Annotated in this window: 87 protein-coding genes (1 of these 87 only partly in view); 28 read left to right on the plus strand and 59 right to left on the minus strand. The window is 43.6% G+C overall.

The genetic code is table 11. The features are described from left to right. The 10 genes from AC1DFM_RS26600 to AC1DFM_RS26645 form a co-directional block, all read right to left on the minus strand. Positions 1 to 873: the 5' portion of a RagB/SusD family nutrient uptake outer membrane protein gene (locus AC1DFM_RS26600; RefSeq protein WP_477079803.1), read on the minus strand. It extends 615 nt beyond the left edge of the window; the window shows 873 of its 1,488 coding nt (coding positions 1-873); it begins with the start codon at positions 871 to 873; its stop codon lies off the left edge, out of view. 11 nt (positions 874 to 884) lie between these two features. Beyond that, positions 885 to 4,034, minus strand: a complete 3,150-nt coding sequence (locus AC1DFM_RS26605; RefSeq protein ID WP_477079804.1) for a SusC/RagA family TonB-linked outer membrane protein — start codon at positions 4,032 to 4,034, stop codon at positions 885 to 887. A gap of 638 nt (positions 4,035 to 4,672) precedes the next feature. Then, the gene (locus AC1DFM_RS26610; protein WP_477079805.1) at positions 4,673 to 5,188 is read right to left on the minus strand and encodes a hypothetical protein; all 516 of its coding nucleotides are present in this window, start codon (positions 5,186 to 5,188) and stop codon (positions 4,673 to 4,675) included. A 23-nt stretch (positions 5,189 to 5,211) separates the two neighbouring features. After that, positions 5,212 to 6,945, minus strand: coding sequence for a SusD/RagB family nutrient-binding outer membrane lipoprotein (locus tag AC1DFM_RS26615; protein WP_477079806.1), 1,734 nt, complete (start codon positions 6,943 to 6,945; stop codon positions 5,212 to 5,214). A 27-nt stretch (positions 6,946 to 6,972) separates the two neighbouring features. Continuing rightward, positions 6,973 to 10,131 (minus strand): SusC/RagA family TonB-linked outer membrane protein, encoded by a 3,159-nt coding sequence (locus AC1DFM_RS26620; RefSeq protein WP_477079807.1) that lies wholly within the window; start codon positions 10,129 to 10,131, stop codon positions 6,973 to 6,975. 309 nt (positions 10,132 to 10,440) lie between these two features. Then, positions 10,441 to 11,877 carry a SusD/RagB family nutrient-binding outer membrane lipoprotein gene (locus AC1DFM_RS26625; protein WP_477079808.1) on the minus strand — a complete coding sequence of 479 codons (1,437 nt, stop codon included), beginning with the start codon at positions 11,875 to 11,877 and terminating at the stop codon, positions 10,441 to 10,443. Between the two features lie 11 nt (positions 11,878 to 11,888). Continuing rightward, on the minus strand, positions 11,889 to 14,975 hold the full coding sequence (locus tag AC1DFM_RS26630) for a SusC/RagA family TonB-linked outer membrane protein (protein ID WP_477079809.1): 3,087 nt from the start codon (positions 14,973 to 14,975) through the stop codon (positions 11,889 to 11,891). A gap of 959 nt (positions 14,976 to 15,934) precedes the next feature. Next, the gene (locus AC1DFM_RS26635) at positions 15,935 to 16,624 is read right to left on the minus strand and encodes an IS1595 family transposase (RefSeq protein ID WP_477079810.1); all 690 of its coding nucleotides are present in this window, start codon (positions 16,622 to 16,624) and stop codon (positions 15,935 to 15,937) included. A gap of 251 nt (positions 16,625 to 16,875) precedes the next feature. Further along, complete coding sequence (locus tag AC1DFM_RS26640) at positions 16,876 to 19,287, minus strand: efflux RND transporter permease subunit (RefSeq protein ID WP_477079811.1); 2,412 nt, start codon at positions 19,285 to 19,287, stop codon at positions 16,876 to 16,878. 52 nt (positions 19,288 to 19,339) lie between these two features. Then, positions 19,340 to 19,501, minus strand: coding sequence for a hypothetical protein (locus AC1DFM_RS26645; RefSeq protein ID WP_477079812.1), 162 nt, complete (start codon positions 19,499 to 19,501; stop codon positions 19,340 to 19,342). On the opposite strand from AC1DFM_RS26645, the gene recO reads away from it, so the two are divergent. Next, on the plus strand, positions 19,493 to 20,230 hold the full coding sequence (recO, locus tag AC1DFM_RS26650) for a DNA repair protein RecO (protein ID WP_477079813.1): 738 nt from the start codon (positions 19,493 to 19,495) through the stop codon (positions 20,228 to 20,230). The genes AC1DFM_RS26645 and recO overlap by 9 nt on opposite strands. On the opposite strand, the gene AC1DFM_RS26655 is transcribed toward recO, so the two are convergent. From AC1DFM_RS26655 to rsfS, 4 genes are all read right to left on the minus strand, one after another. Continuing rightward, complete coding sequence (locus AC1DFM_RS26655; protein WP_477079814.1) at positions 20,195 to 21,013, minus strand: UDP-2,3-diacylglucosamine diphosphatase; 819 nt, start codon at positions 21,011 to 21,013, stop codon at positions 20,195 to 20,197. The genes recO and AC1DFM_RS26655 overlap by 36 nt on opposite strands. Positions 21,014 to 21,116: 103 nt before the next feature. Further along, positions 21,117 to 21,752, minus strand: a complete 636-nt coding sequence (locus AC1DFM_RS26660) for a LutC/YkgG family protein (RefSeq protein ID WP_477079815.1) — start codon at positions 21,750 to 21,752, stop codon at positions 21,117 to 21,119. 8 nt (positions 21,753 to 21,760) lie between these two features. Beyond that, complete coding sequence (gene ftsH, locus AC1DFM_RS26665) at positions 21,761 to 23,794, minus strand: ATP-dependent zinc metalloprotease FtsH (RefSeq protein ID WP_477079816.1); 2,034 nt, start codon at positions 23,792 to 23,794, stop codon at positions 21,761 to 21,763. A gap of 77 nt (positions 23,795 to 23,871) precedes the next feature. Continuing rightward, complete coding sequence (rsfS, locus tag AC1DFM_RS26670; RefSeq protein WP_477079817.1) at positions 23,872 to 24,276, minus strand: ribosome silencing factor; 405 nt, start codon at positions 24,274 to 24,276, stop codon at positions 23,872 to 23,874. A gap of 159 nt (positions 24,277 to 24,435) precedes the next feature. Between rsfS and AC1DFM_RS26675 the strand changes: the two genes are divergently transcribed. Further along, positions 24,436 to 25,179: a biotin--[acetyl-CoA-carboxylase] ligase gene (locus AC1DFM_RS26675; protein WP_477079818.1), complete on the plus strand. Its 744-nt coding sequence runs from the start codon at positions 24,436 to 24,438 to the stop codon at positions 25,177 to 25,179. A 39-nt stretch (positions 25,180 to 25,218) separates the two neighbouring features. Here AC1DFM_RS26675 and AC1DFM_RS26680 read toward each other — a convergent pair whose 3' ends face one another. Next, a complete protein-coding gene (locus AC1DFM_RS26680) occupies positions 25,219 to 26,787 on the minus strand; it encodes a glycosyltransferase family 39 protein (protein ID WP_477079819.1) in 1,569 nt (522 codons plus the stop codon). Between the two features lie 348 nt (positions 26,788 to 27,135). On the opposite strand from AC1DFM_RS26680, the gene AC1DFM_RS26685 reads away from it, so the two are divergent. Beyond that, complete coding sequence (locus AC1DFM_RS26685) at positions 27,136 to 28,074, plus strand: AraC family transcriptional regulator (RefSeq protein WP_477079820.1); 939 nt, start codon at positions 27,136 to 27,138, stop codon at positions 28,072 to 28,074. A gap of 221 nt (positions 28,075 to 28,295) precedes the next feature. Here the strand turns inward: AC1DFM_RS26685 and AC1DFM_RS26690 are convergent, their stop codons facing one another. The 4 genes from AC1DFM_RS26690 to AC1DFM_RS26705 form a co-directional block, all read right to left on the minus strand. Next, positions 28,296 to 28,634 carry a translation initiation factor gene (locus AC1DFM_RS26690; RefSeq protein ID WP_477079821.1) on the minus strand — a complete coding sequence of 113 codons (339 nt, stop codon included), beginning with the start codon at positions 28,632 to 28,634 and terminating at the stop codon, positions 28,296 to 28,298. A gap of 20 nt (positions 28,635 to 28,654) precedes the next feature. Beyond that, on the minus strand, positions 28,655 to 29,536 hold the full coding sequence (locus AC1DFM_RS26695) for a diacylglycerol/lipid kinase family protein (protein ID WP_477079822.1): 882 nt from the start codon (positions 29,534 to 29,536) through the stop codon (positions 28,655 to 28,657). 10 nt (positions 29,537 to 29,546) lie between these two features. Continuing rightward, on the minus strand, positions 29,547 to 30,398 hold the full coding sequence (gene nadC, locus AC1DFM_RS26700) for a carboxylating nicotinate-nucleotide diphosphorylase (protein ID WP_477079823.1): 852 nt from the start codon (positions 30,396 to 30,398) through the stop codon (positions 29,547 to 29,549). A 99-nt stretch (positions 30,399 to 30,497) separates the two neighbouring features. Beyond that, complete coding sequence (locus tag AC1DFM_RS26705; RefSeq protein WP_291919984.1) at positions 30,498 to 30,911, minus strand: DUF4783 domain-containing protein; 414 nt, start codon at positions 30,909 to 30,911, stop codon at positions 30,498 to 30,500. A gap of 291 nt (positions 30,912 to 31,202) precedes the next feature. Between AC1DFM_RS26705 and gpmI the strand changes: the two genes are divergently transcribed. The 3 genes from gpmI to uvrC all read left to right on the plus strand — a co-directional run bounded on the left by gpmI (position 31,203) and on the right by uvrC (position 35,433). Further along, the gene (gene gpmI / locus AC1DFM_RS26710; protein WP_477079824.1) at positions 31,203 to 32,726 is read left to right on the plus strand and encodes a 2,3-bisphosphoglycerate-independent phosphoglycerate mutase; all 1,524 of its coding nucleotides are present in this window, start codon (positions 31,203 to 31,205) and stop codon (positions 32,724 to 32,726) included. A gap of 314 nt (positions 32,727 to 33,040) precedes the next feature. Then, on the plus strand, positions 33,041 to 33,625 hold the full coding sequence (locus AC1DFM_RS26715) for a hypothetical protein (RefSeq protein ID WP_477079825.1): 585 nt from the start codon (positions 33,041 to 33,043) through the stop codon (positions 33,623 to 33,625). A 2-nt stretch (positions 33,626 to 33,627) separates the two neighbouring features. Next, positions 33,628 to 35,433, plus strand: coding sequence for an excinuclease ABC subunit UvrC (gene uvrC / locus AC1DFM_RS26720; RefSeq protein ID WP_477079826.1), 1,806 nt, complete (start codon positions 33,628 to 33,630; stop codon positions 35,431 to 35,433). A 2-nt stretch (positions 35,434 to 35,435) separates the two neighbouring features. Here uvrC and AC1DFM_RS26725 read toward each other — a convergent pair whose 3' ends face one another. From AC1DFM_RS26725 to AC1DFM_RS26765, 9 genes are all read right to left on the minus strand, one after another. Further along, positions 35,436 to 36,032 (minus strand): DinB family protein, encoded by a 597-nt coding sequence (locus AC1DFM_RS26725; RefSeq protein ID WP_477079827.1) that lies wholly within the window; start codon positions 36,030 to 36,032, stop codon positions 35,436 to 35,438. Positions 36,033 to 36,097: 65 nt separating this feature from the next. Beyond that, on the minus strand, positions 36,098 to 36,676 hold the full coding sequence (locus AC1DFM_RS26730; RefSeq protein WP_477079828.1) for a Crp/Fnr family transcriptional regulator: 579 nt from the start codon (positions 36,674 to 36,676) through the stop codon (positions 36,098 to 36,100). Between the two features lie 152 nt (positions 36,677 to 36,828). Beyond that, a complete protein-coding gene (porN, locus tag AC1DFM_RS26735) occupies positions 36,829 to 37,851 on the minus strand; it encodes a type IX secretion system ring subunit PorN/GldN (RefSeq protein WP_477079829.1) in 1,023 nt (340 codons plus the stop codon). A 21-nt stretch (positions 37,852 to 37,872) separates the two neighbouring features. Next, on the minus strand, positions 37,873 to 39,417 hold the full coding sequence (gene porM / locus AC1DFM_RS26740; protein ID WP_477079830.1) for a type IX secretion system motor protein PorM/GldM: 1,545 nt from the start codon (positions 39,415 to 39,417) through the stop codon (positions 37,873 to 37,875). 54 nt (positions 39,418 to 39,471) lie between these two features. Then, a complete protein-coding gene (gene porL / locus AC1DFM_RS26745; protein ID WP_477079831.1) occupies positions 39,472 to 40,212 on the minus strand; it encodes a type IX secretion system motor protein PorL/GldL in 741 nt (246 codons plus the stop codon). Between the two features lie 149 nt (positions 40,213 to 40,361). Continuing rightward, positions 40,362 to 41,645, minus strand: coding sequence for a T9SS ring complex lipoprotein PorK/GldK (gene porK, locus AC1DFM_RS26750; protein WP_477079832.1), 1,284 nt, complete (start codon positions 41,643 to 41,645; stop codon positions 40,362 to 40,364). A 270-nt stretch (positions 41,646 to 41,915) separates the two neighbouring features. Further along, positions 41,916 to 43,961, minus strand: a complete 2,046-nt coding sequence (locus tag AC1DFM_RS26755; RefSeq protein WP_477079833.1) for a thioredoxin domain-containing protein — start codon at positions 43,959 to 43,961, stop codon at positions 41,916 to 41,918. Between the two features lie 250 nt (positions 43,962 to 44,211). After that, a complete protein-coding gene (locus tag AC1DFM_RS26760; protein WP_477079834.1) occupies positions 44,212 to 45,003 on the minus strand; it encodes a uroporphyrinogen-III synthase in 792 nt (263 codons plus the stop codon). Between the two features lie 35 nt (positions 45,004 to 45,038). Then, the gene (locus tag AC1DFM_RS26765) at positions 45,039 to 46,109 is read right to left on the minus strand and encodes a DUF4271 domain-containing protein (RefSeq protein ID WP_477079835.1); all 1,071 of its coding nucleotides are present in this window, start codon (positions 46,107 to 46,109) and stop codon (positions 45,039 to 45,041) included. A gap of 196 nt (positions 46,110 to 46,305) precedes the next feature. On the opposite strand from AC1DFM_RS26765, the gene hemW reads away from it, so the two are divergent. After that, positions 46,306 to 47,430, plus strand: coding sequence for a radical SAM family heme chaperone HemW (gene hemW / locus AC1DFM_RS26770; protein ID WP_477079836.1), 1,125 nt, complete (start codon positions 46,306 to 46,308; stop codon positions 47,428 to 47,430). Between the two features lie 74 nt (positions 47,431 to 47,504). Here the strand turns inward: hemW and AC1DFM_RS26775 are convergent, their stop codons facing one another. Both AC1DFM_RS26775 and AC1DFM_RS26780 read right to left on the minus strand, forming a co-directional pair. After that, positions 47,505 to 48,479, minus strand: a complete 975-nt coding sequence (locus AC1DFM_RS26775; protein ID WP_477079837.1) for a deoxyhypusine synthase family protein — start codon at positions 48,477 to 48,479, stop codon at positions 47,505 to 47,507. Positions 48,480 to 48,635: 156 nt separating this feature from the next. After that, complete coding sequence (locus AC1DFM_RS26780; protein WP_477079838.1) at positions 48,636 to 49,088, minus strand: hypothetical protein; 453 nt, start codon at positions 49,086 to 49,088, stop codon at positions 48,636 to 48,638. Positions 49,089 to 49,503: 415 nt separating this feature from the next. Between AC1DFM_RS26780 and AC1DFM_RS26785 the strand changes: the two genes are divergently transcribed. From AC1DFM_RS26785 to AC1DFM_RS26810, 6 genes are all read left to right on the plus strand, one after another. Continuing rightward, entirely contained in the window at positions 49,504 to 50,100 is a 597-nt protein-coding gene (locus AC1DFM_RS26785) for an acyl carrier protein phosphodiesterase (RefSeq protein ID WP_477079839.1), read from the plus strand. A gap of 94 nt (positions 50,101 to 50,194) precedes the next feature. Beyond that, positions 50,195 to 50,794 carry a DUF2911 domain-containing protein gene (locus tag AC1DFM_RS26790; protein ID WP_477079840.1) on the plus strand — a complete coding sequence of 200 codons (600 nt, stop codon included), beginning with the start codon at positions 50,195 to 50,197 and terminating at the stop codon, positions 50,792 to 50,794. A gap of 367 nt (positions 50,795 to 51,161) precedes the next feature. Beyond that, positions 51,162 to 52,301, plus strand: coding sequence for a cystathionine gamma-synthase (locus AC1DFM_RS26795; RefSeq protein ID WP_477079841.1), 1,140 nt, complete (start codon positions 51,162 to 51,164; stop codon positions 52,299 to 52,301). A 140-nt stretch (positions 52,302 to 52,441) separates the two neighbouring features. Continuing rightward, positions 52,442 to 53,215 carry a TIGR02757 family protein gene (locus tag AC1DFM_RS26800; protein ID WP_477079842.1) on the plus strand — a complete coding sequence of 258 codons (774 nt, stop codon included), beginning with the start codon at positions 52,442 to 52,444 and terminating at the stop codon, positions 53,213 to 53,215. Between the two features lie 17 nt (positions 53,216 to 53,232). Then, positions 53,233 to 54,174 (plus strand): DUF6263 family protein, encoded by a 942-nt coding sequence (locus AC1DFM_RS26805; protein ID WP_477079843.1) that lies wholly within the window; start codon positions 53,233 to 53,235, stop codon positions 54,172 to 54,174. Next, positions 54,174 to 54,518, plus strand: coding sequence for a hypothetical protein (locus AC1DFM_RS26810; RefSeq protein WP_477079844.1), 345 nt, complete (start codon positions 54,174 to 54,176; stop codon positions 54,516 to 54,518). The genes AC1DFM_RS26805 and AC1DFM_RS26810 overlap by 1 nt, the downstream gene beginning before the upstream one ends. A 73-nt stretch (positions 54,519 to 54,591) precedes the next feature. Here AC1DFM_RS26810 and AC1DFM_RS26815 read toward each other — a convergent pair whose 3' ends face one another. Both AC1DFM_RS26815 and AC1DFM_RS26820 read right to left on the minus strand, forming a co-directional pair. Then, a complete protein-coding gene (locus tag AC1DFM_RS26815; RefSeq protein ID WP_477079845.1) occupies positions 54,592 to 55,248 on the minus strand; it encodes a sterol desaturase family protein in 657 nt (218 codons plus the stop codon). 169 nt (positions 55,249 to 55,417) lie between these two features. Further along, complete coding sequence (locus tag AC1DFM_RS26820; RefSeq protein ID WP_477079846.1) at positions 55,418 to 56,695, minus strand: serine hydrolase; 1,278 nt, start codon at positions 56,693 to 56,695, stop codon at positions 55,418 to 55,420. Between the two features lie 150 nt (positions 56,696 to 56,845). On the opposite strand from AC1DFM_RS26820, the gene AC1DFM_RS26825 reads away from it, so the two are divergent. Then, a complete protein-coding gene (locus tag AC1DFM_RS26825; protein ID WP_477079847.1) occupies positions 56,846 to 57,859 on the plus strand; it encodes a fumarylacetoacetate hydrolase family protein in 1,014 nt (337 codons plus the stop codon). A 2-nt stretch (positions 57,860 to 57,861) separates the two neighbouring features. Further along, positions 57,862 to 58,749, plus strand: coding sequence for a flavin reductase family protein (locus AC1DFM_RS26830; protein ID WP_477079848.1), 888 nt, complete (start codon positions 57,862 to 57,864; stop codon positions 58,747 to 58,749). A gap of 135 nt (positions 58,750 to 58,884) precedes the next feature. On the opposite strand, the gene AC1DFM_RS26835 is transcribed toward AC1DFM_RS26830, so the two are convergent. From AC1DFM_RS26835 to lysS, 3 genes are all read right to left on the minus strand, one after another. Continuing rightward, positions 58,885 to 59,646, minus strand: coding sequence for a DUF4197 domain-containing protein (locus tag AC1DFM_RS26835; protein ID WP_477079849.1), 762 nt, complete (start codon positions 59,644 to 59,646; stop codon positions 58,885 to 58,887). Positions 59,647 to 59,685: 39 nt separating this feature from the next. Continuing rightward, positions 59,686 to 60,519, minus strand: coding sequence for a universal stress protein (locus AC1DFM_RS26840; RefSeq protein ID WP_477079850.1), 834 nt, complete (start codon positions 60,517 to 60,519; stop codon positions 59,686 to 59,688). A gap of 209 nt (positions 60,520 to 60,728) precedes the next feature. Beyond that, positions 60,729 to 62,246, minus strand: a complete 1,518-nt coding sequence (gene lysS / locus AC1DFM_RS26845; protein ID WP_477079851.1) for a lysine--tRNA ligase — start codon at positions 62,244 to 62,246, stop codon at positions 60,729 to 60,731. 291 nt (positions 62,247 to 62,537) lie between these two features. Between lysS and AC1DFM_RS26850 the strand changes: the two genes are divergently transcribed. Beyond that, positions 62,538 to 64,688, plus strand: coding sequence for a S9 family peptidase (locus tag AC1DFM_RS26850; RefSeq protein WP_477079852.1), 2,151 nt, complete (start codon positions 62,538 to 62,540; stop codon positions 64,686 to 64,688). 713 nt (positions 64,689 to 65,401) lie between these two features. On the opposite strand, the gene AC1DFM_RS26855 is transcribed toward AC1DFM_RS26850, so the two are convergent. The 4 genes from AC1DFM_RS26855 to AC1DFM_RS26870 form a co-directional block, all read right to left on the minus strand. Continuing rightward, a complete protein-coding gene (locus AC1DFM_RS26855; RefSeq protein ID WP_477079853.1) occupies positions 65,402 to 65,740 on the minus strand; it encodes a tRNA-binding protein in 339 nt (112 codons plus the stop codon). Positions 65,741 to 66,005: 265 nt separating this feature from the next. Next, on the minus strand, positions 66,006 to 66,557 hold the full coding sequence (gene lptC / locus AC1DFM_RS26860) for an LPS export ABC transporter periplasmic protein LptC (RefSeq protein ID WP_477079854.1): 552 nt from the start codon (positions 66,555 to 66,557) through the stop codon (positions 66,006 to 66,008). Positions 66,558 to 66,678: 121 nt separating this feature from the next. Then, a complete protein-coding gene (gene bamG / locus AC1DFM_RS26865; RefSeq protein ID WP_477079855.1) occupies positions 66,679 to 67,974 on the minus strand; it encodes a BamG family beta-barrel-assembly machinery protein in 1,296 nt (431 codons plus the stop codon). A 170-nt stretch (positions 67,975 to 68,144) separates the two neighbouring features. Beyond that, on the minus strand, positions 68,145 to 68,780 hold the full coding sequence (locus AC1DFM_RS26870) for an LON peptidase substrate-binding domain-containing protein (RefSeq protein WP_477079856.1): 636 nt from the start codon (positions 68,778 to 68,780) through the stop codon (positions 68,145 to 68,147). A 171-nt stretch (positions 68,781 to 68,951) separates the two neighbouring features. Here AC1DFM_RS26870 and AC1DFM_RS26875 point away from each other — a divergent pair, with 171 nt between their 5' ends. The 4 genes from AC1DFM_RS26875 to AC1DFM_RS26890 all read left to right on the plus strand — a co-directional run bounded on the left by AC1DFM_RS26875 (position 68,952) and on the right by AC1DFM_RS26890 (position 72,102). After that, positions 68,952 to 69,998, plus strand: a complete 1,047-nt coding sequence (locus tag AC1DFM_RS26875) for a glycosyltransferase family 4 protein (protein WP_477079857.1) — start codon at positions 68,952 to 68,954, stop codon at positions 69,996 to 69,998. 46 nt (positions 69,999 to 70,044) lie between these two features. Beyond that, complete coding sequence (gene meaB / locus AC1DFM_RS26880; protein WP_477079858.1) at positions 70,045 to 70,953, plus strand: methylmalonyl Co-A mutase-associated GTPase MeaB; 909 nt, start codon at positions 70,045 to 70,047, stop codon at positions 70,951 to 70,953. 3 nt (positions 70,954 to 70,956) lie between these two features. Next, the gene (locus tag AC1DFM_RS26885; RefSeq protein ID WP_477079859.1) at positions 70,957 to 71,622 is read left to right on the plus strand and encodes a DNA alkylation repair protein; all 666 of its coding nucleotides are present in this window, start codon (positions 70,957 to 70,959) and stop codon (positions 71,620 to 71,622) included. Between the two features lie 153 nt (positions 71,623 to 71,775). Continuing rightward, a complete protein-coding gene (locus tag AC1DFM_RS26890; protein ID WP_477079860.1) occupies positions 71,776 to 72,102 on the plus strand; it encodes a DMT family transporter in 327 nt (108 codons plus the stop codon). Positions 72,103 to 72,141: 39 nt separating this feature from the next. Here AC1DFM_RS26890 and AC1DFM_RS26895 read toward each other — a convergent pair whose 3' ends face one another. Then, the gene (locus tag AC1DFM_RS26895) at positions 72,142 to 73,392 is read right to left on the minus strand and encodes a chloride channel protein (RefSeq protein WP_477079861.1); all 1,251 of its coding nucleotides are present in this window, start codon (positions 73,390 to 73,392) and stop codon (positions 72,142 to 72,144) included. 185 nt (positions 73,393 to 73,577) lie between these two features. Here AC1DFM_RS26895 and AC1DFM_RS26900 point away from each other — a divergent pair, with 185 nt between their 5' ends. The 3 genes from AC1DFM_RS26900 to AC1DFM_RS26910 all read left to right on the plus strand — a co-directional run bounded on the left by AC1DFM_RS26900 (position 73,578) and on the right by AC1DFM_RS26910 (position 75,169). After that, positions 73,578 to 74,156 carry a protoglobin domain-containing protein gene (locus tag AC1DFM_RS26900; protein WP_477079862.1) on the plus strand — a complete coding sequence of 193 codons (579 nt, stop codon included), beginning with the start codon at positions 73,578 to 73,580 and terminating at the stop codon, positions 74,154 to 74,156. A gap of 35 nt (positions 74,157 to 74,191) precedes the next feature. Continuing rightward, positions 74,192 to 74,485, plus strand: coding sequence for a DUF2024 family protein (locus AC1DFM_RS26905; protein ID WP_477079863.1), 294 nt, complete (start codon positions 74,192 to 74,194; stop codon positions 74,483 to 74,485). A 72-nt stretch (positions 74,486 to 74,557) separates the two neighbouring features. Next, positions 74,558 to 75,169 (plus strand): MarR family winged helix-turn-helix transcriptional regulator, encoded by a 612-nt coding sequence (locus AC1DFM_RS26910; protein WP_477079864.1) that lies wholly within the window; start codon positions 74,558 to 74,560, stop codon positions 75,167 to 75,169. A 4-nt stretch (positions 75,170 to 75,173) separates the two neighbouring features. Here AC1DFM_RS26910 and AC1DFM_RS26915 read toward each other — a convergent pair whose 3' ends face one another. The 16 genes from AC1DFM_RS26915 to AC1DFM_RS26990 form a co-directional block, all read right to left on the minus strand. Beyond that, a complete protein-coding gene (locus AC1DFM_RS26915; RefSeq protein WP_477079865.1) occupies positions 75,174 to 75,647 on the minus strand; it encodes a GNAT family N-acetyltransferase in 474 nt (157 codons plus the stop codon). Positions 75,648 to 75,675: 28 nt separating this feature from the next. Further along, a complete protein-coding gene (locus AC1DFM_RS26920; RefSeq protein WP_477025130.1) occupies positions 75,676 to 75,891 on the minus strand; it encodes a hypothetical protein in 216 nt (71 codons plus the stop codon). Between the two features lie 62 nt (positions 75,892 to 75,953). Then, a complete protein-coding gene (locus AC1DFM_RS26925; RefSeq protein ID WP_477079866.1) occupies positions 75,954 to 76,526 on the minus strand; it encodes a DUF420 domain-containing protein in 573 nt (190 codons plus the stop codon). 75 nt (positions 76,527 to 76,601) lie between these two features. Then, a complete protein-coding gene (locus tag AC1DFM_RS26930) occupies positions 76,602 to 77,273 on the minus strand; it encodes an SCO family protein (RefSeq protein ID WP_477079867.1) in 672 nt (223 codons plus the stop codon). Between the two features lie 79 nt (positions 77,274 to 77,352). Continuing rightward, positions 77,353 to 77,754: a cytochrome C oxidase subunit IV family protein gene (locus AC1DFM_RS26935; RefSeq protein ID WP_477079868.1), complete on the minus strand. Its 402-nt coding sequence runs from the start codon at positions 77,752 to 77,754 to the stop codon at positions 77,353 to 77,355. Positions 77,755 to 77,831: 77 nt separating this feature from the next. Continuing rightward, positions 77,832 to 78,506, minus strand: a complete 675-nt coding sequence (locus AC1DFM_RS26940; RefSeq protein WP_477079869.1) for a cytochrome c oxidase subunit 3 — start codon at positions 78,504 to 78,506, stop codon at positions 77,832 to 77,834. A gap of 27 nt (positions 78,507 to 78,533) precedes the next feature. Continuing rightward, on the minus strand, positions 78,534 to 79,115 hold the full coding sequence (locus AC1DFM_RS26945; protein WP_477079870.1) for a cytochrome c oxidase subunit 3: 582 nt from the start codon (positions 79,113 to 79,115) through the stop codon (positions 78,534 to 78,536). A 1-nt stretch (position 79,116) separates the two neighbouring features. After that, positions 79,117 to 79,992 (minus strand): heme o synthase, encoded by an 876-nt coding sequence (cyoE, locus tag AC1DFM_RS26950; protein ID WP_477079871.1) that lies wholly within the window; start codon positions 79,990 to 79,992, stop codon positions 79,117 to 79,119. Positions 79,993 to 80,140: 148 nt separating this feature from the next. Continuing rightward, entirely contained in the window at positions 80,141 to 81,952 is a 1,812-nt protein-coding gene (locus AC1DFM_RS26955; protein ID WP_477079872.1) for a cytochrome c oxidase subunit I, read from the minus strand. 112 nt (positions 81,953 to 82,064) lie between these two features. Further along, positions 82,065 to 82,958, minus strand: coding sequence for a cytochrome c oxidase subunit II (locus AC1DFM_RS26960; protein WP_477079873.1), 894 nt, complete (start codon positions 82,956 to 82,958; stop codon positions 82,065 to 82,067). Positions 82,959 to 83,158: 200 nt separating this feature from the next. After that, entirely contained in the window at positions 83,159 to 84,358 is a 1,200-nt protein-coding gene (locus tag AC1DFM_RS26965; protein WP_477079874.1) for a quinol:cytochrome C oxidoreductase, read from the minus strand. Between the two features lie 42 nt (positions 84,359 to 84,400). After that, on the minus strand, positions 84,401 to 85,006 hold the full coding sequence (locus tag AC1DFM_RS26970; RefSeq protein WP_477079875.1) for a c-type cytochrome: 606 nt from the start codon (positions 85,004 to 85,006) through the stop codon (positions 84,401 to 84,403). Positions 85,007 to 85,089: 83 nt separating this feature from the next. Continuing rightward, positions 85,090 to 85,683, minus strand: a complete 594-nt coding sequence (locus AC1DFM_RS26975) for a DUF3341 domain-containing protein (RefSeq protein WP_477079876.1) — start codon at positions 85,681 to 85,683, stop codon at positions 85,090 to 85,092. Between the two features lie 48 nt (positions 85,684 to 85,731). Beyond that, complete coding sequence (nrfD, locus tag AC1DFM_RS26980; protein ID WP_477079877.1) at positions 85,732 to 87,168, minus strand: NrfD/PsrC family molybdoenzyme membrane anchor subunit; 1,437 nt, start codon at positions 87,166 to 87,168, stop codon at positions 85,732 to 85,734. Between the two features lie 109 nt (positions 87,169 to 87,277). Beyond that, complete coding sequence (locus AC1DFM_RS26985; RefSeq protein WP_477079878.1) at positions 87,278 to 90,349, minus strand: TAT-variant-translocated molybdopterin oxidoreductase; 3,072 nt, start codon at positions 90,347 to 90,349, stop codon at positions 87,278 to 87,280. Positions 90,350 to 90,418: 69 nt separating this feature from the next. Beyond that, on the minus strand, positions 90,419 to 91,657 hold the full coding sequence (locus AC1DFM_RS26990) for a c-type cytochrome (RefSeq protein ID WP_477079887.1): 1,239 nt from the start codon (positions 91,655 to 91,657) through the stop codon (positions 90,419 to 90,421). 487 nt (positions 91,658 to 92,144) lie between these two features. On the opposite strand from AC1DFM_RS26990, the gene AC1DFM_RS26995 reads away from it, so the two are divergent. From AC1DFM_RS26995 to AC1DFM_RS27005, 3 genes are all read left to right on the plus strand, one after another. Further along, the gene (locus AC1DFM_RS26995) at positions 92,145 to 92,894 is read left to right on the plus strand and encodes a copper resistance protein NlpE N-terminal domain-containing protein (RefSeq protein WP_477079879.1); all 750 of its coding nucleotides are present in this window, start codon (positions 92,145 to 92,147) and stop codon (positions 92,892 to 92,894) included. A gap of 119 nt (positions 92,895 to 93,013) precedes the next feature. Next, on the plus strand, positions 93,014 to 93,583 hold the full coding sequence (gene purN / locus AC1DFM_RS27000; protein ID WP_477079880.1) for a phosphoribosylglycinamide formyltransferase: 570 nt from the start codon (positions 93,014 to 93,016) through the stop codon (positions 93,581 to 93,583). A 45-nt stretch (positions 93,584 to 93,628) separates the two neighbouring features. Beyond that, entirely contained in the window at positions 93,629 to 94,297 is a 669-nt protein-coding gene (locus AC1DFM_RS27005) for a hypothetical protein (RefSeq protein ID WP_477079881.1), read from the plus strand. 94 nt (positions 94,298 to 94,391) lie between these two features. On the opposite strand, the gene AC1DFM_RS27010 is transcribed toward AC1DFM_RS27005, so the two are convergent. The 3 genes from AC1DFM_RS27010 to AC1DFM_RS27020 form a co-directional block, all read right to left on the minus strand. Further along, positions 94,392 to 96,854, minus strand: coding sequence for a TonB-dependent receptor (locus AC1DFM_RS27010; protein ID WP_477079882.1), 2,463 nt, complete (start codon positions 96,852 to 96,854; stop codon positions 94,392 to 94,394). A 132-nt stretch (positions 96,855 to 96,986) separates the two neighbouring features. Beyond that, on the minus strand, positions 96,987 to 98,171 hold the full coding sequence (locus AC1DFM_RS27015) for a GTP-binding protein (RefSeq protein ID WP_477079883.1): 1,185 nt from the start codon (positions 98,169 to 98,171) through the stop codon (positions 96,987 to 96,989). A 105-nt stretch (positions 98,172 to 98,276) separates the two neighbouring features. Continuing rightward, positions 98,277 to 98,696 (minus strand): MerC domain-containing protein, encoded by a 420-nt coding sequence (locus AC1DFM_RS27020; protein ID WP_477079884.1) that lies wholly within the window; start codon positions 98,694 to 98,696, stop codon positions 98,277 to 98,279. 201 nt (positions 98,697 to 98,897) lie between these two features. Here AC1DFM_RS27020 and AC1DFM_RS27025 point away from each other — a divergent pair, with 201 nt between their 5' ends. Together AC1DFM_RS27025 and AC1DFM_RS27030 are read left to right on the plus strand one after the other, a co-directional pair. Beyond that, positions 98,898 to 99,524: an SCO family protein gene (locus AC1DFM_RS27025; protein WP_477079885.1), complete on the plus strand. Its 627-nt coding sequence runs from the start codon at positions 98,898 to 98,900 to the stop codon at positions 99,522 to 99,524. Positions 99,525 to 99,538: 14 nt separating this feature from the next. Then, positions 99,539 to 99,973 (plus strand): Fur family transcriptional regulator, encoded by a 435-nt coding sequence (locus AC1DFM_RS27030; RefSeq protein ID WP_477079886.1) that lies wholly within the window; start codon positions 99,539 to 99,541, stop codon positions 99,971 to 99,973. Positions 99,974 to 100,190 lie beyond the last annotated feature (217 nt).

Here is a 100,190-nt window from a genome sequence, read left to right on the forward strand (position 1 = left end):
AGTCTGATCGTCAGTAGGACGGCTGGCCCAGATCCACTCGGAATTATCAGCATTATTGAACCCTCTTACATATTCAGTAGTACTCATCAGGCTGTAGGCTGTTTTTTTGCTAATCACCAGTTCTGCGTTAGTAGCAGCGGCGGCCCAGTCCTGCATGGCTAAAGCAACACGTGCTTTAATGCCCGATACCACCAGCGTATCAAAGTGAGATTTAGCAGCCCGACGGTAACCGCTGAGGTTCGTCATTGCGTCATTCAGGTCTTTGTTTACCTGGGTATATACTTCTTCTACACTGGCTCTTGGTTGTGGCTCAATAGTGAACTTAGTCAACACCGGAACACCAGGTTGATTATTAGGCTTCGCGGCAGCGTCATAGCGCGCACCAAATAACTGCACCAATTGAAAATGCGCCCATCCTCTGTAGGCCAGTGCTTCACCTCTGATGGCTTTTTTATCAGCATCACTTCCTGGAATAGCATCTATCCTTTCGAGGATTTTATTTGCATTTGCGATGATTCTGTAGTAGAAGTAATAAACAAACTTCAGATGAGTGGCAATGGTATTGCGGTGCATAGTCCATTGATAAGAAGCATTCCACCAACCGTTACCGGCGCTGGTCATCACCAGGTCTTCTCCCATCATATCGGCATCGATCATAATGGTAGTCTGACCAGTTTGATCCTGGCTATCATAGTCCTTATACATAGCTCTATGTATACCATTCAAAGCCGCCCAGGCGCCCTTCATGTCAACAAATACCTCGCCTTCTTCTACAGCTTCAGTAGGAGAAGTATTGAGATAATCTTTTTTGCAGGATGTCAGCGACACGCCGGATACTGCAAAAGCAATGAATATATAAAGTATCCTTTTCATTCTTTCAAATTTTAGAGTGTAATGTTCAAACCTGCACTAACAATACGGGCTGGCATATATGTATTTGTAGTAACACCAGTAAATGCCTGTGCTACGTTCATTCCTTTACGTGCACTGAATAGTGCCAGGTTTTCACCACTCAGGAATACATTGGCTCCACGCATATGTATTTGTTTTGCAAAAGACTCCGGTACGGTGTAACCCAGCTTTACTGACCTGAGGTTCAGGAAAGAAGCGCTGGTTAACCAACGATCAGAGGTACCAGCGTTAAAGTTGGTAGTCTGACTTTGATCCATACGTGGTACGTCTGTAACGTCACCTGGTTTCTGCCAACGTTTCAGGATGTCTGTGCTCAAAGCCTGACCATAGCTACCTGCATTCATCAATGCAGCGTAAGTTCCATCATATACCTTACCACCTAACTGGAAGGAGATCAGGAAAGACAACTGGAATTGCTTGTAATTGAAAGTATTGGTGATGCTACCAAATACATCAGGAATGGCACTACCAGCGTAATGATATGCAGCATTGTTAACATTAGTAGTTAAGCTATCTCCATTTTTTAAAACGCGAATACCTTTGTCGTTAGGATTATTTGCTTTGGAAACATAGAGAGCAGCACCATCAGTAGGATCTACACCATACCAATCGCGCAACCAATAGTCATACATAGAATGACCAACAGACAGTTTCTTGGTACCGCTGATAATTTCAGCCTGAGGTAATTTGGTAATTACGTTTTTGAAAGAACTCAGGTTTAAATCTACTGTCCAGCTAAAATCTTTTTTGCGAACAACTTCACCGGTTAACTGTAATTCCACGCCTTTGTTCACCATGGTACCCACGTTCACACTTTTAGTGGCAATACCGCTGGAAAGTGGTAATGGCAAATCAAACAACAGGTTATCTGATCTACGGTTAAAGTATTCCACGCTACCAGATAATCTGTTATCCAGTATGGCAAAGTCAACACCTACGTCGAAGCTTTTATTGGCTTCCCACTGAATCTGAGGGTTACCCAGTTTATTGAAGAATACACCTGGTTCCAATGCATTGTTGAAGCCCAGTTTATAGAGTGTTTGCCATGCATAATAAATTGGCGTTACGACCAAATTAGGATCTACATCTATTACCGCATCATTACCTGCAGTACCATAAGATGATCTCAGTTTCAGCATATTGACCCAGGAAGCGCTATGCATAAAGTCTTCCTTATCAATGCGCCAGCCGGCACCGAAAGAGTAGAAGTTACCCCAGCGATTGTCTTTGAAAAAACGGGAAGTTCCATCGCGACGGATTGATGCGGAAGCGAAGTATTTCTCATTGTAATCGTAGTTAACACGGGAGAAATAACCTTCAGTTCTGTATTGTCTTAGGTAAGAGTACAGGTTGCTGGTGGTAGTAAAGTCGTACAGTTCAGAGTTACCGAGAATGATCTGTGACTGACGCTCACCATAAAGCTGGTTTACGGTCTGATCATAATTCTCATGACCAACTAACACGCCCAGGTTATGTGCGCCAAAAGACTTGTTATAGTTCAATAACTGGTTCAGGGTATAGCTGGTAGTTTGTGTGCTGGTACGTGCGCCGAGACCACTTGGTGCACCATCACCTACTATTGTATTCCAATAAGTATTTGCTCTGTTATTGGCAATGTCTACGCTGAAGTTGGTAGTGAACTTAAAGTTTTTCAGGAAGGTTATTTCACCAAAAGTTCTTCCACTGAGAACGTTGCGAGTGAAAGAGTTATCGTTCAGTACGTTTTCTCCAACGGTGTTACGGCCAGCAGAAGCGCCAGGACCGCGAGAACCACCCACGTCAAAAATTCTATTACCATCTTTGTCCAATACATAAGCACCGGTTGCATCATGTTGATATACCGGGTAAATTGGTCCAATATTACGGGCAAAGAAGATCGGATTTACGTAAGAAGTACTGCTGGTAACATCTGTTTGATTTGATTTTACAAATGTACCTGACAGGTTAACACCAGTTCTGAACCAGTTGGTAGCCTGTGTATTTACGTTAATACGGGCACTGATACGTTGGAAATCAGAATTGATTACATAACCTTTATCGCTCAGGTAGTTCAGGGAAGCAAAATAATCTGTTTTCTCTGTTCCACCGCTATAGTTGATACCGTATTCACCACGGGCGCCGGTACGGGTTACTGCTTTTTCCCAATCCAGATCATCTGGGTAGAGCAATTTTGCATTAGGATTCAAGATACCGTTGGTGTCAACAATTGCATTGTCAGCTACGTTAAACGGATTGTATCCCAACAGATCTTTAATGCCTGCGGTAGCCGTTTTGTTAGCAACGCTTTTTAGAGTACCACCAGTTACCAATGCATTACGCTGTGCTTCCCACATAATTGGGTAGTACTGCTGTGCATTCAGGCGGTCGTACTCAGGAATACCACGGCTATTAAAACCCTGGATAGCGCTTACCTGCAGCTGGTTACGTCCATTTTTACCTTTCTTGGTAGTTACAATCACCACACCGTTCGCAGCGCGGGAACCGTAGAGAGAAGACGAAGACGCATCTTTCAGCACAGAAATACTTTCAATGTCAGCAACGTTTATGCTGCTCAGGTTACCGGAGTAAGGTACACCATCCACTACAATCAACGGATCACTTGAAGCGTTTACAGATCCAAAACCACGAATACGGATAGCAGGACCATCGCCTGGCTGGCCGCTTCCAGCATTGGTTTGGATACCAGGTGCAGCTCCATCCAATGCAGAAGCCACGTTAGAAATAGCTCTGGTAGCAAATTTCTTACTGTCGATTTGCGTACTGGCACTGGTGTTAGATCCTTTCTTAGTAGTACCATAGGCAACTATCACCACTTCACTCAGTGCTTTTTCATCAGCACCCAACGTCACATCAATGTTGCTTTTTCCGGAAGTAGGTACTTCTTTGGTGGAATAGCCTACAAACGTAAATTCCAGTACAGCGTTACCAGTTACATTCAGGGTGAATTTACCATCCCCGTTAGTAGTGGTACCAGTATTGGTATTTTTAATTTTAATGGTTACACCTGGCAAAGGTGCACCATCTTTGGCATCAGTCACCCTGCCGGTGATTGGCCGTGTTTGGGCCAGCGCCTGAACAACGCTGATGGCCGCAATAAGCAAGAACAATACTGCTTTCTTCATAAGCGATTTAGATTTGAAATAATTGTTACTACAGCTGAAGATTCCATTATAGGCATAGCAATCCCATTAGGTATCCTACCTTTATTTTTAACCAATATATGTGTGTGAAATAACAAACGCCACGTCTATAGTGAACGTAGCGGCCAACTTTACAGTACAGTGAATGTTATCTCATAAGCAATTCAAAAAATAACAAGTTAGTCAGAGTATTTCAGCGACAGGTGCGCCGTAATAGCTGTTAGTTTTTAGCCAATAACAATCATCAAGGAATGTACGGGAAGGAACTCCCTGGTAAATCCGGAGAAATAAATTTCCCGCCGGAATACCATTCCAGGCTTACAGGTTATTAACTCAATAAATATAAAAATGGAAAAAGTTCGTTGTAACTAGTTCCTCCTAAGCAAAAATGTCTCTACAAAAACCGCGTAAGCAAAACACCAATTAATTCATTCAGTTGTAACACAGGAAAAAACATCGTGGCTATCAATTTCGATTTAACGAAGTTTTCATGTTTAACGCAAATTTAACGAAACCATAATGCCATAAAATAACATGTTCGTGTTAGTTCGCTAAATAAAAAAATTAAAAAAGCTGCCTCATTTTGAGGCAGCTATACAAAATTCGTTGGTACGTTTTAGTTATCTTTTAATCGTATATGCCACCTTTAAACTGGAGCCCGTATAGCTACTTGCATCCGGTCCATAGGAGGAACCATACGGATTAAATATAGGTACCATCAGCCCATTATTCATGAACACATTGGCGCCTATTTCAAATATAGTACCATTGCGCATGGTATCTGCTTTAGCACCAAACAAATCGGCCAGCTGTTGAGCTGTAACGGTAAACGCAGTAGGGTAGGTAGTTACATCCGCCTTTAGCACTTTTACGTTTGTATATACTTTATTCAATGCTACTACCACATCCATTTTCTTTGGCTGTTCTTTATCAGCGAAATAAAGTCCCACACTGAATTTTCCTTGAAAAGCAGCTATATCGCTGATAATGGTACTGGACCCTTTATCTGCTTTAACCAAAGGAAGCGCTGCAGTTTTGGTATCCGACGGCAGTCTTGGATTCTGATCCTTCTTGCATCCGGTGATTATCATTCCGGTAAGCAACGTTGTTATAATGAAAGCTGTTATTCTATTCATAGCATAATTTTTTTTGCCAACAATCAATTCTTATCCCAGAATACCGGATAATTAGCCGGTATCTTCTGCTTTGGTGCATTTTGGTTTACGCTCAGATCCAAACTACTCCATGGTAATGACAATGGATAGTTAACGCTCAATGTTACCGGAATGGCAGGCTGATTTCCACCGTTAAACGGATCACCATTTATTGGTGGTTGGAAAAATCCACCAGGCGCCATTTGCGGATTTCTGGGATCAAAAAGAATAGGGTAACCTGTTCTTCTATAATCAGTATACTGATCGACGCTATTACCAAAACTTTGAATCCATTTTTGCGTCATAATGATTTCAAGTTTTTTAGCAGCAGATCCCGCATCGTACTCTGCAAGGACCTTGTCAGTATAGACTTTTTCGTCCGTACTTCCGGCAATTAAAGGTACTCCTTGCTGCTTGGATGCCAGTGTTACTACATAGTCAACTTGTTTAAACGACTCAGTCATCGCCGCTACCAGCTTAGCTCTTGCATCGCCAGCTAATACGCCTGCCGACATTAATTCAGCTTCAATGTAAAGCCGATCCGCATAAGTCAGCATTCTGAATGGTGCAGCACCTGTTGCCTGGGAAGCGTCTAAACTGGCGGTATCACTTTGATATCTTCCACCTACAGGATAAATACCAAATATGGTAAGTGATCCATCCTGTCCGAAATTACGATTCACGCCTACAGAACCAAAAACAATGGATACAAATCCACTATCTCTGTAGTCTGTAGCATTTTCAGCCTCGTCATTATAATGCAATTGCTCATAGAAATAATAAGGAATTCGAGGGTCTCTGTTGTTAGTGAAAATGTTCTTATTATATCCCTTCAAAATTTCATAAAACCAGGGACTCATATAGTGAGAGCGCTGTGTGGCGAAATAATCGTTATATCCCGGATTACGATCATCGGGGGTAGTGCTTCTGCCGTAGGTAAACATAAACCCATTGGCCGTTTGGCTAATCATCCGATTATCCGATTCCAAAGCTGCCACCTGTGTAGAAACATTCTGTACCAGCCGTACCTGGTTATACAATTTTAGCTTAATAGTACGTGCCAGATCAGCCCATCTATCTGTATCACCACCATAAAAAAGATCATCTCCCCTGGGTACAAGTACGTTGGGCGCAGCAACCGTAAGGTTAGCAATACCCTCATCCAACAGCGCAAACAACTTAGGATAAATATCTGCTCCTTTATCATATTTAGGATAGCGGATACCATTTGGAACACCGTTGATTAAAAACTGATTAGCTTCTGAATAAGGAATATCTGCAAAAGCATCTACAAACTGGCTGATGGCATAAGCTTTTATAATTTTTGCAATCCCTACATACACCATATTTCCATTGGTCGTTCCCTGAGAAATGATGGTTTCCACGTTCTGCAAAGTACCCAGTACATCTGATCCTACCTGCGCCTTTGAGCTGCTGTACATATCCGTCCAGGAACCAGTAAGATTGAGATCACTACCGTCAGCTCCATACTGATCCTGATCTTCTCTTACGCACACCTGGTGCATGTAAACAGACAGCACTTCTGTTAATCCTCTTGCGCCTCTGTTGTCATTGGTGAATCCCAATGCGTAAGAGAGTCCTTGCTCTGCTGCCGTCAACATACGATTCTCCGATGTTTTGGCCGCATAGTTAGGATCTGTATTTATATCCAGGAAGTTTTTAGTACACGCTGTCAATAATATCAACGTCCCTAAAAACACATACATCGATCTTTTCATAAATTCCGGTTTTGACTTGTTGATAATTTAGAAACTTACTTTCAGGTTAATACCAAACCTACGGGTAGTAGGCGCACTGGATAATTCAATACCCTGTGTAGTGGTATTACCAAAGCTGTTAGTTTCCGGATTGAAGTTGGTATACTTCGGAAAATTAGGTGCTACATACCATAAATTCCTTCCTGTTAACGTAACCGTTAAACTACCGATAGGCGTTCTGTCGAACCACTTTTTAGGCAGGTCATAACCAACGGCCAACTCACGGAAGGTATATACTGTAGCATCAAATACATTCCACTCTGTAGCTGAGTTGATGGCAAATGACTCTCCGAAATACATCTCCCGTAAACTGATGTTAGTGGTATTCGGTATTTCTTGTCCTTTGCTATCCAGAATTGGCTTACCGGTATTGGCATCTCCATAGAAACCGGGTATTACATAACCGCCCTCACGATCTTTGGTATCCTTGGTTACACCGCGACCTAACAGGCTGCTGGTAGTTACAGAATACATATCACCACCCTTTGTTAAATCAAACAACGCATTCAGGAAAATACCTTTGTAGTTAAAGCCCATACTAACCCCTGTTTTGAAATCGGGATTAGGATCTCCAATCATAGCCTGCTCTGTATTTCTGATCAACAATCCGGTGGAAGGATTGATCAACAAATTACCTTTATCATCCCGGTAGTCGACAGTTCCTCTCAGATATCCGAAAGGCTTGCCAGGCTCGAGGTACGGAGAAATGGTATTGAGTACATTGAACAACGGAATTCTTTCCACACCTGGTAACAGGGAAAGTACTTCACTCTTGTTTTTAGTAAATACCCAGTGTATGGTCCAGGTGAAATCTTTTGTTCTAATAGGCACTACATTCAGGTCTACTTCAATACCCTTATTGGATATTTCTCCGAAGTTTTCATAGAACTGGGTAAAACCGGAAGAACCTGGTAGTGTAATAGGTGCAATCTGGTTAGAAGATTTCCTGCTATACCAGGCAAAATCAAGAGCTATTCTTCTTTCAAAAAATTCCAATGTAGTTCCTACTTCCACATCCCTGGTGAACTCTGGTTTAAGATTAGGATTGTTGGCAGTAGGTGATTGTATCACCCCAGAAACCCCTGTAATAGGGCTATTCAGGCGAAAAGTAGTTTGCAGGGAATATGGATCAGCATCTCTTCCCACTTTTGCCCAACTGGCGCGTATTTTACCAAAGGTGAGTACGTTGCTTTTTAAATCAAATGCCTGTGTGAATACAAATGATCCCGATACACTAGGATAGAAGTAACTTCTGTTACTGGATGGTAATGTGGAAGACCAGTCATTTCTTCCCGTAACAGAAAGGAATGCCCAGTTTTTATATCCAAATTCCAGATCTGCGAAAATACCCCATAGCCTTCTTTGAGAATACAAGCCACCATTAGGCAACACTGTTTTGGTATTATCCAGGGTATAAATGCCCGGTGATACTATTTCATTTCCCAGGAATAGCCGGTCGCGGGACGTACGCTGGTTTACGTTATGACCAACAATGGCTTTAAAATCAAAATCCTGATTTCTGAACTTAGGAGTGATGGTACCAATGAGATTGGATTCTATTTCCTGGAATTGATAGTTATCTTCTACAATTCGTCCTACTCCTTCAGCAGCACGGGAGCCGATGTCTGTTATTTCGCGTCTGAACAGGTTATTGGTATTGGTTCCAATCTGGTAAGAAAGTGCTAACCAGTCTGTTACCGTATAGCCAAACTTGATCCCGGCTACATATCTGTCGGTGTTGGTGGTAATGGTATTATGCCGGAATGACCACAACGGATTATCGAATTGTGTACCGATAGGAGTGATAGAATGATCATTGGCATCATGGTCAGGCAATCCGACAATATTCCAGTTTCTGGCCAGGAAGAGGTTTCTTGCGAAGGAAGAGGCGGCGCCATCTACCTGGTTTTCACCAAAGGGGCTACCTACCTGGTTACTGCGGGAATAAGAAAACTGAGCACTGATTGTTAACCCCATATCCAGTTTGGTTTGTCCGCCCAAACTCAAACTACCTCTGTTGAAGCTGGAGCGGGGTACATATCCATCCTGGTTCAGGTAAGAGGCGGTAACACTCAGGGAGCTCTTTTCTGTACCGCCATTGGCAGAAACAGAGTTTTCAAACATCGTTCCTGTTCTGAACAAATCCTTTACGTTATTGGGATAAGCTCTATAAGGTGTTTGCCCGGTAGAAGAAAATAACTCAGGATAGGCTTTCAAGTAATCAGGCCATGCCGGTATTGAATCCCTGGTACCAAACTTTGGTCCCCAGGAGCCGTTGGCATTAGAGTACTTAAACGAAGATCCGGCGCCGTAATCGTTCTGATAATCGGGCAAGCCGGCCACTTTTTCAAATGCCAGCGAAGAGCTATAGGTCACCTCTAATCCTTTCTTGGATCTGCCGGCGCTACCGGATTTGGTGGTAATAACAATGGCGCCATTGGAGGCTCTTGAACCATACAGGGCGGCGGCAGCTGCCCCTTTCAACACGTTCATAGAGGCGATGTCGTTAGGATCAAGAGAAGATAAGCCACTGGAATAGGCGCCACCGCCGGAAGTTTGTGCGGAAGTGGTTACCTGATCGTTGTTATATGGAATACCATCGACCACAATCAGCGGTTCGTTGTTTCCGAAGAAAGAGGTATTACCACGAATGTTGATGCGGGTAGCGGCGCCTGGCGTACCCTGAGAGGTACGGATGTCCACCCCGGCCACTTTACCCTGCAACCCCTTTAACATATCGGGTTCTGACTTTTGGAGAATCTGATCTGGTTTTACTTGTGTGAGGGAATACCCTAATGCTTTTTCATCTCTCTTAATACCTACTGCTGTCACAACAATTTCACCCAGTTGTTTTTTATCTGCTTCCAGCGATATATCAATAACATTGCTCGCCCCAACGGACATTTCTTTAGTTAGGTATCCTACGAATGAAAAAACCAGTGTAGTTACATTATCTGCAGAAATTTTATAGGTCCCATCACCGGCAGTAAAAACACCTTTGGTGGTGCCTTTTATCACAACAGTCACTCCAGGCAGCGGAGAGCCGTCTTTTGCGTCTGTAACCCTTCCAGTGATCGATCGCGTTTGTGCAAATACGTTGAGAACGCCGGTACACAAAAGCAGCCATAGAAGTAGCTCTTTTTTCATAAGCGATTTATTTTGATGGACAAGAAAGCTGTTAACAATTCTTAGCTATAAGAATATAGCGATACATGAAGTCTATTCTTAAAATACAATCCGCTACAAGAACAACATCTGCATAAACAGTATATAGATACCTGCTAAACAAAGGGGATAACACGTGGTTATTTGGAAAGGTTGTGTAAGATGATTAGAATGGTTACATATATTTCACACACATATTTTATCTATAGAATATAATTTTGACTATATCTGGAATAAAAAAAGGGGACGCCGGCAGGCATCCCCTTTCTATTTGCAATAGAATAAATACTATTATTTAGTATCCCACCAAACCCGGTCTGTTAATTTACCTGGTTGCTGAGGTTGTTTATTCGTCTCATTTTCGGAAGCCGGATACAAGAATCGACGAGGAATGGTAGTGATTCCCTGATAAGCATTTTGCACTACTGTGAGCTTAGGAAGGTTTGTTCTACGCCAGTCGTTAAACGCTTCTAATGATAAGAAATTAGAAAGGTACTTTTCAGTCATAATGGTTTCATACGCATTAGCTGCTGTAAGAGTACAATGAGCTGTAATGTAGTTTTTTACGTCAGCGCTGTCTGGACTTAATCCAAATCTCTTCATGGATGCTTTAACAGCATCGATAAGGATTGGCTGAGCAGTAGCAAAGCCTGTTGTCAGGAATGTAGCTTCTGCTTTGATAAACAACAGTTCATCATACGTACCGAAATAAACAGTTTGTGCTTTACCGGTACCATCGCTTGTCCAGAGATCACCTACGGTGGAGATATTAGCTGCGGCATCCTGTTCGGCACCAATCACTCTACCTACATACTGACCGGCATTATTTTTTGTTGCGAATACTGGCAACCGAGGATCATTGCTGGCTTTCATTCTGTCAATCATGGTAGAAGACATCATAACGCTACCCCATGTATTGACAAATTGATACCATGGAGCTTCATTTCCTGCTGCTGTTCCAAAGGTTAAGCCAGCGTTATATGTTGCATCCGGAAAACTATTAGCCACCGCTGCAAGAGCCGCCGCTGCCTGTGCTGCTACTGTATGGCCAGGTGCATAAACAAGTCGTAGTGCATAACGGGCTTTTAACAGATTAGCAAACTTTATCCAACTGTCCATCTGATCATTTGTCGTAGTACCGTAGATAAGGTCCTTTGCATCAGGTTGGGAAATACTTTTATCCGGATTGGTCATCAATATGATAGAACTATCCAGCAAAGTGCCAATTGTTTTATAGATATTCTCTTGAGAATCATATTTAGGAGTCAGGTTACCGAACCCTTTAAAACCCTCAGAATATGGAATATCATTCCACAAATCTGTAGTAACAGCCAGTTCATAAGCCAACATCACTTTGGCAATACCTTCGAAATGGTTATTACCCTCGGTATGCGCTTGCGCTTCCAATAATTTGAGATTCATCAAATTACCCGGATACATATCAAAAGCCCAGGTATTTTCTACATCCGAAGCCGTTGATTTGTAAGTATCCCATTCAGGTGCAGGCTGATTATAAGCAAGTTGCTGCGTCCAGAACATTGCTGTACGGGCCGGATAACCACCAGTTATAGTAAAGGCAGTTCTCACCTCTACACCTGTAAGCAAAAGATTGTTATTCGCCCTTTGAGCACCGGCAGGGTCAGTATTAACATCGAGGAATTTTTTACACCCAGCACCTGTTAATAATACACCTGCTGTTATTATATACGTTGCTATCTTTTTGTTCATCATTACTTAGTTTAGAAAGTTAACTTCAAGGTTGCATTATAAGATCTCGTACTTGGCGAAACGTAGTTATAGAAACCACCTGAATTGCTACCTGCACCATATGTACTTAACTCTGGATCAGATCCGGTAAAGTGAGGTTTATAGATCCATAAGTTACGACCGGCAATAGAAAAAGTGGCCGCTTTGAGCAGTGTACGTTTCAGCAATTTAGCCGGGAAATGATATGCAAGTGTAACGTTTCTGAGCTTTACAAAGGTAGCGTCCTGAATCAGATTTTCATAGGTATCACCCCATGCCTGCCAGTATGCCTGATTTGTTTTAACAGGAGTAGTATTCTCTTTACCATCGCTTACTCTCACACCAGAATAGGTCATAGATCCTTCTCTGCTGTTAGTCAAACCACTGGTACCATAGAATGTCATATAGTATTCATCAAAATTGATTACCTGACCACCAAAGCGGCCATCAAATGTGAATGACAAGTCAATACCTTTATAAGATACGGTATTGGAAACTCCACCAATCCATCTTGGTTGTGTATTTCCAATAATAAAGGAAGTACCATCGTCCTGTATAGGCATACCATCATCATCAATCAGCAATTTACCCTGATCATTTCTTTTGTAGCGGGACCCTTTAATGGTACCGTATGGCTGACCAGCGATCAGATATATACCAGGGGTAGTAAAACCTCCAATCTGTATAGCAGAAACACCCTGAGAAAGGCTAACAATATCTCCTCTGTTTCTGGAGTAGTTAGCAGAAATATTCCAGGTGAAATCTTTAGACTGTACTGGTGTTGCATTTAAGGTTACTTCCACTCCTTTGTTGGTAAATTTACCAGCATTTACAGTGGCACTCTGGAATCCGCTACCAGCAGAGATCGTAGTGGTATAGATGAGGTCAGTACTTGTTTTGTTATAATAACTGGCTTCCAGACCGATGCGGTTATTTAACCATTTGGTTTCCACACCCACCTCAAATTCTTTGATACTTTCTGGCTTAAGATTAGGGTTGCCTAACAGGTTGTTATAGGCAAATCCGTTAGCACCACCAATTGGGAAGATAATTTGTCCACGTAAAGCATCTGAAATAGTTGCTTTGTAATAACTGTTCATAGTTTGGTAAGGGGAAGCATCATTACCAATAGCGGTGTATGCAGCTCTTAATTTACCAAATGATAACACTTTGCTATCTTTCAGACCTGGCATTTCAGAGAATACCCATGCTGCTGTTACAGAAGGATAAAAATAAGAGTTACCTCCCGGAGGTAAAGAAGAAGACCAGTCATTTCTACCTGTTAAGGTTAAAGACAGCATTCTGTTATATTCCAATACTGCCTGGCMATAAACACTCACCCTTCTTCTGTCGTAATAGGTTTTCTGAGAAGAAATTGTTTCACCATTGGTGATATCATAGAAACCTGCTACAGACAAACCTGTACCTTTTGTCAGTAAGTTGGTATAATGTTCTGAAATAACGTTATTACCCAACATCACAGTCAGGTCAAACTTATCCCAGCTTTTTCTTGCCGTTGCGTAAAAATCGTGGTTGATATTTTTATTCTCAATGATTTGATCATAAACACGACCATTAGGGAATCCTCCAGATAAAGATCCAGTTGCTTCAAAGAACTTACGGTTATCTGTATAAACGTCCGCACCAAGTCTTTCTGTCAGTGTCAACCAGTTCAAAGGAGTGTATACCAGGCTTACATTAGGGATAAAGCGACTCACATTCAGACGTAATCCAGTGTTGTCGGCAGTCCAGAATGGGTTATTGGCACTCGCCCGGAATATACGCTGGCTCTTATCTGGATTCAGATAGGGTTGCAGATTATAGCTTACCGGTGCGTTATATAATATAGCGAGGTAAGAAGTACCACCATCACCATTACCTTCCAGCAAACGATCGTTACGGGAATCAATATAATTGATCCCAACGGTAGCCTGTAACTTATCAGTAAAATGAGTAGAGAAATTACCGTAGAAGGAATTGCGGTAAAAATCGGTATTTCTGGTTACGCCTTCCTGTCTCAGGGAGGAATAAGATACCAGATAATTAGACTTCTCTGTAGCACCTGTCATGCTCAGGCTATTATCCCAGGTTGTTCCGGTTTTAAAGAAGGCTTTGCGAGGATCAAAATTTTGCGCTGGCTTACCATCCACCTTAAGGGTATCCATTCTGGCACCCCAGGAACGGGAAGTCTGGTGAGCAGGTGAACCATCTGCGAAATTACCGTTATTACCCTGTGACCAACGAGTCTGGAAATCTGGTAAAATTACTTTGTCGATGTTTAAACTGGAACCAACTGTAATACTAAGTGGGCTTCCTTTTTTTCCGGTTTTAGTAGTAATGATAACTGCACCACCGGCTGCTCTCGAACCATAAAGTGCAGTAGCAGAAGCTCCCCGAAGGATATTTACTGACTCTATGATATTTGGATCAATATCGATTCCTCTGTTTGGAGTAGTACCACCAGCAAGAATTGGATCATTATCTCCTTGTGGATTACCTGCACCGATTTGGTCGTTACTAATAGGCACACCGTCAATTACAAATAACGGCTGATTATTACCCGTTAACGAGGCACCACCACGTATAACAATGCGGGTACCACCACCGGGAACACCACTGGTGTTACTTACCTGTACACCGGCAACTTTACCCTGCAAACCATTCAGGAAGTTTACTTCCTTGGATTGCACGATGTCATCACCTTTTACTTCCTGAGTGGTATAGCCCAACGTACGTTTTTCACGTTTAATACCCAAGGCGGTAACTACCACCTCACTCAAATCTTTGTTATCAGCACCTAATGTTACATTAATAACACTCTCACCTGCCACTGGCACTTCTTTAGAGGCATAGCCAATGAAAGAAAAAACAAGTACTGAGTTAGGGGAAACCTCCAATTTGTAGGAACCGTCATTTGATGTCAGGGCACCTTTACCGGTCCCTTTAATGCCAACCGATACTCCAGGAAGTCCGGCGCCATCTTTTCCATCTGTTACTTTACCAGTGATTAATTTTGTCTGTGCATAGGAGTGCACAACACCGATGACCATAAGTAGCCATAAGAGTAATACTCTTTTCATAAGCAATTTAGATTTGTGAATATTTGACAGTTAACTAATAAAAAATGGAAGAATCAAATGACCAGTCTTGTCTTCGGGTTATTTACTGCAATTCTTCAATCCCAGATCCCTTCAAAATAACGATCTAGTACTCCTTTTTGGCCTCTTTGAAACTGTCCCTCTGTATAAGCAAATTTTAGTGTCGTAAAACTTTCTGAAGCTTTTAGACTTTGTTGATCCGGTTGTCTCGAATGTTAAATATTGTTTAATATTTCATTGCAATATACGGAATTAAAAAAATAATCCAAAAGAACTTTTTCCAAAAAAGCCTCGCGCTGTATTGACTTTCAGGTCCACTAGATAAAAATCAGGTAGATAAGTTATCAGTATAACCCAATAGCACCATGATAATAATACCCGAATATTTGAACAAAGTCTTTCACTTTTTGTTACCGGAACCGACGTCTGCAGAGACAAGACAAGAAATTACACCTTCCCCATAATCATGACTTTGTTGTTTCCTTAATCTTAAAAAATAAAAATCCATATCAAGGCTATAAAACCTGATTCAATACGTTTCCGTCTGAGAGTTGAACTAAAATGTAAGCTGGAATAACTTTAATGGTAGAGCTGGCAGAGTAGTATACGATACTTTAATAATAACTAACCATCAACTAAATCCATTGCGATTCATTCAATAAATCCACAACAGAAGTAATCGATTTCTTCCTCACAAGCAGTTTCCTTAACAATTTTTCAACCGGCTTCAAATATAATAATTCTTAACAAAAAATTAAGCTTAAGAAGTTGGCGATAACATTCAGATAACAACTTTTTAACACCCTGTTAACTTATACATATAAAACACAATACGTATAGACATGAAAATAAACAAGCGGCAAGATTACCGCCTGTACTCATCAACCAAAATCTAAATCGAGATTAATGTTGCCCCACCTAAAGTGGGGCACAATACCTTATCAGGAAAGGGTAAGTGGATATGTTTTCAACAACTCCAGCAATACCATAAACAGATCTTCATTACGGTGATTAAACCGGTATTCACACTCTTTCAGGTGCAAATACGCTGTATTACGGTTTAACCCCTTAAACTTAGCCAACCGGTGCTTGGTTAAGCCCCAGAAAGCATCTACATCATCCATCTGATGGGTATCAGTGGTTTGCCCCAATCTGTACAGGCGGTACTGACCTAAGTCCACCAAACCATTAAACCGGCGCAATCGCTCTGATGCCCCCTGCGTTTCCAATACGGAACGACCGCGGGTAGCAGCATGAATCATGGAACGGCTTACATCTGGGAGAATTTCGGTGTGCAACCTGTCTGAGGTTCTACAGATGCCGAAAATTACCGGCTTAACAATCCGGTCAACTTCCGGTTTTACGGCCACCAGCGTATCGCTGTCGTGGTCCGGGGTTAGGTCACTGGGCCTGCTGTCATAGGTTAAAACAGGAACAGGCGCAGGATGCTGCGTTTCGCAGTAGCGGGCTATCTGGTGTCGAAGCTTTTTCAGATAACTATTAATCGTTACCCTGCTTACACCGCTGATATTGGCTATCTGGGTCGCAGTCAGATCATCGGCAAACAGCCGCAAGATCTCCTTAAATTTGCGCTCGGATAAATGAGCGCCCTTTAAGTACTTATTTTTCATGAACTATGTGGTTAGAATGGCATTATAAACCTCATACTTTTTCATTATAATCCCCCCCCCTTTTTTACAAGCGGTGAAAAKGGCTTTTGAATGCTGTCTACTAGATTATTTCAGGGCCTTTTTTTGTCCATTTTAGCTAAATATTTAGCAGTCCACTGCGGATTACAGCCAATAATAAAGCCATCGGGGTAAACAGCTGCAGTAAAACTGCTTCCGTTTACCCCGATGGCTATAATTTTTATGTAGGAAACTTATTCTTTGTCGCTGATACCCAACTGCTCAATGTCGATATCTTCTTCTTCATCCAGCGTTTTCCATAACTCCTTCTTTTTCGCTTTCTTCAGCAACGCCTTCTCCATCCACAACAATAACGCCGGTAATATCGTCAGATTCGTAATCATAGCTACTACCAATGTTAGAGAAGTTAACCATCCCAACGCCTTTGTACCACCAAACTCAGAAAAACTGAAAATCATAAACCCGGCAAACAAAATAGCCGAAGTATAAATAATACTCAACCCAGTTTCATGAATCGTTTGTTTCACAGTTGCACTGATATCAAAGTCGTGACGCGGCAACTCCTGCTTAAAGTTCACCAGGAAACGAATAGTAACGTCAATGGCTATACCCAACGCCACACTAAATACCAATACTGTAGATGGCTTCAGTGGCACACCTGCCCAACCCATTACACCAGCTGTTACTACCAACGGAATAATATTAGGAATCAGGGAGATGATCAGCATTCTCCAGGAACGGAACAAATACAACATACACAGCATAATCAGTACAAACGCCAACACAATACTCTCGAGCAGCCCATTAATAATAAACCGGGTTCCCTCCTGAAATATAACGCTGGTACCCGTAAACGTTACCTTGTAATGCGCTGTATCAAAAATAGCCGTTACCCTGGGCTGCAATGAATCCAGCAATATCGGTAATTTCTGAGATCCCACGTCTTTCATATTCACACTCAGTCGCGCTACCTGCTTGGTACTATCCATAAACGAAGACACCAGCTTCGAAAACGTAGACGCCGGCCCAGCTGCATTACTGGCTCCTTTCATCCTCAGATAAGGCGCCAGAAAGCCCAGATCAAACTGATTCGGCACCGCATAGTTAGAGCTATCTCCATTATAATACGCCTGCTTGGCAAACTTGATCCCTTCCACTACTGATAAAGGACGGCCAAAATCAGGCTGGGAGGCTATCAACTGTGTTAACTCATCTAACTTATTCAGGGTCTGTAAATTCACCACCCCGTTTTTCTTTTTCGTATCCACCGCTATTTCCAACGGCATTACACCCTTGAAATTCGTTTCCAGGAACTTCAGATCCGTATACAATTTATCTGTATGAGGAATATCATCCAGCATATAACCAACCGACTGTAAACGCCCCATACCCACAATAGACAGGATCACCAACACCACACTAACACCGTATACCCATGGACGGTACTTAAACACCAGCGTATTCAGGAAATCCAGAATAGCCCCGAAGAAACGATTATCCAGGTAGGTAGTATGCTTACTTTTAGGTGCTGGTAAATAACTCAGCACAGAAGGAAGGAAAATAAAAGAGATCAGGAAGATGAACATAATATTCAACCCTGCTACTACTCCAAACTCTTTCAGGATGGCACTGTTGGTAAAGCAAAATACGCCAAAACCAATAGCAGCCGTGAGGTTGGTAAACAACGTCACAATGCCCATCCGCTGTATCATGTGTACTAATGCCCTTGTTTTATTAGCATCCTTGGCATACTCTGTATGATACTTACTTAAGAAGTATACACAGTTAGGAATTCCGATCACTACTATCAACGAAGGAATCAAACCCGTCAGCAAGGTAATTTTATACCCCATCAGTACAATCGTTCCTACCGACCAGATCACCCCAATAGCCACCACAATCATCGACATCAATACAGCACCAAATGAACGGAAAAACAGGAATAAGATCAATCCTGTTAACAGAAAGGATATTTTAAGAAACAATTTCAGCTCATCCGCTACTTTAACGGCCATGGCTGTACGAATAAGTGGTAATCCGCTCAAACGCACTTCTGTATGCTGCTTTTCCTGAAATGCATTGGCCAGTTTTGTAATTTCTTTCACCACCGCAGTACGCTTCGGTGAATTAAATACATCCTTATTCACATAAATAGCCATGAGATAGGCATGCGTATCCGGATTGTACAACAGGCCTTTATAAAACAGCAGCGTATTAAATGTTTTTGACAAACTATCAATGACCGCCTGGTTAGTCAAATCTCCCTTGAAAAGTAAATTCGCTTCCAGCTTTTGTGTACTGTCGTTCTTCACCAGGTTGATCGCCATGGGCACACTCATAATGTTTTCTACAGCAAAAACATTTTTCATGTCCTTGTTCAGCTGAACATAGTCCTTAAAAAAATCTGCCTGGAAAAACTTATCGGTTTGTACAGCGAGCATGAGCACATTCCCATCTCCCCCAAACTTGTTCTTAAACTCCTGGTATTCAAGAAACTTCGGATTATCATGTGGAATGGTAGCCACATAATCGTAAGACATTTGAACCTTACTGGCATAATAACCCATGAAGCCGGTACCGGCAAGCAGTAAAACAAGAAGCAATAATCGATATTTTAGCACAAAGCCTGCTAAACGTTGCCACATAAGGATTTCCTTTTTTAATGGGCGTAAAGGTAATTAAAATAGCTATTAGCTGTTAACCAACAGCGATGAGCTGGCCGGTTTTAGCTACCAGTTGCAGGCTTTTCACCTTCAGCCGGAGTACGGGCTTTCTTTGCGCCTGACAGATATCTCCGGTTTCACTAACACAGTTTGTATTAACTTGCACATTCATAGCGCCCATCGCTCCATGCTTCATAAAACACGCGGCATCGTACTACGCACGGTCAGGTATGGAGATACCAGCCTGATTGTAACCATGTTTACTGAACTTTTCGGAGTACAGTCATACATGGTAAATGGCGCGCGCTCATCTAAACCCAAAGCAGCCAAAGGAAATTTGCTGCAGCCAGGTAATATCCTGGAGCTGGTGGTATATCACAATGAAATCAGGAATCTGCAACGGATATCTGAATTTAAGCTGGCCTATATTTATCAGTCTGTACAACTGAATGTAGTAAAAAATACAGTAGCCCTGTATATGATAGAACTGCTGCAAAAGTGCCTGAAACAACCCGAGCAACAGCTGGATCTTTACTACTTCACTGAACACATCCTGCAACTGCTGGACATATCTGCGTTACCGGTAGTAGCCAATCTTCCTTTATATTTTACGTTAAAAGTAGGGGAGCAGCTCGGTTTCCGGCTCAATGGACGCTTTTCTGAATACACCCCGTATCTTGACTTACAGGAAGGCACCTTTACCGACTTACCACCGCATCACACTGATCACCTGGACGCACAGAGCAGTGAATTAACCGACCAGCTGTTTCAGTGCACAGAAATACAGCACCTGGCGGCGATTACGATGAATAAAGACAAACGAAGGAAATTACTGTATGCTTACCTGGATTTTTTCCGGCTGCACTTACCTGATTTCACGGAAATGCACTCACCGCCTATCCTGCACGAGATTCTGGACGCCTGATTTAGCGGCTTGCGCCCCAGCTTCCGTAAAGAACTTCAGGGTCACATCTTTGCCATCATACACAGCATAAGAGAAGTAATTCAGCCAATCGCCCAGGTTAATATAGCGACTGTTATCAGACACGGAAATATCGAGGGGTAAATGTCTGTGTCCGTATATGAAGTAATCGAAATGTTCCTTTTGTAATACTTCTTTACTGTAAATAGCCAGCCATTCATTTTCTGCTCCCAGGAAATGTTCCAGTTCCTGCCCGGTAGCAGCGCGACTTTTACGGCTAAAGTAATTAGCCAGGGAAATGCCCCATGCCGGATGGAGGGAGGAAAATAACCAGCGGCAAAATGGATTTCTGAATACTTTTTTGAGCATTTTATAGCCATGATCACCAGGACCTAATCCGTCGCCATGACCAATATAAAACCGTTTTTCACCAATGGTATACGTTTGGGGCTCATAGTACACCGGAATATTCAGTTCCTCTTCAAAGTATCCATTCATCCACATATCATGGTTCCCGATAAACACCGATATACCAATGCCTTTATCACTTAAAGCGGCCAATCGGCCCAGGATGCGGGTATAGCCTTTGGGAATAACGTGTTTGTATTCAAACCAGAAATCGAAGATATCACCTACCAGGAAAATATGTTGCGCATCCGGCTCTATCTCGTCGAGCCATTGGAGGAGCACTTTTTCGCGCTCTCTGCTGGCCGCAGCGTTGGGTGCACCGAGATGAAAATCAGAGGCAAAATATACTTTCTTATTGGCTGGTAAGAGGATGTCCATTGCTTTAAAACTGTTTAGCCTTTAGCGGCTAGCTTTTAGTAGCAAAGCGATGATTCGTTTTTCTGCTAAAGGCTAAAAGCTAAAGGCTAAATACTATTTTTATCTATTCGTCTACTAAAAATACATATACTTCTTTGGGGCCGTGAATGCCCACTACCAGTGTTTTTTCGATATCTGCTGTTCTGCTGGGTCCTGTTGCAAAGGAAATAGCAGACGGGAGATCGTTACCGTACTTATCTTTTAGTTTGCTCAGTGCATCTTTCAGGTCAAATACCAATTGATGCGTATAGGCAATCATGATATGTACGGGTGCATATACTGGTAATGCTCTGCCACTGGGTTGTGCTGCGCTGAGCACCACAGTTCCCGTACGTGCCACCAAATATTCACAATCGGTGATGGCTGCATCTGCTTCATGCATAGAGCCCTGGTTAAGGGGAGGTAATTCCTCTGTATGCATCATTTTCAACAGGGCAGGAGTTTGACAGAATACGTTGTGCCATTCTTTATTTTCACAAAGGGCACGTAAACTTTCCATCAGTTCACCTTTTCCTGTACAGAAAACAAATTTCCCCTGTAATTTGGTAAATTCTTCTGCAAACTTTAATTCAAGGCTCTCATTCTCGGTTCTGAAAACAGACGAGTTGCCCTCCGAATTTGGGAAGGGCAACTGTACTGACTGACTTAACGCATTCCGTACTCTCTTCAGAATATTTTCCTTAGCAGGAGAAATCTTCATATCACTATTTACGCATTAGCTGGTGATGGAGAAGGATTGATGATGTCTGACGGATGAACGCCATCAGTAGTCATACCTTCTTTATTCAGTAAATGTTCTCTGTGAACGTCGAAAGGACGTTTACCGATCAGTCTTTCCAGGTCGGCCTGGTATAAAACTTCTTTCTTCAGCAATTCTTCTGCCAGCACTTTCACCTGGTCCATTTTTTCGGTCAGCAGGCCTTTTGTTCTGATGTAAGCAGTAGCAATCAGTTTCCGTACCTCATCATCAATCAACTTGGAAGTTTCTTCAGAGTAAGGTTTGGTAAAGGATTGTTCGCTGTTAGGATCGTAGAAGGAAACATTACCTACTTTATCATTCATACCATATACTGTTACCATTGCATAGGCCATACGGGTAATTACCTGCAGGTCGTTTTGTGCGCCGGTGGATATTTTACCGAATACCAGTTCTTCTACTGCACGGCCGCCAAGGGTCATACAGATATCATCCAGCAATTGCTCGGTGTTGTATAAATATTGTTCTTTCGGAAGATATTGTGCGTAACCAAGTGCTGCAACACCACGGGGAACGATCGTTACTTTCACCAATGGATTAGCGTGTTCCAGGTGCCAGCCACAGATAGCGTGGCCCGCTTCATGGTAAGCGATAACTTCTTTCTCTTCCGGAGAAATGATTTTGTTTTTCTTTTCCAGACCACCAATCACACGATCAATGGCATCGTTGAAATCATCCATTTCAACCTGGGTTTTGCCTTTACGGGCAGCAATCAGGGCAGCTTCGTTACATACGTTGGCGATATCCGCACCTGCAAAGCCTGGTGTCATAGAAGCCAGCTTCTTCACATCGAGGTTAGGAGAAGTTTTGATAGGCTTTAAGTGCACTTCAAAAATAGTTTCTCTTCCGGCCAGATCTGGCTTATCGATGGAAATCTGACGGTCAAAACGACCTGGACGTAATAATGCGCTATCCAGTACATCCGGGCGGTTGGTAGCAGCCAGGATAATAATACCACTGTCTGTTCCGAAACCATCCATTTCTACCAGCAATTGGTTGAGCGTGTTTTCACGTTCATCGTTGCTCATCATCACGTTTTTACCTCTGGCACGACCGATGGCGTCAATTTCATCGATAAAGATGATACATGGCGCTTTTTCACGGGCCTGTTTAAACAAGTCACGTACACGGCTTGCACCCACCCCTACAAACAGTTCCACAAAGTCGGAACCGGACATAGAGAAGAAAGGTACCTGTGCTTCACCTGCCATTGCTTTCGCTAACAGGGTTTTACCGGTTCCCGGAGGACCTACCAGCAACGCGCCTTTAGGTATTTTACCTCCCAGGGCAGTATATTTTTTAGGATTCTTCAGGAAATCCACAATCTCCATTACTTCTACCTTGGCTTCGTCCAAACCGGCAACATCGTTGAAGGTGATGTTTACACGGGTACCTTTGTCGAACAGGGTAGCCTTGGATTTACCGATATTGAAGATACCACCCGGGCCACCACTACCACCGGCAGGGCCACCCATTTTGCGCATCAGTAATATCCATAAACCAATGATGAGAATGATTGGTAACAACAACTGGAAGATTGGTTCAAACCAGCTTTGACGCTCATCATAAGAGATCTTCACCTGATTTTCTACCGGAACACCTTCCTGTGCTTTATCAATATCTTTCTTAAAACTTTCTTCGCTACCAATGGTAAAGCGGTAATGAGGGCCTGGATTATCGCCGCCTAACCTGCTTTTGTTAACACCATCAAACTTAGGCTGTTTTAAAGAATCGGGTTTTATGTAGACTTCTACATATTTTTTGTTTACCACTACCAGCTTATCAACGTCTCCTGGCTTCAGATACTTGATCTGAAATTCCTGGAAACTGATCTCTTTGGTGGGGGCTCTGAAATTATCACCCCAAATGTTCATTGCTAAAAGGGCCAGGCCAATAAAGGCATATACCCAGTATATATTGAACTTCGGTCCTTTCTTAGGTGATTTCTCTGAACCCTTGTTGAAGTTATTGCCTCCTTTTTCCATAATCTTACGCTCCTTTACGGATGTTTATTGCAATCAGAATAATATGAATAATTAAATTCTATAACAACTGTTTTTGTTTAGTCTTCGAGGTGGTCCATTCTATCAGCATCGCTCCACATTTCTTCAAGGTTATAGAACTTCCGGTTTTCAGGTTGGAAGATATGTACAACAACATTCACATAATCCACCAGCACCCAGTTTTGTGAACTAAAGCCTTCATGCTTATATGGTTCCTCTGATGTATGCTTCTCTACCTCATCTGACACATAATCAGCAATGGCTTTCACCTGGGTACCTGAATTGGCTTCACATATAATAAAGAAATCGGCCACGGCTTCAGGAATCTGGCGTAGATCCAGGGATACGATATTTTCCCCCTTCTTATCCTGTATGGCCTTTATGATGGTGGTAAAAATTTCACTTTCTCTGGTCAGGCGTAACTGCGCCTTCTTTCTCGTGCTCAGAACGGTTAAGGGTGCCAATAAATCTCGTTTTTGTTAAAAATAATCTTTAATTGTCAAAGTTACTAAACAAGCAGTAATATAAGATGTTTAATCTCACCTGCGGGCCTCCTGAAATGTTAATTAAATAATAAAATGAATTACTTTTCGGGCCAGATATACAGACTAAAAAAGCTTCATGTGATAGGATACCCGTTTCATGTATTAGACGAAATAGACAGCACCAATAACTATGCCATGGCGCAGGTAAATTTGGGGCAGGTGACATCCGGAACGGCCTGGTTTACCAGCCACCAAACCGCAGGAAAAGGTACCCGTGGGAAGCAATGGTTAGCCCAACCGGGCGATATCAGTGCCCTCAGTATTGCGCTCCAACCGGCTATGCTGCCACTTTCCCGCCAATTTATGCTCAGCGTTTGCGTGGCATTGGCGGGCGCCGACTTCTTTGCTTCTTATGCCGGCGATGAAACCGTTATTAAGTGGCCAAACGACATTTATTGGCGTGACAGAAAGGCAGGAGGCATCCTGATTGAGAACGTGCTGCGTGGAAATTTGTGGCAATATGCCATTATAGGTATCGGACTCAACATTAACCAGGCCGCCTTCCCTCCAGAGCTACCCAATGCTGTTTCCCTCCGGCAAATTACCGGCAAAGGCCGGGAAGCCATTGATGTAGCCAAAGAACTGTGCACTTTCCTGGACAAAAGAATCCGGCAACTACAGCCCGCGAATTACGAGGCCTTGCTAAAAGAGTATACCAGCCGGCTTTTTCGCTGGCAACAACCAGCATTATACCGGAAAGACGGAGAAATATTTGAAGGCATTATCCGGGACGTACTTCCTGATGGACATCTTCAGCTGGAAAAAAACGGCGAGATGCTGCTATTAGGATTTGGAGAAGTAGAATTTATCCTCAGCCGGTAAAGCAATACATGCCGTCGCACGTCTTTTGCGGCGGCCTCCCTATTTAGTTTTCCCCTCATATTCCCCCTGTTTCTCCAGCGTCACCTGTTTCAGCCTCACTGGCAATGCCGGCGACAAACCTGATAACAGGTAAACATCTGCCCCATACCCATATTCACGGGAAAGCGTATCCTGCAACACACCTGTTTGCACAATTTTTCCGGCAAGCTTCAATGTTTCCCCCTGTGGGCGCTTCCCTACCTTGAGAATATAGCGGATACTATCCATTTCAGGGAACCAGTAAACATAATCCGCGTCAAACGACACCGCCAAAGGCATCTTGCCTTTATTATAATAATTCAGCGCACCAGCTTCCCCATAGTTGCTGGTAATAACCAGGGTATAGGGTCTGTCTGCTGCCGGGACCTGTTCCCAGGCCTGCAAAGCCAAAACGGCCAGTTGACGCCACCCCAGCATATCAGCAAAATCCTGTGGCAGTGGATGATCCTTGCCATCTTCCCACCGCAATAGCCCTAATGCCCGGAATTTACCCGCCTTTTCGCTGATCTCCGCAGGCTTCAATACAGGGAAAACAGCATTCACCAGTAACGCAAATGGCACCACAATAATAGCCACCCACAGCCACCGCAGATGCCGGGTCCAATCATGCGTAAAAATCCGCTCCCAATAAACGCTGCCGAAAGCCAGCAGTATCGGATACAACCCCAGCGTATAATAGCTTTTTGCCCGGAGATAGGTAAATAACATCATCGTGAGCACGTATACCAGCAATACAATGCGATAAGAACGGAAAGGACGATAAAGCAACAACCCTATAAAAGCTGCCACTACAATGAACGCACCGCCTATGAAGAAAATCAACTGGTCTGCCAGGAAGGAGATACGGCTTACATGTACCAACTGCGTTTCAGCCAACTCTTTCATATGATGCAATACCGGCAAGCCATGCTGGAACTGCCATACAATATTGGGCGACACGATTATCAAAGCAATGGCTAATCCAACATATAGATACTTATTTTTAAATACTTGCCGGTGCGACGATAACAACAAAGCGGCCAGCACACCCACGACTAAAAATATTATATTGTACTTATTAAGAATTCCTACACCAGTTACCACTCCCATCCATAACAACCATTTGTCTTTTCCGGTGTGCAACCATTGCAGGAGGCACCAGAACAATAAAGTCCAGGCAAGTATATCAAAAGAATTAGGTTGATATAATATGTTCACCCTACTCATCCCGGAACAAATAAATACCAGTGCTGCCAACACCTGAGCAAACCATCGCCCTCCCAGCATTTCCACCATCTTCCAAACCAAGACCATCGTCAATACGCCGTACAAGGCCGGAAAAAATCTTATCCAGAAAAAGCCATTACCTAACCATTGTATCACCAGGGAAGTAATGGCTGTAAAAGGAGGTACAGACAAATACCCGGAGGCCAGATGATTAGCCAGATCCAGGTGCAGGTATTCATCTCTTTGCAAATCATAATCGATACCACCTACTCCAAATTGAAAAGCCAGCTTGACCCCAATAATCAACAATAACAACCAAATGGGTGAGCGATGTGAGGATGGGGCTATCTTTGCTGTATTCATAAACAGGGAAATATTTTCTTTAATCATCTCATAAAAAAACGGAAATACCTGCGTTCAAGCAATGTATTTCCGTTGATAACTTATAGAATTTCTTGTTCAGTGGCATATGTGGCAGGCCGCTCTACATAGCAATCATCAGGGCTCGATGATAACAAGATTTTGGTTGATAAAGGCGTTAACAAATTGTGAAATTTTTTCTGTTCCAACAAAAATGAAATTGCAACATAGTTTCATTTTTAAAATACAGCCATATACAGCAAGGATTTGCCAGCCATCTTCTCCAGCAAAACTTAACATTGACAGATATACAGGATCTGTATTTATTCGGGAAATGATTAAATTTGGAGTATGCCTAAAAATAAAAATGCTTCCATTGAGCTACAAACAATTTCCGACTTTACTGATGACCTGCTCTTATATTCGCCCAAAGAATTAGTACCCAAAGCGCCACTGCGCGGGAGCTTCACCGTACAGCCAAGAACCGCTTCTCCCTGCGTGGATGAAGTAACAGCGAGCAGAAGAGACTATTACAAAATAAGTTTCTTCAGTAAAGGCAGCGGCATTTTCACAATGGGAGGGGAGCGCCATGAGGTAGATGGCCCTACGCTGCTTTTCCTCAATCCGCACGAAATAAAGACCTGGCGGCCTTCTTCTGAAGAGCATGAAGGATATTTCTGCATGTTCACAGATCTCCTGTTTGAATCACAAACATCACCGCAGGAAAACCTGTTACAACATCCGCTTCTACAACTGGGCGCCCAGGCGGTATTCAAACTGACCAATGAACAATGCGAATACATCCAGTCCATTTTCCGGCAACTGATAAGAGAATATAACGAAAATGCCGCTTTCAAACAGGAAGCCATTCTCATTTATCTGAAGTTACTGTTACTGGAAGGCAAACGCTTATCTTCCCAAACTGAACAAGTTCACCGGCAACTTTCTGCCGCCCAGATGCTGGCACATCGTTTTACTGATAAACTGGAAAAACAGTTTCCCATTGAATTCAGCCACAACCAGGTGAAACTGAAAACAGCCAAAGAGTTTGCACAGGTATTAAATACACATCCTAATCACTTAAATGCCTCTGTAAAACGAGCTACTGGTCGTACCGTAAGCGAGCATATTCGTCAGCGTATTTTACTGGAAGCCCGTTTACTCCTCATTCATACCGACTGGCAAATTGCTGAAATTGCCTGGTGTCTCGGCTTTGAAGACCCTGGTAACTTTACTCACTTCTTTAAAAATCATAGCAACGTATCTCCGCACGTTTACCGGGCGCAATAATGCTTTGATACTAACAATTATTCCTTTGTCCCCAAGAACTGGGGAAACTGTATCTGCACATACTTTTGCATCACTTTAAAGATGCCATGAAGTTGTTGAGTAAAGAGTATAAATAAAATACGAATTACGGCTTTGCAAGAAGAGCATAGCGAATAATTTCCGCGTTTACTATCTTCCCGCAAAGCCGCAATTCGTAATTTGTAATTCGTAATTCTTTTAAGCTACTTCGTTCTTTTGTAGCCCCAGTCGAGCAACCACTTGATTACTTTTTCCTTGTAGTCGCCCTGTATCAGTATTTCACCATCTTTCACACTACCACCGGTACCGCATTTGGTTTTAAGATCTTTCCCCAGTTTTTCCAAATCCTCTTCTTTACCAACAAATCCGGTAATCAGTGTCACCACCTTTCCGGCACGTTGTTTTTTATCGAGTATCACTCTCAGGATTTGTTCTGCTGGCGCCAGCGTTTCGGCAACTTCTTCCGGCGCGGATTCGAAGGAGAAGTTAGGATCAGTAGAATAAACAATTCCGCTTCCTGGTGTATTTTTCTTTTTCGACATCTCTCTAAAATATTTAAAGGTTATTCGTTTACCACTACATTAAGTGCCTGCGACTGTATACGTATGCGTACCACTCCATTTTCGGTGAGTGGCACCGCATCTCCATCTACCTGCAGATACTGCAGGGCATGACTGCGAATGGTGATATCCTTTCCTGTATAATGTTTGATATAACGTGTTTGATCAATGTTACCCATCAGCGAAAAAACGCTCACAGGCAACAGGCTAAGAATGCCTACCGGCGGCATAATACAAAGATCCAACTGTCCGTCGAACACGCTCGCTTTTGGCGCGAGCTTAAATTCATAGCCGAACTGATTCCCATTGGCAACGGTAAGCAGAAATGCTTTGGCATTGAAGGTTTGTCCGTCGATGTCAATGCTGTATTCTGCGGGCTCGTAGCTATTAAAACTTTTCAATACCAGCTTAGCGTAGCCTGATAATCCACGTTTGGTATTATGTCTGAATTGTTCTGAAATTAATGCGTCGAAGCCTACGCCGGTATTGCTTAGAAAGAGGTGTTCGTTTGCATAGCCTACATCAATAGGACGCTGTTTATTGTTCACAATCAGCTGTAATGCTTTATCGATGTTCAACGGAATTTTCAAGGCGCGCGCCAATCCATTTCCACTACCCAGTGGCAATATCGCCATTGCGGTATTGCTGCCAATGAGTCCCTGCGAAATTTCATTGATAGAGCCATCGCCGCMAACGGCTACTACGGTGTGCACACCATTTTTCACAGCCTCTCTTGCGAGGTCTGCCCCATGGCCAAGATAAGCCAGGTAAGCCGTACTCACTTCGTATTGGGTGGCCGGAAAGTATTTGCTGATGGCATGTTCCAAGCGCTTCTCCCGATCAGTTCCCGCTTTGCGGTTGATGATAAATAATATCTTCTTCAAAAAAACTGTTTTAAAGGATAATGGCTTTCAGGCTCAAATCCAGGCTCACGGCATGGTGTATAATGGCACCTACAGAAATATAATCCACGCCTGTTTTCGCATATGCTTCCAATGTATCTATAGTGATACCACCCGACGCCTCTGTTTCAAAGCGGCCATTGATCAACTCCAATGCCTTAACGATATCAGCAGGTGCAAAGTTGTCGAGCATAATGCGATCTATTTGTCCTACTGCTAATACTTCTTTCACATCTTCCAGGTTACGCGTTTCCACTTCTATTTTCAGAGGCAGGTTACGTTCTTTCAGATAAGCCACGGTATTGGTAATAGCGGCAGTAATGCCACCGGAAAAATCGATGTGATTATCTTTCAGCATGACCATGTCATACAATCCCATCCGGTGATTAACGCCACCGCCTATACGAACAGCTTCCTTCTCGAGCATGCGGAAGTTAGGCGTTGTTTTACGGGTATCGAGTATCCTGGTATGATATCCTTTCAGTTTTTCAACATATTGATGTGTTAAGGTAGCAATGCCGCTCATTCGCTGCATACAATTCAGCACCAGTCTTTCCCCCATAAGCAGCGTATGTACAGCGGCTTCCACTTCAAATGCTACTTCACCGGCTTTCATGGCATCGCCATCTTTCTTATGTGGTGTGAATACGGTATACATATCCAGCCATTTAAAAATGGCTTCGGCTACTTCCATACCGGCCAGGATACCATCTTCTTTAATCTTGAGGACTGCCTTTCCTTTGGCGGTAGGCGGAATACAAGCCATGGTGGAGTGGTCTCCGTTTCCTATATCTTCTGCCAATGCACTTCTGATAAACGCATTCAGCGCTGCTTCGTCTAACATAATTCGTAATTATCACGTGAAAGATAGGGCAAAAATAAAAAGTGCCCCGCAATAAATTGCGGGGCACCGGGGTTTTTCAACTAATTTATACTGGTATTTTTATTTGCTTTCAAACCTTAATTCGTTTAATACCATACTACCACCTTTCTTCTGCAGGAAAAAAGACACCCTGTAAGTACCGTTTCCTGTAACCATATTACCAATACCAAAGCGGGAATTGTCGCCCCCCTGGTGTACCAGCTCAAATGACTTCACCTGATTTTTTGATAAGAAGTCCTTTAAAATTATTTCTGCCTGTGCTTTGCTATAGGAATTCGATTTTCCCGAAATATTGATCTCTACGGTATTGTCGAGGTAACGGGATAAACCATTCACATCGCCTTGCTTTAATGCCGCCACTACATCATCAAATGGGCCAGCAACGGTGATATTAATTGACCTGGCCGACAGTGTAAGCGTAGTAAAAACACCTCCCAACAACATGATCCCCAGCACAATCAATAGCTTCTTCATTGTCAGTTATTTTATTAAAAATGTGATTTTTCTAACTCAAATTAAAAGCGAAAACTATGCCAAACAGGCTGCAAATCAACAAAATCACATTATAGTGGTAGCTATTAAGGGCTAAGTAATAACAGTAAGATAATATGTATTTAATTTCAAATAAATAAAGGGTAAAATTTGACGAACCGGAGTCTTCCCCGTTAATTTTTTGATAAGCGTTATTTTTGCAAAATATTTAAACCCTTTATAAGTACTTTCACCGCCTGAGTGAATTTACATTAAACTATAACCAGATAGGATATGGAAAAGAAAAGAGCCATTCTCGTAATTATGGACGGATGGGGCGAAGGTAAAGTTCCTAACGCCGATGCCATTGCACACGCAAAAACGCCTTTTGTAAGCAGTTTATATAAGCAATACCCGCACAGTCACCTCGTTACCTGCGGAGAAGCCGTAGGCTTACCTGACGGCCAAATGGGTAACTCTGAAGTTGGTCACCTGAACATCGGCGCCGGCAGAATCGTTTACCAGGAACTGCAACGCATCAACGTAGCCATCAGAGACGGCGAACTGGCCGCTAATCCTATTCTCCTGGATACCCTGGCACATGCTAAAAACAATGATAAAGCCCTGCACCTGATTGGACTGGTGAGCGATGGCGGCGTACACTCTCATCTCGAGCACCTGAAAGCACTGACTTCTATCGCCAAAGCACATGGCCTCGAAAAAGTATATATCCACGCATTTACTGACGGACGCGATACAGACCCAAAAAGCGGCTTAGGTTTCCTGGAAAACCTCTCTGCACACCTTGCAACATCTACTGGTAAAATAGCTTCGGTAACCGGCCGCTATTACGCCATGGACCGCGATAAACGCTGGGAACGCGTGAAACTGGCCTACGACGCCATGGTACACGGCACCGGCACTGCTACCCAGGATGTATTAACAGCAGTAAAAGCTTCTTATGCAGAAGGCGTAACCGACGAATTCATTAAACCAATAGTAGTGACTGATGCGCAACAACAGCCTATCGCTACTATCCAGGACGGAGACGCCGTACTTTGCTTCAACTTCCGTACAGACCGTTGCCGCGAAATATCTCAGGTGCTCACACAGGAAGCATTCCCTGATTTCGGCATGCAACCACTGAATATCTATTATACTACCATGACAGAGTACGACCGTACTTACAAAAACGTACATGTCATTTTTGAAAACGATAATCTCAACATGACGCTCGGTGAAGTGTTGGCTAAAGATGGCCGTACACAAATCCGTATCGCAGAAACAGAAAAATACCCGCACGTATCTTTCTTCTTCTCCGGTGGCCGTGAAACAGAATTCGAAGGCGAACGCAGACTGATGGCAGCATCTCCCAAAGTAGCTACCTACGACCTGCAACCAGAAATGAGCGCCAATGAACTGGCCGACCTGATTGTACCCGAGCTGCAACAAAAATCAGCCGACTTTGTAGTACTCAACTTCGCCAATGCCGACATGGTAGGTCATACTGGTGTATTTGAAGCGGTAGTGAAGGCAGTAGAAACCGTAGACCACTGCGTAGAACGCGTAGTTACTGCCGCACTGGCCAGCGATTACACCGTTTTCCTCACTGCTGATCACGGTAACGCCGACTTTATGATCAATGCAGACGGCTCACCCAATACTGCCCACTCCCTGAACCTGGTACCTTTCTTTATTATCAATAAAGATTTCAGAGGTACCGTAAAAGATGGTAAACTGGGCGATATTGCCCCTACCATCCTGCATTTCATGGGACTGCCTATTCCGAAGGAAATGACTGGAAACCTGCTGGTATAACGTAAGCAGCAGGCATAAAGCCGAAAGCAAAAAGCTATTAGCGCGAATGATGAAAGCGAGTATTTAAAGAATTCGCTTTTGTTGTTCGCGCTAATAGCTTTTTGCTTTCGGCTTTATGCCTGCTGCAATTTATTTGCGAGCGCCTGTAACATTTCGGAACCGGCCCTCGTTTAATAGACGTTACCCACGAAAAATATCAGCTCAAGCAGCTGATTTACATATTTTTAGTGCTCTCGACAGATTTGCTCATGCATCGATGCGCCGTTTTTACGGCGCATTTTTTATGACCCACATTTAAGTATTAATTTTGCAGCATGAGAATATACCCGCAAGTAATGGCGTTGCTTACCATCATTGGCTTTATGGCCTGTAACCAGGCAAATCACCCATCAAAAAGACCAGATCAGGATAAGTTTGCCTCACTGCCAACTTACTTCAGTCAGGAAAATGCACATATCCGAAACAGTGACTTCACATTATTTAAAACTGTGATACTCAACGGTAAAAAAGATACTACCAGCATATCCGGCAGCGATAGCGCTACCATCCAAAATCTGTTGAAGCCCTTTGCTGACATCGACCTGAATAAACCTTCCCTCCGGGATGAATACGATACCTCCTGCTTATATGATCCGTTTTCCGGTCGGAAATCTGTGATCTATAAATCAAAAGGGAAACAAACCAATCCTTCCGAAGTAACCATGGAACTCGATAAACAAGGCAACATACAACAGGTAAGCATTCACTCCTACACCAGCAACCTGGTATACGATTTCCGGCAGGATCTGGTTTACCAACAAAACAGGCAGGTTCGGATGACTACCTATCAAAAAATAGCCTTCCTGACGCCCAAAGAACTGGAGATAAATGTAATGATAGCAGCTAAAAAAGGGATGTAAACATGATCGCAGCGGAGTTTCAGAAAATATCACATACCATACCTGTAGATGCAGGTATCTATAAATACTACGACGAATCAGGCACCCTGCTATATGTAGGTAAAGCCAAAAGTTTGCGTAAGCGGGTCAGCTCCTATTTTGTAAAAAATCATGATAGCTACAAAACCCGAAAACTGGTAGAACACATCCACCATATTGAGTTTACCATTGTTAACTCTGAACAGGATGCCTTTCTGCTGGAAAATTCCCTTATCAAGCAATTCAGGCCCAAATACAACATCAACCTGAAGGATGATAAAACCTATCCATATATCGTTATCAAACACGAATCTTTCCCCMGCGTATTTTTCACCAGAAATGTGATTAAAGATGGCTCCGACTACCTCGGGCCCTTCACTTCTGTTGGCCGCGTAAGAGAGATACTGGAGGTGATCAAATACAACATCCCTTTGCGGACCTGTAACCTAAACCTAACGGAAGAGAATATACGAAAAGGAAAGTTCAAAGTATGTCTTGAATATCACCTGGGGAACTGCAAAGGCCCTTGTGAAGGACTGCAAACACAGGAAGACTACCGCGAAGGATTACAGCAGGTAAAAAATGTGCTGAAAGGCAACCTTACTCCGGTAGTAAATCTGTTTAAAGAACAGATGCTGGAGCATGTATCTAAAATGGAGTTTGAGAAGGCGGAAATTATGCGTAAAAAAATCGCCAGCCTCGAAGACTACTCCGCCAAATCCACCATCGTCAACAACCGCATGGGGAATGTGGATGTATTCTCCATTATCAGTGAAGGCAACCATGCCTATGTCAATTACCTGCGGATTCAGAATGGTACCATTGCCGATACCAAAACAGTAACGCTGGAAAAACAACTGGAAGAAAGCGACGAAGAAGTGCTGGCTTATGCCATTGCTTATCTGCGCGAAGTATTCAAAAGTATCACCAACGAAATAGTCGTGCCATTCCCGATAGAATACCCTGAGAGCAGCGTTACGGTAACAGTTCCAAAGGGCGGTGACAAAAAGAAACTGCTGGAGCTTTCCGAGAAAAATGTCAACTACTTTAAAGACGATTTATACCGCAAAAAAATACTGCACCTCGAAGGTAAAACCGATATGGAAAGAAAGCAGGTACTATACCAGCTGCAGGCGGATCTTGAATTACCGGTGCTCCCCGAGCACATTGAATGTTTTGATAACTCCAACTTCCAGGGAAGTTATCCGGTAGCTGCCTGTGTGGTATTCAAAGATGGCATGGCTTCCAACAAGGATTACCGGCATTTCAACATTAAAACGGTGGAAGGGATCAACGACTTTGCATCCATGAAAGAGGTGGTTTTCAGACGATATAACCGCCTGTTGGCAGAGCAGCAGCCGTTGCCTCAGCTGGTGATTATTGATGGCGGTAAAGGTCAGCTCGGTTCTGCGATGGAAAGCATTCGCGAGCTGAACTTAATCGGTAGTATGACCGTTGTGGGGCTAGCTAAAAATGAAGAAGAAATATTTTTCCCGGGAGATTCTCAAAGTATCAAATTACCCTACAATAGCGAAAGTCTGAAACTCATCCGTCGGGTGCGGGATGAGGTACACCGTTTCGGGATTACTTTTCACCGGCAAAAACGGAGCAAGGGTACCTTCAAAAATGAGCTGGAAAGCATTAAAGGTATTGGAGAAAATACAGCCACTCAATTGCTGAAAACGTTCCGCTCTGTGGCCAAAATAAAGTTATTATCGCAGGAAGATCTGGAAAAAGAAATAGGCGCCGCTAAAGCCAAACTGATCTGGAATCACTTTCATAACAGCTAGTACTATACGACTTCTTTTACGGGGGCTACACTTGCCGCAATGGCGCGTTCTGCCTGCAGTACGTGGCGATTGATATGTGCGGTGAGAAATCCAAAAGTATCTCCTGCAGACATCTTAATGAAACGGGATAGGGAAGTAGTTACCTTCGCCTGCTGGATATTTATTTTTTCTGCCTGGAGAAGTAATGCTTCCATTTGTAGTTGTTGCTCCATAAATTCCTTCAACACTTTATTTACATCTGGTTGCAATATGGGTAAATGATCTTTAGGAGACTTCATCTTTGAGCGCAGTTGTCCGTCTGACCCGGGCTGCATTAAGCGGGTAAACCAGGCTCCCAGCCAACTGCTTTTGAACAGCGTTGCCGGCTGACTGTTTTTTTGTGCTGCTGAGGTAATTGCTTTATCGAGTGCCGGAAGATAGAATCTGCCATAGCTATTCAGATGCTCCAGGCATTGCACAGCGCTCCACTTGCCGGGTGCTGGCGCCTGTTGTAGTATATTATCGGGTTGCTCACCAAAACGATGTACTGCTTTATCATAAACTGTTATTATCTGTTCGCGTAAATGGTGCAGCAGTTCATTACTTTTAACCGGGTCCATGTCATTCCTGTTTCACACAAAATTAGACCAACGGCAGTTGGAAAATCTTTGTGCAGATCAACATTTTATAATTTTACAGTACTCAGTAGTTTACTGAAAGTAGCCGGATCTAATCCCAGGTAGGAGGCAAGATATTTATGGGGAATCAATTGTAATACATGAGGGCTGCGGGTGAGCAGCTTTCTGAATTTTTGTTCAGCTGTGAAAGACAACAACTCCTGGTGGCGTTCTATTACACCGGATAATGCCCCTACTGTTCCTATCCTTGCCCATCTTTCTATCAGAGGAAATTCGAGTGTCAGGCGGTTAAAGTCGGCGTAGTTCATACGCAGCAGTTCACTTTGTGTGAGCGTTTCCACGTACCAGGGAGAGGGGCGTTGTAGCTGGAAGGAGTCCAGTACACCGGAAAAGGAGCCGGTATAAGAAAAGAGGAGGGTAGCTTCTTTATCGCCATCGAGGCTAAAAATTCTTTGTACGCCTGTGATAACGAAGTAGAGGTATTTCTCCACTTCACCGGCTACCGTCAATACTTCTTTTCGTTTATACTGCACGGGGGTCCATACAGCAGAGAATGCCTCCCATTCATGATCGGGGAGGGGCATCATCTGAAAAACGGTTTTACGAAGTAATTCGAGCTGCTGCATACGGAAAGAAAGGTAAGAAAAAGAGCTTAAAGCATAAAGCACAAAGCATAAAGCGATTATAGCGAATGATCAAAGCTGATGAGTGATTTACTACTCGCTTTAATCATTCGCTATAATCGCTTTATGCTTTGTGCTTTATGCTTTAAGCTATACTAGTATTGCCAGAGGTCCTGCTCTTTATTAAAGATACGATCGTGAATCGCTTGTCCTTCGAGGAGGCGCATTACACCGTCTTTAATATAATCCTTGATCTCGCGGTTGTAGGTATTATTTTCCTTCACTATGTAGCTACCGAAGAAGCGCATTTCGAAAAGGTCTTCCCAGCTGATAGTAGATGCATCGTTATTCTGGTTATACACATCGTGTTTGGCCAGGATACCGCGGCAATCAGGATAATACACCCAGAATAAAGGAATGGAGGCACGGACAGTACCGTCTTCGTTTATACGGGAAACCATTGGAGCTATACCCAGTATGCGAACTTTCAGGGCAGAAGCTTCTTTGTCGAATACCCAAACTTCTTTGATTTTGTACTGTTTGATGGTACGTGGATCGAAGTCGTCGCGGGTAGTCACCATTTTTTCTTCGCCGGTTACCGGATCTATACTGCGTACGGTTCTTTCTTCACCGCTGAGTCTATTCTGGATTTCGGAGTAGGGCATGATGGTGGTGAAACGGTCGTCGATAGCGCTAAAAGCTTCTATCTCTTTATTCTTGATAGCGTCCAGCAGAATATTTATGAACAGCTGATTGGTACCGCTTTCATCTTCCACGTTGTATTGAAAAGGAAGATTGATTTTCTCCCTGATATCAATAACCTGCCAGATACGCTTTTCCCAGAATCTGTCATCCTCGCGGATGTAGTCGTAGGCGATGGGCGTACGTTCTCTTGCCAGGTTTCGTTCCACAACCCCGTCAATACGCAATGATTTGCGGGGAGTGTCCACCACAGGGGCGGTGATACCGTCCGGGCGTTGAGAAGCAGGGGGAGCAGATGGAGGTGTAACAGCATTCCCTGTTGCCGGGTTTACTACTGACGCATCGGGTGTAGCCGTAGCTGTGTTAGCAGTTCTGCGGCGGGTAGTCCCACCACGTCTTTGCGCATCGGCAGCTGATGCCAGCATTACCAGCAAAAGAGTGCACCAACCTATTCTGTTAAATATTACTGCTCGCATAATTCAGTAATTAATTGACCGTTAGTTTAATTTAAATATAGTGCTTGGCATCGAACGAACGATATTGTCCGGGCCTTTCACTTTCACGTTTTCAAAAAACACTTCATCACCTGGGCGCAGAGAGCGGATAGATCCTGCTACGTTTCCAGGGAAATAAGCGGAAGTAGCATCACCTTCCTGGTATTCTTTGCCTTTGGCAGAGATACCAACACGGTAACCAACCACTTCATATTTTACGCCTTCAAATTCGAAGTCTTCCAGGTCAGCGCGTAAGCCGCCCTGTACTTTAAAGTCAGCCGCTTTCATGCTACCGCCTTTGTTAACACCTACTTTCAACACTGGATCCGGAACACGTTTTACACGGAATTCTTTTTGACCAAGTGATTTGGTTTTACCATCGATGTTAGCAACTACGTTGATGACTGCCTTACCTGGCTGGCTTACTGTAACGATATATTCACCTGAAGCGCGTTTAGTCATATTACCACCACTAATGGAGGCAGATACTTGTTCAGCAGGTACACCGGCAGCAGAGATAGAAATTGGGTTCTGCAAACCAATATACAATACGTTCATTTTGTCGGCAGAGATGGAGGTGGTTGAAGCACCTACATTATATTTTTCTGTAAAGGGATAGGACACAGGAGCGCCACCTGTAGGATTAGGTAAGGTAATGGTACCAGAAATGGTTTTTTCGCCAAGTCCGGAAACAGGGAAATTCACAGTTCCTAAGCCTTCGTGTGCTTCAACGGTTTGGCCATTTACAACAATGGTTGGATTCACTGTACTGCTATACGCACCTATCGCGATATTAGCAGTTAAGGTTTGTCCTTCCATCAGGTTTGAGGAATTCAGTGAAACGAAAGGTTTTACTTTATCAAATTTATAGTTCTGAGCATCAATACGACCGAACAGATAGTCAATCACCGCAGATTCTGAGTTTTTGATGTCATTCTGGAATTTACCCAGGATGGTTACAGCTGCAATGGTAGGTACCATGTTGAAGTGGTAGGTTGTCCATGATTTAGGACCAGCTGCGTGATCATCATCCACGGATTTACCTACTTCTATTTTCAGTGGTAAAGTTTTTTCAATTTGTTCTTTCTTTTTAGGATCGTCAATATAGGAAATGAATTTTGCACGCAGCTCTTTCAGCTTGCTTTCTAACTCAGGTCCTTTTTTGTTGTTCTCCATTACCCTAGTAGGGGCATCCAGACCAGCTTTATCTTTAATTTCACCATGTTCGTCTTTACCACCGCTTTCAGTGATAATGGTTTCTTTCAAAGATTGCACGTATTCATACATGCCGGCAGACAATTTCTTTACTTCTTCCGCTTTGGCTTTGTAAGGAGCTGTTTTMGCAGCATTGTCCTTCATTTGGGCCTCAAACTGAGAGTAAATCAAATCGTTCTTATCTGTTACCGTTTTATTGGAGGTATTGATTGAGTTATTTACGATACTAAATGCGTTCAATATTTCAGCAGAGACGTTCAACGCGAGCATGGCCGTCAAGACCAGGTACATGATGTTGATCATCTTCTGCCTAGKATCTTTAGGTAGTGCCATAGTTTGTTTTCAGATTTAATTATAAGTGTTAATTCAAAAACTATTAGCTATACCTTATCTTCCTCCGTGCATTGCGCTCAGCATGTTACCATAGATAGAGTTCAGGTTGCTGAGGTTTTTAGCGAGCAGGGAAATTTGTTCCTGTGTTTTCTTAGCATCTTCAATGCTGCCACTCATTGCAGTAGAAGCATTCTGCAGGTTGCTGTAGAATGAGTTCATTGCTTTCAGGTGGTTGTTAGTGTCCTGGAGTTCCAGTTCGTAGATAGCATTGAGGGAAGCCAGGTTTTTGGTCATACCCTGCATTTGTACATGGAAATCTTTAGTAGATTCTGATGCACTGTTGAAAGAAGATACAGCAGCAGCGGCAGTAGTGTAAGCGTTAGCTACATTACCAATAGCGCTGGCAGCTTCTCTTGTTTTCTGGGTGTAATCTCCGGTTGCTGCTACTACGTCGCTGATGTCTCTCATTTTGTCAACGGTAGTACCCAGTTTCTGGAAGTTTTCGCTCAAACGTTGCAGGTTAGCAGGTGTGATGTCTGCTTCCTGGAGCATTTTGTCCAGGCCCGCTACTGCAGGACTGCCGGCAACTGCCACTACTTGTCCTTCAGGATGAGATGCACTGGAATCAGGCACGAAAGCGTATACGAAGAAGATCAGCGCTTCTGTGCTCAAACCTAAGATCAAAGCAATATCAGCTCCCCGCCAGTGTTGCAGTTTAAATAACGCTCCGATAATTACTACGGAAGCCGCAATACATACGAAAAAGTTCAGCCATTTAGCTTTGTTAGGATTCATAGCCATAGGTTAAAATTTACTGGTTAAAGTGTTAATAGTTAAAGTCTGTATGGAATAGTTAATTCTCACTGATTTGCTAATAATAGTGTACATAATACAAAAGGATTTCTTTGGTAGTTATTAATACAGGCTATTACAATTTGATTCTACTATCTATGCTTCGCTCTTCTGCTCAGGGCAATGGTACATCTGAAACCTACGTACGACTTAGCACTATCCTGATATTCATATGTTCTGGTACCGGTTTGGAGGAAATAACCCACATCTTTCCAGGAGCCGCCTCTGATAGCTTTACGCTTCATTTTCAATGGTGCATCATCTGGTACATCCATTCTCAGATAAGGGTTCATATCGGAAGTGAATGAGTAGGCATTTTCGTAGAAGATATCGGCGGTCCACTCGGCTACGTTACCGGACATATTGTATAATCCGTAATCGTTAGGCCAGTAAGCATCTGCACGCACGGTGTAGAATCCACCATCTTCCGGATAGTTACCACGACCAGGTTTAAAGTTGGCGAGTAAACATCCTTTTTTGTTACGGATATAGTAACCACCCCAAGGATAAGGTGTTTKCTCTCTTCCGCCGCGGGCTGCATATTCCCACTGTGCTTCCGAAGGCAACTGGAATTTATCTTCCGTAAACAGTTTTTTACTGAGGCGATAATCTTCCCAGAATTTACTTCTCCATTCGCAGAAAGCGGTGGCCTGGTGCCAGTTTACACCTACTACCGGATAGTTATCAAATGCCGGATGCCAGAAGTACATACGTGTCATTGGCTCGTTGTAGGCATAAGAGAAGTCTCTGATCCAGCAAAGTGTATCCGGATAAATGGGAACGTCTTTCTTTACAATGAAGGTAGAACGGGGTTTACCGATGTTCTCTCTCAGCTTGGCTTTATCCCAGTTGAAAGTTTCCTGATGGTAAATCAGTTTACCAACATCAATATCTTTACGGCCATATAACCTGTCTGCTTCGGTATATACCATCGCATCCAGTTTCTCCCAGGTGGCTTTATCTTTCCAGACAATTTTCTGTTTCCAGTCAATGATATCATGACCATCATCAGATTTTACATGGCCCAGCAAAATATGGGCGATGGAGTCTTGTACCCACTGCACAAACTGGCGATACTCGTTATTGGTAATTTCCGTGGCATCCATATAGAAGCCTGAAATGGAAATAGCCTTGTTACGCGCTGTAAATGCATAGTTTACGTCCTCATCACTGGGACCCATGTGAAAAGTTCCGGCTGGGATATACACCATGCCGTAAGGTACAGGGGGAGTGTACTTTGGTCTCGGACTTACGCCGATCAATTGCCCTTGTGCATTTTTAGGGGTTTTACTACCGCCACAGCTGGCCAGCAGGGAAACCAGCAAAACTGCCAACAGACCTTTTACATAGTTAAGCTTCATAAGGGTAGCTTTCATCAGAATATGTTTTTTCTATTAACCAGCCTGGTGCGATTTGCCTGTATACAAGGGAACACATTTCTCATATTTCACCCGCTTTGTTTATATGAAAGATAGCAAATGTAATAATTAATTTTAATCCGTAGTGACTTTTTATACAACTTTTTCAATCCTCCTCATCACCGTTCTGTAACTAGTTTAAACGTTACTTTTAACATTTTATTATATAGTCGTAATAACATTTATTGAATCGCCAGCCACCCTTATAAGGGGCAAGTTACATAATTATTATATTAAATTAATAATTTCTTCCATATAATATACTGGCTTAATGCAATGATAATCTTTACATAAGTAGATCAAAGTCTCATTTTCCCGGGCCCGATCCGTCAGGAGCGGGATATCAGAAATATTTTTTTCTGCGCCCACTAATATTTTATACGGGATAAACCATTTTTGGGTTTCCTGCATCTTCTCCTTAAAATCTTTTCCTACCACTGCCAGCTCCGGGGTACCTTTCACAAACTGTAATAACTGGCTCGCCCACACGCCAAAGGAAGTTGGGTAACGTACTACCGTTTGCGCAAGACCGGAAACAGCGCCCGTACACCTGTTAGCCCATGGCTTATGATCAAAAACAACAGAAAGATACCAAAGGTTCTGCATCATCACCGCATTACCACTGGGCACCGCCCCATCATAGATCTCCTTCTTGCGCACTATCACATCATCCTGGCCTTCAATGGTATAGTAGAAGAAAAGCTGATTTTCATCGCTAAAGTGTGCGGTCACGAAAGTGGCAATATCCCGGGCCTGGTACAAATACGCGGTATTACCCGTAATTTCCTGCAGGGCTATCAGCGCCTGAATCAAACACGCATAGTCGTCGAGGAAAGCCGGATATTTAGCTTCCTGCTGTTTCCAGGTATGATAAAAAGCCCAGCTGTCGGCATTCTGGCGGAAGTTTGCTAAACAAAAATCCATGTTGCGGATGGCCATCTCCCGATATTCTTCCATTCCCAGTGCACCATAAGCTTTACAGCAGGCATGTACCATCATGGCATTCCATCCCAGTAAAATTTTATCATCCAATCCCGGGCGAATCCTGTTTGCCCGCACTGCCAGCAGCTTTTCACGGCAGCCCTGCAACATGGCTCCCAGTATAGCGGCGTCATATCCTTTTTCCGCGGCAAACTGCAACAGTGGCTGTTTTACCCACAGTATATTTGTTTCCTCCCAGTTGCCATGATCACTTACATCATAATATTCACAGAAAGGTTTCGCCTGTTCTCCCAGTATATGATGGATTTCGGCCTTACTCCAGGTATAGAACTTACCTTCCACGCCTTCTGAATCGGCATCCAGCGCAGCATAAAAGCCCCCTTCCGGAGAAGTCATTTCCCGATCGATGTAGGTCAGTGTATCCTTTATCGTTTGCGCATATACGTCGTTGTGGGTTAGCTGATACGCATCACAGAGCACATCTATCAGCAGCGCATTATCATACAGCATCTTCTCAAAATGCGGCGCTAACCATTTTTCATCAGTGGAATAGCGCGCAAATCCGCCACCCAGCTGGTCATAAAGGCCGCCTTGCAACATTTTATCCAGCGACAGTAATGCCTGTTGGAGCGCCGCCGGATGAGCCCAGGCATGATGATAACGCAGTAAATATGCAATGGTAAAGGTTTGGGGGAATTTAGGCGCGCGCCCAAAACCGCCCCAGGTGGTATCTGCCTGTTTGAGTATATTTTCACAGATGCTGTCGCACTGTGCTTTGGTAAATAATTCGTCGTGAGGAATATTCAAGGCAAATCCAGGCTGAAGGCCAATCTGGCCCGACTGGCTGATATGTTGCACCAGATTATCTGCCTGTGATTCAATTTCCTCGCGCTTCTGCTGAAAAGCATCCGCAATGGAAAGTAGTACATCGGTCCATGAAGGGCGGTTGTAGGCCTGCGTTGGCGGGAAATAAGTGCCTCCATAAAAAGGCTTCTTTTCCGGTGTAAGAAACACATTCAATGGCCAACCGCCGGCGCCTGTCATGGCCTGCACGGCATCCATATAAATATGATCCAGGTCCGGCCTTTCCTCCCGGTCTATTTTGATGTTAATAAAGTGCTCGTTCATGATGGCAGCAGTGGCTTCATTTTCAAAGCTCTCCCGCTCCATTACATGACACCAGTGACAAGCTGCATAGCCGATACTCACCAGAATAGGTTTGTCTTCCTGCAAAGCACGCTGCAGTGCTTCTTCTCCCCATGGATACCAATTAACAGGATTATGTGCATGCTGCAACAAATACGGACTGGTTTCACTGATAAGCTTGTTCATGGATTCCGATACGCGATAACTGATTGATAAAATATTCTCTTACAAAGAAATTTATTTTTTCAGGATTACAAAGAAATATTTTTTTAGCAGTTAGCCATTAGCTTTTAGCTTTTAGCAAAATGCAACGGAGACCAGCATAATATGATCTTCGCTGCATTTTGCTAAAAGCTAAAAGCTAATGGCTAACTGCTAAAATAAAGCAGGGACGACCAAATGGTCATCCCTGCTCAATATTATTGCAGAAAAACTGCTACTTCTTAGTTAATGTAGTAAGATACTGTTCCAACGCAGCAGCCATGGAAGGTGCTTGTGGCAGTGGTGCTTTCACATCCAGTCTCAACCCGGCTTCTTCAACAGCAGCGGAGGTAGTAGGTCCGAAGGCACCAATATGGGTACCATTCTGCTCAAACTCCGGCATGTTTTCAAACAATGATTTCACACCTGAAGGACTGAAAAATACGATCATGTCGTACGCTGTAGCCGCCAATACTTCCTTTACATCCGTAGATACCGTTTTATAAAGGGTAGCAGTAGCATACTCACACTTGTTGGTTTTCAACCACTCTTCAATGTCTTTCTTCTGGCTATCGGAACTTGGGAACAGGAACTTTTCATTATCCCTGTGCTTGTTCATTACTTCCAGCACACCTTTGGTAGAACCATCTGCTCCATAGAATACCTTCCGCTTACGATACAGAATGAATTTCTGCAGATACAATGCTACCGCTTCTGTAATGCAAAAATACTTGCAGTCCTGCGACACTTTGACCTTCATTTCTTCGCAAATACGGAAAAAGTGATCTACCGAATTACGACTGGYGAAAATCACTGCTGTAAAGCTAAGAATGTCGATTTTCTGTTTTCTGAACTCCTTCGCTGGCAAACCTTCCACCCTAATGAACGGGAAAAAATCCAACTTAATATTGAACTTCTTGGCCAGATCAAAGTAGGGTGACTTTTCAGTTTCAGGCTTAGGTTGAGAAATTAGGATTGACTGAATTTGTTTACCTTGCAAATCTTTTTTTGGCCCGCCTTTTATCATACGTTTTTTGCTCTAGTGTTAACAATAGGCGATAATCAGGGATTACCAGTTAACCAGATATTCTGTAGCACCTTGGTTAATATTAAAACAGGCGCTACTTCGAATGCGCAAAGGTAAAGAAAAAAATGCAATTTACTGAAGGATAGGTATTGCTTAACTAGTGAATAAGACCTAATATACCGATATATAATGAGTAATACAATAAAAAATAACGATATATAGAGGAAAGTTCGGGCAATTTCAGGGCTACAGAACGCAATTATCACCAAAAACGGCACTAACAATACCCCCAGAATTTTATTGATCAGGTATAAAATGAAAATGTAGGCATCTGCCAGTTCAGTATTACCAAATAACCAGCCGCAGAAGCGTAACATGACATACTTAAATCCATATACTGCTCCTACCAGCACAATTAAACCCGGAATCAGCAACCACGGCTCTGCCTGCGGAAACACCTGCTGACGGTATAATACCAGATAGAAATATAAACCCAGTGCAATCGCAAAAAAAGCATTCAACAGCATATTGGGGAATGGCGACTGCGACAACTGATCCTTTAGCTGACGCTGACTCAGCGTAGGGTTCAGGAAGGCCCGGAACAGATCTGAAAAATACTTCTGATACACCAGGCGGATCACACTCAATACCAACAATACACCCGCCATCAAATAAATAAGCCAGTCCATACTGCGGTAGGGACGCGTTGGGTTAGTATCTACAAATGATGGTCTGCCAGGCTTTAGGAAGATATTTTCCGCCGCCAGCTTCTTCATAAACAGATCATATGCCGACGGCACTTTTACCTTGGGAACCGCTGCCACAGCAGTGCTATCGGCTTTATGCAGCGAGGTATCTGCCGCTATTGTAGTGGTATCTTTTTTAACGGATGCTGTTAATGGCGCCACAGGCTTATGGTTTACCCGGGCAGAATCTTTTTTCACCAGTGGGGTGGTATGCACTTTCGGACGCGAGGAATCACCAGCTGTACGGGCAATTACCGGCTTTTTCTTTACTACCGGCGGCTTTACAGCAGCGGAATCTGTTGTTTGCGCCAGTATCGGCAAATAACTGAAAATGAATAACAGCAATAACCAGTTTCGCACCAGGAAAATATTTTGCAATGACTTTAAAATCGGTTTTTCAATACTAACGCCCCTTTCATGCTCTCAGGAAACAGTAGCAATTAACGTAGTCCTGTTCACATAACAAAACTGAAACGTAATTTTGATGTTGCAAAGATATTAAAATAGTCCATAGTTGCCCCGTAAAACGGCAATGGCAGACCACTATAAAACGCGCATGTCCGGAATTTATATACATATTCCTTTTTGTAAACAGGCTTGTTACTACTGCAATTTTCATTTTTCCACTTCCGTTTCAAAGCAGGGAGCAATGGTAGAATGTTTATTGCAGGAAATCACCCTGCAAAAAGACTACCTGGCCGGGGCACCGGTACACACCATCTATTTTGGTGGCGGCACCCCCAGTCTACTGCAGGCCAGCGAGCTGCAGGCATTACTATCGCATCTGCGCGCCACCTTCCCGGTAGCAGACGACGCTGAAATAACGCTGGAAGCCAACCCCGATGATCTGAGCATAGAAAAGCTCTCTATGCTCAAAGCCGCTGGCATCAACCGGCTGAGTATTGGTATACAATCCTTTCACGAGGAAGACCTTACCTGGATGAACCGGGCACATAACAGTCAGCAGGCGCTGGATTGTGTGCGGCAGGCACAGGAACTGGGTTTCCATAACATCACCATCGATCTCATTTATGGCGGCCCTACACTTACCAATGAGGGCTGGCAACAGAACGTACAACAGGCCATTGCGCTGGGTATTCCGCACTTATCCTGCTATGCCCTCACCGTAGAACCGGGTACAGCACTGGATCATTTCATCAAGAAAAAGAAGATGGCCGCCACAGATCCCGATAAAGCAGCACATCATTTTGAAATGCTCATGGAGATGCTGGGTGCTGCCGGGTATGAACATTATGAAATATCCAATTTCGCCTTACCGGGCTGGCATTCAAAGCATAACAGCAGCTACTGGCAGGGGAAATCATACCTCGGCTTAGGCCCGTCGGCGCACTCATTTAACGGGCATTCACGGCAATGGAATATTGCCAACAACGCCCAATACATGCAAGGTATTAATGCGGGGAAAGTTCCTTTTGAGATGGAATCGCTGACTACTGCCATGCAATTCAACGAATACATTATGACGGCATTGCGTACTTCTGCCGGCTGTAACCTGGAATGGGTGGCAGAAAAATTTGGGGCTCCACTAGCTACGCACCTGGTAGCACATAGCCAGCCTTTTATTGCGGCGCAGCATATGGAACGGGTGGGAGATACCCTTCGGCTTACCAGGGCAGGACGATTGTTTGCAGATGGGATAGCAGCAGAATTATTTATCTGACTATTGGCTTAAATAAAAATGCAGCGGAGCATATTTTATCTCCGCTGCATTTTTATTTAAAAGCTAAAAGCTGACTACCATCCAAGGATATACGCAAACATCAGTGGGGCTACGATAGTAGCATCTGATTCTACGATAAACTTAGGTGTATGAATATCGAGTTTACCCCAGGTAATTTTTTCGTTAGGAACCGCACCAGAGTAAGAACCATAAGAGGTAGTAGAATCTGATATCTGGCAGAAGTAACCCCAGAAAGGAACATCAGTCCATTCCAGATCCTGGTACATCATCGGTACTACGCAAATTGGGAAGTCACCAGCAATACCGCCACCAATCTGGAAGAAGCCTACGCCTTTACCACCGGAGTTTGCACGGTACCACTCAGACAGGAAGATCATGTATTCAATACCGCTCTTCATGGTAGACGTTTTCAGGTCACCCTTGATGCAGTAAGAAGCGAAGATATTACCCATGGTGCTATCTTCCCATCCTGGAACGATGATAGGAATATTTCTTTCTGCAGCAGCAATCATCCAGCTATTCTTTGKATCAATTTCGTAATGTTCTTTCATTACGCCGCTCAGCAGCAGTTTGTACATGAATTCGTGCGGGAAATAACGCTCACCGTTCTCTTCTGCGTCTTTCCAGATTTTGTAGATATGTTTCTGGATACGGCGAAACRCTTCTTCTTCCGGGATACAGGTATCAGTAACACGGTTAAAGCCCTGTTCCAGCAGATCCCATTCTTCCTGCGGGCTCAGATCGCGGTAGTTAGGCACTCTTTTGTAATGTGTATGTGCAACCAGGTTCATGATATCTTCTTCCAGGTTTGCACCGGTGCAGGAAATGATATCTACTTTACCCTGACGGATCATTTCTGCGAAAGAAATGCCCAGTTCAGCCGTACTCATCGCACCGGCCAATGTCACCATCATTTTACCGCCTTCCAGCAAATGTGTTTCATATCCTTTGGCAGCATCCACCAATGCAGCTGCGTTAAAGTGGCGGTAATGGTGCTGGATAAATTGAGAAACGGGTCCCTTGTTCATGTCATTTAATCGTTTATACATTAACAGTCTGGCTAATAAAGCCTTAACAGGTGGCAAAGTTAAGATAATTTTTGGGAGGGGGCATGGGGCAATAACATAAAACAAAAGGGCCCATCGCAAAAGCGACGGGCCTATGAATTTTTAACACTACTAAAACTAAGCTTTTTTAAGACGGCTCTGTACTTTCATATTCGCATCTGCATCGGTTTTGACAACGGTCCAGGTGTCGGTACCTTCCAGCGTTACAAAATATACTATGTTTTCGCCAACGGTATATTCTACTACACAATAGATGCTCTCACCAGGATATTTTTTGTTCAGCTTACCAGCGACTCTCAGCGGCAGTTGATCAGCCTGCAGGTAGCGGGAAGTAGCCATCAGGGTACCATCTTCTTTGAAGAAGGCAGTGACCTTGGTATTGCTCATGGTAAATTTAGCGGTAAACGTTCTGTTATCGTCAGTATACCATTTCACATCAGTAGCTCCTGCAAAAGATTCGTTGAAGGTGCTGTTAATTTTAGTGTTGGCAGTCGTTTCATAAGGACTTGCGAACAATACATTTGCACTCAGTAAAAGTGCGGCGCTAACTAATAAGATAAGTTTTTTCATGGCGGAAAAAATTTATGTTTTGAATTTTTTTTTGAGTTTGTTTGTTTCGATAAGTCAAAGCTACGGCGGGAAAGGGCCAGTGGTCAAGGCATACTTTACTGATGGGATCACATGATAACTTCGGGTATCCGTTAATGAACGTCCGCCTGACCGGTGGCGGACATGCGGGTATATAGAGCCGCCCTGGCCTGTTTGTTGGTGCCAGCTTGCCAATGTTGCATGAGCGAACGTTAAGAAATTGTTAAAATGGATAAGAATTTAAAAGGAACAGGATAATTGGCAAGACAAATGGAAAAGCGGTCAGCAAAATGTATAACTCTTTCATATTTAAGCCCTCCCATCCTTTGGCAATTGGCCTAACCGGCCCGATAAGCACCCAACAGAGCCATTGTGCATAAATGTGTACCTTGCCGGCATGAATCACCTGGCCCATGCTTATTTATCTTTCCGGCAACCTGAACTGATCACCGGTAACCTGATTGCCGATTTTGTAAAAGGCAAAAAGGATCTGGCGGCTTATAGCGAAGGAATACAGCAGGGGATTCGTATTCACCGGGCCATTGACACCTTCACCGATCAGCACCCGGTAACGTCTAAAGCTAAACTTTTCTTCCGGCCATCCTGCGGGCACTACAGCGGCGTATTCACGGATTTGGTATACGATCATTTCCTGGCCAATGATACCGAACGTTTTACGAACGATTCACTGTATTCGTTTGCCCGTTACGTTTATAGTGAAATCAGGTTACAGGAGGCCCAGCTGCCACCTGCATTTCTGCAGATGTTTAAATACATGCAAACCTATAACTGGCTGTACAATTACCACACTACAGAAGGAATTTCCAGTTCCATCAGAGGTGTAGCCCGGCGCGCCCGGTACCTTGAAACGGATGGAAATGTGGTATTTGCTGTTTTTATGGAACACTACGCTGCGCTGAAAGACTGTTATCGTGAATTTTTCCCTGAACTTCAGGCACATGTGGAAAATTTGCTTGGAATGGGAAACCGCTAACAGCTTGTTAAAAGCAGTGGTCCCGCTTTTCTGATTCCTTAAAAAAAGGTAGGTTTGCCGCCAAATACCTTTAAAAGAAATAAAGCTTTCCAGGATGATGAAAAAAGTTCTCCTTTTTGCCTTTATAGCAGGCATGCTTGGCTTAAACGCCGGTGCACAGGATAAAAAACTGCCGCCTTTAGATGCCAGTCCTATGGACATGGCCTATTACCCTGTAATGTACCCTTATGTAGTAAAAGTAAAAGGGGAGCCCGGTGCCCTGGTAGCCCGTGTGATTTACAGTCGCCCGCAAACCAAAGGCAGAGACATTTTTGGCAACCTGGAAGAATACGGTAAAATATGGCGTTTAGGCGCCAACGAAGCCACCGAAATCGAGTTTTTCCGCCCGGTAGTCATCGCTGGTAAAAACATTCCAAAAGGCCGCTATACCCTGTATGCTATTCCAACAGAAAAAACCTGGACCATCATCCTGAATAAAGAAACGGATGTATGGGGCGCATTTAAATACGATCAGAAAAAAGATGTGGTAAGAACAGCCCTGCCAGTAGTAGCAATGGATACTGCAGTAGAAGCATTCACCATGGTATTTGAAAAAGGAGATCCTGGTGCCAACCTGATCATCGCCTGGGATAAAGTAAGCGTAAGCCTGCCTATCAAATGGTCTGATGCGGTTGCGCCTTCTAAAAGAAAATAATCACCACTGATATTTATAAAGCCAGAGAGGCAAAGTAGCCTGCAGTTTAACTGTTGACTACTTTGCCTCTCTGGCTTTTATGTAGATGCTGTTTACAGCATTGCTTTAAAAAAGAAAAGCGGTAAGAATACCGCCTTAAGAATTTTAACCATATCCTATGAAAAACCTAAAACGAATTTAGTCCGATTATACATAACCGTTAGGTGCGAATTGGTGAACGATATAAAAATGTTCGTAACCGCTGAGTTTTTTGAGATCATATCTTAATACTAGCTAAAATGGACAATACATTTCGTCATGTTCAATCGCAAAAACTGGAGTATATTTGGAAACCACCAGAAATTACTCATTTTTAAATCATTAAGACATGAAGCTGGGAACAAAACTCATACACGCAGGTGTAGCCCCCGATCCATCTACCGGTGCTATTATGACACCCATTTTTCAAACATCTACCTATGTGCAAAGTGCGCCGGGGGTACACAAGGGCTATGAATATGCCCGGACACAAAACCCTACCCGTGATACGCTACAAAATGCACTGGCAGCCATTGAAAACGGAACACATGGCATTTCCTTTGGAAGCGGGTTGGCAGCCACCGATGGCGTGATGAAGCTACTGAACCCCGGTGATGAAGTCATTGCCACCAACGACCTCTATGGAGGTACCTATCGCATATTTACCAAGGTATTTGAGCGTTACGGTATCCGGTTCAATTTCATCGACATGTCAGATGCTAAAAACATTGAGGCGCATATCACCCCTCAGACAAAGATGATCTGGCTGGAAACACCTACCAATCCACTCCTGAGAATCATAGACATAGCCGCCTGTGCGCAAATAGCCCGTAAGAGTGAAATCATGCTTTGCGTAGATAATACCTTTGCATCTCCTTACCTGCAAAATCCGCTGGATCTGGGCGCTGATATCGTGCTGCATTCCGCTACCAAGTACCTCGGAGGTCATAGCGACGTGGTTCATGGTGTGGTAATCGTAAAAAATGAAGACCTGGCCCAACGGCTGTATTTTATACAAAACAGCTGCGGCGCTRTTCCTGGCCCACAGGATTGCTTCCTGGTGCTCCGCGGTATCAAAACTTTACATGTGCGCATGCAGCGCCACTGTGAAAATGGAATAGTAGTGGCTAATTTCCTCCGTAACCACCCCAAAGTAGACAAAGTATACTGGCCCGGATTTACGGACCATCCTAATCATGATATTGCCAAACAACAGATGCGTGGCTTCGGGGGCATGATGTCTTTTACCCTGAAAGACGACAGTATAGAAGCTGCCAACCGTATCCTGAGCACTACCCATCTCTTTTCACTGGCCGAGTCACTAGGAGGAGTAGAATCGCTGATAGGGCACCCTGCCAGCATGACCCACGCTTCCATTCCCCGCGAGGAAAGAATAAAAAATGGCCTGGTAGATTCCCTCATCCGGTTAAGTGTGGGTATTGAAGATGCAGACGATCTTACCGCTGATCTGGCCAACGCAATCGGTTAAGTAATAGATTTTAATTCTTATCCGGTAAAAATTATCTTTACCGGAACATTAATATTTATCCTAACCATATCCAGCGCCTTTTTATGTCAAAAGCGATTGTTGATATAAAATGGTTTACGGTGATACACGTGATTTAACTTATGAAAATCGAGAAACTAAGGGAGTTTTTGGATGCAAAGGCCGCGTATTACAACCACACGGACTTTATAGCAAATGACCCCGTTTGCATACCGCACCGTTTCAGTGTATTGCAGGATATTGAAATATCCGGTTTTTTCGCGGCCATACTGGCCTGGGGAAACCGGACCAGCATTATCAACAAATGCACGGAACTGATGAAAATGATGGATAATTCGCCGTATGATTATATCCGTCATCATCAGCCGAAAGACCGGATGAAATTATTTTCATTTTGTCACCGTACGTTTAATGGCCTGGATTTGCTATACTTTGTAGAGTTTCTCCAACATTATTATACCAATGTAACATCGCTGGAATTTGCTTTCAGCGCACATCTCAGCCCACAGGATGATAATGTGGAAAAAGCACTGACCGGATTCCGGAAAGTATTTTTTTCGCTGGAACATCCACAGAGAACCGAAAAACATATTGCCACCCCGGCTAAGAACTCAGCATGCAAACGATTGAACATGTATTTGCGCTGGATGGTAAGGCAAGATGAAAATGGCGTGGATTTTGGACTTTGGCAACACATATCACCGGCGCAACTGGTATGCCCCATGGATGTACACGTAAGTAGGGTAGCCGCCAGACTGGGCCTGATATCAGAAGCAAAAGCCGATTGGAAAACAGCGGCCGCCCTCACCCACCAACTGAGAAAACTCGACCCTGACGATCCCGCCAGGTACGATTTTGCCTTATTTGGATTGGGCGTAATTGAAAAATATGTTTGATCAAATAAAAAATGGTAATGAAAAGAATTCTGGGACTGATTGTAACGGTGGTAACACTGGCCTTTTCCGCTAATGCACAGGAATATGTAGCCCTCAACTATACCTTCCATAAAGGAGAACTGTTTGAGCTGGAACAGAAAAGCAGAAGTGAAACCTATATGACTGTCAACGATATCGTACAACGCACTACCCGCGATTACAACAATATCATTACCATTGAAGTAACAGACATACAACCCGGCAAAACCACCCTCACCTTCCGATACAAAGATTTGAAATTTAATTTCAACGCTAAAAATCAAAACATCTTTGTGGATGCCAAAGTAGCCAAAGCCGATGAGCCCTTCCAGGCCGGACTGGCGAAAGTATTGAATCAACCTTTTACTGTTGAAATACAAACTACCGGCATCATTAATAAAGTGGAAGGACTGGATGATATCCTCAACAGTGCCAGCAACGCCTTCAATGACCTGAAAAAAGATGAACAGGAAGCTTATAAAAAATTAATGAAAGACCAGTTTGGCACCACCGCGTTCCAAAGCTGGCTGGAACAATTACTTATCATGTATCCCGCTCACGGCATTAAAACAGGCACCCAATGGGAAGAAAATGTGCCTTTACGTGGCGGCCTGGTAGGTAGTGTTGATCTTTACTGGAACCTGCAAACCTGGGATGCACAAACCGCTAAAATTGGTGGTACCAATAAAATCAAAACAGATAAAGTACAATTGCTTACCCTGGACGATGGCATTAAAGCCACTGCAGAAATTTCAGGCACCACTTCTTCCAACTACCTGATTATGCGTAGCAGCGGCCTTCCCAGCATCTGTGTGCAAAACACGGATATGTCTGGCGACTATACCTACAAAGCCAATAAAGCCAAACGTATTAAGCACGACCTGAAAGTCCCTGTGAAAGTGGTGACCAATGCTTCTTACAAAATAAAACAAATGAAATAATGACAGCATTGCCAGCACCATATCTGCAGGAAGCCGCGACATGGACGCAGGAACACTTCGAAATAAGTGTACCCGTTAATGTTAGCTACGAATTACTGGAAGAAATACTTGCTAAAAGGCTGGAAATACTGATCAGTGAAAACTTTCAACAGTTTATATTTTTGTTGTACCGCACAGATGTATCTGAAAAACGCGTGAAGCAAATACTGGAAAACGCTGTGACTAACACAACAGATCCGTATAGATCTATCGCAGCACTGATTATTGAACGACAACTACAAAAAATTGCCTCAAGGGCTACCTATAAACAGGATAATTTACCTGACGACGAAGAAAGATGGTGAAATAGCTATTAGCTTTTAACAAAAAATGCAGCGAAGATTAGTCCTCGCTGCATTTTTTGTTAAAAGCTAATAGCTAAAATGTTAGTTCCTTTACTTTTTCTTTGTCTTCCTTCTCCTTGTCCAAATCGAAGAAAGTACCAAATACCCGATCCCATACGGAAGAACTTACGCCAAAACCTTTGTCTTCACTTTTATAGTGATGGAGGTGATGGTTGCGCCACAGCGGCTTCATAAACCGGAATGGCGGATTCCACGCATGAATAGCGTAGTGCATACTGCCATAAATCAGGTATCCCAGGATAAAACCGGGGAAAAACATAAAGGTGATTTGCCGCAGGAAGATATATTGCGCGCCAAAAATGGCGGAAGCGAGTATCAGACTGGGTACCGGAGGCATAAACAACCGTTGCTTGTCTCTCGGATATTCATGGTGATTACCATGCATCACATAAATAAAACGCTGCACTTTAGGATTATCACTTGCAAAGTGAAACATAAACCGATGCATGATATATTCAAAGAATGACCAAAAAGCCATGGCCCCAATGAATATTCCGAATACGGTGCCGGGTGTAAAACCTAATGTGTCGTGGCTATAGTAAAGCATATAGCCAATAATGGGCAAATACAGCCCCCAGATCACCAATGGATGCGTTTTGGTCAGCATCTCCAGATACTGGCTTTCAAATAATCTTGCCTGTCCTTTGTTCTTAATCTTTTCAAACTTCATAACCGAATTTTAGAGAGCAGTTACGGGATATGAATAAAACCTTCCTTATAAGCCCCGATAGTCATGTCAAAAATGATGCGCATTTCAGATATGGCTGTCAGTAAAAAAGCAAAAATACAACGTTCATGTATTATTTCCCGCACTATACAATGCCGAAAGGCTATAAATATTATCTATTCCCTTGCCCTTGTTCCTGATAATTGATCTTAAATTGTTGCAGGTTAGGTAAATACTTTTTTCTGCGCTGCAATTCGTATTGGTAAATAATTTCCCCTATCTCTCTGAAGAAAGGATATCCCTCTTCATCATATTCATATTTATTATCATTCAAAATACCATCCCGGTTCACGTAAATATTGCCGGTCAGCATAAATTCTACTTTATGCTTAAAATCCACCACATAGGCCGCATCGGTCAGGAACCCATAAGACCAGCCAGCTTTATTAAATACACGTATATGGGATGGAATGTTTTGTCTGCCATCTTTAAAGAAAAAAAACTTGGTATAGCTGTTATAGTACTCGGTGGTATCATACTTAGGCCATAACGTTTCTGACGGGTATTGTGACATATAGCGGTATAAAAACTGCTGATCTTCTTTTGTGAGATGGAAACGCGCGGAGGCGGCCACTGATGCGGGAAACAACACAGACTGCAGCATATGCTGTAAATCTTCCAATGCGAAATTATTGTGCTTCGTAAAATCCATCGGTAAAAAAACGAGGTGGTCGTTTTTGTCCAGGTAGCCTTGACCGATTGTTACCTGGCGACTGTAATCGAACCTCAGCGTGTCATAAGCGGCTGGTTGTGCATAGATTAGTCGTCCGTTTTCCACAAAACGCAGGGGATTGGTATGCCGGTTCTCCTCTTCCGTTAATGGCATAAAACGCCGTACAATACGCATATCTTTATAGCCCATGGCCCATAATCTTTCGTGAATGCGTTGTTGCCCAACAAATTCGTATAGGCGATTATAGGCATCATTATCACTGACCAGAAATACTCTTTTGATATAATGATAGATGGATGGCAACCTATTCTCCGCGGTACTGTCTGTATACACTTTTTCCTGCCCCTGCCAGGCGCTGTCTGTCAGCATAGGCGTATTCCCGGTGAGCCCCGGAATATTCAGCTCATGCAGCTTTTCCAACGCCAGCAAAGCAATAGGCAATTTCACGGTGCTGGCTGGATTGTAATATTTGTTAGGATCTACGTCCAGGTAATAATTTTTAAAATGAGGCATATTATCCGCGTCCCGGTCAATCTGCGTATAGATAAGCTGGTAGCGGAATGAATCCGGACATTGCAAAATGTGCTTCAGCGCCGGCGAGCCTTCCCGCTGCAACAAATTTTGCAGCATCGTATCTGTACGGGATTGCCCCTGTACAATAAAGAAATGGCTGCAGTATAACAAGATCAGCAAACAGGAACGCATATACGTGGTCATCTGTCTATAAATATAAACCAATTAGCTGGCTATAGTGCCCATTTTTATGATCTTTTGAAAAAGACAGGACCGCACGAAAAAAAATAGACAAACCATTTAAAGCCCATTCTTATATTTGGTCCATCATACAACCAGAACAATTACCGACACATGAAACTAGTAAGCTATTTAAGAGAGGAAACAGACCAGTTAGCCATCCTGGTAAACGGCCTGTTATACAATACCCAGGAACTATTCCCGGATCTTCCAAATAACATGGGCATGTTCCTGATGATGTGGGAAGATGTGATTGATATTGCCAAACAAGCGGATGCCCTGCTGAAAGCAGGTAAGAACCCCAGTGGTGCTACCGGAGTTCCGGTGGGGAGTGTGCAGTTGCTGTCTCCTGTACCTTTTCCTACTTCCTGCCGCGATGGATATGCTTTCCGTCAGCATGTGGAGGCTGCACGCCGCAATCGTAAGGTGCCCATGATTCCKGAATTTGATCAGTATCCGATTTTCTATTTCACCAACCATAACGCCATACAGGGTCCTGGCGATATTCACTGTATGCCGGATCACTTCCAGAAACTGGATTTTGAACTGGAAGTAGCGATTGTTATCTGCAAAGCAGGCCGCAATGTTACCGCAGCAGAAGCAGATGACTATATTGGGGGCTACATGATTATGAACGATATGAGTGCACGTACCCTCCAAATGGAAGAAATGTTGCTCAACCTGGGGCCAGCCAAGGGTAAAGACTTCAGCACTGTAGTAGGCCCCATGCTGGTAACACCGGATGAACTGGAATCGCTGAAAATACCCGCCAAATCTAATCATACCGGCAACAACTACGACCTGAAAATGACCTGTAAAGTAAACGGCGTCACCGTTAGTGAAGGCAACATGGGTGATATGGACTGGACCTTTGCCGAAATCGTAGAACGTTGCGCCTATGGCGTAAATATACTCCCCGGAGATATCATTGGTAGCGGCACTGTAGGCACCGGCTGTTTCCTGGAGCTGAACGGCACTGGCAAACTGAATAATCCGGACTATACCGAACAATGGCTGCAACCTGGCGACATAGTAGAAATGGAAATAACCGGTTTAGGCACCCTTTCCAATACCATTGTGAAAGAAGATACCGACTTTTCTCTGCTGGCACTCAAGAAAAAAGCATAAGCATGCAAATAGATCCGTCTCAGTTAAAAACCGTGGAGCTGCATGCTTATTTACAGAGCGCCATCGCACCGCGCCCTATCTGCTTTGCCAGTACCATAGATGCGGATGGACGACCTAATTTGTCGCCCTTCAGCTTCTTTAATGTATTTGGCTCCAATCCACCCACGCTGATATTTTCACCGGCACGCCGGGTACGTGATAATACGGTAAAGCACACACTGGAAAATGTATATGCTACCAAAGAAGTGGTGATCAATGTAGTGAACTATGCGATGGTGCAACAAACCTCGCTCAGTAGCTGCGAATACCCGCTTGGCACCAATGAATTTGAGAAAGCCGGTTTTACACCGGTGGAATCTGAAAAAGTAAAGCCATTCCGTGTAAAGGAAAGCCCCGTGCAATTTGAGTGCATTGTAAGGCAAATCATTGAAACAGGGCAGGAGGGAGGCGCCGGCAACCTCGTTATTTGCGAGCCGGTGATGATACACCTCGATGAAAACATACTCAATGCTGCCGGCAAAATAGATCCGCATAAAATAGACCTGGTGGCACGCATGGGCGGCGACTATTACTGCCGTGCCTCCGGCGATGCTGTATTTGAAGTAGCCAAACCCAATACCCAATTAGGTATTGGCGTAGATGCTTTRCCAGTTGCTATCCGCCACAGCACCATTCTTACCGGCAATAATCTTGGACAGCTGGGCAACGTACATGAAATGCCGGTAATTGATGCCGCCTTTTATGACGACCATCTCAAAAATATTATCCAATACTACAGTGTTACACCAGAAGAAATGGATAAAGAGTTACATCGCTATGCCCAAAAACTGCTCGGAGAAGGGAAGGTAGGCGCGGCATGGCAGGTGCTTTTGACGGCAGTGGGGCAATAACACGAAGTTGAGCAGAAGGCGAAAAGCATAAAGCTATTGTAGCGAATTACCTGAGCGGATAAGTAATTTCAATACCCGCGCTAATCATTCGCTACAATAGCTTTATGCTTTTCGCTTTATGCTTTCTGCTTCATGTTATTTCGCTCCAAACACCTTCTTCAACAGGTCAGAAGTTCTGGCGGCAGGATTAGCACGAATGGCTAATTCTTCTTTCGCAATCTGGTCAAACAGGGCATTTACGGCCATAGTGGTTACGTAGTCCTGCAGGTCCGGATTTACCTTGTTGAAGGTAGTAGGCAGTTTGTTATAATTGGTAACGATATCTGAATAATAACGGGTAGCAGCCGTGCTATCCAATGTTTTCTTAATAACTGGCAGGAACGCTGTTTTCAGCGAGTCTGTTGTTTTGCTTTTGAAGAAGTCAGTAGCAGAAGTTTGACCACCTTTTACCAGGTTCAAAGCATCTGTTAATGTCATTTTTTTGATGGCAGATACAAAGATTGGCGCCGCATATCCTACTGCTTTTTCTGCAGAACGGTTGATTTGCAGAATTGCTTTATCCACCTGTGGGCCCAGTCCGATTTGGCGCAGGGTATTACCTATTTTCACAGCATCCGGTGGCAGCAACAATTTATACACATCACTACCAAAAAATCCGTCCTTCTTATTGAGTTTGGCAATACCTGCTGCGACTCCTTTAGCCAGGGCTTCTTTGATAGCACCGCCTGCATCAGATTCTGTAATACCCGCCAGCGAAAGGCCGGATGAATTATTGTTGGTGCCATTGTCTTTATTGGTAGCTGTTTCCAACTGTTTGCCCAATTTTTTCAGGAACTGTGCCTGACTGGCCTGCAGGCAAAAAAAGCCCAGCAAGACTAATAATGAACGTTTAAGCATAGTGTGATTATAAATATTAATATCTTTCAAAAATATACATTATTCGTGTAATGTCAACAGCGGTATATGCGTTTTGTACGCCAGTTTCAGCGTGCGGCTGCGTTTGAAAATGCTTTCAAATAATCCATGCTTTTTAGGGATGGTAAGCACGATATCTGCTTTATTTTCTTCCGCAAATTCTACAATTCCTTCTACTACATCCGGGTTATCGATGAAATGATATACCGGGTGAAAATCTTCCAGCAACGTATCCAGCATTAATGTTTCAAAAGGTGTATCTGTGCTGAAATGCCGGCTTTCATGATCAATGTTGATGACATGCAATTCAGCGTTAAAAATGTGCAGTAATTTCTTCAGTGGCTCTACGGGTGTAGTTTCAGCTACTTTACGGAGATCTGCGGCAAACACTATTTTTTCAATGGGTTTATACTTTGCTTTACCTGGGACAATCAACACCGGGTAACTGGTATGTTTTACTACATCAATGGTGTTAGATCCTATCAGCACCTCTTCCAGCTTACTTCCACCGGTAATTCCCATCACAATCAAATCTACTTCTTCATTCTTACACACCTCTTCTATGGTAGCAGCTAACAGGGTATTGTCCGCCCTTGTTACCAATGAAGCATCAGCGGGTATCAGGTCCTGTAATTCTTTCTTCATCTTCTCCAATCCTTCCTGGCTGGCAGCCTGCAAATCGTCCGGATTTACCATGGGTATCATGGTAGGTATATCCGGAACCGGAACAATCAGCTCATATGCGTGATACAATACAATACGGGTACTGCCTAAGCTATTGGCAAGTKACAGTGCATAAATAGCAGCGTTGTAGGCAGTATCAGAAAAATCAGTGGGTACTAAGATTGTTTTCATACGGCTAATTTTAAGAAACAGTGATGGGCTACTTAAAGTTAACGATGTGCATTGGTATATGAACGCCTACTGAAAATTTGATGCCATTTTTTTAAAGAGCTGAAAGCGAAAAGCAGAAGGCTTAAAGCTATTGTAGCGAATGATGAGAGCGAGTAATAAATTACCCATTTGCTCTTATCATTCGCTACAATAGCTTTTTGCTTTACGCTTTATGCTTTCTGCTGCTCTGGTTTCATCTGCGGGAAGAACAGCACATCCTGAATAGATGGCTGATTCGTCATCAGCATGGTTAAACGGTCAATACCGATACCGATACCAGAAGTGGGCGGCATACCGTATTCCAGGGCACGTAAGAAGTCGTAGTCGATGTACATAGCTTCATCATCGCCACGTTCCATCAGTTGTACCTGTTCTTCGAAGCGTTCGCGCTGGTCAATCGGGTCATTCAGCTCACTATAGGCGTTGGCTATTTCTTTACCATTCACCATCAATTCAAAACGTTCTACCAGACCGGCTTTGCTACGATGTTTCTTCGTCAGCGGGCTCATTTCTACCGGGTAGTCAGTAATGAAAGTAGGCTGGATATAGTTGCCTTCGCATTTCTCACCGAAAATTTCATCAATCAGTTTCGCCTTTCCTAATTTAGGATCTACGTGTATGCCTAATTGTTTGCATACATCGCGGAGCTGGGCTTCATCCATATTGGCGATGTCTATACCGGTATGTTCCAGGATGGCTTCATACATGGATACGCGACGGAACGGCGCTTTGAAGTCGATGGTTTTATCACCTACCGGAACGGAAGTAGTGCCGTGTAAGGTAATGGCGATTTTTTCCAGCAACGATTCTGTGGTACGCATCATCCATTCGTAATCTTTGTAGGCGGCGTACATTTCCATTACGGTAAATTCCGGGTTATGGGTACGGTCCATTCCTTCGTTACGGAAGTCTTTTGCGAACTCGTATACACCTTCAAAACCACCTACAATGAGGCGTTTCAGGTATAATTCGTTGGCTATACGGAGGTAGAGCGGCATGTCCAGCGCATTGTGATGCGTTACAAACGGACGTGCGGTAGCCCCACCGGGGATTGGTTGAAGAATCGGCGTTTCTACTTCCAGGTAGCCCAGGTTATTGTAGAAATCGCGGATGGTTTGCATGATTTTGGTGCGTTTGATAAACACCTCTTTCACTTCCGGATTGATTACCAGGTCAACATAGCGCTGACGGTATTTGAATTCAGGATCGGTCACTTCATCGAACACTTCTCCTTCCTTCTCTTTTACCACCGGTAACGGACGTAATGACTTTGCCAGAATAGTGAACTCTGTAGCATGGATGGATGTTTCGCCGGTTTTGGTAACAAAACCATATCCTTTTACACCTATAAAATCGCCATGGTCCAACAGCTTCTTAAACACTACATCGTACAATGTTTTGTCCTCACCAGGGCAGATTTCATCCCTGCGGATATAGATCTGGATCTTACCTACGCTATCCTGGATACGGACAAAAGCAGCTTTACCCATATCATTTTTAGCCATAATACGACCTGCCAGACATACCTGCTGGAATTGTTCTTTCGTTTCTTCCGAATAATTAGAAACTATATTAACGGAAGTATCATTAACCGGGTACTCCGCTGCAGGGTAGGGATCTATACCTAAATTGTGCAGCTCCTGTAATTTTTCCCGGCGTATAATCTCTTGCTCAGATAATTGTGTCATGTAGTAAGTTGTAATTCCTATTGGAGTGCAAAAATAGTAAAAAGGGCTGTAAGACTACAGCCCTCTTATTTTTTGACCATATCCTATGAAAACCATTTTAAAGGTAACCGCTTCCACTGCTATTTACAGCCCCATTTACCAGGCGAGAGAAAATCTTTCATAATTGGTGGCATTTGGCTAATAGCTGGTTTTTCCGGGCCTGCCCGTTTGTGTAAATTGTCGAGACTATTTTATAGTTATGCTTATTTTCGCCCGCTAACGACAAGATAAAACCACCTGATCTTACAAATTATGAGAAGCGAACAATGGTTTAAGCCAACCACCATCAGCAGTATAGCGTTATTGCTGCTGTCAGCCCCCTGTTTGCATGCGCAACAAAAGCAGGATATTACTTTCGAACAGGCCTTTAAAGGCAAAAACACTGGTATTGCCAAGCCGTTGCCGGCCATCCGGGAATGGACCGATGCGGAACATTATCTGGAAATGCGCCCTGATGCCGCCAATGGCCGTATGCAGGCCTGGACAATAGATGCCCGTACCGGCAAAGCCACCATATATACCGCACCGGTAGACGGACCCAGTGTAGAAGTACGTGAAAAAGATGTGTTTTATAAAGCCGCCGATGGCAGCACTGTACGTTTAACGAATGATGCCGCAGAAGAAAAAAATCCTACCCTTTCCCCGGATGGAAAATATGTGGCCTTTACCCGTAACAATGACCTTTATAGCGTAGAAATAGCCAGCAAAAAGGAAACCCGTTATACCAACGATGGTTCTGACGTAATCTATAATGGCTGGGCATCCTGGGTATATTATGAAGAAATCCTGGGACGACCTACCCGCTACCGCGCTTTCTGGTGGAGCCCTGACAGCCGCAAGATTGCCTACATGCACTTCAACGACAGCAAAGTACCGGTATTCCCGATCTACAGCGAAAAAGGTCAGCACGGCTATCTGGAAAATACCCGTTACCCTAAAGCCGGCGACCCTAACCCTGCTGTGAAAGTAGGCGTGGTACCTGTTTCCGGTGGCGCTACCACCTGGGCCGACTTCAACGAAAACGACGACCAGTACTTCGGTATGCCATTCTGGACGGACGACAGCCAGCAATTGTGGATGCAATGGATGAACCGCGGACAGGACAACCTGAAAATATATAGCATCAACCCGCAAACCGGCGCTAAGAAAGAAATCTACGATGAAAAGCAAAAAACCTGGATCGATTGGTTCGATGCGGTGCCTTTTGTACAAAATAACCAGGGCTTCCTGCTGCAGAGCGATAAAACAGGCTGGTCGCACCTGTACCTCTATAACATGGACGGCTCTCTGAAAAAGCAGCTGACTTCCGGCAACTGGACCGTGAAAGAGGTATTACAGATAGATGATAAAAACCAGCTGGTGTACTTCACCGCCCGGAAAGAGGCTTCCACCCGTTTTGACCTGTACAAGGTKAGCATGAAAACCGGCGTGATTACCCGTTTGACCAAAGGTGATTATAACAATACCATCAAAATAGCCCCTGGTGGCCAATACTTCATTACCACTTATTCCAATTTGCAAACGCCTTCTAAAATGGCCCTGATGGATAATAACGGTAAGGTAATCCGGGAACTGGGTGATAGTAAAGGGGAGCATTTTGAAGATTATAACCTGGCAAAAACGGAGCTAAAAACGTACAAAACCCGCGATGGTCTTACGTTGCCATACACTATCACGATGCCATTGCATATGGAGCCGGGTAAAAAATACCCTATCCTGATCAGCATCTATGGAGGTCCTAATGCCGGCACCGTATACGACACCTGGAAATACAACAACACCCAACAATGGTGGGCACAGGAAGGTGTTATTCAAGTAGCCATCGATAACCGCAGCAGTGGGCAACTGGGTAAAATGGGGATGAATTATATCCATCGCCAAATGGGCAAATATGAAATTGAGGATTATATGGATGCGGCGATGTTGCTGCGGGCAGAACCCTGGGCGGACGCCAGCAAAATATGTATGACTGGTGGCAGCTTTGGCGGTTATATGACCTGTATGGCCCTCACTTATGGTGCAGATGTATTTACCCATGGTATGGCCAATTTCGCTGTAACTGACTGGCAACTATACGATAGCCACTATACAGAGCGCTATATGGATAGTCCTGCTGAAAACCCGGATGGCTATAAAGCTACCTCTGTAATGACGTATGCGGATAAATACAAAGGACTGATCCGTATTGTGCATGGTACCATGGATGATAACGTACACATGCAGAATTGTATTCAGTTAATCGACAAACTGGAAAATCTGAATAAGCATTTTGAATTTATGCTATATCCTGGCGAACGTCATGGCTGGGGTGGTTTGAAAAGTGTGCATTCAGCTTCCGAATCTTACCGGTTTATATATAACAACCTGTTGAGCAAGCCTTTTCCGGCTCAGCTGCAGCAATAGCGTTCACCACGTCAACTGATTATTACGGCCTGGCCTGCAGCATATGCTGTATGTTGGGCCGTAAATCATTTATAATCAATGTAATAAGTATTGATATAAAGGTGTAGGAAGATGATTACTGCTGTGTGTATAAATGAAAGAAGATATGAATCGGGAGGTGTAGAAAAAGAAACAGGGCTGCAAGACTACAGCCCCGAAAAATTTTAACCATATCTTTATTGAAAAACCTATACCAAAGGTGGCCGATTTTTACGACACTGCAGTGAGCATTCTAGTGAATGATATATTTTATCCGGTAAACGTAAGGAAAGAGAAGGTGAACGTATGAAGGCAAAAAACGCTTCAAGATAACTTTACATACGAGTATTTCGACGCAACTTATTGACTATCAAACCGAATAGATGTTCAAACACCTATTAGGCTCTTTTGGGGACAGTAGGGTTAAGAAGAGAAATAAAAAAGGGTGGTAAGAATACCGCCCTTGTAATAATTTTAACCATATCCTATGAAAAACCTAGAACAAAGATATATCGCCGAATTTAGTTGTTGGTTTCATTTCCGTGAACGATGTATTATTGTTCGTGAACTGATGATAATGGTTAATGTGTTATTATATTATTTTTATAATAATATTATTAAAAAATAAAATTAGATTAAATAATTACTTCTATATAATTGATAATCACTATAAAATAATATTCTCTATTTTACTACTAGGCTATACGTTGTCCGTTCACTACTGGCTTATCGGGCTGAAGCAATATAACCGCCTTATTATCGCCTACTACACCCAGCACAAGGCACTCAGACATAAAATTTGCAATTTGTTTTGGCGGGAAGTTCACAACTGCCACAATTTGCTTTCCAATGAGTTCTTCCTTTTGATATAGACTGGTAATTTGGGCAGAAGATTTTCTAATACCCAGCTCCTCCCCAAAATCTATTACGAGTTGATAGGATGGGTTACGGGCTTTGGGAAAGTCATTAGCTTCCAGTATAGTACCCACTCTGATTTCTACCTTTTCAAAATCCGGCCAATTGATAGTTTCCATTTGYGCTAATTTATTTGATGAAATATAGCAAATAATGAGAAAACAGGCTGGCTAACATTCACGGCTGTACGTTGGAGATCTTTTTGTGCCCGGCAATAACAAAGGAATCCGTTTCGATGTTATAATGTATGATTTTCTTACCAAGACAGCCCAAACTGGCATAATTATTGGCAATGTTCACCCAAATTTTAGGTTAAAAAATAGGTTAAAGCGAAATAACCCCACCTGCAGAGGTGGGGTTATTTCGTATATATCTTTCCGTTAGCTAGTTTAAATTGGTAGTACTGTCTTGCACCGTAATAGGGCCGCTCACTTTGAGGATTTTTTTAACACTGAAATCCTCGTTTGCTTCCAGCCCCCATCCATGGAGGGAATCGGTAGGTGTTTTTATAAAAACCTCCTGTGTGGAGTAGAAGATCTTGCGTTTGGGGTCCCAGTTTAATTCTTTGGTATCCAGTCTTTCCCCTTTCTTATTAATCACCACCACACTATCTGATAAGTAAACATTGCCCTCTTCTTCCAGGTACTTGCCTTTCTTGGCAGAAAGGGTGCTTTCCAGGCCCAGCGTGTCGTTGTACATGAATACCCTCAACCCTTTATTGAAAGCAACATAGGAGGGTTTATCCAGGCTGCGCTCCATAGCCGGCGCCAGCAGCTTCGCATTTACTTTTCCTCCCTGACTGAAAATAGTGACAATATCCACCCCATTTTCGGTAGCGGCTTTTTTAGAATCGAATTCCATCACCGTTTGTATATCATTCTCACAACTACTAACGGCAATGGCTATTATAAAAAATAAGATAGTTCTCTTAATCATTTTGAGCAATAATAGACCAAAGATAGTATTTAGCTGCTAGCTATTGGCTTTTAGCAAAAATGCAGCGAAGATAATCTCCGCTGCATTTTCGCTAAAAGCTAATAGCCAATGGCCATAGACTTTATTCGTATTTACGTTTTATAAACCACTTATCGCTCAGGGTGAAGCCTAATGATATGCGGTAGATATTTTCTTTCAGTACTGTTTGATTGTTACCACGGCGAGCTATTTCAAACGCCAGGTTTACCATGCTATATTGGTTGGAGTAAGCCATACGACGTACAGGTAAGCCTGCACCTACTGTGAAGCCTGTCATAGGCATTGTTACACCGTTTAACTTCAGGTAGTCATTACCGTAGTAAGCTCCCAGACGGTAAGCTACTCTGTTCCAGTAACCGCTGAGGGCCATTGCGTTTGGTACAAACTGTCCACCCACAGATAATTTCCAGGCACTCTGTAATACAGAATCTTTTGAACCGAAGCTCTGGAAATTCTGCCACTGGCTGCTGTTGAAATCTACTCCGATGCTCCATTTATCGAATTTACGGAGCATTACACCCACTGCAAATTCTTCAGGATATACCACGGTTCCTCTTTCTCCTTTTACATATTTGACCGTATCCTGGTTGGAGTAGTTTCCTCCATTGTCATACTGCAGTGTTTCGCTCAACATTTCCTGGCGGGCATGCATATTTTGCTTCAGGCTACCGGAGGCACCAAAGGTGAGATCCATGTCCTTCGCCATTTTAGCCCTGTATTGCACCCCCAGTTTGTAGAAGAAGCTGCTATAACTGGTACGGAACATTTTATGAGAAGGGTAAATGCTGGCATCCGGGAAGAATAACCGGGTATTATTTTCAATATTGCCGAACAGATAACCCAGGTTTACACCAATGCTGAAGTGGCCAAAGCGTACGCCTGTACCGGCATACAGCTGATAAAGACCACCACTGCCTTCATATTTGTTGGTCAGCGGATACTTAAGTGTATCGAAATAAGCACCATTAAATCCTTGCTCGATATTGTAAGAAGACCTTGTTACCGGACGAAGTCCAAGGTTCAGCCCCCATTTATTGACAATTAAGGGTATGCCTAATTGCAGATAAGAAAGGGTTCCAAAGCCGGAGCTAAATTTATTTCCCTGGTCAGTAATGGATCTGCCTCCTCCTTCAACGCCTACGTCGAAGGTTGTCAGCACTAAACTGGAATAACTGGCAGGGTTAACAAAGTTAACCGACTGTGGATCGCTATAAGCCTGAGAAACTCCACCCATACCACGGTTTACCGTGTTTTGGTTGTTATTCAGATCTCCTAATCCGTAGCGGGAATATGGTGAGTTGTCCTGTGCGATAGCCTTATTTGCAATCAGGAAGAAGCTTCCCAGTAGGCAAAGAATACTGACTTTTGTCCAATGCATTGAGTTACAGAATTGAGTTTAAGCCCTTATTCCAGATAAAATATGGGTCTGCAAATATCTACTTTTTAAGGCGGGAAGCAAAAAAAACAAAAAAGCTACCTGTTAAATACACGTTAAAGTTCCCCTTCTGGGCCCTTGAAACGTATACCAGACAGGCATCTTACTAAAAACTATAAATTATCGGCAGATAAGTTCCGGAAGTGGCCGTTCAGCATGACTCTTTCTTTCAGCCTTTCCATCTCTGCCATCATGGGAATTACTTTGTGCAGATGACGCTTCAGGTATTCCAGGCGCTGTGTTTCATAAAAGAGGTGTAACAGCTCGTATTCCTCATCCAACGACAAACCAGCATGATGCGCCAGGTCGTAGGAGCGGAGCTGATCATCTTCTTTCTTGAATGTTTTATGAATTTGCAGGATGGCATGTAGTTCCCGCACCCCGTGCAATACTTCCTGCAAAAGCCGGGAATTGCCCTCTTCACTATTTTCCGGGTAGTTTACAATGGCCCCGGCATATAATTTTTCAGGAATTTCCCCTACCTGCTCCAGCATCCGAAAAACGCTGTCACCAGTGGTTACAATGTCCATTTCCCCGGTTTCATATATTTTTTCTACCTTTTTTATTTGCACCAGTGTTCCATATTCCATAATTTTTTTATTTATTACAGTTGGAATTCCAAAAGGCTTATGTTCGGCGATGCAAGCTGCCACTAGTTGCTTGTACCGGGGTTCAAAAACGTGAAGGTTTAATTGCTCTCCCGGATACACTACAATTCCAAGCGGAAATATGGAAATAAAATTCGTCATTAGTATAATAATACGCAATTGGACTGACAACCAATATACGTTAGTATGATAATTTATCCGGAAAAGGGTAAAAGATAATTATCTCTTTTTCGTAAAAAGTTGTAATATCTTCGCTTAAGCATTTACTTATATATAAATATATACCAGACAATTATTCAAACTGATTAATATATGCCAAGATTTGTGATAGACTGTGAAAGATTGAAATATCCGAACAACGGTCTATATACTTATTGCAGCGAACTTGGCCAATCTTTGCTGAAGCGGGTGGCTCCTCCGGAAGAACTTTACTTCTACCTGCCATCTTACCGGCAAACCATTTTTTCGGAACAAGCGCACTATAACCAAAAGGCCTGGCACAAGCTATGGATGCCCTATTCCAAGGACATCCAGGTGTGGCATACCACCTATCAGCTTTCCGACTATTCCCCCGCATCCTCCAACATTAAGCAGGTACTGACCATTCATGACCTTAATTTTTTATATAAACCCAATTATAAACACAGGATATCAGGACAATTAGCCAAGGTACAACGGATGATTAATAGGGCAGATCATCTTATTACCATCTCTAATTATGTTAAACAAGATGTACTTCAACACCTTAACATAGGAAATACCCCGTTAAGTGTTATTTATAATGGGTGCAATATTAAATCGTTCCCGGATTTCAATAACCCGGTGTATCGTCCCAACAGGCCGTTTCTATTTACTATCGGCACTATATTGCCCAAAAAGAACTTTCATGTAATTCCCTGTTTGCTTAAAGACACGGATTACGAGCTGATCATTGCAGGTAATGCGAACACTTCCTATCAGAAACAGATATTACAGGAAGCAGCCCATTATGGCGTGCAGGACCGTGTGAAAATTCTGGGGCCTATTGATGAAGAAAGTAAATATTGGTACTTCAGCCATTGCGCCGCATTTGTATTTCCCTCTATCGCAGAAGGCTTTGGCATTCCTGTAATAGAAGCCATGCACCACGGCAAACCGGTTTTCTTATCTAATAAAACCAGCCTGCCGGAAATAGGCGGAGACCTCGCTTACTACTTCGAAAACTTCGACCCGGTATACATGCGGGAAGTATTTGCCAAAGGCATGGCACATTATGCGGCCACTCAACCGATGGCCGCTATAAAAAAACATGCGGATAGCTTTAGCTGGGATGAAATTGGAGAACAATACCTGAATGTTTATCGCTCTTTACTGGTGTAACCAGCAGACCCCTTATTTTTGTTCCTGAATATTTGCAAGCAATAAGATGTACCAACAGTATATACCCGGACTTTTAAGCGGTGATATAAAATCATTGGCCCGTTGCATTTCCCTCGTGGAAAATGAAGCAACAGGGTATGAACAATTGTTGGAACAACTACCCATCAGCCACCATACCATTGTAGCGGGCATTACCGGACCTCCGGGCGCCGGAAAAAGCACACTGGTCAACGGCTTAATTACCACCCTGCTGGAGCAAAATAAAAGCGTAGCCATCATTGCCGTAGATCCTTCTTCTCCTTTCAACTTCGGCGCACTCCTTGGCGATCGGATACGGATGAGCCAACACTTTAATCATCCGAATGTATTTATCCGGTCTATGGCCAGCAGAGGCGCTCTTGGCGGACTAAGCCCCAAGATTATCGAAGTAAGCGATCTTATTAAAGCCGCTAAATTCGACTACCTCTTTATTGAAACCGTGGGGGTAGGACAAAGCGAAGTTGAAATTGCCGGTGTAGCAGATACCACCATTGTAGTAGTAGTACCAGAAGCCGGCGACGAAATACAAACCATGAAAGCGGGCCTGATGGAAATCGCCGACATCTTTGTGGTGAACAAAGCCGACCGGGATAATGCAGACATCTTTGTAAAAAATCTCCGCCTGCTGGCCCATAGCAAACAGGAAAGCGGATGGGAGATCCCCGTGATCAAATCCATCGCTACCCAACATACAGGCATACACGAAATTATCAGCGCCATTAGCCGGCATCACGAAGCCGTTTCTCATCAGCAACAAAAACATATATTGCTGCTGGCAGAAAAAGCTTACCAGCTCATACAACACCGGCGCATGAAAGACGTGGTTAAACAAGACCTGCAAAAAGAAATACAAGCGCTACTGACACAAAAATCGTTTAACCTTTATCGTTATATCAATACTAAAACACAGGGGTAATATATGCGTTATCTTACCTTGCTTACTACTGCGTTTACGCCTGCAGCCAACCCGGCCAATGCAGCCGCCATGAAGCTATACCTCCGCGATCAGTTCGAATTTCTGGGCATCAAAACACCTGAACGCCGCAACATTATTAAAGCGCTGAAAGCACAACATGGTTTACCCGATTTTACGGAAATGCCTGCATTGATAAAAGTGTTGTGGGAAAAACCGGAACGGGAATACCAATACGCAGCCATTGACCTGATGCAATACTTTCACAAACAATGGACACCCGACGATATTCACCTGCTTGAATACATGATCACCCATAAATCCTGGTGGGATAGTGTAGATGGCGTTATCTCTTTTGTAGCAGGTCCCTGGTTGAAGAAATTTCAGGATGCGGATGCTGCTATCACCAACCAGTGGTGCAATAGCGATAACATGTGGTTACAACGCGCCGCCATCACTTTTCAAAATGGGTATAAACAACATACCAACGAAGCTCTCTTATACCAATACATTTTGCAACATGCACATGCCAAAGAATTTTTCATTCAGAAAGCCATTGGCTGGGCATTACGGGAGTATTCCAAAACCAATCCTGAGTCAGTACGGGCATTTGTAAACCGTCATCCCCTGGCGCCACTCAGTAAACGGGAAGCCCTCAAAAGAATCGATTAAAAAAAATTTGCTACCTTTGCCGCATGCGTTTTACTTCATTCGGCATATCTATCGCTTACGCAGTATTTAACTACGGTCTCTGATCCACAGAGAACGGGCATTTCGTGCCCTTACTATTCAATATTTTTTTTCTTACTTTCTAAATTCAGTATTATGCCTTGGTTATTCCTTGTCATTGGTGGACTGTTTGAAATAGGCTTTACTATTTCATTAAAGTATTCTGAGAACTTCTCAAAGCTGTGGCCTTCAATTAGCTTTATCGTGTGTATCACTTTARGCTTTTTCTTTCTTAACAAAGCGATCAACGGTGGATTACCAATAGGCACTTCCTATGCAGTATGGACTGGTATTGGTGCTGCTGGTACGGTAATAGCTGGTATGATCTTTTTTAAAGAGCCGGCTGCGCTATGGAGGATATTCTTCCTGGTATTGTTAATAGGCTCTATTATAGGATTGAAATTTGTGTCGCCACACGACTAAATGCAACGTATTTATAGCGAAGAAAAAAGCGGAGAACATTTATATGTTTTCCGCTTTTTTTCTGAATATAGTGATCAGCGAGATACAATAGGAAATACAACAAGCGCCTAAAACCGGCAATATAGTATTCACATCATGTGTTAACTCTACCGCAAGTACCATGGCAGTAAACACGGCTCTTGAAGTTCCCGCCAACATTGCTGCCATGCCAGCCAGCACCAGTGTACCGGAATGTATTACTACTGCTGGGAATAATAATTGTATAACTACCCCTATCAACAATGCCATTGCTCCACCTGTTACCAACACGGGTATAATTCCGCTACCCGTTTTATAAGCACTGGAAAAGAATAACCAGGCTATCAACTTCACTATTGCCAATGCAGCCAGAATAGATAAAGTTACATGTGCCTGCAACAGATCATTCATATAATGATCGCCTGTTCCCAGTGCTCTGGGAGAGATATAACCTGCCATGCCCACTACCAATGCAGCCAACAGCAAAAACCAATGACTAAATGTAGTTAGCTTTCCAAACATTTTCTCTATCAGTCTGGATAGATTCACACTCATCCTTGCCCATAATCCTATGATCAGTCCTACTCCGAGGTACGCCAGCAACGACTGCATAGTTACATTAGGCGCTGCAGGAATGTTAAACACCGGCGCAGTTCCACGAAGCAGATAGCTACCTGTACCGGCAGTAATAGCAGCCAGCACTACAGGGATCATGGCATTCACAGTAATTACTGCAAAGAAACATTCTATTGCCAGGAAAATAGCCGCTATAGGGGCGCYGAAGAGGCTACCCAATGTGCTACAGGTACCGGCTACAAAAAGTATATAGCATTCGTCCGGGTTACAGCGAAATAACTTACCTATCCAGTTTCCCATGGCGCCATTAAAAATCATGGCAGGACTTTCTATTCCCATTGGCGCACCGCTGCCTATGGCCACGGTTAATCCGATGGCTTTCAGAAAGCCTTCCCGGTATTTGCTTAGCCAGGTTAGTACCAACGCACCTGCTATGGGAATAACCACCATCCAGATGCCCAGATCTTCATTTTCGGGTGTGCCGGCCGCGTTACTGATATCTCCGAAAAATGATAATGCCGTGATCCATTGAATAAGCAAGGTTAACAGCTTTCCCACCGCTACTCCAATAGCAGCTACTAACATGGCAGCTACCGAGAGATACAACACCCGGGATGTACTCTTTGTCTGTGGGTACTCCTGCCCATCTGGTATGGGTACTATACGAAAAGCCTTTCTGGTGATATGATGTAGCATGATGCAGCTGGTTATAATCAATAGCGTCAAAGCTATAGTGTTCGTTTTAGAATCACAAATAAAATTATATTAATATATCAACTAACTAACGTACAAAGCCCTACGATATGATATAATTTTTTTAGTTAGGCAACCTTATTATATTTGTGATAACCAATCCGTGAAGGATATCTAAATCTACATGTATGAATAACGCTATGCAGTATGGCACAGCGGGCTCAGGTACCCCCAAATCCCCACTGGATGCAGAAGTATTAGTCAGGCTAAAGCGAATGCTGTTGTTCACGCATGATGATGAACAGTATCTGCTGATGGCTGGAGATATTTTGCTGCCACATACAGAAGATATCCTGGACAACTGGTATGATTACATTTTAAAGAATAACTACCTCGCTTACTATTTTACGCGGGGAGGCGCACCTGATTTAGATTATCTGCAAACGTTGCGTCCGCAGTTCCGGCAATGGCTGGTTGATTTATGTACGCGGCAGGAGGGGAATACCTGGTGGCAATTTGAAGAGCGTATTGCGGCGCAGTTGCAATTAAAGCCGGTAGCAGAAACGGACCTTAGCGCTTTGCCTTTGGAATATCTACGGTATATGTCCACTTTTATTTATCCAGTGGCGGAAGCCGGCAGACCTTACCTCAGCAGGCACGGGCATCCGGCAGCGGAAGTGGAGCGAATGCAACAGGCGTGGTTTAAAGCGATCAGTTTTAGTGTACTGTTATGGGTTTATCCTGATGGATTATCTCCCTCATTTTAATATAACCGTTTACGTTAGCAACAAAAGTACCGGGCATGGAAGTAGCTGTTTATGATACCTACGTTAAGAGAAAGGATGGTAGCCATCTGCATTTCGACATTATCGTCAACAAGGCTTCCCGGTTTGAGGAAGTATTGGTATTTGGCAATAGATACCTGCAGGGCAGGAGGGGAGAAGAGCTGTTTATTTTGCATAAGGACTGCCGATTTTCGCATATTACTGAGGTAATACCGCGGTGGGAAGTGCAAATTTTGCGGAAAGGCTACTATATTCATGAGTTGGAGGGGTGTCGGGGAAAAAAGCGGGATTTGAACAAGGAATGTCACTAATATGCTATTTCCTGCGATACATTTATATTGTACCTTGCCCCACTAACTAACTATTAAGGACAGCAAGAAAATATGGGGAAAGTTTCCACATTCAGCCCCGCACAGCAGGCGGAAAACACACCTAGTAAAGTAGTGGCCTCCCTGGAGCGATTATCAGAAGCCTTCCGCGTACTATTATGGCAGGAGGCCACCCAGTATGGACTTAGTCCCATACAAATTCAGGTACTTACCTTTTTACTGCATTACCCAGAGGAAAAACGTACTGTAACCACTTTGGCATCGTATTTCAACATGACCAAAGCTACCATCAGTGATGCCGTAAAATCGCTGGAACAAAAGCAATACCTGACCCGTAAAGCTAGTGCTACAGACACTCGTAGCCACACTTTACACCTTGTAAAAGAAGGAAGGGCTATTGCCAAGAAAGTAGAACAGTTTGCCAATCCTTTGCAGGACACCGTAGAACATCTATCTGCCAAAGAGCAGAGTGGGCTGCTGGAGCAATTGATGCAGTTGATTTACCAGCTTAACCAGCAGGAAGTTATTTCCACACAACCTATGTGCTTTAATTGCCAGGCATACACTGAAAAGAAAGGACACTACTGTAACAAGTTGAAGACGTCTTTAAACAACGGTGGATTGCGGGTAGATTGTCAGGTATTTGAACTTCGGGAAGAAGCGTAGCCAACTATTGTACACGGGGTAGCTGGCAGGTCATCTCATTATCTCCGGCTACGAAACCAAACTGCTCGTATAATAAACGTCCATCATCACTGGTATGTAAGCTTACCTTACCGGTATTACGCGTTTTTGCTTCATCGATCAATTTTTGCAGCAAATTCTTTGCGATGCCTTTACGCCGGAAATCGGGAAGCGTATACACATTCAGGATATAGGCTACTTTGCCTTCCAGGTTGTGGTACAGCGGTGGCTGGTTGTAAAAAACTATGCCGGCGCTGGCCACTACCTTGCCTTCTATATCGGCAAACCAGTTCACGAAGTTATTTTGGGAAAGGTGCTCGGTTAAATATTCCCTGAGATGCGTTTTTAACACGTCGTCCTGGGAAACATCTGCTTTAGGGTAAATTTCTTTCAGAAATTGCAGCCGTAAATGCACCAACTGCGGGATATCTGTTATATCCGCCTTTCTGTAGGTAATCATAGTTTTGGGTTATTCGTCATTATTTTGATCAGGCTTCCTTGTTGCTCCTCCACCATCTGAAGGCGAGGAAACCTATGATAGCCAATGGAGTTAGAGCCAGCATCAGGATACCGTTGTTTAAACCTTTGGCAGGTCCTTCTCCCAATTGTTGCGCTGTTTTAGTACACAGGGAACACTGCGCCATTACTGACCCACTCATCATCATTAAAACACCTGTTAGCAAAAACAAAGCTGCCTTCTTCATAGTACTATTCATTTGATTCCACAAAATTAGGCCATCTCACCCAAAAAAATTGATTAAATGTATCAATGGTAGTAAGGGGAAATCATGATATATACAATCACACCCGTTACTGCTACATAAAACCAGATAGGCCAGGTAATACGGGCTATTTTACGGTGACGGGGAATATCATTCTGGAAGCCACGTAACAGGGTAAACAGCACCAGTGGAACAATAATGCCAGCCAATACAATATGTGTCAGCAGCAGGAAATAATAAATATAGCGTATACCGCCCAGGGTGGCTTTCTCCGCAGCATCTACGATACCGTTATGATCCAGATCCCCAAAACGGGTTTCCGGCGCCAGCGCGTGGTAAGTAACATATGATAACAGGAATATGGCAGATAAACCCACTGCGATTAAATTGGCCATTTTGTGCGCCTTTACATGACCATTTTTAATGAAGTAGAGGCTGGCCAGCAAAAGCACCGCTGTTGCAGTATTCAGGATAGCATGGAACAGCGGCAGTATTTTTACATCAAACCCAGGGTGCATTTCTGGTTTTGGTAAAAAGAACAATAAGGCCACTAACGCCGGAATTGCAATAGATACAATGGTAATAGGCGTGTTGAGATTTTTATTTTTAAGTTCCATGTCTGTTAAAATATAAAGGTGAATAAGGTAAGGTGAACTCCCTTTCCTTATTCACCCTTCAAATAAATGATTTACTTACTTTTCTCCGGAGAACAATTTCCTGAGGAAGGCTCCAAAGCCTGGCCGATGCCTTTCCTTTGCCAGATGCAGTATGGAGATATCTCCGGCGCATCTTTTTACGGCATTGGAATCGAGACCGTTGTAGTATCCTCTGATGTTTCCGTTTTTATCAATCAACACTAATTTCTCTGTATGTATAAAATCATCCGGACCGCCATCTCCTTTGGTAACAGAAACGAAAAATTCGTTTCGGGCGAGGTCATAGATTTCTTTTTTACTACCAGTGAGTAACCACCAGTTATCCGGATTGATTTGGTAGTCGTACGCGTATTTGCGCAATTTTTCTACGGTATCTCTTTCCGGATCTACAGAAAAAGAGAGTATCTGCAATAAAGAATCATTCTTTACGTAGGCACTCTGTATCTTTCTCAGATTCTTTGTGAGTGTAGGACAGATACTGGGGCAGGAGGTAAAAAAGAAATCAACGAGAATTACTTTTCCTTCCATGTCTTTCAAACTTACTTGTTGACCAAGTTGGTTGGTAAGCTTGAAGTCCCTGATTTTATGAAAAACGGTATCATAAGAAACTTTACCATTTTCCGTAACAGTATCTACTCTTTCGGGAATGAAGTAACCGGGTACTGGTATCACATTTTTCCCATAGTGATCTACAATGAGATAACCCAAAAGCGGCACCAATATAGCCAATGAAACTCCTAATAAAGCCCTGCGAGTGATAATCCTGGTAATTTAGTACGAATGAAAATTATGGGTGTTTTTCAACTGGTCCAACCTTTGGTGTTTCGATGGGAGTACCTGGTTTCAGGTCTTTCCGCATGTTTTTCCATGAATCACCTTCGTAAAGGAAAGCGATGATGAACCAAACGAACAACAATAAAGGAATTAAGACAGTCATGATCAGGTTCTTGATTTCGTGACCTAAGTGCATGAATTCAGCTACGATATAGAAAGCTTTCACCAGTGTAAGACCAATAAATATTGCGTTCAGTAACACTCTTGGCGGGAACCCGATTTCCAGGTGTAAGAATGCAAGACCTACTTCCACCAATGTGATACACAACAGAATCCAGAAGGTTCTCCAGATTGATTTGGTAGATGAATCAGTATGTGCACTTTCATGCCCTGCCGCAGTATGTGTATGCTCCATTATTCTTTAAATTAAAAATTCGTAAAATTCAGATTCAATAATTGTGACAAACCTTGTATAAAGCTACCTGTCTAAGATCAGAGCAGGTAGAAGCAGGTGAATACGAATACCCAAACCAGATCTACAAAGTGCCAGTACAATCCTACTTTTTCCACCATTTCGTAGTGACCTCTCTCATCATAAGTACCTTTCAGTACGTTAGCGAGGATAACGATATTCAACACAACACCGGAAGTTACGTGCAAGCCGTGGAAACCGGTGATGGTAAAGAAGAAGTTGGTAAAGTTGGTAGAAGCTGCAGTGCCATCCGCGTTAATGAATGGGTTACGACCCCACCATGCACCTTCGTGATAGAGGTGTGTCCACTCCCATGCCTGACAGCTCAGGAAGGCGATACCGCCCACGATGGTCCACATCAGCCATTTAGCCACTGCTTTTCTATCTCTCATGTGACCAGCATGTACAGCCAGTACCATGGTTACAGAACTCATGATGAGAATGAAGGTCATTAAGCTCACGAACATTAACGGCAATTCGGCGTGGCCCATGCCTGGAAATGATTTGAACACTTCATTCGGATCAGGCCAGGATGTGCTGGAAAACCGGATGGTACCATATGCTATCAGTAATGCGCCGAAAGTGAACGCATCTGACATCAGGAAATACCACATCATCAACTTGCCATAGCTCACATTAAAGGGAGAATATCCTCCTGCCCACCATTTTTTCTTCGCTGTAACTGCTGTATCCATTGTTAGTTTTATAAAATTTTACAAAGTTTATCTGGCGATACTTAAAAAAATTAACAGGTAAATCCACAATACGTCCACGAAATGCCAGTAAGTAGCGGCCACTTCGATGGGTACCGGGCTATAAGTGCGTACACGGGTTCTGTAGGCCCTGCCAAACATAATGAGCAGTGCAGTTACACCACCCAGTACGTGCAGCATGTGCACGCCTACGATTACATAAATAAAAGAAGCGGAAACTGGCCCATTGAGGGGCAGTCCCATATTCTTCATCTGAGAAAAACCAATCCATTGGCAAACGGCAAACACTACACCCAATATTGCAGTGAGGGTAATGAGTTGTTTGTAACGTTGCATATTCCTTTCTTTAAATTGCTTCAAAGCCAGGTGAATCGTTAAGCTACTTGTTAAAATTACGGCAGTGGATAACCAGAAAATGTGTGGCAATTCAAATGCCAGCCAATTCGCCTGTGATCTTTTAACAATGTAAGCACTGGTAAATCCGATAAACATCATGGTAATGCTACCCATAGCAATCCATAGGGAATATTTATGCGGATGTATTTTCTTACGTTGTTCTAATGTCATAGTATCCATMACTCCTCTTTTCATTTTATGCTTTGTCCAGTAGCTGTGCTAACTGAACGATAGTCAGATAAATATAAGATCCGAACATGAGCTTGCGCGCTGCGGGAACATCATTCTTTCTATACAGGTTAATAGCTCTGTAGAGGAAGAAAATACCTGCGAGAATAGCCACTATAGCAGAGATACTGCCAGTGATTTTCAGGAGGTAAGGTGCAACACCAGCAGGAATCAGCAACAGTGTGTACATAGCAGCCTGAATGGCGGTGTACTTGTTGGGTTCTCCACTGCCAGGCAGCAGTTTGAAGCCTGCATTCGCATAATCTTTATACGCAATCCAGGCGATAGCCCAGAAGTGCGGAAATTGCCACAGAAACTGGATAGCAAATAAAGACCAACCACCTTCTGCCAGGTTATTGGCGCCAGCTGCCCAACCGATCAACGGAGGCATTGCGCCAGGAATTGCACCTACCAATACAGCGAGTGAATTCCATTTTTTCCAGGGTGTATATACAAAACCGTATAATACCAGGGAAAGCAGGCTGAGGGAAGCAGCTAACCAGTTAAAGCAAAATCCCATAATCAGGATACCTGCTACTCCGGTAACCACTGCCAGCGCTATTGCTTCACCATTCTGCATCCGCCCGGAAGGCAGAGGACGAACGGCGGTACGCGCCATTAGCTTATCTGTATTTTTCTCCCATATCTGGTTGATAGTATTAGCTGCTCCGGAAACCAGCAAACCACCGGCAAATAATAAAAGAACTTTTATTAAGTTAAACTCCACGCCAGGTACCAACAGATAACCCACCACAGACGAAAATACCACCATAAAGGTGAGATTAAACTTCATCAGCTGAGAGTAATCTTTCGCTTTACTGGCTACTGCATACGATGACGACAATTTTATGGAGTTTTCTTGCAACATTTTTTTTCTAGCCACATTCCGGGTTTAAGTCCGGAACAAATTTACAAACATCACAGTGAACAAAATTCCGGAAGGAAGATTTTCCCTGAGGGAGTTTCTTCCTACCGGAATTCCGAACTATATTTTAGTGCGCTGATTCATTAGGACCAATAGGCTCTGTTTGCGGAATGAAATCTCTTCCATCCTTGCTATAGTCATAAGCCCAACGATATACCTCAGGAATTTCACCAGGCCAGTTACCGTGACCAGCGTGGATTGGAGTAGTCCATTCCAGGGTAGTAGCATTCCATGGATTCTGTGTAGTCAGCTTTCTACCTTTGAAAATGCTGTAGAAGAAGTTGAATACAAACAGCAGTTGTACCGCAAATACCAGGATTACCACGATAGTGATGAATTCGTTCAGGCCACCGAATTGTTTGAAGGAAGCCCAGCCGGATACATCATAGTATCTTCTTGGCATACCCGCCATACCTTCGTAGTGCATAGGCCAGAAGATCAGGTAAGCACCGATCATAGTTACCCAGAAGTGAATATAACCGATCGTTGAATTCATAAAGCGGCCATACATCTTAGGGAACCAGTGGTAGATACCGGCAAACATGCCGAAGAACGCAGATACACCCATTACAATGTGGAAGTGAGCGATCACGAACATGGTATCATGCAGGTGAATATCGATAGAAGAGTTACCTAACCAGATACCTGTTAAACCACCGGAGATGAAAGTGCTCACGAAACCGATAGAGAACAGGGAAGCAGGTGTAAAGTTGATATTACCCTTCCAGATCGTAGTGATCCAGTTAAATACTTTAATCGCAGATGGTACCGCAATCAGTAAGGTTAAGAGTACGAAGAACGCACCGAGGAATGGATTCAGACCTGTTACGAACATATGGTGCGCCCAAACCAGGAAGGCCAGGATACAGATAGCGAACAGGGAACCGATCATCGCCAGGTAACCGAAGATAGGTTTACGGGAACTTACCGCTAATACTTCAGATACCATACCCATTGCCGGGAGGATGATGATATATACCTCAGGGTGACCTAAGAACCAGAATAAGTGTTGATAGAGAATAGCGCTACCACCTTCATTTGCCAAAGCTTTACCAGCGATAAAGATATCAGACAGGTAGAAGCTGGTACCAGCGTGACGATCCATCAGCAGCAGGATGAAACCTGACAGCAATACAGGGAAAGACAATACGCCCAATACAGCAGTAAAGAAGAAAGACCAGATAGTCAAAGGCATTTTGGTCATTGCCATGCCTTTGGTACGCATATTCAACAGTGTAGAGATGTAGTTCAAACCACCCAGCAGCTGAGAAACAACAAACAGCGCCATACTGGTCAACCATAAATCCACACCTATTTTTGAACCGATAGAAGCATCACCTAAAGCACTCAGTGGCGGATACATTGTCCATCCTCCGGAAGCAGGACCTGTTTGAACAAACAGGGAAGCCATCATTACCAGGCTGGCCAGGAAGAAGAACCAATAGCTCAGACAGTTCATGAAAGGAGAGGCCATGTCACGCGCACCTACCTGTAGAGGAATTAACAGGTTAGAGAAGGTACCGCTCAAACCGGCAGTTAATACAAAGAATACCAGGATGGTACCGTGCATAGTTACCAATGCATAGTAAGCTTCTGCAGAAATACGGCCACCTTTAGCCCAATGACCCAGGATGCTTTCCAGCCATGGGAAAGTAGCATCGGGAAAACCAAGTTGCAAACGGAACAGAACAGAGAAGAAGGCACCAATGATAGCCCAAACGATACCAGTAATCAGGAATTGTTTGGCGATCATTTTATGATCCATGCTGAACACATATTTCGAAATGAAACTGTCCTCATGATGGTGCTCATGATCATGATGATCATGCGCTCCGTGCATTACCTCCTGTTGACTGTGCAATGTTGCTTCGTTACTCATAATCGGTTCGGTTTATTATAAACTAACGCCCGGGAAGTATCGTCGTTTGTCAGTTTGTCTTTATTGTTTTTAATTGTACTCCGTCAAAAATTCTTCTACACAAATTTACAGCTTACTTAGCAGCTATTACTTTTTGTGTGCTGTCTGCTGCAGCGCCTGCCGGAGCAGCTGCCGCGTGTGTTAATTCGTAGGTAGATTTTTGTTTGGCTACCCAGGCATCGTATTCAGCCTGAGTTTCCACTACAATCACACCTCTCATAGAGTAGTGACCGCTACCGCACATCTGATCGCAGGAAATTTCGAAAGTGAAATCAGGATTACCTGTTTTCTCCTTCATTTGTTTGGTAGTAAACTTAGGCGTAAACCAGAGTGTAGTAGGAATACCAGGTACCGCATCCATTTTCATACGGAAGTGAGGTAAACCTACGTCATGGATAACGTCGCGGGAGCCAATGATAAATTTAACCGGCTTACCAACTACCAGGTGCAGTTCGGTGGGCATAAAATCGTCCTTGTTCAGCGGATCGTTCCAGTCCAGACCTAATTCGTTACCAGCAGCAGGATCGATAGCTTTGAAGTCGCGACGACCGAGTTGACCATCTTTACCTGGGTAACGGAAGATCCAGTTAAACTGTTTTCCGATTACTTCTACTACTGCTGCATCTTTTGGCGCATCAGACGTCAGTTGGAACCAATGTTTCAGACCGAAAGCAACCAATATGGTTAAAGCGATAGCTGGAATAACTGTCCAGATCACTTCCAGTTTATTGTTATGCGGGAAGTAAAATGCTTTACGACCTTCTTTTTCCTGGTATTTAAACGCGAACCAGAACAATGCGATCTGGGTAAGCACGAATACCACACCAGTAATGGCCAGTGTTACGTAAATGAGGGTATCTACTCCTTCGCCCTGTTCTGAAGCTGATTCGCCCAGGATTTTACCTTTCAGTAAATCATTACAGTAGTACACTCCTATAAGCCCAAGCACCAGGAATGCAATCAGCATGAAACCATTTATACGGTTGCTCTGCTCGCGCGCTTTCTTTTCTCCCTTCAATATGGACACATATTCGCTCGCCTTCGCAATTTGGAAGATGACTATGAATATGAGAACAACAACTAAGACTGCTAAAAATCCTGACATTGCTATATGAAATAATTAAGTTATCTAATGCTTTTCTATTGCCTATTCTCCTTGATCACCGATTAGGTGTGATGAACGATACTTTCTTTCAGGTAAGGATGATTTTTAGGAACTAATGCTGCTTTAGTCAGCTGATTAGATACCAGGAAAATAATCAGTCCCACGAAACCAAGTCCGAGTCCGAATTCATACCAGGGGAATACCAGGTTTTTAACAGTGCCTGGGTAAACCATTTGCCAGAAATCCAGCCAGTGACCGAAGATGATCACGATAGCGATGAATACGATGGCAGTATAATTACGTTTGGTGTCCCGTTTCATCAGGAACAACAATGGTGTTACGAAGTTGATCAGGAGGTTCAGGAAGAAAATTGGTCTCCATTGGCCCCAAACACGTGGCTGGAAGTATTCAGTTTCTTCTGGCATGTTGGCGTACCAGATCAGCATGTACTGGGAGAACCAGAGGTAAGTCCAGAAGATGCTGAATGCAAACATGAATTTACCCAGGTCATGTAAGTGTTCTTCAGTTACATAAGAGAGATAACCGTGTTTCTTAAGATATACTACGAAAAGAGCAATCAGGGACAGACCAGATACCCAGGTGCTGGCGAAAGTGTACCAGCTGTACATGGTAGAGAACCAATGTGCATCGATGCTCATTAACCATATCCATGGGGTGGTAGAACCAACGCTGAGGGTGAAAACTACCAGGAAGCCACCGCATACAACAGTATTTCTCCAGAGTAATTTACGACCGGTTTCAGGGCGCAGATCCCATCCATCTTCTTCGATAGACATTTTACGGAGTTTCATGGTAAAGAATATCCAGAGACCCAATGTCAGGATGGTAGCGATGGTGAAGAATCCTTTGTTCAGGAAAGCGGATTTCCAGGTAAGGATTTTGTCTTCTGCCACGTGGTGAGCGTTCACCCAGTGGTAGATATCGTCTTTTCCTCCGAAAACGAGGATCATTACGATTACAAATAAGATGGCAGCCAAAACAGGTACTGCCATTGAAATAGCTTCAGGTACACGGCGGAAAGCGATCTGCCAGCCACCATGTGCCAGGGTAGTAGCAGCTATAAAGAAGGTGCTCGCCAATGTAATCAGCAAAAAGAAGCTGCTGTTTTGCAACAGACCGGCCCAAAACCGTGTCTCACCATGAAACGCAATTAATCCGATCAATAACGTCAGCAAGCCTACGCCCATTAACACGAAGCTGGTCTTTCTTAATCTTGCCGGTACTACAAATTGGTCTTTCATTACTGTATATTAAAATACTTGATTGAAATTCAGTTTACTTATTTAGTTAGCTGCAGCGGTGCTGTCTTTAGCAGGAGCAGCGGAGGCCAAGGCGGCAGCACCTGGCTGTTTGCTCTTGATATAAGCTGCGATCTTCCAGCGTTGCTCTCTGTCGAGCTGGCTGGCGTAGCTACCCATCACGTTATAACCATAAGTCATCACATGAAACAGGCGGCCTTCAGAATAACCGGATTTTGCACCAGCTACCAGATCAGCAGGTTTGGCAGGATAAGGTCCATCGCCACCTTTATACAGCGGGCCGTTACCATCTAAAGCTGTACCATGGCAGATACCGCAGTAGATATTAAATAAACGTTCGCCTTCTTTCAGATCAGTTGGCGTAATAGTTAATGGATTTTTTACCAGATTAGCCAGTGCCGTATCTGATTCTTTCAGATGGTATGGCAAAAGTTCACCTCTTTTTACTGTTCCTTCCACTGGCTTCAGGCCTGACAAACGAGCACTATAAAATTCATACGCACGGGATTCGTACATGTCTGGCATATAAATCCTGCCGGGCTTTCTGTTATGCTCCCCTCTGTTACAGGCTGCCAGGAAAGCTCCAGTTGCCAATGCGGCTACAATCAATATGTTGGAAGTCCTTTTCATCAGAAATTATTTATCTAGCTTTCATTAGTTCTTGCTTGCTCAAATCCTAATGTCGCAACGGTATGTTTTAGCTGTTATTATAATTAAGCGTTTGCGGTCTGAATCTTACGCAGATAAGGCTCATCGTCCTTATCATATCTTCCGAACCACCATCCTGCTTCAGCTTTTTGCTCATTGATATCCTTTGCACCTGCAGCGGCGAGGAAGCTTTTCACTTCTTCTGCGTTAGTTTTCTCTGTCAACTCTATCACCATTACAAACTTATCGTCTGTTTGACCCGGATGGAAGATATGCTTCTTCACACCAGGCATTAACTGGCAGAGATAGCAGAAAGTCATCACCATACCTACTGCCGCAAATAATACGGTCAGCTCAAACGTAATAGGAATGAAGGCAGGCAATGGGAAATGCGGCTTACCACCGATGTTCAGCGGCCAATCAACATTAAATACCCAACTCATGAAGCCTAATGCTGTAGTAGTACCAGTGATACCATATATGAAACCGGCTGTGTGTAAGCTGGTTTCCCTTAAACCCATTGCATGATCGAGGCCGTGAACAGGAAAAGGTGTGTATACATCGTGCAATTTGTAACCTGCAGTACGTACTTTTTTCACTGCCGGAAACAATACTGCCTCATCGTCAAACAAGCCTACAACAAATTTTTTAACAGCCATATATTTAAAAATTCAAATTCCAGGTAATAAATTCTCTTGATTCGTCTATTAGTGAGCATGAGCTACGTCGTGTGCAAATTTCTCTGCTGGCTCTTCTTCGTACTTCACCATTGTTTCTTTGTAGTTCTCACCGGAAGTTTTCAGGATAGACTTGATCTCAGCCAGTGCAATTACAGGGAAATATTTAGCGAACAGGAAGTAGCAGGTAAAGAACAGACCAAATGTACCCATGTAGAAACCTACTTCAGGYCAGGATGGACGATAGTAAGCCCAGCTGGATGGCAGGTAATCACGATACAGGGAAGTACAGATGATTACGAAACGCTCAAACCACATACCGATGTTAACGATGATAGACATTACAAAGGTTACAGCAACGCTTCTTCTCATTTTGCGGAACCAGAACACCTGCGGAGTGATTACGTTACAGGTCATCATGATCCAGTAAGACCAGCCCAGCGGACCAGCAGCACGATACCTGAAGAAAGTAGCGAACTCGTACTGGTTCGCACCATACCATGCCATGAATAACTCAGTCAGGTAAGCACAACCTACTACGGAACCGGTTAATACAATTACCTTGTTCATGGCTTCCATGTGGCCCAGGGTAATGTATTCTTCCAGATGTAATATTTTACGTGTAATGATCAACAGTGTTTGTACCATCGCAAATCCGGAGAAGATCGCACCCGCCACGAAGTAAGGAGGGAAGATGGTAGTATGCCAACCAGGAATTACAGAGGTAGCAAAGTCAAAAGATACGATCGTGTGTACAGACAGTACCAGTGGAGTAGCTAAACCTGCCAGTACCAATGACAGCGCTTCATGACGTTGCCAGTGCTTGGTAGAACCTGTCCAACCGAAAGCTGCGATACCATATAACAGTTTACGCAGTTTGGTTTTAGCTCTGTCACGTACGCTGGCGAAATCCGGTAATAAACCAGAGTACCAGAACAGCAGTGATACGGTAAAGTAAGTAGAGATCGCAAATACGTCCCAGAGGAGTGGAGAGTTAAAGTTAACCCATACCGGACCACGGGTATTTGGGTAAGGCAGGATAAAGAACGCCATCCATACACGACCCATGTGAATAATCGGGAACTGACCGGCGCACATTACCGCGAAGATGGTCATCGCTTCTGCTGCACGGTTCACCCCTGTACGCCAACCCTGGCGGAACAGGAGGAGGATAGCAGAAATCAGGGTACCGGCGTGACCAATACCTACCCACCATACGAAGTTGGTGATATCCCAACCCCAACCGATGGTTTTATTCAGATTCCATACTCCGACACCGAAATAGATCTGCCAAAACACTGAAAATGCGCCGAAGCCCAACAGTGTCAGGGATATAAAAAAGCCTACATACCACAGTTTTCCGGGCTTCCCTTCAATGGGACTAATGATATCTTCCGTTACCTGGTGATAATCCTTAACCCCGTCTACCAAAGGTTCTCTCAGTGTGGATTCGTATTTTAAATGCATATTCTATAAGCTTTTAGCTGCTAGCTTCTAGCTACTAGCCCTTGTCTTTTGTTATGATCTCAGATTCTGTAACTTCTTTCTTTATTTCCTAACGAGTGCTGTTAAGATCTTACGCGTGATGCGCTTCTTCCTTATGAGCAGCTTCTTTACCTTCTGCTTTTTTAGGTTCGGCATCTTTGTTTCTGATCTTAGCCAGGTAGCTGATAGAAGGCAGTACGTGTGTTTCTTCCAACACATAGTATAACCTGTCCGTCTGCATTTCGTTACGGATCTTATAGATTTCGCTGTTTTTATCGTTGATGTTACCGAATACGATCGCATCAGCACCACATGCTTGCTGGCAGGCAGTTTTAGCAGCACCATCTTTCAATGGATGACCAGCTTTCTTCGCATCCAGTTTCGCTTCCTGCAGACGTTGTACGCAGAAGGAACATTTTTCCATCACACCACGGCTACGAACCACTACATCTGGGTTCAGTACCATGCGGGTGAGGTTATCGTTCATATCAGCAACATCGTAGAGGTTATTTTCGAAGCTGTCCGCACCGTTCCAGTCTCTCCAGTTGAGGCGACGTACTTTATATGGACAGTTGTTAGCGCAGTAACGGGTACCGATACAACGGTTGTAAGCCATCTGGTTGATACCTTCAGAGCTGTGGTTGGTAGCACCTACCGGGCAAACGTTTTCGCAAGGCGCGTTATCGCAGTGCTGGCAGAGCATTGGCTGGAACACAACTTCCGGATTTTCTTCGTCACCGCTGAAGTAACGGTCGATACGAATCCAGTGCATTTCGTGTGCTTTCGCCACTTCTTCACGACCTACAACAGATACGTTGTTTTCCGCCTGGCAGGCAATGGTACAAGCACCACAACCAAAGCAGGTGTTCAGGTCGATAGACATACCCCATTTAATACCAGGGTAGCTATAGTTAGGATACAAAGTTGCGTCTTTGCGGAAGTCAGGACCAAATTTCTTCAGTTCCAGCCTGTCTTCGTTTACCTCTTTAGGATTGTGGATAAACTCTTCCAGGGTAGTTTCCTTCACGATAGGACGACCTTCGTAGCTATTATGTGTTTGCGTTAAAGCAACAATTTCTTTCTTACCGGTAGCTTCTACACTAGCTTCAGTAGTGAAGTAGTCGAAAGTTTGACCGTTGAAGCTTACGAAAGGATAAGCGTTTACACCTACTCCACCTGCTGCTCTACCTACTTTTTCACTACGGCCGTAACCTACTGCAATCGCAATTACTTCTGGGTGTATACCCGGAACAATCAGCAATGGCAATTCGATTTCTTTACCGTTGGCTTTAATTTTCAGCACTTTCTTCTCTGCGTTGATTTCGTAATCGTCACCTAACTCAGTAGAGAAAGTTTTAGCGAGCTTGTTGGAGATACAAGCGTAGTTACCCCAGGTAGCGCGGGTGATAGGATCCGGCATTTCCTGTAACCATGGGTTATTAGCGAGTTTACCGCTACCAATGGCTACTTTTTCGTAGAGTACTAATTCATATTGACCACCTTTCTTCGCGCTGCTGATTTTAGTGGCAGCACCAGCGATATCGCCGGAGAAAGCGGCACCACCTAAAGCTGGAGCAGTAGCTGGTTCAACAACACCGTCCTGCAGTGCTTTGTCCCAACCTTCCTGGCCACCCAGTTTAGCGATCCATTCATTTTTCAGATAATCTGCCCATGGAGTAGTGTTACCAGCCCAGGTCAGGAAAGTATCCTGTATCGCACGTGTTTTAAACAGCGGCAGGATAGTAGGTTGTCCAAAGCTGAAGTGACCTGCTCTACCTTCTGCATCGTTCCATGTTTCCAGGAAGTGATGATCAGGAGCCTGGTATTTACACAGTTCGGTGGTTTCGTCGTTTCTTTCATTGAAGGAAACAGCCAGTTTCACTTTACCCAGACCGTCTGTAAATTTCTTCGCATCGAAGTAATCGTAAGCAGGGTTAACGCCATAAACCAGTACAGCACCGATGCTGCCTGCGTTCATATCGCTTACCAGTTTCGCCATGTCCGCATCGTTACCCTGACGGTAGTTAGATGGAGAAGCGAAATCAATAGTGTTACCGTTAGCACCGATGATGTTGTTGATAGCGTTTACGATGATCTGTACATTCACATCGTTGGAACCACTTACCACCAGGGCTTTACCGTTACTTTCTTTCAGTGCTTTCGCTGCTTTCTTAATACCTGCTTTTACGCGGTCGTTAGCAATAGCAGGAGCGGTAACGCTACCACCCACTTCAGCTAACAGTGCCAGTGCAATAGCACCGGTTTCAGAAGGCTTGTGTGTATATCTTTCATCCGCGTTTGCACCGGTGAGGCTCATGGTGCTTTCAAACTGGAAGTGTTTGGACATTTCCGGTTTCTGCGCATTGATCTTACGTGTTTGTGCAAACTGGCGGGCGTATTCAACCGGGTTTAACCAGGTTCCGAGGAAGTCAGCACCCAGACCTACAATCACTTTCGCATTTTCGAAGTGGTAAGAAGGGATGATTCTTTTTCCGTAGGAAGCTTCGTTAGCCTGCAGCATACCAGCGTAAGAAACCGCATCGTATACTACATGGCGTGAGTTGGGATATTTAGCCAGGAACTCGCCGATTACTTTTTTAGTAGAAGGGCTGAGTAAAGTAGCGCTTAATAAAACAACAGGAGCACCGCCTAATCCGGCCAGTGCTGCACCTACTTGTTTATCCAGTTCTGCCCAGGTAGTTTCCGTGCCACCGATAGATGGGAAACGGAGACGAGCAGTATCATACAGACTCAGTACAGCACCCTGTACTTTAGCTGAAGTAGCGCCCTGGGTTACAGCTGACAAAGTATTTCCTTCCAGTTTGATAGGACGACCTTCGCGGGTTTTCACCACTACTGGTACATATTCACCATCAATAGAATAAGAAGAAGCATAATAGTTGGCTACGCCGGGGGTGATTTCTTCCGGTTTGTTTACATACGGAATTGCTTTCTTAACCGGTGTTTCACAGCTCGCAGCGATAGCGGCAGCAGCAGTGGTAAAACCGAGATATTTAAGAAAATCCCTGCGGGGGGTAGTAGCATTCAACAGGCCTTCACTCTCGAACGGAAGTTCTTCACTGAATTCGTTCTTCACAATTTCCTGATGCGCATCTGTATTGTGCAACTCCTCCAAGCCTTTCCAATACTTTTTTTGCTCCATGTTATATTAACGAGTTACGTTTATAAATTTGATATCTTCTGATTTGAGAGCAATCTCTCTAAATCCATCCTAGTAGTGACATTTTTGACATTCAGTACCACCTACCATTTCAACTGTTACGCTATCGATCTTCTTATCTTTAATATCCTGATGAAGCTTTTCGAAGATGCTGTAATAGTTGTTGTCAGCGAACTGCACTTTCGTAGTACGGTGACAGTTGATGCACCATCCCATAGAGAGATCCGCAAACTGGTGTACTTCGTCCATTTCTGTGATGGCACCGTGACAGGTTTGACATTGTTGTTGACCAGCAACCACGTGTTGAGAGTGGTTAAAGTAAACGTGGTCAGGCAGGTTGTGGATTTTGGTCCATTCGATAGGACGGCCTGGTTTGGTATATTTACCAGCTTCTGGATCCCAGCCTACGTAATCGTATAATTTTGCGATTTCGGCAGTACCATTGATTTTCTTTCCTTCTGCAGTAGTCAGCTCAGGACCAGAGTATTCCTTAATGGCCTTGTGACAGTTCATACAGATATTTTCGGAAGGAATCATAGCATGCTTACTCTTCTCAGCACCAGCGTGGCAGTATAAGCAGTTGATCTGGTTAATACCTGCGTGTACTTTGTGGCTGTAGAAGATCGGTTGTTCCGGCATGTAGTCTTTCTGACGACCCAAACCGATAGCACCCTGGATGGTAAAGTAACCACCTACCATGAAGAGCACGAGGATAATCAGTGCCAGGTAAGCTTTGTTCTTGTAGAAAGGAACTGGTTCCGGAGTAGGTACGCCTTCTTTATCACCAGCCAGCTTATTCAGGTTGCTGTTGATTTGCATCAGGATCAACGCTACTACAGCGAGAATCAGGGTAATGATACCAAACAGTAAACTGTTGTCATTGCCTTTTTCTGTCGCACCAGCAGCTTCTTCGCCTGGTTTAGCGGCAATGCCACCAACTGGTTTAGCTTCTTCCACTTTCACATAAGCCAGGATGTCGTCAATGTCCTCATTTGATAACTGAGGAAATGCGGTCATCTGCGTCTTATTGTACTCATTGAAGAGATCATTGGCGTATTTGTCCCCTGTAGCCAGTACTGAAGCAGAGTTATGGACCCACTGGTGCAATAATTTCTTATCAGCCCAGCGACCCTCTACGCCTGCTAATGCAGGACCTGTCAGCTTTTTGTGGACATTGTGGCAGGACGCGCAATTGGTTTGGAATATTGCTTTACCCTTCGCTGGATCCGCAGCAGCCTTAACGGAAGAAAACGGAATTACTATACTAGCGCATAGAATAAGCACACTCACAAAATGCTTGCGCAAAAGAATGGAAACACGACGATACACAGCCTATATAGTTTAGATTTGACCTAAAGTTTCTTAAAAGTGCCAGCAAAAATAAGACAGAATGTTGACAATTTACCAACAATTAAAAAAATTTATTGTCTTATGGAGTGGCTTTTTCGACCTGTTTTTTGTGTATTAATTGGGCTGTAAGTCTTGCTGCTGGCCTATTCGAACAATTCACCTTATATATCCTTTCAAAACTTATTATTTTGATTGAAAGTTCATTTCCTCTGTGGAGGCTCGTCTACATCATAACGTGGGGCAAGGTTTGCGGGGATATAATTATAATAGATGTAGATGAAAATCAGATAGTGGTCCCCTATATCCTTCCTTACACAATATAATATATTATCTGTCAGCGCAGTTATTTTCTACGAGAGTTGTTATTTTTACCTTAATAACCTGCCAGCGAACCAGAATGTTCAATCTGTACCAAAAAAACGTTCCCATGAAAAAAAGCCTTGTCCTCGCTGCTTTGATCGCTACCATGGCGGCCTGTAATAATAATCATCCTGCCCATCAGACAGACAGCACTTTACAAAACACCACCACGCCACCCGCAGTTGCGACACATATCACCGGCACCTACCAGGGCACCCTTCCTTGCGCCGACTGCCCCGGGATGGATTATCAGATCAGTTTGTATGACGATCATACCTTCAGTGAGCTCGTGGCTTATCAGGGAAGAGGACAGGGAGTAGCCACCGTGGAAACCGGCACCTGGAGGCAAACCTCCGACTCCACTGTCATTATCCGGAAAAAAACAGACAGCAGCTCCTTCCTGGCAGCCGAAGGCAACCTCCTCCAGCTCGACACCAAAGGAAAACGCATTGAAGGGGTACTGGCCAGTAATTATATATTGAAGCCCGTAGAAGGGGGCGACCGGAGAGACATCCTGGCCGGCAAACATAAATCCGGCATCCGGTTCACCGCCAACGGCAATGAACCCGGCTGGACCCTGGACCTTGATAATAAAAAAATCTGTTTTCATACCATGAACGGCGACAGTGTAGTCACCACACTACCTCCCGCCCGTCCTAATACCGATACCCTGAAAGTATATACTACTCCGGGCATCACCGTCAGCATACGCAATAATATGTGTACAGATGATATGAGCGGCTTGATGCGCCCCAACACTGTACAGGTACAAATAAAAGATAAAACCTACCAGGGTTGTGGCGAGTATCTGAAATAACCGGGACCAGTGATATCATATATTATAGGAAGAAGAAAAGGACAAGGTGTATCTATTTACCCACAAATCCGGAATCGTAATTCCGAATTCGTAATTTTACACCTTTAAAACAGACTTAGTTGAAAAATATCGCCATATTCGCTTCGGGTGCAGGTAGCAACGCGCAGAAAATTATAGATCACTTCAGAGGTTCAGACAAAGGCAGGGTTTCCCTCATTGTGTGCAACAAAGCAGGAGCAGGCGTTTTACAAATTGCCGAACGTGAAGGTATTCCAAGCATCCTGATTGAAAAGGAACCCTTCTTCCATTCTGATAAATATATATTACTGTTAAAGGAACAACAGATCGACCTGGTGGTATTGGCTGGCTTCTTATGGAAAATTCCCGCCAATCTCGTACAGGCTTTCCCTGACAGAATTATTAATATACACCCGGCACTATTGCCTAAGTTTGGCGGTAAAGGTATGTACGGCCACTTTGTACATGAAGCCGTTATTGCAGCAGGTGAAAAAGAAAGTGGAATCACTATCCATTACGTGAACGAAAAGTATGATGATGGAGAAACAATCCTACAGGAACGTTGCATCATCACACCGGAAGATACGCCGATCACCGTAGCGCAAAAGGTGCAAGCCTTGGAGCATCAATGGTTTCCGATTATTGTGGAACGATTATTGTCCACTTTTTAAGCCTGACTTACCAGATCTAAAAGCCAGTCTAACCCTTACAACTGTATGAAAAAGACACTGCTATTACTATGGTTATCCTGTTCGCTCGTCCTCGCATCTTTCGCGCAGGATGTACCCAAACGAGGGAGCAGAAATACTTATCTGAAGGTGAACCCAGCCACATTGATTAATGAGCTGGATATTTACCTCGAACAGGAATTATCTGATAACTTTAGTCTCGAACTCGGTATCAGTGGCATTTATACAGATTATCCCGATTACGTACTGGCTAAGAAGATTGACTTCGGACAGAAAAAACCAGACATCAATACAGAACAATTTGTAGAGGGTCGTGGCTTAGGTTTCCGTGTAGGAGGACGCCTCTATCTCATTTCCAGGGATATGGCACCTGCCAGAGCAGCAGGTACCTATTTTGAACCAGTGATCTTTTTCAAAAAAGTTTTCTACCCTAACATCGATAATACTTTTCAAAACATTACCTATACCGATTCCGGCGACAAAAGCGTGGTTGGCTTACAATTACTCATAGGCCGGCAGTTCAAAAAAGACCGCTTCATCCTCGATCCCTTTATCGGCCTAGGTATTCGTAGTAAAATCTATCATTACAAAACCTATCATTTCGATAACAATACCTTAAGCCTCAATGATGGCAGAATGGTTAGTATATTGCCCAGCCTGCAAATCGGTATAAAAATGGGGCTCAAGCTTTGGTAATAAAAGCGGAAAGCAAAAAGCTATTGAAGCGAATAACATACACCTTGGTCACTCGCTTCAATAGCTTTTTGCTTTCCGCTTTTTGCTTTCAGCCTTAAAATGGTACGATTACTTTTGCACTGAAATTTCTTCCCATATTATAAATTCCCAAATGCCCGTTAGGGGAGGAGTTGTAGTACTCAAAGTATTTCAACCGGTTCATGTTAGCCTGATAAGCTACATTCCATATATTATCCACTTGCAGAAATACTTCGCAGATAGTAGTTCCCTTCTTATTTAAAATGCCTGTACCAGCGCCTACATTCCACAACGTATATCCGGGTGTAAATGTTTCTGTATTATCCACTCCGTAAAAATGTGGTTGATCCGCTATCACATCCGCTTCCAGGCGTACATATGATTTGGAAAAGCATGCATGCTTTTTTTGTGTAACAGCCTTCAGTTCGCTACGTACATGCGTTGGCGGTATGAACGGAAGATAACGGGCATCATCTCCATATTTATGAATCAGCTCTTTGTTACCATTACGCCCCTGCGTATAGGCGATACTGCTATTCATCGTTAACCATTTTATGGCACGTGGATGAACATTCACACTTACTTCTGCTCCATATAACCTCGCAGCCGACTGTTGGTAACGGTAGGTAGCGTTGCCTGGCACTATCACTACGGGGTTACCGCTATTATCGTATAGCTTTGCCTGATAGATATAGTTGTCGATACTATTGTTAAACAGTTCTACGCTGATATCCACATCTGGTAGCCAGGCCTGTATACCGATATCTTCCTGTAAACTAAACTCCGGCTTGAAACTGCGATTACCGAGGTATACAATATGTGCGCCCGGATCAAGCCCATTGGAGCCAATCTCTGTAATATTAGGCGACCGGTATCCACGGGCTATATTGGCTTTCACCAATATACGTTCGCTGATATTCCAGGTGGCTCCTACACTACCGGATACACCTGTGTAGTTATGCTTAAACATAGGAAATTGCAAACGGGCACCAGCAGTATCTGGTGGTAGTGCATGTTGCTCAAAATCGTTTTGTTTATTAGGGCCTACGTAAAAGTCGTTCCAGCGAATACTACGGTTATCATAGCGTACACCACCTGATACATCTACCTTTCCGAATGATTTTTTCGCAAAGAAAAATCCGCCTATATCAAACAGCTGGTAGTCAGGAATAGGGAAATCAGTACCGTTCCTGCTTTTATTGGCCTGATACATCCCGTTAACACCAATGGTTGTTTCCACACCACTCATCTCCGGTAAATTATAGCGCACATCATAATTCAGTGTATTGAGTACCACGTATAACCCTGGCTGTGCGGGCATTTCCGGGTGATTAAACTCACGGCGTATACTTTGTTGTACCCCCAACATGGCATTGATATCGCCATTGCCCACATTCCATTTAGTACGGTTATACATCCGGTAATGCTGTATATGTTGATGCAATGGATTAATGGTGTAAGTACGTAGTTCACGATCTGGTACCAAGGGACGATCCTTGATGTCATCATCTTCCTTTACCTGTTTTGTAAATCTGCGGGTAAGCGAATCCCTGCTACCATCTGGTATCTCCTGCGTATTATCGTATAGTGTGGCGCCAAACTGCGAGTATCCCCAGGGTTTATCCACACGCGCCAGGGCAGTTAGATTATACTCTTTGAAAGCGGTACCGTACACGTATCCGTCAATTTTATTCTGATAATTATGTGCTGCTTTTGCGGTAGCGCGAAACACATATTTCCAGTCGTTACTGCCGTAGGCTAATCCGATAGAAGTACCTATCATACCGTTATTGCTGTGATAATCTGTGAGGAAGCTACCGTGTAACTTTCCGGGTGTTACTTCGGGGATATCCGGCATCATGTTAATCACACCTGCCAGCGCATCGGAGCCATAGGTAAGACTTGCAGGCCCTTTCACCACCTCCGCCCGTGATATGCCGTACTGATCGATTTCAATACCATGTTCATCGCCCCATTGCTGGCCTTCCTGCCGTACGCCATCAAATAGTGTGAGTACGCGGTTATAGCCCAGACCGCGAATAAATGGTTTGGAGATATTGGGGCCGGTAGTCACCGCACTCACGCCGGGTATACCTTTGACGATGGCATCGATGAGATTATTATTCACATTCATGTTCATCTCTCTTTTCCCTATAACGGCCACGGGTATAGGATTTTTCCGGGCGGCTGTAGCGCGGGAAACACCCGTTACTACTACTTCATTGAGTTTTGATAAATCTTCTTCCAGAGAGATGTGAATGCTGGTGGCTTGTCCTGCTACAATTGTTTCCCGTTGTACCACTGATTGATAACCTATCATAGAAATGCTGACATCGTAGCTACCGGGAGGGATATGCTGAATGCTGAAAACGCCCTGCTGATCGGCTGTAGCCCCCATATGCAATGCTTTTATGGCAATGGTAGCAAATTGCACCGGCTTACGATTCCTATTGATAACGGCGCCTTTCAGGCTGCCTTGCTGTCCATAAGTAAGTATCGTGATAAATAGTAAAAATAGTAATGTAGATAGATGTTTCATGCGCGTTAGAAAATGTAGGTTAGTACAGCACGGGCTTTCAGGATAGTAACAATAAGCACACTTCCGAGCTGTTAATACTCAACAAAACTATATTCTATTTTAACACTTGTCTAAATTATTTTTTAGATCAGCCTAAATATTTGGGAAAGGATCTTTAAAAACATAATTGCTATTCATCAATGTAACCTCCGCCGGGGTGCATAAACAGCTATCGAGATGGTTGGTAATATCAGTGGGGGAAAGGTCCTGGCCAATAATGACTAACTCATTGTACCGATCTGCAAATTGCGAATCCCATCTGTTGTTGATGAGTGCCGCTGTTTCGGGGTCCAGGTTCCATTGCTGGCGGGGAATAGCGCACCACCAGTAGCCTGCTTTCTCGGCGCGGAGCGAGCCACCTGCCTGACTCCAGTTGATAGCAATATCCGGACGGGAGGCCAGCCAAAACAATCCTTTGCTGCGTATGATATTGCCCGGCCAGCCGTTATCAATATATTCCCAGAATCTTTCGGGATGAAAGGGCTTACGACTTCGATATACAAAAGAAGAAATGCCGTATTCCAGCGTTTCAGGGGTATGTGTTTGTTCCAGCTCCGCTTGCCAGCCAGCACTCTGCGAGGTGGTATCAAAGTCAAACAGCCCGGTGTGAAGGATTTCTTTCAAAGGTATTTGTCCTTCAATAGCCTCAATAATCTTTGCCTGTGCATTGAGCTTACGCAGCACGGCTTTAAGGCTGCCCAACTGATCTTTACTTACCAGGTCGCATTTATTCAACACAATCACATTGGCAAATTCTACCTGGTCTGTGAGCAGGTTAACAATGGTGCGCTGATCTGCGGCATCATCTGTAAGCGCTCTTTCATGCAGATGTTCTACGCTGCTATAGTCATTGATAAAATTAAAGGCATCTACTACGGTCACCATAGTATCCAGCTGGCTAACGGTAGTCAGGTCAATATCATTAGCGGCATCCTGGTAGCAGAAGGTTTGCGCCACCGGTATAGGTTCGGATATACCGGTAGATTCTATCAGCAAATAATCGAATCGTTTCTCTGCTGCCAGCAGGGCCACTTCTTTCAACAGATCTTCCCGTAGGGTGCAACAAATACAACCGTTGCTCATCTCCACTAATCGCTCTTCTGTTTTGTGCAGGGAGTTTTCGTTTCTCACTAATTGTGCATCGATGTTCACTTCACTCATATCATTCACGATAACGGCTACACGTAAATTCTCCCGATTGTGCAGCACGTGATTGAGCAAAGTAGTCTTGCCCGCGCCGAGGAAGCCACTCAGCACCGTAACAGGTAATTTTTCCATATGTGCGTATTATTGTATTGGCAGATGTTGACCGCTGAATATTGTTTTAATGTAAAAACGTATATCCGTTATTGTTAGTAGGTGGATGTTGAATAAATGTGAATATTACTTACTCGTTTCGGAGTGCTTGTGCGTAGGAACCGTACACTCCTTACAGCGCCGCAGGTTTATCAGATGTGCACCTGTAACACCGGCTGCACCCAGGAAAATAATAGCAGGTTCCCAATAACCACCGGCTACACCGAAATGGCCTGCCAATAGTAATGCAAAACCGGCGGTGAATATCAGCAGGGGAGCCATCCGGCGATGATGCCTGAAATAGCCACGTCCCAGTGCCAGGCTGCCTATACCAAAAGAAAATGCCAGCAGTCCATATTCTAAACTTTCATTTTCCAGGATATGCGTCCCCAGCAAGGGAAGCACCGTGATCAGCAAGGGTAATAATGCACAATGTACTGCACAGGCCAGTGAAGCCCCGATGCCCACGGTATCCAGGCTCATCCGCTTTAAAATGTTACTTTCCATGTCCCCGTTTTTCTATGCCAACAAAACTACATAAATTTGCAACAATGTTGCAAATAAAATTTACCATTTCAAACAGATAATTAATTTTAATAATTATAAACGACTGTTTTTGTGCTAAAAAAGATAGACAAGAAGTACATCGCTGGGCATCTGTCAACTATGTACTACCTTTGTATATCGAATAAAACTGGGATTATACCTATGTCGAAGAAAGCAATTATACTTACCGCATTTTTTGTGATATTGAGCGTGGGATTCCTCGCTTACTCCGCCTACGTGATCAAAGGCGAGACCGGTTCCTTTATCGGAAAAGAAAAGCTGCCGATCCTTGGCGCCCCCGGACACACCGTACCTGGATTTTCTTTTACAGATCAGAACGGCAACACCAAAGCGAAAGCGGACGTAGCAGGCAAGATTTATGTATCTGAATTCTTTTTCACCACCTGCACCGGTATTTGTCCGAAGATGAATGCCAATATGGATAAGGTGTATGCGAAATATAAAGACAAACCTAACTTCCTGATCCTGTCGCATACCGTAGATCCGGAGCACGACAGCGTGCCTGTTTTGAAAGCTTATGCCGCCAAACACGGCGCCGATGAAAAAAACTGGTGGTTCCTTACAGGCGATAAAAAACAATTGTACCGCTTAGCGAGACAAGGCTACCTGGTAGATGACGGCGTATATACCGGAGAAGAAGATTTTGTGCATACCCAATGGTTTGCACTGGTAGATAAAACCGGCCAGATACGCGGTCTCTATGAAGGCACCAAACAAAAAGATGTAGACAAATTGATTGCAGACATAGACCGTTTAATGGAAGAATAAACTTTTTTTTCATCATGGGGACTAAACAACAAATTACAGAACGAATCGGCAGTCTTTTACGTGATAGTAAACTGAGCGTAACAGAAACCAGGACAAAAATCCTGGAGCTGTTCATGAAAAGCAATGGTGCGCTGGAACACAGCGATTTCGAAAAACTCGCGGGCAAATCATTCGACCGCGTAACGGTTTATCGTACCCTGCAAACATTCCTTGATAAAGGCATCATTCATAAAATACCTACTACAGATACTTCCGTACGCTATGCTGTGTGCAAGTCGGAATGCTCTGAAAATCACCACCACGACCATCATATACACTTTAAATGTGAAGAATGCGGGAACACCATCTGTTTAGATGAAACAGATATTCCGCAAATACATCTCCCTAAAGGTTATGCAGTACATAATGTAGAGGTAGTGGTAAGTGGGGTATGCAAAACATGTAAGTAGAGCAGAAAGCGTAAAGCTGAAAGCATAAAGCTATTAAAGCGAATGACCAGAGCGAGTAATTAAAAATTGACACTATCTCATAAACTGTGTAAATTCTAAAAATCGGGGTGTTTCACCTCGATTTTTTAATTTTAAAGCATATATAGTTTTATGAAGACAGAAGATTTTTTATCAGACGACTTTCTGAAGCAGTTTAAAACGGCCGATCAACTAAACA

The sequence above is a fragment of the Chitinophaga sp. 05T412 genome (assembly GCF_056396465.1).

What these genes read in the sequence shown, in the direction of transcription:
- AC1DFM_RS26605 (WP_477079804.1), bottom strand. Translation starts at nt 4,034, where the DNA reads ATGAAGAAAGCAGTATTGTTCTTGCTTATTGCGGCCATCAGCGTTGTT.
- AC1DFM_RS27005 (WP_477079881.1), top strand. Translation starts at nt 93,629, where the DNA reads ATGAAAAAGACACTGCTATTACTATGGTTATCCTGTTCGCTCGTCCTC.
- ftsH (WP_477079816.1), bottom strand. Translation starts at nt 23,794, where the DNA reads ATGGAAAAAGGAGGCAATAACTTCAACAAGGGTTCAGAGAAATCACCT.
- bamG (WP_477079855.1), bottom strand. Translation starts at nt 67,974, where the DNA reads ATGCATTGGACAAAAGTCAGTATTCTTTGCCTACTGGGAAGCTTCTTC.
- AC1DFM_RS26985 (WP_477079878.1), bottom strand. Translation starts at nt 90,349, where the DNA reads ATGGAGCAAAAAAAGTATTGGAAAGGCTTGGAGGAGTTGCACAATACA.
- AC1DFM_RS26820 (WP_477079846.1), bottom strand. Translation starts at nt 56,695, where the DNA reads ATGACCACGTATATGCGTTCCTGTTTGCTGATCTTGTTATACTGCAGC.
- AC1DFM_RS26875 (WP_477079857.1), top strand. Translation starts at nt 68,952, where the DNA reads ATGCCAAGATTTGTGATAGACTGTGAAAGATTGAAATATCCGAACAAC.
- AC1DFM_RS26940 (WP_477079869.1), bottom strand. Translation starts at nt 78,506, where the DNA reads ATGGATACAGCAGTTACAGCGAAGAAAAAATGGTGGGCAGGAGGATAT.
- nadC (WP_477079823.1), bottom strand. Translation starts at nt 30,398, where the DNA reads ATGTTAGACGAAGCAGCGCTGAATGCGTTTATCAGAAGTGCATTGGCA.
- AC1DFM_RS26660 (WP_477079815.1), bottom strand. Translation starts at nt 21,752, where the DNA reads ATGAAGATTTCTCCTGCTAAGGAAAATATTCTGAAGAGAGTACGGAAT.
- AC1DFM_RS26915 (WP_477079865.1), bottom strand. Translation starts at nt 75,647, where the DNA reads ATGATTACCTACAGAAAGGCGGATATAACAGATATCCCGCAGTTGGTG.
- AC1DFM_RS26645 (WP_477079812.1), bottom strand. Translation starts at nt 19,501, where the DNA reads ATGAAGCATGGAGCGATGGGCGCTATGAATGTGCAAGTTAATACAAAC.
- AC1DFM_RS26965 (WP_477079874.1), bottom strand. Translation starts at nt 84,358, where the DNA reads ATGAAAGACCAATTTGTAGTACCGGCAAGATTAAGAAAGACCAGCTTC.
- AC1DFM_RS26640 (WP_477079811.1), bottom strand. Translation starts at nt 19,287, where the DNA reads ATGTGGCAACGTTTAGCAGGCTTTGTGCTAAAATATCGATTATTGCTT.
- AC1DFM_RS26805 (WP_477079843.1), top strand. Translation starts at nt 53,233, where the DNA reads ATGAAAAGAATTCTGGGACTGATTGTAACGGTGGTAACACTGGCCTTT.
- AC1DFM_RS26715 (WP_477079825.1), top strand. Translation starts at nt 33,041, where the DNA reads ATGAGAATATACCCGCAAGTAATGGCGTTGCTTACCATCATTGGCTTT.
- recO (WP_477079813.1), top strand. Translation starts at nt 19,493, where the DNA reads ATGCTTCATAAAACACGCGGCATCGTACTACGCACGGTCAGGTATGGA.
- AC1DFM_RS26680 (WP_477079819.1), bottom strand. Translation starts at nt 26,787, where the DNA reads ATGAATACAGCAAAGATAGCCCCATCCTCACATCGCTCACCCATTTGG.
- AC1DFM_RS26955 (WP_477079872.1), bottom strand. Translation starts at nt 81,952, where the DNA reads ATGAGTAACGAAGCAACATTGCACAGTCAACAGGAGGTAATGCACGGA.
- AC1DFM_RS26870 (WP_477079856.1), bottom strand. Translation starts at nt 68,780, where the DNA reads ATGACGAATTTTATTTCCATATTTCCGCTTGGAATTGTAGTGTATCCG.
- AC1DFM_RS26910 (WP_477079864.1), top strand. Translation starts at nt 74,558, where the DNA reads ATGGGGAAAGTTTCCACATTCAGCCCCGCACAGCAGGCGGAAAACACA.
- AC1DFM_RS26925 (WP_477079866.1), bottom strand. Translation starts at nt 76,526, where the DNA reads ATGGAACTTAAAAATAAAAATCTCAACACGCCTATTACCATTGTATCT.
- meaB (WP_477079858.1), top strand. Translation starts at nt 70,045, where the DNA reads ATGTACCAACAGTATATACCCGGACTTTTAAGCGGTGATATAAAATCA.
- AC1DFM_RS26610 (WP_477079805.1), bottom strand. Translation starts at nt 5,188, where the DNA reads ATGAATAGAATAACAGCTTTCATTATAACAACGTTGCTTACCGGAATG.
- AC1DFM_RS26810 (WP_477079844.1), top strand. Translation starts at nt 54,174, where the DNA reads ATGACAGCATTGCCAGCACCATATCTGCAGGAAGCCGCGACATGGACG.
- AC1DFM_RS27015 (WP_477079883.1), bottom strand. Translation starts at nt 98,171, where the DNA reads ATGGAAAAATTACCTGTTACGGTGCTGAGTGGCTTCCTCGGCGCGGGC.
- AC1DFM_RS26835 (WP_477079849.1), bottom strand. Translation starts at nt 59,646, where the DNA reads ATGCTTAAACGTTCATTATTAGTCTTGCTGGGCTTTTTTTGCCTGCAG.
- AC1DFM_RS26685 (WP_477079820.1), top strand. Translation starts at nt 27,136, where the DNA reads ATGCCTAAAAATAAAAATGCTTCCATTGAGCTACAAACAATTTCCGAC.
- AC1DFM_RS26935 (WP_477079868.1), bottom strand. Translation starts at nt 77,754, where the DNA reads ATGGAGCATACACATACTGCGGCAGGGCATGAAAGTGCACATACTGAT.
- AC1DFM_RS26885 (WP_477079859.1), top strand. Translation starts at nt 70,957, where the DNA reads ATGCGTTATCTTACCTTGCTTACTACTGCGTTTACGCCTGCAGCCAAC.
- AC1DFM_RS26635 (WP_477079810.1), bottom strand. Translation starts at nt 16,624, where the DNA reads ATGAAAAATAAGTACTTAAAGGGCGCTCATTTATCCGAGCGCAAATTT.
- AC1DFM_RS26800 (WP_477079842.1), top strand. Translation starts at nt 52,442, where the DNA reads ATGAAAATCGAGAAACTAAGGGAGTTTTTGGATGCAAAGGCCGCGTAT.
- porL (WP_477079831.1), bottom strand. Translation starts at nt 40,212, where the DNA reads ATGAATCCTAACAAAGCTAAATGGCTGAACTTTTTCGTATGTATTGCG.
- gpmI (WP_477079824.1), top strand. Translation starts at nt 31,203, where the DNA reads ATGGAAAAGAAAAGAGCCATTCTCGTAATTATGGACGGATGGGGCGAA.
- AC1DFM_RS26900 (WP_477079862.1), top strand. Translation starts at nt 73,578, where the DNA reads ATGAATAACGCTATGCAGTATGGCACAGCGGGCTCAGGTACCCCCAAA.
- porN (WP_477079829.1), bottom strand. Translation starts at nt 37,851, where the DNA reads ATGCGAGCAGTAATATTTAACAGAATAGGTTGGTGCACTCTTTTGCTG.
- AC1DFM_RS26725 (WP_477079827.1), bottom strand. Translation starts at nt 36,032, where the DNA reads ATGGACCCGGTTAAAAGTAATGAACTGCTGCACCATTTACGCGAACAG.
- AC1DFM_RS26920 (WP_477025130.1), bottom strand. Translation starts at nt 75,891, where the DNA reads ATGAAGAAGGCAGCTTTGTTTTTGCTAACAGGTGTTTTAATGATGATG.
- AC1DFM_RS26785 (WP_477079839.1), top strand. Translation starts at nt 49,504, where the DNA reads ATGAATCACCTGGCCCATGCTTATTTATCTTTCCGGCAACCTGAACTG.
- AC1DFM_RS26970 (WP_477079875.1), bottom strand. Translation starts at nt 85,006, where the DNA reads ATGAAAAGGACTTCCAACATATTGATTGTAGCCGCATTGGCAACTGGA.
- AC1DFM_RS26705 (WP_291919984.1), bottom strand. Translation starts at nt 30,911, where the DNA reads ATGAAGAAGCTATTGATTGTGCTGGGGATCATGTTGTTGGGAGGTGTT.
- AC1DFM_RS26815 (WP_477079845.1), bottom strand. Translation starts at nt 55,248, where the DNA reads ATGAAGTTTGAAAAGATTAAGAACAAAGGACAGGCAAGATTATTTGAA.
- AC1DFM_RS26615 (WP_477079806.1), bottom strand. Translation starts at nt 6,945, where the DNA reads ATGAAAAGATCGATGTATGTGTTTTTAGGGACGTTGATATTATTGACA.
- AC1DFM_RS26625 (WP_477079808.1), bottom strand. Translation starts at nt 11,877, where the DNA reads ATGAACAAAAAGATAGCAACGTATATAATAACAGCAGGTGTATTATTA.
- AC1DFM_RS26960 (WP_477079873.1), bottom strand. Translation starts at nt 82,958, where the DNA reads ATGCTGATTGCATTCCTGGTGCTTGGGCTTATAGGAGTGTACTACTGT.
- AC1DFM_RS26755 (WP_477079833.1), bottom strand. Translation starts at nt 43,961, where the DNA reads ATGAACAAGCTTATCAGTGAAACCAGTCCGTATTTGTTGCAGCATGCA.
- AC1DFM_RS27030 (WP_477079886.1), top strand. Translation starts at nt 99,539, where the DNA reads ATGGGGACTAAACAACAAATTACAGAACGAATCGGCAGTCTTTTACGT.
- AC1DFM_RS26655 (WP_477079814.1), bottom strand. Translation starts at nt 21,013, where the DNA reads ATGGACATCCTCTTACCAGCCAATAAGAAAGTATATTTTGCCTCTGAT.
- AC1DFM_RS26790 (WP_477079840.1), top strand. Translation starts at nt 50,195, where the DNA reads ATGATGAAAAAAGTTCTCCTTTTTGCCTTTATAGCAGGCATGCTTGGC.
- hemW (WP_477079836.1), top strand. Translation starts at nt 46,306, where the DNA reads ATGTCCGGAATTTATATACATATTCCTTTTTGTAAACAGGCTTGTTAC.
- AC1DFM_RS26855 (WP_477079853.1), bottom strand. Translation starts at nt 65,740, where the DNA reads ATGGAAACTATCAATTGGCCGGATTTTGAAAAGGTAGAAATCAGAGTG.
- lysS (WP_477079851.1), bottom strand. Translation starts at nt 62,246, where the DNA reads ATGACACAATTATCTGAGCAAGAGATTATACGCCGGGAAAAATTACAG.
- AC1DFM_RS26975 (WP_477079876.1), bottom strand. Translation starts at nt 85,683, where the DNA reads ATGGCTGTTAAAAAATTTGTTGTAGGCTTGTTTGACGATGAGGCAGTA.
- AC1DFM_RS26690 (WP_477079821.1), bottom strand. Translation starts at nt 28,634, where the DNA reads ATGTCGAAAAAGAAAAATACACCAGGAAGCGGAATTGTTTATTCTACT.
- lptC (WP_477079854.1), bottom strand. Translation starts at nt 66,557, where the DNA reads ATGATTAAGAGAACTATCTTATTTTTTATAATAGCCATTGCCGTTAGT.
- AC1DFM_RS26995 (WP_477079879.1), top strand. Translation starts at nt 92,145, where the DNA reads ATGAAAAAAAGCCTTGTCCTCGCTGCTTTGATCGCTACCATGGCGGCC.
- AC1DFM_RS26730 (WP_477079828.1), bottom strand. Translation starts at nt 36,676, where the DNA reads ATGCAGCAGCTCGAATTACTTCGTAAAACCGTTTTTCAGATGATGCCC.
- AC1DFM_RS27020 (WP_477079884.1), bottom strand. Translation starts at nt 98,696, where the DNA reads ATGGAAAGTAACATTTTAAAGCGGATGAGCCTGGATACCGTGGGCATC.
- AC1DFM_RS26905 (WP_477079863.1), top strand. Translation starts at nt 74,192, where the DNA reads ATGGAAGTAGCTGTTTATGATACCTACGTTAAGAGAAAGGATGGTAGC.
- AC1DFM_RS27025 (WP_477079885.1), top strand. Translation starts at nt 98,898, where the DNA reads ATGTCGAAGAAAGCAATTATACTTACCGCATTTTTTGTGATATTGAGC.
- AC1DFM_RS26620 (WP_477079807.1), bottom strand. Translation starts at nt 10,131, where the DNA reads ATGAAAAAAGAGCTACTTCTATGGCTGCTTTTGTGTACCGGCGTTCTC.
- AC1DFM_RS26780 (WP_477079838.1), bottom strand. Translation starts at nt 49,088, where the DNA reads ATGAAAAAACTTATCTTATTAGTTAGCGCCGCACTTTTACTGAGTGCA.
- AC1DFM_RS27010 (WP_477079882.1), bottom strand. Translation starts at nt 96,854, where the DNA reads ATGAAACATCTATCTACATTACTATTTTTACTATTTATCACGATACTT.